The sequence below is a fragment of the Vulgatibacter sp. genome (assembly GCF_041687135.1).
GTDB lineage: Bacteria > Myxococcota > Myxococcia > Myxococcales > Vulgatibacteraceae > JAWLCN01.
The window spans coordinates 284,656-399,998 of the sequence record NZ_JAWLCN010000003.1 but is presented as its reverse complement, the minus strand read 5'-3'; the positions used below and the strand labels follow the sequence as shown (position 1 = coordinate 399,998).

At 70.8% G+C, this 115,343-nt stretch carries 97 protein-coding genes (2 of these 97 only partly in view); 63 read left to right on the top strand and 34 right to left on the bottom strand.

Going from position 1 to position 115,343, the window contains the following annotated elements:
• From ACESMR_RS09090 to ACESMR_RS09050, 9 genes are all read right to left on the bottom strand, one after another.
• Positions 1-161, bottom strand: the 5' end (the start) of a protein-coding gene (locus ACESMR_RS09090) for a CPBP family intramembrane glutamic endopeptidase (protein ID WP_373046741.1). The gene continues 316 nt to the left of window position 1, outside the view; the window shows 161 of its 477 coding nt (coding positions 1-161); the start codon lies at positions 159-161; its stop codon lies beyond the left edge, outside the window.
• Between the two features lie 12 nt (positions 162-173).
• Positions 174-356, bottom strand: coding sequence for a hypothetical protein (locus tag ACESMR_RS09085; protein WP_373046740.1), 183 nt, complete (start codon positions 354-356; stop codon positions 174-176).
• Positions 353-583 carry a hypothetical protein gene (locus tag ACESMR_RS09080; RefSeq protein WP_373046739.1) on the bottom strand — a complete coding sequence of 77 codons (231 nt, stop codon included), beginning with the start codon at positions 581-583 and terminating at the stop codon, positions 353-355. Before ACESMR_RS09080 ends, ACESMR_RS09085 begins: the two co-directional genes overlap by 4 nt.
• Positions 584-609: 26 nt before the next feature.
• Positions 610-1,044, bottom strand: a complete 435-nt coding sequence (locus tag ACESMR_RS09075) for a hypothetical protein (RefSeq protein WP_373046738.1) — start codon at positions 1,042-1,044, stop codon at positions 610-612.
• Between the two features lie 23 nt (positions 1,045-1,067).
• The gene (locus tag ACESMR_RS09070) at positions 1,068-3,758 is read right to left on the bottom strand and encodes a hypothetical protein (RefSeq protein WP_373046737.1); all 2,691 of its coding nucleotides are present in this window, start codon (positions 3,756-3,758) and stop codon (positions 1,068-1,070) included.
• 68 nt (positions 3,759-3,826) lie between these two features.
• Positions 3,827-6,481: a hypothetical protein gene (locus tag ACESMR_RS09065; protein WP_373046736.1), complete on the bottom strand. Its 2,655-nt coding sequence runs from the start codon at positions 6,479-6,481 to the stop codon at positions 3,827-3,829.
• An 84-nt stretch (positions 6,482-6,565) separates the two neighbouring features.
• Positions 6,566-6,949, bottom strand: coding sequence for a hypothetical protein (locus ACESMR_RS09060; protein WP_373046735.1), 384 nt, complete (start codon positions 6,947-6,949; stop codon positions 6,566-6,568).
• Positions 6,950-7,133: 184 nt separating this feature from the next.
• A complete protein-coding gene (locus tag ACESMR_RS09055; protein ID WP_373046734.1) occupies positions 7,134-8,198 on the bottom strand; it encodes a suppressor of fused domain protein in 1,065 nt (354 codons plus the stop codon).
• Between the two features lie 25 nt (positions 8,199-8,223).
• On the bottom strand, positions 8,224-9,519 hold the full coding sequence (locus ACESMR_RS09050; protein ID WP_373046733.1) for an ABC1 kinase family protein: 1,296 nt from the start codon (positions 9,517-9,519) through the stop codon (positions 8,224-8,226).
• A gap of 212 nt (positions 9,520-9,731) precedes the next feature.
• Between ACESMR_RS09050 and ACESMR_RS09045 the strand changes: the two genes are divergently transcribed.
• The 3 genes from ACESMR_RS09045 to ACESMR_RS09035 all read left to right on the top strand — a co-directional run bounded on the left by ACESMR_RS09045 (position 9,732) and on the right by ACESMR_RS09035 (position 12,526).
• On the top strand, positions 9,732-10,427 hold the full coding sequence (locus tag ACESMR_RS09045; RefSeq protein WP_373046732.1) for a DUF2293 domain-containing protein: 696 nt from the start codon (positions 9,732-9,734) through the stop codon (positions 10,425-10,427).
• 146 nt (positions 10,428-10,573) lie between these two features.
• Entirely contained in the window at positions 10,574-11,182 is a 609-nt protein-coding gene (locus tag ACESMR_RS09040) for a penicillin-binding protein activator LpoB (RefSeq protein ID WP_373046731.1), read from the top strand.
• 12 nt (positions 11,183-11,194) lie between these two features.
• On the top strand, positions 11,195-12,526 hold the full coding sequence (locus tag ACESMR_RS09035) for a hypothetical protein (RefSeq protein ID WP_373046730.1): 1,332 nt from the start codon (positions 11,195-11,197) through the stop codon (positions 12,524-12,526).
• On the opposite strand, the gene ACESMR_RS09030 is transcribed toward ACESMR_RS09035, so the two are convergent.
• On the bottom strand, positions 12,523-13,251 hold the full coding sequence (locus ACESMR_RS09030; protein WP_373046729.1) for a GNAT family N-acetyltransferase: 729 nt from the start codon (positions 13,249-13,251) through the stop codon (positions 12,523-12,525). The two genes, ACESMR_RS09035 and ACESMR_RS09030, sit on opposite strands and share 4 nt — an antisense overlap.
• Positions 13,252-13,391: 140 nt before the next feature.
• Between ACESMR_RS09030 and ACESMR_RS09025 the strand changes: the two genes are divergently transcribed.
• Entirely contained in the window at positions 13,392-14,201 is an 810-nt protein-coding gene (locus tag ACESMR_RS09025; RefSeq protein ID WP_373046728.1) for an MBL fold metallo-hydrolase, read from the top strand.
• Here the strand turns inward: ACESMR_RS09025 and ACESMR_RS09020 are convergent.
• Entirely contained in the window at positions 14,190-14,984 is a 795-nt protein-coding gene (locus ACESMR_RS09020) for a helix-turn-helix domain-containing protein (protein WP_373046727.1), read from the bottom strand. The two genes, ACESMR_RS09025 and ACESMR_RS09020, sit on opposite strands and share 12 nt — an antisense overlap.
• An 89-nt stretch (positions 14,985-15,073) precedes the next feature.
• Between ACESMR_RS09020 and ACESMR_RS09015 the strand changes: the two genes are divergently transcribed.
• A complete protein-coding gene (locus tag ACESMR_RS09015) occupies positions 15,074-15,499 on the top strand; it encodes a VOC family protein (protein WP_373046726.1) in 426 nt (141 codons plus the stop codon).
• A gap of 61 nt (positions 15,500-15,560) precedes the next feature.
• Here ACESMR_RS09015 and ACESMR_RS09010 read toward each other — a convergent pair whose 3' ends face one another.
• The 4 genes from ACESMR_RS09010 to ACESMR_RS08995 all read right to left on the bottom strand — a co-directional run bounded on the left by ACESMR_RS09010 (position 15,561) and on the right by ACESMR_RS08995 (position 20,608).
• On the bottom strand, positions 15,561-16,151 hold the full coding sequence (locus tag ACESMR_RS09010) for an SCO family protein (RefSeq protein WP_373046725.1): 591 nt from the start codon (positions 16,149-16,151) through the stop codon (positions 15,561-15,563).
• Positions 16,151-16,930 carry a formylglycine-generating enzyme family protein gene (locus tag ACESMR_RS09005; RefSeq protein WP_373046724.1) on the bottom strand — a complete coding sequence of 260 codons (780 nt, stop codon included), beginning with the start codon at positions 16,928-16,930 and terminating at the stop codon, positions 16,151-16,153. Before ACESMR_RS09005 ends, ACESMR_RS09010 begins: the two co-directional genes overlap by 1 nt.
• Before the next feature lie 143 nt (positions 16,931-17,073).
• Positions 17,074-18,591 (bottom strand): copper-containing nitrite reductase, encoded by a 1,518-nt coding sequence (nirK, locus tag ACESMR_RS09000; protein ID WP_373046723.1) that lies wholly within the window; start codon positions 18,589-18,591, stop codon positions 17,074-17,076.
• Between the two features lie 112 nt (positions 18,592-18,703).
• Positions 18,704-20,608, bottom strand: a complete 1,905-nt coding sequence (locus ACESMR_RS08995) for a glycoside hydrolase family 15 protein (protein ID WP_373046722.1) — start codon at positions 20,606-20,608, stop codon at positions 18,704-18,706.
• A 392-nt stretch (positions 20,609-21,000) separates the two neighbouring features.
• On the opposite strand from ACESMR_RS08995, the gene ACESMR_RS08990 reads away from it, so the two are divergent.
• The 3 genes from ACESMR_RS08990 (at position 21,001) to ACESMR_RS08980 (ending at position 30,294) form a co-directional block, all read left to right on the top strand.
• Positions 21,001-26,754: a lamin tail domain-containing protein gene (locus ACESMR_RS08990; RefSeq protein WP_373046721.1), complete on the top strand. Its 5,754-nt coding sequence runs from the start codon at positions 21,001-21,003 to the stop codon at positions 26,752-26,754.
• A 187-nt stretch (positions 26,755-26,941) separates the two neighbouring features.
• Entirely contained in the window at positions 26,942-29,284 is a 2,343-nt protein-coding gene (locus ACESMR_RS08985) for an ATP-binding protein (protein ID WP_373046720.1), read from the top strand.
• On the top strand, positions 29,281-30,294 hold the full coding sequence (locus ACESMR_RS08980) for a DUF72 domain-containing protein (protein WP_373046719.1): 1,014 nt from the start codon (positions 29,281-29,283) through the stop codon (positions 30,292-30,294). The genes ACESMR_RS08985 and ACESMR_RS08980 overlap by 4 nt, the downstream gene beginning before the upstream one ends.
• On the opposite strand, the gene ACESMR_RS08975 is transcribed toward ACESMR_RS08980, so the two are convergent.
• Positions 30,273-31,250, bottom strand: a complete 978-nt coding sequence (locus ACESMR_RS08975; RefSeq protein ID WP_373046718.1) for a hypothetical protein — start codon at positions 31,248-31,250, stop codon at positions 30,273-30,275. The genes ACESMR_RS08980 and ACESMR_RS08975 overlap by 22 nt on opposite strands.
• A gap of 19 nt (positions 31,251-31,269) precedes the next feature.
• Here ACESMR_RS08975 and ACESMR_RS08970 point away from each other — a divergent pair, with 19 nt between their 5' ends.
• Positions 31,270-31,488, top strand: coding sequence for a hypothetical protein (locus ACESMR_RS08970; RefSeq protein WP_373046717.1), 219 nt, complete (start codon positions 31,270-31,272; stop codon positions 31,486-31,488).
• On the opposite strand, the gene moaA is transcribed toward ACESMR_RS08970, so the two are convergent.
• A complete protein-coding gene (gene moaA, locus ACESMR_RS08965) occupies positions 31,485-32,531 on the bottom strand; it encodes a GTP 3',8-cyclase MoaA (protein WP_373046716.1) in 1,047 nt (348 codons plus the stop codon). The genes ACESMR_RS08970 and moaA overlap by 4 nt on opposite strands.
• 114 nt (positions 32,532-32,645) lie before the next feature.
• Entirely contained in the window at positions 32,646-35,201 is a 2,556-nt protein-coding gene (locus ACESMR_RS08960) for an FG-GAP repeat domain-containing protein (protein WP_373046715.1), read from the bottom strand.
• A gap of 231 nt (positions 35,202-35,432) precedes the next feature.
• Here ACESMR_RS08960 and rarD point away from each other — a divergent pair, with 231 nt between their 5' ends.
• Positions 35,433-36,350, top strand: a complete 918-nt coding sequence (rarD, locus tag ACESMR_RS08955; protein WP_373046714.1) for an EamA family transporter RarD — start codon at positions 35,433-35,435, stop codon at positions 36,348-36,350.
• 72 nt (positions 36,351-36,422) lie between these two features.
• A complete protein-coding gene (locus tag ACESMR_RS08950; protein ID WP_373046713.1) occupies positions 36,423-36,902 on the top strand; it encodes a peptidylprolyl isomerase in 480 nt (159 codons plus the stop codon).
• Positions 36,903-36,970: 68 nt separating this feature from the next.
• On the opposite strand, the gene ACESMR_RS08945 is transcribed toward ACESMR_RS08950, so the two are convergent.
• Together ACESMR_RS08945 and ACESMR_RS08940 are read right to left on the bottom strand one after the other, a co-directional pair.
• Positions 36,971-37,858, bottom strand: coding sequence for an MBL fold metallo-hydrolase (locus ACESMR_RS08945; protein WP_373046712.1), 888 nt, complete (start codon positions 37,856-37,858; stop codon positions 36,971-36,973).
• 6 nt (positions 37,859-37,864) lie between these two features.
• Positions 37,865-37,987, bottom strand: coding sequence for a hypothetical protein (locus ACESMR_RS08940; protein WP_373046711.1), 123 nt, complete (start codon positions 37,985-37,987; stop codon positions 37,865-37,867).
• 149 nt (positions 37,988-38,136) lie between these two features.
• Here ACESMR_RS08940 and ACESMR_RS08935 point away from each other — a divergent pair, with 149 nt between their 5' ends.
• From ACESMR_RS08935 to ACESMR_RS08925, 3 genes are all read left to right on the top strand, one after another.
• Positions 38,137-38,859 carry an SDR family NAD(P)-dependent oxidoreductase gene (locus tag ACESMR_RS08935; RefSeq protein ID WP_373046710.1) on the top strand — a complete coding sequence of 241 codons (723 nt, stop codon included), beginning with the start codon at positions 38,137-38,139 and terminating at the stop codon, positions 38,857-38,859.
• A gap of 137 nt (positions 38,860-38,996) precedes the next feature.
• The gene (locus tag ACESMR_RS08930) at positions 38,997-39,785 is read left to right on the top strand and encodes a dihydroneopterin aldolase (protein ID WP_373046709.1); all 789 of its coding nucleotides are present in this window, start codon (positions 38,997-38,999) and stop codon (positions 39,783-39,785) included.
• On the top strand, positions 39,782-40,564 hold the full coding sequence (locus ACESMR_RS08925) for an SDR family NAD(P)-dependent oxidoreductase (RefSeq protein WP_373046708.1): 783 nt from the start codon (positions 39,782-39,784) through the stop codon (positions 40,562-40,564). Before ACESMR_RS08930 ends, ACESMR_RS08925 begins: the two co-directional genes overlap by 4 nt.
• Here the strand turns inward: ACESMR_RS08925 and ACESMR_RS08920 are convergent, their stop codons facing one another.
• Together ACESMR_RS08920 and mfd are read right to left on the bottom strand one after the other, a co-directional pair.
• Complete coding sequence (locus ACESMR_RS08920) at positions 40,565-41,317, bottom strand: phosphatase PAP2 family protein (RefSeq protein ID WP_373046707.1); 753 nt, start codon at positions 41,315-41,317, stop codon at positions 40,565-40,567.
• The gene (mfd, locus tag ACESMR_RS08915; RefSeq protein WP_373046706.1) at positions 41,314-44,865 is read right to left on the bottom strand and encodes a transcription-repair coupling factor; all 3,552 of its coding nucleotides are present in this window, start codon (positions 44,863-44,865) and stop codon (positions 41,314-41,316) included. Before mfd ends, ACESMR_RS08920 begins: the two co-directional genes overlap by 4 nt.
• Before the next feature lie 207 nt (positions 44,866-45,072).
• Here mfd and grpE point away from each other — a divergent pair, with 207 nt between their 5' ends.
• Both grpE and dnaK read left to right on the top strand, forming a co-directional pair.
• Positions 45,073-45,795: a nucleotide exchange factor GrpE gene (gene grpE / locus ACESMR_RS08910; protein ID WP_373046705.1), complete on the top strand. Its 723-nt coding sequence runs from the start codon at positions 45,073-45,075 to the stop codon at positions 45,793-45,795.
• A 50-nt stretch (positions 45,796-45,845) separates the two neighbouring features.
• Positions 45,846-47,666, top strand: a complete 1,821-nt coding sequence (gene dnaK, locus ACESMR_RS08905; RefSeq protein WP_373046704.1) for a molecular chaperone DnaK — start codon at positions 45,846-45,848, stop codon at positions 47,664-47,666.
• 100 nt (positions 47,667-47,766) lie between these two features.
• Here the strand turns inward: dnaK and ACESMR_RS08900 are convergent, their stop codons facing one another.
• Positions 47,767-49,293 (bottom strand): hypothetical protein, encoded by a 1,527-nt coding sequence (locus ACESMR_RS08900; RefSeq protein WP_373046703.1) that lies wholly within the window; start codon positions 49,291-49,293, stop codon positions 47,767-47,769.
• A 271-nt stretch (positions 49,294-49,564) separates the two neighbouring features.
• On the opposite strand from ACESMR_RS08900, the gene pyrF reads away from it, so the two are divergent.
• The 11 genes from pyrF to ACESMR_RS08845 all read left to right on the top strand — a co-directional run bounded on the left by pyrF (position 49,565) and on the right by ACESMR_RS08845 (position 61,319).
• Entirely contained in the window at positions 49,565-50,386 is an 822-nt protein-coding gene (pyrF, locus tag ACESMR_RS08895) for an orotidine-5'-phosphate decarboxylase (protein WP_373046702.1), read from the top strand.
• Between the two features lie 103 nt (positions 50,387-50,489).
• Positions 50,490-51,605, top strand: a complete 1,116-nt coding sequence (gene dnaJ / locus ACESMR_RS08890; protein ID WP_373046701.1) for a molecular chaperone DnaJ — start codon at positions 50,490-50,492, stop codon at positions 51,603-51,605.
• A 199-nt stretch (positions 51,606-51,804) separates the two neighbouring features.
• Positions 51,805-53,826, top strand: coding sequence for a penicillin-binding protein activator (locus ACESMR_RS08885; protein WP_373046700.1), 2,022 nt, complete (start codon positions 51,805-51,807; stop codon positions 53,824-53,826).
• Positions 53,827-53,833: 7 nt separating this feature from the next.
• Positions 53,834-54,799, top strand: coding sequence for a site-2 protease family protein (locus tag ACESMR_RS08880; RefSeq protein WP_373046699.1), 966 nt, complete (start codon positions 53,834-53,836; stop codon positions 54,797-54,799).
• Between the two features lie 11 nt (positions 54,800-54,810).
• Positions 54,811-55,533 (top strand): hypothetical protein, encoded by a 723-nt coding sequence (locus ACESMR_RS08875; RefSeq protein ID WP_373046698.1) that lies wholly within the window; start codon positions 54,811-54,813, stop codon positions 55,531-55,533.
• Positions 55,534-57,543, top strand: a complete 2,010-nt coding sequence (locus ACESMR_RS08870) for an ATP-dependent DNA helicase (RefSeq protein WP_373046697.1) — start codon at positions 55,534-55,536, stop codon at positions 57,541-57,543.
• Positions 57,540-57,959 (top strand): cupin domain-containing protein, encoded by a 420-nt coding sequence (locus ACESMR_RS08865; protein ID WP_373046696.1) that lies wholly within the window; start codon positions 57,540-57,542, stop codon positions 57,957-57,959. Before ACESMR_RS08870 ends, ACESMR_RS08865 begins: the two co-directional genes overlap by 4 nt.
• A 75-nt stretch (positions 57,960-58,034) precedes the next feature.
• Entirely contained in the window at positions 58,035-59,426 is a 1,392-nt protein-coding gene (locus tag ACESMR_RS08860) for a short-chain fatty acid transporter (protein ID WP_373046695.1), read from the top strand.
• 68 nt (positions 59,427-59,494) lie between these two features.
• Positions 59,495-59,716 (top strand): type II toxin-antitoxin system Phd/YefM family antitoxin, encoded by a 222-nt coding sequence (locus ACESMR_RS08855; RefSeq protein ID WP_373046694.1) that lies wholly within the window; start codon positions 59,495-59,497, stop codon positions 59,714-59,716.
• Positions 59,713-60,102, top strand: a complete 390-nt coding sequence (locus tag ACESMR_RS08850) for a type II toxin-antitoxin system VapC family toxin (protein ID WP_373046693.1) — start codon at positions 59,713-59,715, stop codon at positions 60,100-60,102. Before ACESMR_RS08855 ends, ACESMR_RS08850 begins: the two co-directional genes overlap by 4 nt.
• Positions 60,103-60,215: 113 nt before the next feature.
• Entirely contained in the window at positions 60,216-61,319 is a 1,104-nt protein-coding gene (locus tag ACESMR_RS08845) for a Fic family protein (RefSeq protein ID WP_373046692.1), read from the top strand.
• Here the strand turns inward: ACESMR_RS08845 and ACESMR_RS08840 are convergent, their stop codons facing one another.
• Both ACESMR_RS08840 and ACESMR_RS08835 read right to left on the bottom strand, forming a co-directional pair.
• A complete protein-coding gene (locus ACESMR_RS08840; protein ID WP_373046691.1) occupies positions 61,320-62,288 on the bottom strand; it encodes a quinone oxidoreductase family protein in 969 nt (322 codons plus the stop codon).
• Positions 62,285-63,184 carry a hypothetical protein gene (locus ACESMR_RS08835; protein ID WP_373046690.1) on the bottom strand — a complete coding sequence of 300 codons (900 nt, stop codon included), beginning with the start codon at positions 63,182-63,184 and terminating at the stop codon, positions 62,285-62,287. The genes ACESMR_RS08840 and ACESMR_RS08835 overlap by 4 nt, the downstream gene beginning before the upstream one ends.
• Positions 63,185-63,426: 242 nt before the next feature.
• Here ACESMR_RS08835 and ACESMR_RS08830 point away from each other — a divergent pair, with 242 nt between their 5' ends.
• From ACESMR_RS08830 to ACESMR_RS08795, 8 genes are all read left to right on the top strand, one after another.
• On the top strand, positions 63,427-64,248 hold the full coding sequence (locus tag ACESMR_RS08830) for a hypothetical protein (RefSeq protein ID WP_373046689.1): 822 nt from the start codon (positions 63,427-63,429) through the stop codon (positions 64,246-64,248).
• Positions 64,249-64,359: 111 nt separating this feature from the next.
• Entirely contained in the window at positions 64,360-66,750 is a 2,391-nt protein-coding gene (gene lon / locus ACESMR_RS08825; RefSeq protein ID WP_373046688.1) for an endopeptidase La, read from the top strand.
• 123 nt (positions 66,751-66,873) lie between these two features.
• Positions 66,874-67,584, top strand: coding sequence for a GTP-binding protein (locus ACESMR_RS08820; protein WP_373046687.1), 711 nt, complete (start codon positions 66,874-66,876; stop codon positions 67,582-67,584).
• A gap of 8 nt (positions 67,585-67,592) precedes the next feature.
• On the top strand, positions 67,593-69,014 hold the full coding sequence (locus ACESMR_RS08815; RefSeq protein WP_373046686.1) for an ATP-binding protein: 1,422 nt from the start codon (positions 67,593-67,595) through the stop codon (positions 69,012-69,014).
• Between the two features lie 39 nt (positions 69,015-69,053).
• Positions 69,054-70,025, top strand: a complete 972-nt coding sequence (gene thiL / locus ACESMR_RS08810) for a thiamine-phosphate kinase (protein WP_373046685.1) — start codon at positions 69,054-69,056, stop codon at positions 70,023-70,025.
• 43 nt (positions 70,026-70,068) lie between these two features.
• Positions 70,069-70,821: a nickel pincer cofactor biosynthesis protein LarB gene (larB, locus tag ACESMR_RS08805; RefSeq protein WP_373046684.1), complete on the top strand. Its 753-nt coding sequence runs from the start codon at positions 70,069-70,071 to the stop codon at positions 70,819-70,821.
• Between the two features lie 9 nt (positions 70,822-70,830).
• Positions 70,831-72,003 (top strand): nickel pincer cofactor biosynthesis protein LarC, encoded by a 1,173-nt coding sequence (gene larC, locus ACESMR_RS08800; protein WP_373046683.1) that lies wholly within the window; start codon positions 70,831-70,833, stop codon positions 72,001-72,003.
• Between the two features lie 49 nt (positions 72,004-72,052).
• Entirely contained in the window at positions 72,053-74,029 is a 1,977-nt protein-coding gene (locus ACESMR_RS08795; RefSeq protein WP_373046682.1) for a PAS domain S-box protein, read from the top strand.
• Here ACESMR_RS08795 and ACESMR_RS08790 read toward each other — a convergent pair.
• Positions 74,026-74,823 (bottom strand): hypothetical protein, encoded by a 798-nt coding sequence (locus tag ACESMR_RS08790; RefSeq protein ID WP_373046681.1) that lies wholly within the window; start codon positions 74,821-74,823, stop codon positions 74,026-74,028. The genes ACESMR_RS08795 and ACESMR_RS08790 overlap by 4 nt on opposite strands.
• A gap of 376 nt (positions 74,824-75,199) precedes the next feature.
• Between ACESMR_RS08790 and ACESMR_RS08785 the strand changes: the two genes are divergently transcribed.
• The 9 genes from ACESMR_RS08785 to maiA all read left to right on the top strand — a co-directional run bounded on the left by ACESMR_RS08785 (position 75,200) and on the right by maiA (position 84,293).
• On the top strand, positions 75,200-75,925 hold the full coding sequence (locus tag ACESMR_RS08785; protein ID WP_373046680.1) for a MotA/TolQ/ExbB proton channel family protein: 726 nt from the start codon (positions 75,200-75,202) through the stop codon (positions 75,923-75,925).
• A gap of 137 nt (positions 75,926-76,062) precedes the next feature.
• Entirely contained in the window at positions 76,063-76,524 is a 462-nt protein-coding gene (locus tag ACESMR_RS08780; protein WP_373046679.1) for an ExbD/TolR family protein, read from the top strand.
• 12 nt (positions 76,525-76,536) lie between these two features.
• Positions 76,537-77,136 carry an ExbD/TolR family protein gene (locus tag ACESMR_RS08775; protein ID WP_373046678.1) on the top strand — a complete coding sequence of 200 codons (600 nt, stop codon included), beginning with the start codon at positions 76,537-76,539 and terminating at the stop codon, positions 77,134-77,136.
• 147 nt (positions 77,137-77,283) lie between these two features.
• Complete coding sequence (locus tag ACESMR_RS08770) at positions 77,284-77,976, top strand: LON peptidase substrate-binding domain-containing protein (RefSeq protein ID WP_373046677.1); 693 nt, start codon at positions 77,284-77,286, stop codon at positions 77,974-77,976.
• Between the two features lie 280 nt (positions 77,977-78,256).
• A complete protein-coding gene (locus ACESMR_RS08765) occupies positions 78,257-80,725 on the top strand; it encodes a sodium-translocating pyrophosphatase (protein ID WP_373046676.1) in 2,469 nt (822 codons plus the stop codon).
• Between the two features lie 121 nt (positions 80,726-80,846).
• Positions 80,847-81,914: a YIP1 family protein gene (locus tag ACESMR_RS08760; protein ID WP_373046675.1), complete on the top strand. Its 1,068-nt coding sequence runs from the start codon at positions 80,847-80,849 to the stop codon at positions 81,912-81,914.
• 92 nt (positions 81,915-82,006) lie between these two features.
• Positions 82,007-82,573, top strand: a complete 567-nt coding sequence (locus ACESMR_RS08755) for a hypothetical protein (protein WP_373046674.1) — start codon at positions 82,007-82,009, stop codon at positions 82,571-82,573.
• 116 nt (positions 82,574-82,689) lie between these two features.
• On the top strand, positions 82,690-83,667 hold the full coding sequence (locus ACESMR_RS08750) for a fumarylacetoacetate hydrolase family protein (protein ID WP_373046673.1): 978 nt from the start codon (positions 82,690-82,692) through the stop codon (positions 83,665-83,667).
• On the top strand, positions 83,664-84,293 hold the full coding sequence (gene maiA, locus ACESMR_RS08745; RefSeq protein ID WP_373046672.1) for a maleylacetoacetate isomerase: 630 nt from the start codon (positions 83,664-83,666) through the stop codon (positions 84,291-84,293). The genes ACESMR_RS08750 and maiA overlap by 4 nt, the downstream gene beginning before the upstream one ends.
• Positions 84,294-84,368: 75 nt before the next feature.
• Here maiA and ACESMR_RS08740 read toward each other — a convergent pair whose 3' ends face one another.
• Entirely contained in the window at positions 84,369-84,740 is a 372-nt protein-coding gene (locus ACESMR_RS08740; RefSeq protein WP_373046671.1) for a cupin domain-containing protein, read from the bottom strand.
• Positions 84,741-85,080: 340 nt separating this feature from the next.
• Between ACESMR_RS08740 and ACESMR_RS08735 the strand changes: the two genes are divergently transcribed.
• The 3 genes from ACESMR_RS08735 to ACESMR_RS08725 all read left to right on the top strand — a co-directional run bounded on the left by ACESMR_RS08735 (position 85,081) and on the right by ACESMR_RS08725 (position 87,503).
• Positions 85,081-85,764, top strand: coding sequence for an archease (locus ACESMR_RS08735; protein ID WP_373046670.1), 684 nt, complete (start codon positions 85,081-85,083; stop codon positions 85,762-85,764).
• Between the two features lie 62 nt (positions 85,765-85,826).
• Positions 85,827-87,290 carry an RtcB family protein gene (locus ACESMR_RS08730; protein ID WP_373046669.1) on the top strand — a complete coding sequence of 488 codons (1,464 nt, stop codon included), beginning with the start codon at positions 85,827-85,829 and terminating at the stop codon, positions 87,288-87,290.
• 27 nt (positions 87,291-87,317) lie between these two features.
• Complete coding sequence (locus tag ACESMR_RS08725) at positions 87,318-87,503, top strand: hypothetical protein (RefSeq protein WP_373046668.1); 186 nt, start codon at positions 87,318-87,320, stop codon at positions 87,501-87,503.
• Positions 87,504-87,510: 7 nt separating this feature from the next.
• Here the strand turns inward: ACESMR_RS08725 and ACESMR_RS08720 are convergent, their stop codons facing one another.
• Positions 87,511-88,278 (bottom strand): DUF481 domain-containing protein, encoded by a 768-nt coding sequence (locus ACESMR_RS08720; protein WP_373046667.1) that lies wholly within the window; start codon positions 88,276-88,278, stop codon positions 87,511-87,513.
• 130 nt (positions 88,279-88,408) lie between these two features.
• On the opposite strand from ACESMR_RS08720, the gene ACESMR_RS08715 reads away from it, so the two are divergent.
• Positions 88,409-88,816, top strand: coding sequence for a hypothetical protein (locus ACESMR_RS08715; RefSeq protein WP_373046666.1), 408 nt, complete (start codon positions 88,409-88,411; stop codon positions 88,814-88,816).
• Positions 88,817-88,823: 7 nt separating this feature from the next.
• Here ACESMR_RS08715 and ACESMR_RS08710 read toward each other — a convergent pair whose 3' ends face one another.
• Positions 88,824-90,131 (bottom strand): NCS2 family permease, encoded by a 1,308-nt coding sequence (locus ACESMR_RS08710; protein WP_373046665.1) that lies wholly within the window; start codon positions 90,129-90,131, stop codon positions 88,824-88,826.
• Between the two features lie 105 nt (positions 90,132-90,236).
• Positions 90,237-92,798, bottom strand: coding sequence for a DEAD/DEAH box helicase (locus ACESMR_RS08705; protein ID WP_373046664.1), 2,562 nt, complete (start codon positions 92,796-92,798; stop codon positions 90,237-90,239).
• Between the two features lie 124 nt (positions 92,799-92,922).
• Here ACESMR_RS08705 and ACESMR_RS08700 point away from each other — a divergent pair, with 124 nt between their 5' ends.
• From ACESMR_RS08700 to ACESMR_RS08690, 3 genes are all read left to right on the top strand, one after another.
• Positions 92,923-93,375, top strand: a complete 453-nt coding sequence (locus tag ACESMR_RS08700) for a MarR family winged helix-turn-helix transcriptional regulator (RefSeq protein WP_373046663.1) — start codon at positions 92,923-92,925, stop codon at positions 93,373-93,375.
• Positions 93,376-93,411: 36 nt separating this feature from the next.
• The gene (locus ACESMR_RS08695) at positions 93,412-93,543 is read left to right on the top strand and encodes a hypothetical protein (RefSeq protein ID WP_373046662.1); all 132 of its coding nucleotides are present in this window, start codon (positions 93,412-93,414) and stop codon (positions 93,541-93,543) included.
• Between the two features lie 79 nt (positions 93,544-93,622).
• Positions 93,623-95,110 (top strand): aminopeptidase P family protein, encoded by a 1,488-nt coding sequence (locus tag ACESMR_RS08690; protein ID WP_373046661.1) that lies wholly within the window; start codon positions 93,623-93,625, stop codon positions 95,108-95,110.
• Here ACESMR_RS08690 and ACESMR_RS08685 read toward each other — a convergent pair.
• Positions 95,107-95,892 (bottom strand): ZIP family metal transporter, encoded by a 786-nt coding sequence (locus tag ACESMR_RS08685; RefSeq protein ID WP_373046660.1) that lies wholly within the window; start codon positions 95,890-95,892, stop codon positions 95,107-95,109. The two genes, ACESMR_RS08690 and ACESMR_RS08685, sit on opposite strands and share 4 nt — an antisense overlap.
• An 88-nt stretch (positions 95,893-95,980) precedes the next feature.
• Between ACESMR_RS08685 and ACESMR_RS08680 the strand changes: the two genes are divergently transcribed.
• Positions 95,981-97,888, top strand: a complete 1,908-nt coding sequence (locus tag ACESMR_RS08680; protein WP_373046659.1) for an AAA domain-containing protein — start codon at positions 95,981-95,983, stop codon at positions 97,886-97,888.
• 66 nt (positions 97,889-97,954) lie between these two features.
• Positions 97,955-99,535: a sensor histidine kinase gene (locus ACESMR_RS08675; RefSeq protein ID WP_373046658.1), complete on the top strand. Its 1,581-nt coding sequence runs from the start codon at positions 97,955-97,957 to the stop codon at positions 99,533-99,535.
• Here ACESMR_RS08675 and ACESMR_RS08670 read toward each other — a convergent pair.
• Positions 99,532-100,167, bottom strand: a complete 636-nt coding sequence (locus tag ACESMR_RS08670) for a phospholipid scramblase-related protein (RefSeq protein WP_373046657.1) — start codon at positions 100,165-100,167, stop codon at positions 99,532-99,534. The two genes, ACESMR_RS08675 and ACESMR_RS08670, sit on opposite strands and share 4 nt — an antisense overlap.
• 66 nt (positions 100,168-100,233) lie before the next feature.
• Complete coding sequence (locus ACESMR_RS08665; RefSeq protein WP_373046656.1) at positions 100,234-100,755, bottom strand: hypothetical protein; 522 nt, start codon at positions 100,753-100,755, stop codon at positions 100,234-100,236.
• A gap of 150 nt (positions 100,756-100,905) precedes the next feature.
• Here ACESMR_RS08665 and ACESMR_RS08660 point away from each other — a divergent pair, with 150 nt between their 5' ends.
• From ACESMR_RS08660 to ACESMR_RS08625, 8 genes are all read left to right on the top strand, one after another.
• Complete coding sequence (locus tag ACESMR_RS08660) at positions 100,906-101,871, top strand: DUF2804 domain-containing protein (protein WP_373046655.1); 966 nt, start codon at positions 100,906-100,908, stop codon at positions 101,869-101,871.
• Between the two features lie 136 nt (positions 101,872-102,007).
• Entirely contained in the window at positions 102,008-103,087 is a 1,080-nt protein-coding gene (gene recA, locus ACESMR_RS08655) for a recombinase RecA (RefSeq protein ID WP_373046654.1), read from the top strand.
• Positions 103,088-103,165: 78 nt separating this feature from the next.
• The gene (locus tag ACESMR_RS08650) at positions 103,166-104,458 is read left to right on the top strand and encodes an efflux RND transporter periplasmic adaptor subunit (protein ID WP_373046653.1); all 1,293 of its coding nucleotides are present in this window, start codon (positions 103,166-103,168) and stop codon (positions 104,456-104,458) included.
• A 3-nt stretch (positions 104,459-104,461) separates the two neighbouring features.
• Positions 104,462-105,679 carry an ABC transporter permease gene (locus ACESMR_RS08645; protein ID WP_373046652.1) on the top strand — a complete coding sequence of 406 codons (1,218 nt, stop codon included), beginning with the start codon at positions 104,462-104,464 and terminating at the stop codon, positions 105,677-105,679.
• 3 nt (positions 105,680-105,682) lie between these two features.
• A complete protein-coding gene (locus tag ACESMR_RS08640; RefSeq protein WP_373046651.1) occupies positions 105,683-106,390 on the top strand; it encodes an ABC transporter ATP-binding protein in 708 nt (235 codons plus the stop codon).
• Positions 106,391-106,473: 83 nt separating this feature from the next.
• Positions 106,474-107,529, top strand: coding sequence for an N-acetyl-gamma-glutamyl-phosphate reductase (argC, locus tag ACESMR_RS08635; protein ID WP_373046650.1), 1,056 nt, complete (start codon positions 106,474-106,476; stop codon positions 107,527-107,529).
• A gap of 146 nt (positions 107,530-107,675) precedes the next feature.
• Positions 107,676-109,079 carry a DUF533 domain-containing protein gene (locus ACESMR_RS08630; RefSeq protein WP_373046649.1) on the top strand — a complete coding sequence of 468 codons (1,404 nt, stop codon included), beginning with the start codon at positions 107,676-107,678 and terminating at the stop codon, positions 109,077-109,079.
• Positions 109,080-109,212: 133 nt separating this feature from the next.
• A complete protein-coding gene (locus ACESMR_RS08625) occupies positions 109,213-110,367 on the top strand; it encodes an ATP-binding protein (protein WP_373046648.1) in 1,155 nt (384 codons plus the stop codon).
• Positions 110,368-110,478: 111 nt separating this feature from the next.
• On the opposite strand, the gene aqpZ is transcribed toward ACESMR_RS08625, so the two are convergent.
• A complete protein-coding gene (gene aqpZ, locus ACESMR_RS08620; RefSeq protein WP_373046647.1) occupies positions 110,479-111,228 on the bottom strand; it encodes an aquaporin Z in 750 nt (249 codons plus the stop codon).
• A 268-nt stretch (positions 111,229-111,496) separates the two neighbouring features.
• On the opposite strand from aqpZ, the gene ACESMR_RS08615 reads away from it, so the two are divergent.
• Positions 111,497-112,600 (top strand): hypothetical protein, encoded by a 1,104-nt coding sequence (locus ACESMR_RS08615; RefSeq protein ID WP_373046646.1) that lies wholly within the window; start codon positions 111,497-111,499, stop codon positions 112,598-112,600.
• A 12-nt stretch (positions 112,601-112,612) separates the two neighbouring features.
• Positions 112,613-115,343 carry the 5' portion of a hypothetical protein gene (locus ACESMR_RS08610; protein ID WP_373046645.1) on the top strand. 2,687 nt of this gene lie beyond the right edge of the window, so 2,731 of the gene's 5,418 nt are visible here — the first part of the coding sequence; the start codon lies at positions 112,613-112,615; its stop codon lies beyond the right edge, outside the window.

Below are 115,343 nucleotides of genomic sequence, written 5' to 3'. Positions count from 1 at the left end.
GCCGGCGCCGCCGCCCGGACGATGGCGCCCCGGTAGAGCCAGAGCACCGCCGCCAGGGCGAGGAGGCCTGCGAGCCACGCCCACCTGCCGCGGAACTCGGGGCGGGTGAGCTCGGGTGCCGCGTGCTGGGGCGCGAAGGCCAGGGTGCCGACGAGGAGCACGAGCCACGGCGCCTAGAAGGTACTCCCGCCTGCCTCCATCGCCACCAGCCGCTCGGCGGCCACGCTCCAGGTCCAGGAGGAGAAGGCGAGGGCGAGCCACTCCACTGCGGCGACGGCAAGGAGCAGCGCCACGAAGCCGAGGAGACGTGGCGCGAAGTTGCTGGTCGGTGCTGCTGCGTCGAGGCCGGCATTCATCGGTTCACGTTCCCGCGCCGCCGGCAGCGGGTGACGGTGCACGCGAGACCGCCGACGAGCAGCAGCACGCCGAGGCCAACCGTCATGGTGCTGCGCAACTCCACGACCTTCAGCGCCACGGCGAGCAGCACCACCCCAGCGACGATGGCGAGCATGCCGAGCGGGTCCCAGTCGATCGCTACAGGGGCGATCGAACCCTTGCCCGGGCGGCCTGGGGACTCGTCCATCTGGCGCCTCGTGTGCCGCACGTACTTCAGCGGCTCCCCACGAGACGCTGTCGCGACCGGCGGCGCTCGCCCTGGATCGTGAAGTAGAGCAGCGGCCCGCCAAGGCCGACGAGCACCAATCCGAAGAGGCTCGCCGCTGCCAGCATGATCGGACCGACCAGGAGGAAGATCGCCGCCACGAGGAGCTGGAGTGCGAACGAGGTGCGCCGCAGGGCGATCGGACCCGCGCTCGGGTCGCGCATCACCGACACGAATGCCAGCGTCATCAGCGCGAAGACCCCGGCGCCCACCCAGATGACCACGTCGAAAGTCTCGTGATCGTGGAACGCCAGGTAGATGTTCGGCCCGATGATCAGGATGCCGAGCGCCCCGAAAACCACCCGGCCCGCGTCCCATCGGACCGCCGGTGGTGCTGCCTCCCCTGCGGCGGGGAGGCGCTCCGCCGCTCCCTGGCGTTCCATTCTCTCGCCCACGACCCGGTCGCTCACTGCGCCAACTCTACCTCGAAGAGGCCGCTGTCGGTCATCACCCAGATCCTGCCGCCGGGCGCTTCGCCGCGCAGCGTCGCCCAGGAGTAGGGCGAGGGGCCGGTGAGCGGTTCCCAGACCTCGGTCGCCGAATCGAGCAGGTAGACTCCGCCGTTCGACGAGCAGAGCACGCGACCGTCGCGGGTCACGAGCAGCGAGTCGGCCCGCCAGCCGCAGGGGCCGCCGCCCACCTGCCGCCAGACGTCGCCCTCGAGCCGGACCACGCCGACGTTGCTCGGCGCCCAGGCCGTTCCATCCGCGCCCCACTGCACCGCGTCGTCCACGTGGCCGCCCCGAGGACCGAGCGGACCGGCGCCGACCTCGTGCCAGCTCGTCGCATCGGCGCCGAGGCGGTGCACGCGGCGGTCGGCGGCGCTCGTGCCCCAGAGGCTGCCGTCTCGCGCCGCGGCGAGCCGCACGAGCCCCTCCTGCTCGGGCAGGACGTTCCACGTCCCGGCCGCGTCGTCGAGCCGATAGGGCTGCCCGCCGACGAGCCCGACGACGGCACCGGACGCATCCCGCACGAGCTCCACCGGAACGGAGCCCTCGGGCAGGCCTCCGCGGGGAGCTGCCGCCCAGCGACCTTCGCTCGGATCGATCCGGTAGAGACCTGCGTTGGAGAGCAGGAGCGAGCCGTCGCCATCGAAGACCATCGAGACCGGTGCGGTCTCGCCGAAATCGATCTGCGCAGCGGAGTCGCCGCGATCGGCGGGCCGCCAATCGTCCGCACCGGCGTCGCGCAGGGCGAGCAGGGGCGTCTCCACCCTGCCTGCTTCGGTCCTGTGCCGTTGCGAGGCGAGCGCCACCAGGCCGTCGCCACGCGCGGCGATCGCTCCGACCGACAGATCGCTTCCCGGCAATCCGGCGCTCCCCTCGAACGCGAGGAGCGCCTCCCCGGCAGGAAGGCGCCAGATCCCCTCCAGTCCGACGACCCAGAGATCGTCGCTGCCGTTCTCGAGCAGCGCCGGCTCGTCGAGCGTGACGAGCTCGCCCGGCAATGTGATGTGCTGCCGGAACGAACCGGTGGCCCCGCGGACGAAGAGCGCGTCGTCCGTGAGCACGAACGTCTCCGCACCGGCGAAGGCCATTCCCTTCAGCCGATCGACGCAGAGGCCACCGGTCCCACAGCCGTCGAGCAGGCCCGCCGTCTCGTCGACCCACGTGCCGTCCGCACCGAGGCGGGCGATGCCGTACCCGCCGGCGACGAGAGAGCCGGCCGGATCGATCGCGAGCTGCGTCGGGTAGACACCTGAGGTGCCGAGGGACTGCCACTGCGTCGCGCCTGGGGCGAGGTGGAAGACGTCGCCGTCGAGGCAGTTCTCGATGCACGACGCGTAGACCGAGCCGTCGGGCCCGACCAGGCGCGGGTACGAGCCGGGAGGCGCCACCGGCAGGTCGACCCACGCTTCATCGGGGCCGCTCCGCCTCCACGCCGTCACGCCCGGGATCCATCGGCTACCGAAGACCACCTGGCTGCCGTCCGCGGCGAGGCGTAGCTCCCGGCAATTGCCGCTCTGCAGGCCGATGGCCTCGGAGCGGACCCACCGTTCCATGGCTGTATCGAAGCGGGCGATCGCACACGTCTCGAACGAGCCCGCCTCGTACCCGAGCAACCAGGGCGTGCCGTCCGCCGCCACCGCAATCGACAGCGGCAGGAAGTCGAGTCCCTCGTTTCTCGGGTGCCACGGACCACCCGCCGGCTTTTCGAGAACGGCGTGCCTGTTTACCGCCCACAGCCCGCCGCCGGGAGCGACGGCCAGGTTGCCCCACCAGAAGGCGTCCGGCTGCCCACCGCTCCCGGTCCAGGTGGTGCCGACCCTCCTGGCCTCGGTGACCACGACCTCGTGGACGAAGTCTGCGTCGCCGCCCACCTCGACCCGGAGCTCGTAGGTCCCGGGTGTCTCGGGGACCTGCCAGACGACATCCTCGTCGGATTCTTCCGGGGTCACGCTGCCGCCGCTCGCGGTGAGGCGGAAGGTTCCCGTGACCCCCGCCACCCAGAGCGACTGGCTGCTGCCTGCTGCCACGGTGCGCAGCTGCGGCACCAGCTCCGGAAGGACCTCGACCTCGAGCTCCTGCGAGGTGGTGCCGAACGTGTTGCTCGCAACCAGCCGGTAGGTCGTCGTGCGCTCGGGGCGGACGCGGGCGCCACTGCCCGCAACTTCGCCGACCGGCGCCAGCTCCAGCGAAAAGGGCGGGCTGGCATCCACGGTCCACGCCAGGTCGACGGCCGTGCCCGGGCGGACACCGGTGGCCGAGGCGGTGAACGCTTCGATCGCCGGCGGACGGGCGGTGCTGGTGATGGTCCGCGCGATCCGCCCTTCCGCACCAGCGACGCTCTCGGCCACCACCTCGACGAGATTGCTGCCCCGATCAAGGGGCAGGCGCATCTCCATGTCGAAGGTGGGGGAGAGCGGCAGGTCGCTGCGCTTCTCTACGCCGTTGATCCGATACGAGATCCGGGCGAGCGGCTCGTCCGCCTCCACGCGGCCCCGGACGACGACCCACCGGTCGTCGATCGCCACGCCGTCTTCGGGAGACGCGAGCTGCCACCGCACCGCCTCCACGACCGCGGGGCGCCCTGCCTCTTCGGCACATGCAACGAGAAATTGGCCGGCGGCCAGCAGTGCGAGAACCCTGCGCATCATTTCCCCCCTCGTTCGGCGTCGCCGATGATTCAACCCGCAGTGCTGCGTCGTCCGCAAGCACGCCCACGCTATTGCAGCTGCACCTCGAAGAGCCCGCTCGTGCCCATGTCGACCCAGAGCGCGCCGTTCGGCCCCTCGAAGAGGCGCTCGACCCAGACCACCTCGGGCAGGCCGTCGATCTCGACCCACGCATCCATCTCGGCATCGAAGCGGAAAATGCTGTGTTCGTTGGTGCAGTAGAGCGTGCCTCCTTCGGTGACGAGCAGACCCCGCAGGTACCAGCCGCAGACGCCGCTGCCGATCCGCCGCCAGATCCCATCCGCTTCGAGGCGCACGACGCCCTGATCCGTCCATGCCACGGCGGTGCCGTCCGCCGTGAACGCGATCGAGCGGAAGGAGCCGGCGAGGGCCGTCTCCACCGCGCTCACGCCCACGGGCTCCCACGCCGCCGCACCGCGTGCGAGCCGGAGCACACCTGCATGCGCGCCGTATCCCGCTCCCCAGAGGCTGCCGTCCGGGGCGACGACCAGATCGCCGAGGCCCGGAAGCTCCGGCAGCGCGGCCCAGCTCGCGGCGCCGGGTGCAAGCCGGAAGCTCTTGCCCGCCCCGGCGAGGAGCACCAGCGAGCCGTCCGCCTCACGGAGCAATTCGATGGAGACGCGCTCCGCGGGCAGACCTTCAGCGGGCAGCGTCGCCAGGCGGGAGCCGTCCGGAGCGAGCCGGTAGATCTCCGCGGAGGTCGCCACGAGGAGCGAGCCGTCCGGCTCGTAAAGCAGGCCCCACGGCGTGTCCTCGGGCGCCCGCTCCGCGGGACCGACCTGCTGCCAACCCGACGCCGTACGGAGCGCCACCGGCCGGGGCTTCGGTCCCTGGTTGGCCACCAGGCCGACGGCAACACTCCCGTCCTCCCGCGTCGCCAGCGCGGACGCACCGCGCCAGGGGTTCTCGAGGCCACCGATCCCCTCGTAGCGGTACGTCGACTCGCCGGCGGGCAGATGCCAGAGCCCCGTCGCGCCGGAGACCCAGAAGCCGCCGTCGCCGTCGGCAACCAGCTTCCGGTCGTCCCACGACAGCTCCTCACCGGGCGGAAGCGCCGCGAAGGTTTCGAAGGCGCCGCCCTCACGTCGTGCGTAGAGGCCGTGGGAGTCGTGGGCGACGACGATGCGATCGCCGATGAAGGCGAGCGACTGCACCCAGCAGGAGAGGTTGCCGCATTCGGTGGGCAGGCCGGCGGAGAGGTCCTCCCAGCTGTCGTCCGCAGCGAGGCGGACCAGCCCTCCGAAGCCGGTGACGACCGGCATCCCGCTCGGATCGAGCCAGATGTCGGTGGCGTATGCGACGGTCTGCCCGAGGCTCTCCCAGCTGGCCGCGCCCGGCGGGAGGCGAGAGACGATGCTCCCTTCCTCGGTCGCGACGTAGAGCGTGCCGTCCGGTGCCAGCGCGAGGGAGCCTGCCCAATGGGGCAGCGCCGGCGCTCGTTCCCACGCGGCGCCGGCGCCGGGCCTCTGCCACAGCACCGGCCGGATCCCGTTGCCGTATTCACGCAGGACCATCGAGCCGCCTGCTCCGAAGGTGAGGGCGTTGCAATTGGTGTCGGGGCCCCACTGCCGCTCGGGGTCGCGCATCCACGCCTCCGTGACCGGATCCCACGTCGCGAGCGCACAGCCGTAGTCCTGCATGTCCCTACCGACCAGCCAGAGAGTGCCGTCCGGCGCCAGGGTGATCGCGCGGGGGGTCAGGTCGAGGCCGTCGTTGCGGAGGATCCAGCTGCCACGCCCGGCGGGCTTCGTCACCACGCCGGCATCACCCACGGCCCAGAGCCTGCCCGCCTCGTCGACGACCGGCGCGCTGTCCAGGAGCGTTGCCGGCATGCCGGCGAGGCCGACCCAGCGCGCGGCGATCGGCTCGATGGCTCGCACCTCGACCTCCTGCACGAAGTCGTCGGAGCCCTCCACCTCGACGCGGATCTCGTAGCGGCCGGGCTCCTCCGGTGCGACCCAGAAGGCCTCGTACTCCGGCACCTCGATGCGCCCGCCGGTGACCTCGTACTCCACCGGCCCGGCGGTTCCCGCCACCGCCAGCTTCTGCGTGCTGCCGGCTGCGACCACCCGCAGCTGCGGCACGAGCTCGGGCTGCACCTGCACGTCGACCACGGCGGTGTCGACACCGAACGCAGTCCGCGCCTCCAGCCGGTAGGTCGTCGTGTGGCCGGGCCGCACGGTGATCCCGTCGCCCTCCACCGTGCCGATGCCGTCGATGGTGAGGTCGAAGGGCCCGGTTCCCTCCACCACCCACGCGAGCTCGACCGGCGCACCGGGCCGCACCCGCTCCACCGACGCGGTGAACGCGCGGATCTCGGGCGCACGCACCGTGCTCTCCACCCGCCGCTCGATGCGCGCCTCGTTCCCCGCCTCGTCGCTGGCGACGATCGCCACGACGTTCGGCCCCTCGCGCAGCACGAGTTTCATCTCGATGTCGAAGTAGGCAGAGAGCGGCAGGTCGCTGCGCTGCTCCTGCCCGTTGACCAGGTAGGCGATCCGCGCGAGCGGCCCGTCGGCTTCGACGTGACCGCGGACCACCACGTCCCGGGCTTCGACCAGGAGGCCATCGGAAGGCGCCTCGAGATGGAGCCGCACCGCGGCCTCCACCTCGGGCCGCTGCTCCTCCTCGGCACACGCGATCAGCAACTGGCCGACTGCCAGCAGCGCAACGAGCCTGCGCATCTTCCCCTCCCGGTTTCGGTAGAGGACGAGTTAACGCGTAGCACACTGGATTGCGCAAGGCCTCGGCCCCTGCAGCCGGCAGCACTACCGCTTTCGGGGTGCTTCCCGCGAGCTAATCGGCGTTGCGCGAAGCCTGCGGTATCGGCGGAGCGCCCAGGGCACGATGCCCAGCCCCACCAGCGCACCCGTGGCGAAGGCCCCGCCCTGCGGCGCGTCGTGCAGCCAGGCGGAGATGGCCGCGACCAGGGTCAGGATGTGGGCGACGGCGGCGGCGGCGATCTGGGTGCGGATCGGAACCCCCAGCACCGTGGTGCGCCACGGACCGAGCCGCTCGGCAATCGCCTCCTCCCCGCGCGGTGGGCGGTGGGGCAGCAGCATCGCCGTGAGCAGGAGCGTGACGCAGAACCAGGGCAACGCCGCCCACGGGCCGTGCCGCAGAGCCGCGATGCCCAGCAGCAGCGTAGACACTCCGGTGAATGCAGCGCCCGCGCGGTGCAGAGCGATCGGAGGTAGCGCAGGTGGCGCACGTTCGCCCTTGTACGGACGCTCGGACTCGTGGCCACGCGGCGTTGGGGGCTCGTGCATCGGCGTTTCCCGGTTACGCAGCTGCGAGAGAGGGCGACCGGCATCCGAACGCGCAGCACCGGCGAGCCTACCGCTTCCGCGCCACCCACTGCACGCCCCGCATCCGGAGCTGCTCGAGCAGCGCCTCGCCGCCAGCCGCCGCGGCGATCGCCTGCTCCTCGGCGGTGATCGGCAGCGCCCACAAGAGCTCCACGTGCTCACCCCGCACGTGGGGCAGGTGGAGCTCCGGCGCCCCGGGCGCCTCGCTCGACAGCACCACGCCCGCAAAGCCCGCCGCCGCCAGCGCGCTGCAGCCCACGGTGTGCCCGTGCCCCAGCCACGTGTACCGGTCCCACGGCAGCGTCGCCTGCCCCGCGAGCCAGCGCACCAGCGGCATCGGGTCCGGCAGCAGCGCCTTTTCCACCGCCACGGCGATCTCGATCCGCCGGAAGGGCGCGCCGGCGCCGCTGCCGCGATCGACCCGGGGCTGCGGCCGGATCGACATGCCGCCGGTGGCGAGCACCCACGCGCCGTCCCGCTCGTATTGCGCGAGCAGCGCCGGGGGGAAGCGCTCCTGCCCGGTCTCGTAGACCTGGCGCTCCCGCCCGAAGGCCTGCCGGTAGGCGCCGAGGAGCTGTTCCTGCAGCTTCGGCCAGGTGTGCTCGTCCCAGTCGTTCCAGAAGCTCGCCGCCTGCGAGAGCAGCCGGTAGACGTCGGGGTTGGACTGCGGCGTGCCGAGCGGCGCGCAGAAGGGGCTCTCCAGCGCGCAGTCCCGCGCGTAGCCGGCGAAGCCCTGCACGCCGCTCCACGGCGGGATCACCGCGAGGATGTCGCCCTCCTCGAGGAGCGCCACCCCTTCGCCGTCCTCGAACCAGAGGAACTCGATCCGATCGGGCGAGAGGGACGGCCCGCCCTCGGGATCGACGACGTAGCGCGCCTGGAGCATCGGCGCCTGCCCGCCCTGCATCCGCTCCACTTCCATCAGCCACGGCGCCTTGAGCCGGTTGCGGACCCAGACCGCCCGCGTGCCGAAGTCGCTGCCCTCGGCGCCCTCGAGGTAGAGGTAGATCGACCGGCCGTCGTCCTCGACGAGGGCGGTGACGTTGCCGTTGGGGCCCTTTTCCTCGCGCAGCACGCGCTTTCCGCTGCTCATCGATGCCTCCGGAAGGCCGCGCAATCTACACCAGGTAGGCCCGGAGGATCGGCCCGAAGGTGCCCCGCACCCCAAGGTTGCGCAGGTTGCCGAAATGCCCGCCGATCGCCCGGTCGATGAAGGCGATCTGCGCCGGCGGCTGGAAGGAGTCGAGGCGCTCGAAGAATTTCGGCGCGTTCTTCATCACCTCTTCGGCCATCTTCGTGGCGCCGAAGTCGTAGTTCTCGGTGAGCACGGGCTGGGCGAAGATGTCGCGCCACAGCTTGTAGTACGCGGCCTCCACCTGCGGCCCGTCCGCGCGGCGCACGCCGAGGTGGAGCATGCCGCGCTCCACCGCGCCGTAGTCCTCCTCCAGCGCCGCCTTCATCGTGGCGCGGTAGGGGACCATCACCTCGTCCGGAATCCGCTTCACGCAGCCGAAATCGTAGAGGACCAGCGTGCCGTCGAGGCGCGCGGCGAAGTTCGCGGGGTTGGGATCGGCGTGGATCGCCTGCAACTCGAAGAGCTGCGCGAGGAAGGCCCGCGTGAGGTGCTCGCCGATCCGGTTGCGGACCGCCTGCGAATAGCTGGCCGGGGTGATCGTCCCCAGCGTGTCCCCCGGCTCGTAGGCCAGGGTGAGAACGCGCCTCGTGCTCCGCTCGCCGATCACCTCGGGCACCACCACGAAGGGATGGCGCTCGCGGTGGAAGTCGCGGAAGAGCCGGGCGTTCGCCGCCTCGCCTTCGTAATCGAGCTCCTCCTGCAACCGGTCGCGCAGCTCGGCGAAGAGCGCGTCGAGCGCGGGCTTCGGGATCTGCACCAGCCCGCTCGCCCGCAGCGCGAGCTTCAGGTGCGCGAGGTCCGAGTCACACGACGCGTCGACCCCCGGGTACTGCACCTTGATCACCACCTCGCGGCCGTCGACCCGGGCCCGGTGCACCTGGCCGATCGACGCGGCGGCGAAGGGCGCGCGCTCGAAGCGCTCGAAGAGCGCATCAGGGGATCCGCCGAGCTCTGCCTCGATCTGCCCGGCGATCACCTCGAAGGGCATCGGCGGCGCCTCGCGCTGCAGCGTCTGCAGCGCACCCGCCAGCTCCTTCGGCAGCACGTCGCCGGCGATGGAGGCCATCTGCCCCACCTTCATCACCGCGCCCTTGAGCTCGCCGAGGGTCCTTGCGATCCGCTCGCCGTTCTTCGAGTGGGCGGCGGCGCGGGCGAGGGTCGCCTCCTCCGCCGACTGGACGAGGGAGCGGAGCTTCGATCCTGCATAGCTGCTCGCGACCGATGCGGTCATCCCCGCGAGCTTGAAGAAGCGGTTGCCGCCTGTAGCGGGCCTGGCCATCGCGAATGCCTCCGTCTGCCCACAACAGCCGTTCGGGCCGATCCCTGCCGCCCCGAGATAGCCCGGCCGCAGCCCCGCCGCACCTGATGCGATGCAGAAGCGAAGCTTACCCGCCAGGCGCATTGCCCGGAGCCCGCACCCACGTGTCCAAGGGGCGCGAAGACACAGGCAGTCCCCTCCACCGAAGCGCCGCCGTGCGCTACAAAGCCGCCATGAGCGCCGCCGAAATGACCCTCGTCGTCTCCCCCACCTCCGACCCGCGCAAGGTCCGTCTCCCCGACGGCACCGTCGCCTCGCCGCCCGCAGGCTGGTCCCTGCTCCCGCCCGGCGATCCGGGCCTCACCCGCAGGGTGAAGGCCGCTGGGCCGAGCTGGACGGTGATCGAGATGAAGGGCCGCAAGAAATTCTCGAAGGGCGTGTGGGCCCCGGCCCGCCACATCGAGAACGCGCAGGCCGTCCTCGAGGTGGAGCGGGCCGACCCCGCGTACGCGAAGCGCCGCGTCGCCGACGCCAACCGGCGGGCGGTGAAGCAGGAGGCCTACGTCCACGGCTTCGCCACCGAGGTCTTCCGCTTCCTGCGCTTCTCGAAGACCTTCCACGACCAGGCGATCGAGCTGGCCACCGCCGTCACCGCCCACGCCACGCCGGTGGGCGCCGGCACCGTGGCCCGCACCGAGCGGATCCCGATCGAGCAGCGCGCCGAGGCGGCGGTGATCGCCTGGATGCGCCACCAGACCACCGCCTACGACCACATGCAGATCGCCCGGGTGAAGGGGCTGCGCCGCGAGGTGCGGCGGGAGCTCGCGGAGGTCTCGCGGGCGCTCCTCGATCTGCACCGGCGGGATGTTCCGCATGCGCCCGGCGGTTGCCCGCTCTGCAAAGCGCTCGCCTCGACGGCTGTGGGGTGAAGGCGGTGAATGGCGCCGGTGTCTCACCCGTCGATAGCGGCAGAACGACCGGTCGTCTCTTGGCGATATCGGTGAAAGAGTTGAAAAAACGAGGGCTTGCGGCGTAGAGTCGCGGGCCCTGACGTCGTCCGAGCACGGAGTTGAACATGAAGACCCGTTTCCTGATCCCGGCCCTCGTCGCCGCCGCCCTCGCCACCGGCTGCGCGGGCCCCACCGCCGTCCGCGGCGGCCCCGGCACCGAGAACCCGAACCTCGACGAGGCGGCGATGAGCACCGGCCTCGATCGCAAGGATCTCGAGTACCTGATGCAGCAGAACGTGGAGAAGCTGATGGCTTCCCGCGCCTGGGCCGAGTTCCGCAACGAGCGGAAGGCGCCCGTCCTCGCCATCTGGCCGATCCGCAACGACACCACCGAGCACATCGAGAACCAGCTCAACACCCTGCTGGCCACCCTCGAGAGCCAGATGGTCGAGAGCGGCGACGTGGCGGTGGTGAGCCGCGAGCGGCAGCGCGAGATGGCGGAGGAGGTCGGCCTCCAGAACACCAACGGCGTCTACGATCCCTCGACGGTGGCCCGCCTCTCGAAGCAGGTCGGCGCCCGCTACTTCCTCACCGGCAAGGTGCAGGCGGTGGACGAGCGGATGGAGGGGGAGCGCCGCGTGCAGTACACCCTCACCATGCAGCTCATCGAGGTCGACACCTCGATGATCAAATTCCAGAACACCGCCGCCCGCACCAAGGCGATCGTCCGCTAAGGCCCGCGACCCATGCGACTGCTGCGCTTCGCCGCGTTGGCTGCGCTCACCCTCGTGGTGGGCGCAGGCTGCGCCACCTATTCCGATCACACCCGCGCCGCCCGCGAGAGCCTCGCCCGAGGGGATCTGCAGAGCGGCGAGGCGCAGCTGAACGCCATGCTCGGGGTCGAGAGCAGCAGGGAGCTGCCCGCCGAGTGGGGCAGCGAGACCGCGCTGGCGGTCCTCGAGCGGGCCACCGTGCTCCAGGCGATGGGCGACTACGCCACCTCCGCCCGGGACTTCTCCGCAGCGGAGAAGGAACTCGAGCTCCTCGACATCGCCAACGACGACGTGGGCTCGATCGGCAAATACGTCTTCTCGGACGACGCCACCAAATACAAGGCGCCGCCGACGGAGAAGCTGCTCGTCAACGCCTTCAACATGATCAACTACCTCGCCCGCAGCGACCTGCAGGGCGCTGCGGTCGAGGCGCGCCGCTTCACGGTGATGCGCAACTACCTCGAGGACTACTTCCCCGGGGTGAGCCACGCCGCCTTCGGTTCCTACCTCGCGGGCTTCGTCTTCGAGCAGCGCGGCGATTGGGACGAGGCGATGCGCTACTACGACGAGGTGCTCCAGCACGGCGACGCGCCCTCGCTCCACGAGCCGATCCGCCGGCTTTCGCGCAGGGCCGCCTACCGCACCCCGCGGATCGACGCGATCCTGGCCGCGGGGGGAACGGACGCGCCGAACGGCGACGAGGGCGAGCTCCTCGTGGTGGTGAAGACGGGCAGGGTGCCGGTGAAGGAGCCCGCCCGGATCCCGATCGGCGCCGCCCTCGGCCTCGCCTCCAACTACGTGAGCGGCGACACCAAGGTCCTCGAATACGGGCTCTTCAAGGTGGTCTCCTATCCGGAGCTGGTGGCGACCCGGGACACCTTCCACGGCGGCAGCGTCCGCGTGGCGGGCGCGGCGGCGCCGACCGATCACCTCACCGACGTGGAGGCGGAGATCGTGCGGGAGTACGAGGCGGTGAAGCCGAAGATCCTCGGCGCCGCCCTCACCCGGATGATCACCCGCGCCGTCGCGGCGGAGGGCGCCCGCGCAGCCGGGCGCCAGCAGAGCAAGGGGCTGGGCTTCCTCGCTGCAGCGCTGGTCGAGGGCACGATGGTCGTCCTCGACAAGCCCGATACGCGGAGCTGGAGCACCCTCCCCGCCGACGTGCAGATCGCGCGGATCCGGGTGCCCGCAGGCAGCCACGAGGTGACGGTGGAGCTGAGCGGCGGACCCGGCGCGCGGCTCTCCCGCACCATCGAGGTGCCTGCAGGCGGCTTCGCCGTCGCCGACTTCACCACGCTCCGTTAGTCGCGCTGGCTCGGCCAGGGCGGCACCCGGGCCGAGGCGCCGGGCAGCACCACCCCCGGTGCGCCGGCGGGCGCAGGCCCGAGCAGGGAGAGGAGCAGGCGCCTGTCGACGCCGTTCATCCCTGCGAATTTCTCGAAGTAGATCGATTGCAGCAGCGCCTGCACCTCCTCGCGCCGCAGCGGCAGGCTGCCGTCGGGGGCGTGGAGGAGCCGGGCCGCAGCAGGCGTGCCGCCGCGCACCGGCGGCCGCACGTAGGCGCACGGGAGGGGCTTTGCGCCCTGGGAGCGGAAGAAGAGCAGGATCCGCCGCCGCCGCTCCCGCTCCCCCAGCGTCGGGGCGAGCTCCGGCACGTCGACCTGCACCGCCCAGCCCCGCGGCTCCCGGTCGAGGAGCTCCTGCCGCTCCCGGGCCACCGCCAGCGCGTGGGTGAGCAGGGTGCTGCCGATCCGCTGCCCGCGCAGCTCCGGAACCACCGCCAGGTAGAGGAGCAGCGAGGTGGCGGGCGCCTCGAGGAGGTGCACCGCGGCGAGGCCGAGGGTGCGGCCGTCGTCCTCCGCGGCGAAGGCGAGGACCTTGCCCGAGCGGACCCCCTCGATCAGCGCGCCGGAGGGCTCGCGCAGCGTCCGCTCGAAGCTCGCGCCGTAGAGCTCCCAGAAGGAGCTGTCGCCTGCGAGCCCGTGGGGATCCCGCTCGACGAAGCGCAGCGCTGGGCAGGTGGTTGCCATCCAGGGTCGAAGATGTGCCTGCTGCGCCCCTTCGCCCACCGCCGCAAACGGGCCGCGGACGGCTGCCTGCCAGGCCTTCGGCGGCGCCCGGCAGGCAGGCGGTCCCCCTGCGGGCGAGGCCCTGCTATAGCTGCGCAGCCATGGCCCTCCGCTACGCCATCCTCTCCTCCGGCTCGTCCGGCAACTGCCTCTGGGTCCAGGGCGGCGGGGTCGAAATTCTCGTAGACTGCGGCCTCTCCGCCAGGCGCATCGGCGAGCGGCTCGCGGCGGTCGGCGGCGATCTGCGCAACGTGCAGGCCGTGGTCTGCACCCACGGCCACGGCGATCACGTGGCGGGCGCGGCGGTACTCGCCAGGCGCTACGGGCTCGAGGTCCACGGCAGCGCGGGCACGCTGCGCCACATCCGCGGGGAGCCGCCGCCGGAGCGGCTCCATCCGGTCGGCGTGCGGGATCGCTTCCGCATCGGCGGCCTCGAGATCCGGCTCGCGCCGACGCCCCACGACGCGGTGGGTTCCTGCTCGGTGGTGGTCGCCGACGGCGAGACATCGCTCGGCGTCGTCACCGATCTCGGCAAGCCCACCGAGACGGTGCGCAAACACCTCGAGGGAGTCGACGCGCTGGTGCTGGAGATGAATCACGACCGGCAGATGCTCATCGACGGTCCCTACCCGGAGATGCTCAAGCGCCGCATCGCCGGGGATCTGGGCCATCTCTCCAACGACCAGTCGGCGGAGCTCCTCGCGCAGCTCCTCCATCCCGGTCTGCAGCAGCTCGCCCTCGCCCATCTCTCCGAGCACAACAACCTGCCGGAGATCGCCAGGGACACCGCAGGCGAGGTCCTCGCCAACGCGGCGCTCTCGCCCAACCTGGTGGTGGCGGAGCAGCACCGGCCCGGCGAGCCGGTGCTGCTGCGGACGCGGCGCAAGGGGCAGCTCGGTCTACCGTTCTGAACGGCGATTTCCGCGTGGCTCATCTCTCGTCAGCAAACCGAGGAGGGCGGACGGCGTCTGCCCGGTAAGGCGCCGACACTCCCGAACCAGGTGCGACTGATCGGCATAGCCGGCGGCTGCTGCCAGGGCTGCGAGAGACGCGCCGCGCTCGGCGCGGGCGAGGCGTTGGAATCGCTGCAGGCGGAGGATGCGATCGAGCGTCTTCGGCCCGTACCCGAAGCTCTCGTCGAAGCGGCGGCGCAGCGTCCGCTCGCCCAGGCCGAGATCACGCCGGAGGGTGGTCACGACCGAGCCCGACGGTAGCCCGCGCTCGAGGAGCGCGAAGGCGGCGCGCATCGCCGGATCGCCGGGAGCCGGGTCGTCGGCACGCTCGTTCGCCAGTGCCCGGGCCAGCGCCGCCACGGGGTCCGCTCCGCACCGGGGCGCGGCGCCGAGACGCCGCGCCCGCCTGCCCCAGAGCGTCTCGAGCGGCAGACGCATGCCGACGAGTTCGCTGGCGGGCAGGCCGAGCCAGGCCGATGCGGCGGCAGGCCGGAAGCGGAAGCCCACCACGGTCGCCCCCGCGGCGAGCCGCTCGGTCATCGGTGCCGTATCGGGCCCGGCGATCCGCAGCGCTCCCTCGACGAGCTGCAGATCGATCGTGGCGTCGGGCGTCACCACCAGAGACGGCACGCTCTCGCGGGGCAGCCGATGGATCCAGGTGCAGCTGAAGACGCCCTCGAGGCCCGGCGGCGCCGGATGCATCGAGAAGGCTCCGGCCGCCTGCGCAGGAACCGCTTTCACGTTCGCCTCCGGCAGCGGCGTGGCCGAAACGTCCAAGGCACGAGGGTCGGCGTCATGGCAGAAGTCTCTGGTACCGCACCGAGGAGAACATGAAACCCAGAATCAGCGTACTCACCCTCGGCGTCGACGACCTCGACGCCGCCGTCCGGTTCTACCGGGACGGCCTGCAACTGCCCACCGAAGGGATCGTCGGCCGCGAATTCGAGCACGGCGCGGTCGCCTTCTTCGACCTCCAGGCCGGCATCAAGCTGGCGCTCTTCGAGCGGGCGAACCTCGCACGGGATGCAGGTCTCGCAGACACCGGACGAAGCCCTGCCGAGTTCTCGATCGGCCACAACGTCGCGAGCGAGGCCGAGGTCGACGAAGTGATGCAGCAGGCCGAGGCGGCCGGCGCCCGCATCGTGAAGGCGGCGCAGCCGACCTTCTGGGGCGGCTACGCGGGCTACTTCCAGGACCCGGACGGCCATCTCTGGGAGGTGGTCTTCAACCCTGCGTTCCTCCCGGCGGAGGGGTGAGAGAAAGAGAGCCCGCCTCGCTGACCCGAGGCGGGCTCTCCCGTGCTGCTGACCGGGGCTGCTACTTCATCGCGGTGAGCTTCTCCACCAGCGGTCCTTCCGGCTGCCGCAGGCCCTCGAGCCGCTCGACGATCCTTCCCTCGGCGTCCAGGAGCGTGATCACCGTCGAGTGGTTGATCGCCCCGCCCGCGGCGAAGCGGTATTTGATCCCCAGCACCGCGGCGAGCTCCTGCACCTTCTCCGGCGCCGTGCGCATCATCGTCCAGCGCCCGGTGTCGACCCGGTGCGCCTCGAGCAGCACCTTCATCGACGCGGGCGTGTCGCGGGCGGGATCGAAGGTCACCAGCACCACCTGCACCTTCTCGCGCAGCGCCTCGGGGAGCGCCTGCTCCACCCGCTTCAGATCGGTGATGAGCATCGGGCAGGCGTGGGGGCAGGTACCGTAGAACATGCTGATCAGCACCGGCTTGCCGCGCAGGATCTCGAGCGAGACCTTCTTCCCGTCGTGGCTCTCGTAGTCGCCGCCGATGAGGTAGATCGATTCGTCCGCCGTCGCCGCCTCTGCGGCGGGGAGCGTCTCGTGGCCTTCCGCAGCAGCGGCGAGGCCCGGTACCGCGAGCAGTCCAGCGAGCAGGAGCGCCAACGTCTTCATCACTTCTCCTTCACGTCCCGCGCGCAGCGGAAGCCGAGGTTGCCGGTGGTGTAGGGCGCCTTGAGCGAGCTGCGGAAGGCCACGCGCATGAAGGTCGCGTAGTCGCCCTTGTCCGCTGCGGTGAGGGCGCCTGCGCCGCAGAAGCGGCTCTTGTCGGGATCGCCGCTCTCGCGGCTGTCGCTCGAGACGAGCGTGCTGTTGAAGTCGCCGACCCATTCCCAGACGAGGCCGTGGAGGTCACGCACGCCGTAGAGGTTCGGCTCGCCCCTTCCCGCTGCGGGGAGGACCTTCGGGTTGGGCTGCCCGTACCAGGCGAGGAGCCGGGCCACGAACGCGGGATCCTGGCGGGCGTCCTTCACCTCGGCGCTGGCGGTGGCTGCGTGCTCCCACTCGTTCTCGGTGGGCAGCCGCATGCCGCGCGCTTCGCAATAGGCCTTCGCCGCGAACCAGCTCACCTGGACCACCGGTGCGTCGGCAGGGGCGCGCTCCCCCAGGGCGAGAGGTAGCGCCCAGTGGCCGAGGTAGCCCGCGCCGGCGAAGAGCCGCGCGATCCGGTCGCGCCGCCAGCGCGGGTGCACCTTCACGAAGGCGAGGTACTCGGCGTTCGTGACCGGGCGCTCGTCGAGGAGGAAGGTTGCGACCGGGATCTCGGCTTCCTCCGGGGAGGGCGGAAAGACCGGCTTGTAGGTGCCGCCCTCGACCCGCACCTGCTTCGGCGCGGCGCCGGCCGAGCCGGCGACGAGGAGCACGAGGAGGGAGGTGAGCAGGCGGGCGCGCATCGGATTCTCCGGTGGAGGCAACGTGCCTCTCTGTGGACCACCTAGTCCCTTGAGCGGCGGGCGCAAGTGCCACGACGGAACGGCGCGAGGCCCGGGATCGCCGGGCCTCGCGCGTTCGTCGTCGTCGTCGTGGAATCGTTGCTTCAGTGGGCGGCGCCGGCAGGTCGCTTGGTGGTGGCGCGGATCTTCGCCACCTCCGCCGGCGTCACCGCGTCGCCGCTGTTGCCGAAGGCGTTGCGCACGTAGGTGAGGATGTTGGCGACCTCGTCGTCGTTGAGTTGGCTCATCGGCGGCATCACCGAGTTGAAGTCCTTGCCGTTCACCTTCACCGGGCCGGAGAGGCCGTTGAGGATGATCTCGATCGAGCGCTGCTTGTCGGCCATCAGGTAGTCGCTCTTCTCGAGGGGCGGGAAGACGCCTTCCATGCCGGCGCCCGTGGGACCGTGGCAGACGGAGCAGGTACCGGCGTAGAGCGCCTTTCCTGCTGCAACCTGCGCGTCCTTGGAGAGCGTGCCCTGCTGCATCTTCGCCGTGGCCTGCGCCACCACGCCGCGCTTCGGCTCCGCCTTGTCGGCGAGGTAGACCTCGTCGACCTCGAGGCCGGAGTAGACCGCCTTGTCCTCGGGGCCGTCGACCTTGAGCATCGCGATGGCGCCCTTGTTGAAGGCGCGGAAGAGCGAGTGATCGACCAGGATGTAGGTGCCCGGCACCTCGACCTTGAAGTCGACCATGGCGGCGCCGCCGGCGGGGATCAGCGTGGTCTGCACGTTCTCCTGGTAGCGCGTGCCGCCCTCGTACCAGACCTTGTCGAAGATCTCGCCGATCACGTGGAAGCTCGAGACCAGGTTCGGGCCGCCGTTGCCGATGAAGAGGCGCACGGTCTCGCCCACGTTGGCCTTGAGGGCGTTGTCACCGGTGAGGGCGCCTTCGGAGCCGTTGAAGACGACGTAGGTGGCGTTCTCCTCGATGGCCTTCTGCATGTCGAAGGGCTGCAGGCCCTTCTCGCGGTACTTGCCCACCGTGTAGAAGTCGCCCTGCATCACGTAGTACTCGCGGTCGACCTTCGGGAGACCCTCGGGCGGCTCCACGAGGATGAGGCCGTACATGCCGTTCGCCACGTGCATGCCCACCGGCGCCGTGGCGCAGTGGTAGACGTAGAGCCCCTGGTTCAGCGCCTTGAACGTGAACTGCGTCCGGTGCCCCGGCGCCGTGAAGGACGAGGTGGCGCCGCCACCGGGCCCCGTCGCCGCGTGCAGGTCGATGTTGTGGGGCATCTTGTTGTCGGGATGGTTCTTGAGGTGGAACTCCACCGTGTCGCCCTGGCGGACGCGGATGAAGTTGCCCGGCACCTGCTTGCCGAACATCCAGAAGGTGTACTCGACGCCTTCCGAGATCTCCTTGTTCTCCTCCCGGACCTCGATCTCGACGACCACCCTGGCGGGCGCCGTGCGGTTCACCGGCGGCGGCACCAGCGGCGGATCGACGATCGCGTGGGTGACGGGATCACCCTGCGGCGGGCCGAAATCGCCTTTGGCGGAACCGCCGGTATCGGCGGGGGCGGCTGGGGCTGCAGGCGTTGCCGCAGCGGGGGCAGTGGGCTGGCTGCAACCCGCGGCGAGTCCGAGCGTGGCGGCGACGGCGAGGGCGCGCATCGTCTGCATCTGTCTCTCCTTGCGCAGCTCCGGCTCCCTGCCGGAGTCTCTACGGACCAACTAGTCCGCTGATGGAGTTGCGCAAGGAGGCACGCACGATCTCTTCTGCCGCGCTGCAGGGCTACTGCTCGGTCGCGGGATCGTGCCCCTTGGTGCGGCGGTGCTCGAGGGTGCCGATCGGCGCCAGGGGCAGGGGTCGCCCCTTCGCCCGGGCGAGATAGAGGGCGCTGTTGATCAGGCCGACGTGGGTGAAGGCCTGCGGGAAGTTGCCGAGGAAGCGGCCGGTCCCCGGCTCGATCAGTTCGGCGTAGAGGCCGAGGTGGTTCTGGCGGGCCACGATCCCCTGCATCAGCTCCTCCGCCTCCTCGAGCCTGCCGGAGAGGGCGAGGCAGTCGACGAGCCAGAAGCTGACGAGGCAGAAGGCGCCCTGGTCCGCGCCGGGAAGGGCGTCGTCGCCGAGGTAGCGGGCCACGAGGCCGTCGTGGAGGAGCTCCCGCCGCACCGCCTCGATGGTGTTCTGGACCCGCTCGTCGTCGATGGGGAGGAACTCGAGCAGGGGCAGCACCAGGTTGGCGGCGTCGAGGGCGTCCTCCTCGTAGCTCTGCACGAAGGCGCGGCGCTTCTCGCTGTAGCCGCGCCTGCAGACCTCCTCGCGGATCGCCGTCCGGTTCCGCCGCCAACCGTCGACGTCACCCCGGAGGATCCCGAGCTCCGCCAGCTGCACGGCGCGGTCGAGCGCCACCCAGCACATCACCTTGGAGTGGACGAAGTGGCGGGGCTTGCCGCGCATCTCCCAGATGCCGCTGCCGCGGAGCTGCCAGTCGTGGCAGGCGCGATCCGCCACCGCGGCGAGGAAGCTGCGCAGCTCGGCCGGCAGATCGAAGCCGGCGCGGACCAGATCGTAGCCTGCGTCGAGGAGCTCGCCGTAGATGTCGAGCTGCCGCTGCTCCGCCGCGAGGTTCCCCACGCGCACCGGCCGCGAGCCCCGGTAGCCCTCGAGGTGGTGGAGCTCCTCTTCGCCGGGGGCCTCGCCGCCGTGGAGGTCGTACATGATGCGGAGGGTGCACCTGCCGTCGCCGCATTGCTCGGCGAGGTTCTCGACGAATTCGAGGAAGGCCCTGGCGTCGTCGGGATGCCCCGAGGCGGTGAAGGCCTGCGCGGTGAACGAGGTGTCGCGCAGCCAGGCGTAGCGGTAGTCCCAGTTGCGCACGCCGCCGAGCTCCGCCGGAAGCGAGGTGGTCGCAGCGGCGGCGATGGCGCCGGTCTCCGCGTGACAGAGCAGTTTGAGCGCGAGCTCCGACCGCTGCACCTGCTCCACCCAGGGCGCTGCCCACTCGATCCGGCACCTGGCGTCGCCAGCGTGCAGCCAGGTGCGCCACGCGCGGATCGTCGCCGCGAGCTTCTGGCTGGTCGAGCCGGGATCGCAGGGCGCGTCCGCCCACCCGGTGACCAGCGCGCGTTCGTCCCCGGGCTCCATTCGGAATCGAGCCACCGCCACCGGGCCCCAGCCGTCCTGCTCGATCCGCGCTTCGGGGAGGCCACGGAGCAGCACCCGGGCGGCGGCGTCGGTGGCGACGAGGGCGGGCCCCTCCTTGCGGATCCAGGTGAGCGCCCTGCCGAAGTTGAGCCGCGGCGACCACTCGACTTCCACCTCGATCGCCTCGCCCTCGCAGCGGATCAGCCGGTGCAGCTCCGGGGAAGGGCTACCGGCCTGCCTGCCCTCGAGACGGCCCTCGAGCGGCATGAAGTCGGTGAGCACGATCCTGCCGCTGGCCTGGTGGATCGTGGTCTCGAGGACGTTGGTCTCCGGCAGGTAGCGCTGCGCGCATCGGGGCGTGCCGGCACCCGCGCGCACGGCGAACCTGCCGCCGCGCCGATGATCGAGCAGCGCGCCGAAGACGCTCGGGCTCTCGAGATCCGGCAGGCAGAGCCAATCGATCGTCGCGTCGAGACCGACGAGCGCCACGCTGCGGAGATTGCCGATCGCGCCGTGATCCCGGATGGGTAGATAACCGTCGCTGCTCACCCGGCCGAAGGTGGGGGTTGGTGCCGGGTGGGTGAATGCCCCGGCGGGGGCTGCAGGCGATCCGCACCTGCCGTGTGCATTGCTTCCGCCATAGGTGTCGACGTTGGCGAGCGTGTTTCGATAAGGCCCGATACTGCGTTTCGAGACGGCACATTAGCAGTGAAAAGTATGCAAGGCCTTCACCGTATTCTCCGCGATTCCGGTGACTTCACGGACAGTCAGGCAAATTGACAGTCGGCCGCCCGCTTTGCTCCACTTGCCGGTACGCAGCAAAATTCGCGCATCGGCAGCAGCCGTAGGCTGTCCGTGCGGCATCGCAGGTTCTGCTTCTGGGAAGTGGGCACCTTCGCCGTGGGACGGCGACGTGTGTCTTCACTTCGAGGTGAAACGCCATGTCGTCGCCTGTCCGTACGTTCGCGTTGTTCGCTGCCCTGGCTGCAGCGCTGCTCGCCGCGTGCGGGGATTCCGAGCCGAAAGAGCCGGTCGTTCCCGCAGCGGAAATCGTTTCCTTCCTGGCCACGCCCGACAGCATCGAGGTCGGCCAGACCTCCACGCTGAGCTGGGAGACGCGGAACGCCGCCAAGGTGGTGATCCGCGATGCGCTCGGCGCGGCGATTTCCAACGAAGCCCTGCCGGTGAGCGGCAGCATCGAGGTGCAGCCCGGCGACACGGCGACCTTCACCCTCGAAGCGGCGAACGAGGCCGGCACGAAGGTGACCCGCGAGGTCGCGGTCGAGGTCACGCCGCTTCCTGCCATCGCAAGCATCACCCGCTTCGAGGCGACGCCCGCCGCGGTGGCGCCCGGTGACGAGACCACGCTCTCGTGGGCCACCAGCGGCGCCGACGAGATCGCGATCGTCGACGGCAGGGGCCGGGTGATCGACCTCGCCGGCGCAGCCACGGCAGCAGGCTCGGTGTCGGTGCGGGTCGAGCGCGACGCGACCTTCACCCTGACCGCGAAGAACCGCGGCGGCGCGATCACCGCCACCGCCGGCGTGGACGTCGTCCCGCCGCCCACCGCTACGCTCTCGATGCCGAGCGCGCCGATCGTTCCGGGGAGCAACGCCACCATCTCCTGGTTCACCACCGACACCGAGCGCGTCGTCCTTACCGACGTCGCCGGCACCGTGCTGGTCGACGCCACCGATCGGCCCAGCGGCGACGTGACCGTCACCGCCAACGCCAGCGCCACCTACACCCTCCGCGCCACCGGCATCGGTGGCGAGATCGTCCGCACCGCCGAGCTCCGCGTTCGCCCGGTGATCGAGAGCTTCGTCGTCGTCACCGAGGGGCCGGTGCGCTCCGGTGACGAGGTCACCGTCTCCTGGGCGGTCCGCGGCGCCACCGCGGCCCGACTCTCCAACAATGCCGGCGAGGCGATCGAGATCGCTGCCGGCGATCTGCAGGCCGGCACGCGCGCCTTGCGCGTCGGTCCCGACGGGGCCCTCTTTCTCCGCGTCACCAGCGGTTCCCTCGACGCCACCGCTGCTGCGAGCATCGCGATGACCACCGCGCCGCGCTTCGGCCTCTTCACCGCCGATGCGCCGGAGTTGAGCGCCCGCCCGGACCTCCCCGCGACCGTCACGATCAGCTACCTCGTCGACGGCGCCGAGCGGCTGCAGATCGTCGCCGAACCCGGTGGCCTGCTGCCGATGGTCGGCCTCTCCAACCGCAGCGGCACCGTGCAGGTGGAGATCACCGAGTCGACCACTTTCTCCGCCCTCGCGATCAACTCCAGCGGCAACGCCGAATCCACCACCCAGGTCGCCGTCGTCCCCGCGCCGACGATCGCCTCGTTCCGTGCCAACCCGATCCGGGTCGGCGCCGGCGAGGGCGTGCCCCTCTCCTGGGACGTCGCCGACGCCACCGCGATCCGCATCGAGCGCGACGGCGTCGACATCGGCGTCGACCCCGCCCTGGTCAGCGGCGCGGCGGAGGATCCGATCTTCGCCGACGCGAGCTACGTGCTGAAGGCCTACAACCGCCTCGGTTTCGAGGTGGCCTCCGCGCCGGTCGCGGTCTCGGTCGGCGATCCGCTCATCGGTGCCTTCGAGGTCGATCGGCCCATCATCCCCGCCGGCCAGCAGCTCACCTTCTCCTGGACCAACGTCGGCGGCCGCACCCTCAACCTCCTCGACAGCGACGGCGCCGTGGCCTTCACCACCACCGACGTCGACCTGATCGCCTCCGGCTCCGCCGCGGTCACCGCGCCGATCCTCGACGCCACCCACGATTACACGCTGCAGGTGATCAACGGCGTCGGCGGCACCAGCACCGAGGTGCTTCCGGTGGTCGTCATCGGCGGCCCGCTCGTTCGCAGCTTCAGCGCCAGCACCGCAGGCCTCAGCCTGGGGGAGCAGGTGACCTTCACCTGGCAGGTCGACAACGACGCCCAGGGCCGCACGCCGACGGTGGCGATCACCGACGACCTCGGCAACGCCTACGACCTCGGCACCGCCGACCCGAACAACGGCACCGCCACCCTCAGCCCGGTCGCTGCCGGCGCCACCAGCTTCACCCTCACCGCCACCACCCCCGACACCACGGCCTCCTCGGCGAATGCGCCGGTGGTGGTCTACGGCCTGCCCACCATCGACACCCTCGGCGCCAACCCCGAGGTGGTCGACACCATGGGCGGCACGCAGCCTGCGGTCAGCACCGTCTCCTGGACCACGCAGTGGGGCACCGAGCTCGAGATCTTCGAGATGGCCGGCGGCAACCCGGGCGCCACGCCGGTCCACTCCACCGTCTCGGTCGCGGACATCGCCGCCGGCAGCACCGACCTCCCGCTCCAGCCCGGCAGCAACGACTTCCTGGTCATCGTGACCAACGGCGCCGGCGCCACCGTGCAGGGCACCGTCTCCATCCTCGTCGATCCGGCGGAGGTGCTCTCCTTCAGCGCGGTCCCGAACCAGATCCTCCTGGGCGAGACCACGCAGCTCAGCTGGACCACCAACCGCGCCACCAGCGTCACCCTCGATCCGCCGGCGCCCTCGGTGACGGTGGGCACCGAGCCTCTCCTCGCCATCGACACCACCGGGGCGGGCACCGCCGTCCTCGTGACGCCTTCGAGCGTCGACGGTGGCTACGCCGCGATCAACTTCCCCAGCGGCTTCACCTTCCCCTGGTACGGCGCGAGCAAGAGCGGCCTGCGGGTGATGACCGACGGCTTCATCAGCTTCAACATGTCGGCCACAAGCACCTTCACCAACTACCAGTTGCCCCGCAGCGGCAGCTCGAACATCCACCTCGCGCCCTTCTGGGACGACCTGCACGTTCGCGGCACCGGCGAGCTCTGGTGGGACACCGGCTCCGACGCCGAGGGCAGCTACCTGGTGGTGATGTGGAAGAACTTCCAGTTCTACACCACCGCCGACAACCCCACGACGATCGACATGCAGGTGATCCTGCGGGCCAACGGTGACGTGGAGTACCGCTACGGCAACATGAGCAGCGCCAACGTGGCCCGCGTCAATGGCAGCAGCGCCACCATCGGTCTGCAGAACGAGACGGGGACGGTGGGCTACACCTATTCGTACAACAGCGAGATCGCCGGCGGCCTCGCCGGGAAGTCGCTGCGCTTCGGCTTCGCCATGCCGCTCTCCGGCACCTGGAGCGTGGCGCCGCAGGCCAACACCACCTACACGCTGACCGCCCGCAACGGGCACTCCACCGACACCGCCCAGGCACTCGTGGAGGTCTTTGCGCCGGTCGCGGTCTCGGCGGCCATCGCGCCTGCACAGCCGGAGTTCGGCACGCCGTTCACCATCAGCTGGAATGCCGCGAACGCCACCGACGTGCGTGTCGTCGATGGATTCGGAGTCGAGCGGTGCGTCGCGGCCGCGGGCCAGCTCGCCTCCGGCTCCTGCCAGATCATCGAGGCCACCCCGGGCGACTACTCCTACGACGTAGTCGTCGTCGGTGGGATCGCGCGGAATACTGCGACCGACCAGCTCGCTGTTCGGGTCTACAGCCCGCTCTCGATCACCAGCTTCGCGGCCGGCTCGCGTTCCCTGAACCCCGGGCAGTCGACCACGCTGACCTGGCAGGCCGTGGGTGCCGCGTCGATCGAGTTGACGGCGAACGGCGTCCCCCTCGACCTCACCGGCAGGAGCATGGTCGCAGACTCGATCACCGTTTCCCCGAACAGCTCGACCCAGTACGTCTTCACGGTATCGGCCGAGGGCCGGAGCTTCAGCTCCAACGCCGAGGTGCTCGTCCTCACCGCGCCGACCGTGAGCAGCGTCACGTCCTCCTCGTCCCAGGTGCCGCCCAACACGCCGGTGTCGCTCTCCTGGACGAGCAGCGGTGCTGCGGGCGCCTTCGTCTCCGGCTACATGCCGTCGAATCCCGCCACCGTGACGTCCGAGCCCTTCCTCGATGTTTCCGGTAACGGCGTCACGCCTCTGACCCTCACCTCGACGACCGGCTACTCCGACTACGTCTTCTCGCCGAACTTCCGCTTCCCGTATTTCGGCGAGATCCTCTCGCAGATCCGGATCTTCGCTGCCGGCTACATCTCCTTCAGCCCCGAAGCGGCGGCAAACACCAGCAACGGCACGCTGCCCTACGGCTCGAGCACGCCTGCGACCTACGTCCACCTCGCACCGTTCTGGGATTCGATCCGCGCAGGGACGGGCGGAGAGGTCTATGCGGTCGAGGGCAGCGACCACGAGGGGCGCTATCTGGTGATCCACTGGAAGGGCTTCGAGTTCACCTCGACGAGCTACAACCCGGCGTCGCTCAACTTCCAGGTGATCCTCCGCGAGAACGGCGTCTTCGAGTATCGCTACGGCGCCATGACTGGCAACGGCGGCAGCAACGACAACTACGCCGACGGTCGCAGCGCCACGATGGGCTTCCAGAACTTCTACGCTTCGGCGGGTTATACGCACTTCAGCAGCCCGTCCTCCCCGGCGCCTCTCGACAACACCTCGTTCCGCTTCGACTTGCGCCTGCCGGCGAGCGGCTCGCTCGACGTGACGCCCTCCGAGACGACCACCTACCGTGTGTGCAATTCGCAGATCGGCCTGACGGACTGCGAGGAGCACACCATCGTCGTCGTGAAGCCCGGCGACGTGGCCTTCAGCGAGCTGATGATCCACCCGAGCGGCGGTGCCGCGACTTCCGACGGCGAGTGGATCGAGGTTCGCAACACGACGCCCTGGCCGATCGACATCGCGGGTTTCGTCCTCGCCTCCGGATCCGAATCGACCACCGTCGGCAGCGGCCAGCCGCTGGTGATCCAGCCGGGCGCGTTCGCGGTGCTCACCGGCAACAACACCACCGTGACCTCGACCTGGAGCTACGGATCGGCGATCACGCTCGACGATACGGACAGCGTCTCCATTTCCTACATGGGGACGGAGATCGACCAGGTCACCTGGGATTCCGCCGGTTGGACGATCACGCCGGGCCAGGCGCTGCAGGTCGACCCGAGTGCCTTCAACCGCCAGGTCGCTGCGAACGACGCACGGTCGGCCTGGTGCACCACCACCACGGCCTACGACGGCGTGAACACGGGTAGCCCCGGCACGCGGGGAACCGGTTGTCTCAACAGCTACTACGACGTCGATCCGGCCTCGAACCGGCCCTTCATCGACATCTCGGCGACGGGTACCGCGCTCTCCGCCAACGTCTACAACACCTACGCCCAGATCAGCGGCGGGCTCGGCTTCTCCTTCCCCTATTTCAACGGCACGCTCGCCTCGGGCACCGCCGTCGGCGTTTCCTCGAGCGGCTTCCTCTCGTTCGCGACCCTCTCCTCGTCGAGCACGAGCAACGCCAACATGCCCAGCAGCTCGACGCCCAACGGCGTGGTGGCTCCGTTCTGGGAGACGCTCTACGGCCAGAGCTTCACCCGCGTGCAGCACGAGCAGCGGACCATCGATGGCCAGACGGTGCTCATCGTGCAGTGGTCGAACGCCCGTATCAGTGGAACCGGTGGCCGGGTCACGTTCCAGGCGCAGCTCTGGCAGAACGGCGACATCGTGACCGCGTACCGCGAGATGGAGGGTCCTGCAGCCTACCGCGGCTCCAGCACCACGGTGGGCATCGAGGACGGCACCGGCGCAAACGCGGCGCTCTACTCGTACAACCAGGAGAGGCTCTGGGCAGGCCAGAGCATCGCCTTCTACAAGAAGTAGCCTCCTGGTAGCGCGCCTCCCCGACGCGGGAGGCCAGAGGGCCCCGGCGCAGCGATGCGCCGGGGCTCTTTCACTTTGCGTGCGGTGCTGGGCCCTTTCCTCGGCGCGCATCCTCCGCTATGGGTGAGCCCGATTCGTCGCTGGCGGGTCGGGGGGCCCTCACGGGCTCGTGTCGTTGGGGGGAGAGATGTTGGCTACGGGGACCGCCGCGCAGGATCCCTTCGTCGGGAGAGCCGTGGAGCTGCGCCGCCTGCGGGCCTGGCGCACGTCGGGCGGCAGGCTGCTCACGCTCCGGGGACCTGCGGGGATCGGCAAGTCGCGCCTCGCCTGGGAGTTCGCCCGGGAGTGGACGGGGCATGCCCTCGTCTGCGAGCTCAGCGACGCCGCCGATCCCGACGCCCTGGTGCGGCGCCTCGCGCGCCTGCTCGACGTGCAGGCGACGCGCCTCCCCGACTCCGAGGTGGAGGCGGCGCTCCTCGACGCCCTCCGCAGGCAGGAGCCTTCGCTCCTCGTCCTCGACAACCTCGAGCCGATGGGCCCGACGCTCGGCGTGCTGGTGGCCCGCTGGCTCGAGGCGGCGCCGCAGCTCGCCTTCCTCGCCACCGCCGGCGAGGCGCTCCGGGTCGAGGGAGAGCAGGTCCTCGAGCTGGCGCCGCTCTCCGTCGCCGACGAGGCGGTGGAGCTCCTCCGGCTCCGGGCCGCAGCTGCAGGCGCCGACCTCCGGGACGCGGACGCAGCGACGATCCGCGCCATCGCCGTCTCCCTCGACGGCCTGCCGCTGGCGCTCGAGCTCGCTGCGGCGCAGCTCCCCCACCTGCCGGCGGAGCGGCTCCTCGAGCAGCTGCCGGCGCGGTTGGAGCTCCTGGTGCGGACCCCCGGCGCCACCCATTTCTCGCGGCACCACACCTTGCGGGAGGCGATCGAGGCCTCCTGGCGCTTCCTCTCGCCGGCGCAGCGCAGCGCCCTGGCGCAGCTCTCGGTCTTCCGCGGCGGCTTCGAGTCCGAGGCTGCTGCGGCGGTGGTGGTTCTCGACGGGGCCGATCCGCTGGAGACGGTGCGCTCGCTCTACGAGCGCTCCCTCCTCCACCTGCGGCAGCTCGGCGGCGGGCAGCCGCGCTACGGCCTCGACGAGTCGGTGCGGACCTTCGCCGCCAGGCAGCTCGATCCCGCGGAACGTTCCGCCGTGGAGCGGCGCCACGCCGCCTGGTACCTGGCGCGGGCAGAGGCCTGGGCCCGCGCCCTCACCGAATTTGCCGACCTCCAGGCAGGCGCCGCCCTCGAGCGCGCGCAGGAGAACCTCCTCGAGATCCACCGCCGGGCCGTCGGCAGGTCGGCGGCGCCCACCGAGGCTGCAGCAGACGCCTTGCGGGCTGCGGTCCTCCTCGCGCCCCTCTTCCTCCTCCGCCACCACGCGAGCGCGCTGGTCGCCCTGCTCGACGGGGCGCTCGCAGCTGCGTCGCCGTCACGGACCGATCCCGCCCTGCGGGCCGCCGCCCTCCTCGCCCGTGGCAAGGCCCGGCTCCACGGCGGCAGGCCCGCGAGCGCCCATGCCGATCTGGTGGAGGCAGCGGGCCTCGCCCGCGGCGTCCGGGACGCCACGCTCGAAGCGCGTGCGCTCCTCGAGCTCGGGAGGCTCCACCGGGAGCAGGGCCGCGACGACGAGAGCCGCCGGGTGACCGACAGGGCGATCGAGCTGCTCCGCGAGGCGGGCAACGACGCGTGGCTGGGCCGGGCCCTGGGCAGCAGGGGCCACGTCGCCCACGCCCGCGGCGAGCTCGAAGAGGCGCTGGGCTGGTACGAGCAGGCCGAGGCGGCGCACCTGCGCTGCGGCGATCGCCATGGCGGCGCGGTGATGCGCGGCACCATGGGCAACGTGCTCTTCGACCAGGGCCGCAGCGACGAGGCGCTGGAGGCGCTTGGTACGGCCCTCGAGACCTTCCACGCGATCGGCGACGATCACAACGAAGCGGCGCTGCTCGACAGCATGGGCGCGATCCGCCAGGAGGCCGGCGACTTCGACCGCTCCTGCGCCGAATACGGGCGCGCCCTGGCCCTGGTGCGCCGCACCGGCAGCCAGCACCTCGCCGGGCTGATCCTCGCGGGGCTCGGCGGCGCGCACCTCGAGGCTGGCAGGCTCGAGGAGGCGCGCCAGCGGCTCGAGGAGGGGGCGTCCACCTTCCGTGCCCTGGGCGACGCCCGCAACCTCGCCCTCACCCTGCTTCCCCTCGGCCTGCTCCGCGCGTCGGACGGCGAGCTGGCGGAAGCGGAGGCGCAGATCGATCGAGCGGAGCAGCTGCTCAAGGAGGTGGACGATCCCGTCCACCTCGCTGCGGTCGCCGCCGCCCGTGGCACGGTGAGCGCCAACCGCGCCGCGGAGCTGCGGGGCGCGCCGGAGAGGGCCGGCGGCTACCTGGAGGAGGCGCTGCGCCTCCAGGCTACGGCGAAGGCGGGCGGGGCAGGTGCCTTCGAGGAGGGGCGGCTGCTGCTGCGGCTCCTCGAGCGGGCGATCGCCGCGGGCAGCACGCCGTGAGCCCGCGGCGCAAGCAGCCGCCGCAGCTCTCCCTCTTCGGCGCGAGCGAGCCGCCGCCGCAGCCGCTTGCACCTGCAGCCCTGGCCACCGCCGCGATGGCGGCGCGCCTGCCGGCGACGCTCCGCCTCGGCACCTCCTCCTGGACCTTCCCCGGCTGGCAGGGGCTCGTCTGGGCGGACCGCCTCTCCGAGGCCCGCCTCGGCAGCGAGGGGCTCTCGATCTACGGCAGCCATCCGCTCCTGCGCACGGTGGGGATCGATCGGACCTTCTACGCGCCGGTGCAGGCCGACGTCTTCGCCGGCTACGCCGCGCAGGTCCCCGCCGAGTTTCGCTTCCTCGTGAAGGCCCACGAGGCCTGCACCCTCGCGCGTTTTCCGAGGCACGCCCGCTACGGCGCGCAGCGGGGCGAGGCCAACGATCGCTTCCTCGATCCGGCGTGGGCAACCGACGTGGTGGTCGCCCCTGCGGTGGAAGGACTCGGCGCGAAGCTGGGGCCGATCCTCTTCCAGCTGCCGCCGCAGGCGCCTTCTTCGCTCGGCGCCTTCGCCGAGCGGCTCCACGGCTTCCTCGCCGCGCTGCCGAAGGGGCCGCTCTACGCGGTGGAGCTCCGCAACGGCGCGCTCCTCACGCCCCCCTACCTCGCGGCCCTCGCCGACGTGGGCGCGGTCCATTGCCTCAACGTCCACGCGGGCATGGTGCCGCTGGCGGAGCAGCTCCGCCGCTTCGATCCCCTGCGCGGGCCCGCGGTGGTGGTGCGTTGGATGCTGCGCGACGGCCTCGACTACGAGGGGGCGGTGGCGCGCTACCGCCCCTTCTCGGCGCTGGTGGACGAGGATCCGGCGAACCGTGAGCTGATCGCGCAGCTCGCCCTCGACGCGGCGCTGCGGGGCCTTCCCACCTTCGTGATCATCAACAACAAGGCCGAAGGCTCGGCGCCCCTCTCGGCAGCTGCGCTCGCCGCCCGGATCGCCGCGCTGGGCGGACCGCTCTACAGCGGCGGCCAGCGGTAGCCGTAGCGGAAGACGTCCCGGGCCTCGAGCAGGGGCACGCCGCTCTCGTGGGCGGCGTGGAGGGCGGCGAGGATCACCCGCCGCCAATCGTCGAGCTCCTCGGTGAGGAAGAAGCGCACCGCCTGCTGTCCGAGCTCGTTCCAGCGCTCGGTGAGAAGCCGTGCGATCCCCTCCGCGTTGCCAGCAGGCAGCAGCAGCGACTCGGGCCCGGCGGCGAGCGAGCCGAGCCTGGGCGCCCGTTCCACCAGCGCCCGCAGCGCCGCGAGCACCGGGGCCTGCGGATCCGGCGCGCCGAGGGCGGCGCGGACCTCCGCCGGATCGATCTCGTAGGAGGCGAGCAGCGCCGCGTCGCGGGCGGCGTCGGGCACGCCGCCGGCAAGCGCCCCGAGCCCGCGGCCGCGTCCCTCGCTCCACACCGGGCCGATGCGCCCGAGGATCTCCGCCGCGGCGTGTGCGGCGGCTCGCACAGCTGCATCGTCCGGCGTCTTCCCGAGGAGCCGCGCCAGCGGCCCGGGGGCCGCGCCCGCCGCTACGAGGGCGAGCCGCTGCTCCATCCAGCTGCGTAGCTCCGCTTCGCCCGGCGCGCGGATCGCCGGATCGAGCCGGCGGACCTGCAGCCCGAGCTTCTCGGCCTGCGCCGTGAAGAAGGCCTCGAGCGCGGCCTCCTCGTGCAGCGTCTCGACGGTCCGCAGCGCCTCCGCGATCCCGTGGGGATCGGGGGCGGCGATCAGGTAGGGCAGGTTGCCTGCGGCGAAGCCGAAGCGGGCGTTGTCCCGGGCCTGCGGCCGCTTGCGCACGTCGTCCACCACGCGCTCGCTCGCTGCAGCCACCCGCTGGTGCTGCAGGGCGAGGGAGGCGAGCACCCGGGCACCGGCGGCGGGATCGCGCCTGCCGCGATCGATCGCCTCGACGACGGAAGGGGCTGCTTGTACGAGGAAGAAGCGCGGCGGAGACACGGGCGGTAGGATGCCAGAGATGATCACCTGGTATTGGGATTTTGCCGGCCCCAACGCGGAAGGAACCGCCCGCCACTTCCGCGTCCACCTCGACGAATTCCTCGCCCGCGAGGGGATCGAGGGCTGCGAGACCGGCGTCGAATCGCAGGGTCCCGGCCACGCCGCCGCCTTCTGCCGCGGCCCCGCGTCGGTGCGCGAGCCGATCGAGCGCGCGCTCCGCCCCCGCCGCAGCGCCTAGCCGCCCACCCGCGACATCTCGACCTTGCCGCTCACCACCGGTAGGAGCTCCCGCAATTCCGAGTAGCGATCGTCGCGCCCGCTCCAGATCGTGCGCAGCCGCTCGAGGAGCGCCTCGGCCCCGGCGCCCTCGCGCAGCGGCCGGCGCAGGTCGTGCCCGTCGGTGGCGAAGAGGCAGGTGTAGAGCGTGCCGTCCGCAGCGAGGCGGGCGCGGACGCAGCCGCCGCAGAAGGGCCGGGTCACCGAGGTGATCACGCCGATCTCGCCCCCGCCGTCGCGGTAGCGGTAACGCCGCGCCACCTCGCCCGGCGCCGCCGGGTCGAGGGGCTCCAGGGGCAGCACCGCGTGCACCTTGCGGACGATCGCTTCGCCACTGACCACCTCGTCCCGGTTCCAGCGGTTGCACGAGCCCACGTCCATGTATTCGATGAAGCGGAGCACGTCCCCCGTGCCGTGGAAGTGCCGGGCCATCGCCTCGATCGCGTGGTCGTTCACGCCGCGGCGCACCACCATGTTGACCTTCACCGGACCGAGGCCCGCCGCCCGTGCCGCGGCGATCCCCTCCAGCACCGGCGCCACCCTGGCGCCGACGCCGCTCATCCGCGCGAAGGTCTCGTCGTCGAGGGCATCGAGGCTCACCGTCACCCGGCGCAGACCCGCTCGGGCCAGCGCCGCGGCGCGGGGGGCGAGGCGGCTGCCGTTCGTGGTGAGCGCCAGGTCCCGGACCCCGGGGATCCCGGCGATCCGCTCCACCAGCTCCTCGATCCCGGGACGAAGGAGCGGCTCGCCGCCGGTGAGGCGGATCTTCTCCACACCAAGGGCCACCGCCGCCCGGGCGATCGCCTCGATCTCGTCGAAGGAGAGGAGCTCCTCGCCCCCGAGGAAGCGGTGCCCGGGGCCGAAGGCCTCCGCCGGCATGCAATAGGGGCAGCGGAAGTTGCACCGGTCGGTCACCGAGATCCGCAGGTCGCGCAAGGGGCGGCCGCGCCGATCGTTGGCGGCGTGGCGGAGCGGGACGAGGGGCTGCGGCGCGGTGACCTTCACGGCAGGCAGGGTAGACCGCCAGGCGCAGCGACGAAAGCCGGTGCAGCGAAAACGAGAGGGCCCGCCCGGCGAACCGGACGGGCCCTCTCGAGATTCCGCGGCGCGGCCGGGGCGCTACTCGGCCTTCGGCTTCGCCTCGATGGCGTAGATGCTGGAGAGGCCGTTGAAGACGGCGCCCTGGTTGCCGTCCTCGAAGGTGGCCGCGACGCCGGAGTTGGAGTGGCCCTGCATCCTCGTCTCGAAGAGCACCTCACCGTCGTCCAGGGAGAGGCCGCGGATCGTGGTGCCAACGTGGAACTCGCTCCACTGCGCGGTCGCGATGAAGGCGGGCGCGATCTCGGTGTGCGGCACGTAGATCACCGGGCCGCCGGCGGGGCGCAGGTTCCAGCCGATGTCCTTCGACTCGAGCCACTTCGTCCAGATGTCCGCGCCGTTCACACCGTCGATCAGGTGCATGTCGTTGCGCAGGCCCGAGGCCACGACCTCGAAGACGCCGTCGCCGTTCTGGTCCGGGACCGCCATGCCCCAGAAGACGGGGTTGCCGAGGGGATCGTGCTCCGGGTACTCGGGGTCGGGGATCGGCTCGATCCGGTGCTCCCAGACCAGCGAGCCGTCGTCCATCGAGTAGAGCCCCGTGTAACCGCCGAACTGCACGGCGCCGCCACCGGTGAGAACGCCACCCGGCACCGCCTGCACCCACTGGGTGTCGATGATCTCCTTGTTCCAGCGCACGGTGCCGTCCGCATCGAGGAGGGCGATGTCCGGGGGCTCGAGCATGGGCGGGGCGGCGTAGGCGATCTCGGGCACGTCGTCACCGTCGACGTCGGCGATGCTCAGGTAGTTGCCGGCGCCGCAGGTGTTGATCGAGGAGCTCCAGAGGATCTCGCCTGCGGGCGTGAGCGCGTGCACCACGCAGGTGCCTGCATCCTCCACCGCGAGAATCTCGGGAACGCCGTCGCCGTCGAGGTCGGCGATCTCGGCGGTGGTGATCGAGCCGTTGTAGAGCCGCGACCAGAGCAGCGCGCCACGGTTCGAGTAGAGCTCGAGCACGCCGCTCTTCTCGTCCGCCATGCGGTAGCCGCCGGTGACGATGTCCGCGACGCCGTCCGCATCGATGTCGCCCATCGCCGCCGCCATGGTGATGGCGCCGCGCACGCTCTGGAGGCGGCGCGACCAGATGCCGGTGCCATCCTTGCCGTCGACGAGGTGGACGTTGCCGCGCATGTCGCCGCGCACCACGTCGGTGATGCCGTCGCCGGTGGCATCGCCTGCGCCCATCGCGGTGACCATGTCGCCGACGTAGTTGAGCCACGCGGTGGCGCCGGTCGCGGCCTCGACCGCGCGGACGCGGGCGTCGTCGGCGTAGAAGGCGATCTGCTTCTCGCCGTCGCGCTCCAGCATGGTGAAGCCGAAGACCATCAGGCCGAAGTCGACCTTCCACTGCTCTCGGATGGCGGTGGGCGAGGTGTTGAGCGCTGCGGCGAAGCCGCTGTAGACGCCCCGGACCTCGTTGCCGCAGGTGAAGAGGAGCTCGAGCTCGGGATCGTCGTCGAGCTGCTCGAGGGAGAAGCCGTCGACCCAGATCGGCGCGACCGAGTACTCCCACATCCGGGAGCCGTCGTCGTCGTAGGCGATGATCCGGGTGGGGGTGGCGTCCGCATAGGCCATGAAGGCGACGAAGACCTCGTCGCGGCCGTCGCCGTCTGCATCGCCTGCTGCGGTGCGGAGGATCGCGCCGTGACCGATGTCCTCGCTCCAGACCGCCTGGCCGTCGCTGCCGATGACGTAGATCCAGCCCTGGTTGGTGCCGGCCACGCCCTCGTGGATCCCGTCGCCGTCCACGTCGGCAGCGGCGACGGTGCCAACCTGGCCGGTGGTGGCGAACTCCCAGATCTTCTGGTCCCCGGCGTAGCCGAAGACCTGCACCATTCCCTCGACCGGCGGGCCGTCGATCGGCGCATCGGCCTCCACGCCGACGATGAGGTCGATGCCGGGCAACCCGTCGAGCTCGGCGGGCTCCGCATCGGCGACGATGACCGGCAGGCCGAGGTCGTAGAGCACCTCGCCGGTGGCGCCGGAGCGCACGGTGCTCTGGCCCACCACGAAGAAGTCGGGCACGCCGTCGTCGTCTCCGTCGACGATGGCCATCCGGGCCGGTAGGAACTCGGAGATCTCCGGCTGGTACCAGATCCGCTCGCCGGTCTGCCCGTCGACGAGGTAGGCGTCCTTGTTGGTGCTCACCACCAGCACGTCGTCGGTGCCGTCGCCGTTGCCGTCGAAGACTCCGAAGTTGTAGGCCATCTCCCACTCGGTGCCCTCTTCCCAGTCGAGGGACCACTTCGGATGGGCGCCCGGGTCGGCGGGATCGATGACGGCGGCGCCTCTGCCGCCGAGGAGGTATTCGTCGTTGCCGTCGCCGTCGTAGTCGAACGCGGCCAGCGACCACGCCAGACCGAAACCTTCGCGGGTCCAGCGGTGGTGGATCTCGGCGTCGTCCCACGTCTGCGGGGCCTCTTCGCCGCCGGCGCCGCCGCCTCCCGTGCCGCCCGAGCCGGCGCTGCCGCCGCCGCTCCCGCCGCTGCCACCGGCGCCGACCTGCCGCGCCCTCTCCGTCGAATCGCCACAGGCGGCGGCAGCCAACAACGCCGCGAGCAGAGCGACCTTCGTCACACGTACCACGAGGTACCTCCTGGAACCGGGATGGTCCCGGGAGGACGCAAGGTGCGTGCCCGGACGCCGGATCGCCGTCGAATCGCCTCGCCAGGCGCAGGTTCGCCAGCCTCGTGCCGCAGATGTGAGGCAGAACGCCCCAGGTAGCTACCCGGAAATCCGGCAGGTGGGGTGACGGGCCTGTGCCGTGGCAGGATGCGCCGATTCTTCCGGGGGGTTAGAAGAGCAGCCATGCAGAACCCCACCGAGCGCGCTTCCACCCTGGCCGGCGGCGCCTACGCCTTCGGCGCCTACCTGATCTGGGGATTCTTCCCCGCCTACTGGAAGCTGCTCGGCGGCGTCGCTCCCGGCGTGATCATCGCCCACCGGATCGCCTGGTCCTTCGTCTTCGTGGCGGGGCTCCTCACCCTGGGCAGGCGCTGGCCCGAGCTGCTGGCGGCGCTGCGGCGCAGGCGGACGCTGGGGCTCCTCGCCCTCACCACCTCGCTCATCTCCTGCAACTGGCTGCTCTTCATCTGGGCGGTGAACACCGGCCACGTCACCGAGGCGAGCCTCGGCTACTACATCAACCCGCTGGTCAACGTGCTCCTGGCGCGGCTCTTCCTCGGGGAGCGCCTGCGCCCGCTGCAGCTCGCCGCGGTGGTGGTGGCCTTCGCCGGCGTGGGCTGGCTCGCCCTCGGGCTGGGGGTGGTTCCCTGGGTCTCCCTCACCCTGGCCTCGACCTTCGGCCTCTACGGCCTGCTCCGGAAGCGGGCCTCGGTGGAATCCCTCACCGGCCTCGCCGTCGAGACCGGCCTCGCCACCCCGGTGGCGGTGGCCTGGCTCCTCCTCGTCCCGGCGAGCGGGGCCTTCGGCTCCACGCAGGGGGAGGCCCTCCTCCTCGTGGGCGCCGGCGCCGCCACCGCGATCCCGCTCCTCTGGTTCGCCACCGGCGCCCGCAGGCTCCGCTACTCGACCATGGGGATCATCCAGTACGTCGCCCCCACCTGCCAGCTGGGGCTCGCGGTCCTCGCCTATGGCGAGCCCTTCACCGAGCGCCACGCGGTGACCTTCGGCCTGATCTGGACGGCGGTGGCCCTCTACGCCGCGGACGGCCTCCTCGCCAGGCGCCCCCCGGTGCCGGCAGCCCCGCCCGTGCTGCGCACCTGATCTTTCCCCCGCTTCCGGCGCGCCGGGGTATATGGTGCGGCAAAACCTGCAGCGTTACGCAGAGGACTTTCTATGAAGGCGACCAAGGGCAACGTCGTTACCGTGCAGTACACCCTCACCGATTCGAAGGGCGAGGTGCTCGAGAGCAGCGTCGGCGACGCGCCCCTCCAGTACCTGCACGGCTTCGACGAGATCGCCGAGGGCCTGGAGAACGTGCTCCAGGACAAGGAGAAGGGCTTCAAGACCAAGGTCACCCTGAAGGCCGCCGACGCCTACGGCGAGCGCGACGACGAGATGGTGATCGAGGTGCCCCGCTCCGACCTCCCCGAGGACGTGGAAGAGGGCGAGGAGATCTGGTCGGACGACGAGGAGGGCGAGCCCCAGGGCTTCACGGTGATGAAGCTCACCGACGAGACCGCCACCCTCGACGGCAACCACCCCTACGCCGGCAAGGACATCACCTTCGACGTGGAGCTGCTCGACGTGCGCGCCGCCACCGCCGAGGAGCTCGAGCACGGCCACGCCCACGGCGAAGAGGAGGAGTGCGAGTAATCGCAGCTCCCCGGCTGGGCACATGAGAACGCGCGGGCCTGCGAATGCAGCCCGCGCGTTTTCGATTTTCAGGGCGGCTGCGTCTCTTCCTCGTGCGCCTCCCGCGTCCGCGCCAGCGGGTTGGGGATCGGCAGCGTCTCGCCCCGGTGGATCCAGCGCACGTGGCCATCGAGCCCCGCTGCGTGGACCTCGTCGGCGAAGTCGGAGAGCGGCGAGCGGAAGACGTCGTAGTCGTCGTAATGGATCGGCACCGCGATCTCCGGCTCGACGATCTTCATCATCTCCACGCCCTGCTTGCCGTCCATGGTGACGAGCACCCCCATCACCCGCGTACCGCCGAGGTGGAGCAGGGCGCAGTCGATCCCCGGGAAGCGCTCGGGGATCTCGCGGATCGCCTCGTAGACCAGCGTGTCGCCGCTCACGTAGAGGCGGAGCAGCAGGCCGAAGCGCTCGTGGCCGAATTCGAGCATCGAGCCCATCACCGGCGGCAGCAGCCTGGCGAAGGCCATCGGCCCGTGGCGCCCCGGCATCGAGGTCACGCGGAGCCGGCTCTCGCCCCGGGCGAATTCGATCGATTCCCAGGGGTGCATCGCATCGACGGCATAGAAGCCTCGGTGCGCCAGCGCCCGGGCCGCCTTCGGCGTGGTGAGGATCTGGGTGTGGCGCGGCAGCCGCTGCTCGACCTTGCGATCGAAGTGGTCCTCGTGGAGATGGGAGAGGAGCACGAAGTCGAAGGGCGGGAGATCCTCGAGCTGGCAGGCGGGTTCGGTGCGCCGGGTCGAATGGAGCCCGTAGCCGAGGTGGACCTTCTCGCCCTGGTGCAGGAAGTTCGGGTCGGTGAGGATCGAGAAGCCGCCGAAGCGGATGAGCGTGGTGGCCGTCCCCACGAAGAAGATCGAGCCGTCGCTCATCGCCCCGGCGGCCTCCCCACCGGCGAGCTCGTAGCGCCGATGCATCGGCCCCTACCCGAGGAAACGGCGGAGCAGGCCGCGGCGCCTTCCGTAGCCGTAGGAGCGCCGGGACCGGCGCCTGTTGAGGAAACGGCTGAGGAAGCCTGCGGCTGCTGCCTTCTTGAAGAGACCCATCGTCTACCTCCTTGCGCGTGGTGTCCTTCAAGGTGGGCGCGATGGGGCGGCCATGCACCGCGCGCCGCCCGGGCTCCGGGCGAGCAAGCAGGCGCCGTGCGGCTTTCTGCCGTGCAACCGGCGGCGCTTCTCGGGCATCCTGCGGCGCCATGAGCAAGGCTTTCGTCACCGGCGCCGGCATCCGCGTCGGCCGCGCCACCGCCCTCGCCCTGGCCCATGCTGGCTACGACCTCGTCCTCCACGCCCACGCGTCGGTCGATGCGCTGGAGGAGGTGGCGGCGCAGGCCCGGGCGCTGGGCAGGCAGGTCGATCTCCGCACCGCCGATCTCTCGGATCCCGACGCGGTCGATCGCCTCGCCGCAGCGCTGCGCGCCGAACACCCGGCGCTCGATCTCGTGGTCCACAACGCCGGCATCTTCGAGCGGGTGCCCTTCGCCCGGATCGATCGGGCCCGCTACCGGCGGATGCAGGCGATCAACCTCGAGGCCCCCTTCTTCCTCACCCAGGGGCTCCTCCCCTCGCTGCTCGCGGCGCCGGCGCCCTGCGTGATCCACGTCACTGACATCGCCGCGGAGCGGCCCTACGACGAGTACGCCCACTATTCGGTGAGCAAGGCCGGGCTGCTCATGCTCACCCGCGCGCTGGCGGTGGAGCTCGGACCGAAGGTCCGGGTGAACGGCGTGGCGCCAGGGACCGTGGCCTTCCCGCCCGACTACGACGAGGCGACCAAGCAGTCGATCCTCGCCCGGGTGCCGATGGGCCGCGAGGGTGATCCCGAGGACGTGGCCCGGGCGGTGCTCTTCCTCGCGCAGCAACCCTACGTCACCGGCCAGGTGATCAACGTGGACGGCGGCCGCTCGGTCGTGCTCTGAGAGTTTGTGAAACAAACTCTCCAGCGAAGCCGAAGGCGGAGCGATCGTAAGATGGAGCGTCTCTCGCGCGAAGCGCGAGCGAAGAAAGCGGGCCGGCGCTTGCCGGACCGATTTCTTCACACGCTCTGAGGTTTCGCATGCAGCGTCCCTTCCTCACCACCAACGGCAGGAGCCTCGACGCCATCGAGGTCCGCGGCCTGCGTGCCGACTGCATCGTCGGCGTCTACCCGGAGGAGCGGCGCACGGTGCAGACCCTGCAGGTCGATCTGGCCCTCTTCCTCGACACCCGCGCCGCAGCTGCAGGCGCAGGCCTCGAGGCGAGCCTCGACTACGCGCGCCTCGCCGGCGAGATCCGCTTCCTCCTCGAGTCGTGCCGTTTCCGCCTCCTCGAGACCGCCGCGGAGGCGCTCTGCAGCTACATCCTCGCGCCGCCCACCGCCGACGCGCCCCACGCGCAGGTGGAGGCGGTGAGCGTGCGGCTCACCAAGCCCGGCGCCCTCGGCGGCGACGCCGTTCCCTCCCTCGAAATCCACCGCAGCCGCGAGGAGATGGGCTTCCCCGTCGAGGAGAAGAAGTGGGGCCGGGTCGACGTGCTCCACGCCAGCCAGGGCTGCGGGATCTACCGGCTGCGGATCGCGCCGGGGGCGTCGATCCCCACCCACGTCCACCAGGCGATGGAGGAGCGGGAGCTGATCCTCGGGTCCAACCTCCTGCTCCAGGGCAGGCCCGTGGCGCCGGGGAGCGCCTTCCGCTGGCCGAAGGATCTGCCCCACCGCTACGACAACCCGGCGCAGGTGGAGGGCACCATCCTCTGCGTCGATCGGCCGGCCTTCCTGCCCCACGACGAGATCGAAGTGGCGCACGAGGGCGAGCTGCCCTGGGTCGAGCCGGTGCCCTTCTACCCTGCGGCGGAGCGGGCGCGATGAAGCTGCCCGTCGGCACGCGGCGGGTGCTGGTCACCGGCGGCGGCAGCGGCATCGGCCGCGCCGTGGCCGAGCGGATCGCCGCCGACGGCGGCGAGGTGGTGGTGGTCGGGCGCAGGGCGGAGCGGCTCGAGGCGGTGCGGGATGCATGGCCCGGCCGCATCCACGCGCTGCCCTGCGATCTTGCCGACGAAGCCCAGCGGCAAGGCCTGCTCGAGCGGGCCCGGGATCTGCTCGGCGGCCTCGACGGCATGGTCCACAGCGCCGGAAACGTGGTGCACCAGGCGCCGGGCCGGATCGACGAGGCGGCGCTGCGATCGCAACTCGAGCTCAACCTCGTCGCCCCCTTGCGCCTCGGCGAGGAGGCGCTGCGCGTGCTCGAGAGCGGCGGGGGCGTGGTCTTCGTCGCCTCCACGCTCGCCTTCCGCCCGGTGCGGACCTCTGCGGCCTACAGCGCGGCGAAGGCGGGGCTGGTGGCGGCGATGGCCTCGCTGGCCCTCGAGGGCGCGCCGCGGGGCGTGCGGTTCAATGCGGTGGCGCCGGGGCTCGTCGACACCGAGATGATTCACGAGCTGCGCCTCGATCCCGGCGAGACGATGCCCACCGGCGTGGAATACGAAGAGCGCCTCGGCGCACAACTCGAGGCGCTCCGCGGCCTGCACCCCCTCGGCCGCCTCGGCAAGGCGGAGGACGTGGCCGCTGCGGTGGTCCATCTCCTCGGCGCTTCGTGGAGCACCGGCACCACGCTCACCATCGACGGCGGCCTGCTCCTGCGTGAGTGATCAGGAGCGGGCGGGGCCGGGCCGCTCCACCGTGCCCCGGCGCTGGAGCCAGCGGGCGAGCAGCCAGCAGGCCAGCGCCCAGGCCATCCCCGCCACCCAGCCGCCGAGCACGTCGGTGGGGTAGTGCACCCCGAGGTAGAGGCGGCTCAAGCCCACCAGCACCGTGATCCCCATCGCCACCAGCAGGCACCAGGCCCGCGCCCAGGTGTTGCGCACCAGCCGCGCCAGGAGCGCGCCGAGGGTGAGGTAGACCACCGCGGAGAGCATGGCGTGCCCGCTGGGGAAGGAGGCGGTGAGCACCTCGGTGAGGTGGGGCACCACGCCGGGCCGCTGCCGGTCGAAGGCGTCCTTGAGGGCGGAGGTGAGGAGCGCGCCGCCGAGGGTGCTGCCGACCACCAGCCACATCGTGCCCCGCCGGCGCTGCAGCCCCAGGGCGACGACCACGCTCACCGTGACCAGGACGAGCACGGTGACGCCGCCCAGCGCGGTGATGTCCCGGGCCGCCTCCTCCACCCAGACGTCGCCGATGGGATCGGAGAGATCGCCGGGGGTGCGCAGCTGCCGCAGCACCCACTCGTCGAAGGCCTGGGTCTCGCCCTCGTTCACCTCGTCGGCGAGCGCGACGAATCCCCACACGCCGCCGACCACCAGCAGGCCCGCGACGAGCACGCTCTTTTCGTTGCGGCCGATCCAGTCGATCAGCCGCCAGAAGAGCCGCTTCAGCACGCCATCCTCCGCGGGGCCGCCGGTCATGCCGCCGCACACCGGGCGAGATCCCGCAGGGCGTACCGCGCCGCCTCGAGCAGCCGCTCGCCGGAGAGATCCGGCGCCGTCTTCACCACCAGCTTCATGTCGGGGGTGAGGCGGTAGTTGCCGCCCCGGGCCACCAGCGCTGCCACCTTGGCCGGATCGAGGAGCGCGTCGGGGCCGAGGGTGATCACCAGCCGCGCCGGCCCGCTCTCCAGCGCCCGCAGCCGCAGCGCGCGCAGATCCGCCTTGATCGCCATGGTGCGGGTGAGGGCGTCCACCTCGTGGGTGGGCTGGCCGCAGCGATCGATCATCTCCTCTCGGACCTGCTCGATCTCCTCGTCGGTGTTGGCCTGGGCGAGCTTCTTGTAGAAGAGCAGCCGCTGGTGCACGTCGGGCAGGTAGTCGTCGGGGATGAAGGCCGGCACCGGCAGCTGCACCTCGGGCTCCACCACGTGCTGGATCGGCTCGCCGCGGGTCTCCGCCACCGCCTCCTCGAGGAGCTGCGAGTAGAGGTCGAAGCCCACTGCCTCGATCTGCCCCGACTGCTTGGCGCCGAGGAGGTTGCCGGCGCCGCGGATCTCGAGGTCGTGGCTGGCGATGTGGAAGCCCGCGCCCAGATCGCTGAACTGCTGCAGCACCTCGAGGCGCCGCTGCGCGTCCTTGGTGATCTGCTGCTTCGCCGGCACCAGCAGGTAGGCGTAGGCGCGCTCCGACGAGCGGCCCACGCGGCCGCGGAGCTGGTAGAGCTGGGAGAGGCCGAAGGTGTCGGCGCGGTTCACGATAATCGTGTTGGCGCTGGGGATGTCGAGGCCGCTCTCGATGATCGTGGTGCAGAGCAGCACGTCGTATTTCTTGTCGATGTAGTCGCCGACGATCCGCTCGAGGACGTGCTCGCCCATCTGCCCGTGGGCAACGCCAATGGAGGCCTCCGGCACCAGCTCGGTGAGGAAGCGCTGCATCGAGCCGATCGACTCCACCCGGTTGTGGACGAAGTAGACCTGGCCGCCGCGTCCCTTCTCCCGGAGGATCGCCTCGCGGATCTCGGTGGGCGAGAATTTCGAGACGAACGTGCGGATCGCGCGACGGTCCGCAGGCGGCGTGTTGATGATCGACATGTCGCGCACGCCGGCCATCGACATGTGCAGGGTGCGCGGGATCGGCGTGGCGGTGAGCGTGAGCACGTCCACCTCGGCGCGGTAGCGCTTGAGGCGCTCCTTGTGCTTTACGCCGAATTTCTGCTCCTCGTCGATGATCACGAGGCCGAGATCCTTGAAGGCGACGCTCGGCGCCAGCAGCGCGTGGGTGCCGAGGACGATGTCGACCTTCCCCTCCGCGGCGCGCTGGAGCACCTCCTTGTTCTCCTTTGCGCCGCGCAAGCTGGAGACCCAGTCCACCTGCACCGGGTAGTCGCGCATCCGCCTCTTGAAGGAGTTGAAGTGCTGCAGGGCGAGGATGGTGGTCGGCACCAGCACCGCCACCTGCTTCTGCCCCAGCACCGCCATGAAGGCGGCGCGCATCGCCACCTCGGTCTTGCCGTAGCCCACGTCGCCGCAGACCAGCCGGTCCATCGGCTTGCCCGAGGCCATGTCGGCGATCACGTCGTCGATCGCCTTCTGCTGATCCGGCGTCTCGTCGAAAGCGAAGTCCGCCTCGAATTGGTGGAAGTAGCGGTCGGGCTGCGGGTACTCGATGCCCGGGTGGGCCTTGCGCCGCGCGTAGATGTCGAGGAGCTCCGCCGCCATGCGCAGCAGCTCGTCCTTGACCTTCTTCTTGGTCTTCTCCCAGGAGGTGCCGCCGAGCTTGTCGAGGCGCGCGTGCTCCGCGCCGGCGCCCACGAATTTCTGCACCTGCCGCAGCTTCGAGACCGGGAGGAAGAGCTTGTCCTTCCCCTCGAAGTGGAGGACGAGGAAGTCGCCCTCCACGCCGCGGACGTTGAGCTTCTGCAGGCCGCCGTAGCGGCAGATGCCGTGGTCGACGTGCACGCAGAGATCGCCCTCGTTCAGCTCGCGGAAGGCGGCGACGAAGGGCATGTCCGCGCGGCGGGCGGAGCGGAGCCGGCGCTTCTGGCGGACGCCGAGGATCTCCTCCTCGGCGATGACCGCGAAGTGCGCCTCCGCGGCGAGGAAGCCGGCGGTGAGCTCGTGGGGGACGATCCAGGCGTGGACCGAGCGATCCCACCAGCTGGAGGGATCCGCGGGCACCCACTCGTCGCGGATCTTCACCGCCACCCGCCGCTCGGAGAGGAGCCGCTTGAGCTTGTCGGCCTGCCCCTGGGAACCCGCGGCGAGGATGGTGGTGTAGCCCCGCTCCCGCCACCGCTTCAGCCGCTCCACCAGCGGGTGGAGGGCGCCGTCCTCGCCGTGGTGGTTCTCGATCTCCTTGCGGATCCCCGCGGTGGCGGGCAGGTCGAAGCGCACCGCTTCCACGTCGGCGCCGCCCATCCAGAGCGAGTGGAGGTCGGCGCGGGCGAAGGCGCCGAGCTGGGCGAGGGCCTCGTCGGCGCCGAGGAAGTGGGCCTGCGGCGGCAGCGCGAGATCCGCGCGCTCGAGGGTGGCCTCGTGCTCCTTCTCCAGATCCTCCCAGAGATCCTCCAGGGCCCGGTCGATCGCTACCGGATCGTCGAGGAGGATCACCGCGCCTTCCGGAAAGAATCCGGCGATCGGCTCGAGCTTCTCCTCGTAGAAGCCGGGGAGGAAGCTCTCCACGCCGTAGGCGGGGATCGCCTCCTGGATCGAGTCGACCAGCTCCCGCACCTGGGCGGTGGGCTTGTTCACCCGGTCCGCCGCGTCGCGGATCGCGGCGATGCCGGCGCGTTTCGTCTCGTCGCTGAAGAGCACCTCGCGGGCGGGGCCTAGGAGCACGCGGTCGAGGGTCCGCACCGTGCGCTGGGTGTCGGGCTCGAAGACGCGGAGGCTCTCCACCTCGTCACCGAAGAATTCGAGGCGCACCGGCTGGCCGTAGATCGGCGACCAGAGGTCGAGGATGCCGCCGCGGACCGCGAAGGTGCCCGCGTCCTCCACCAGCGGCACGCTCTGGTAACCCAGCGCCACCAGGCGGCGCGCCAGATCGTCGCGGTCCCAGCTCGAGCCCACCGCGATCTCGTCGGTGGCGCCGGCGAACATGGCGCGGGGCAGGGTGCGCCGGGCCAGCGCCCTGGCGGAGAGGACCAGCGCCGGCGGGGCTTCGCCGCGGTGGAGGAGGGTGAGGGCGGCGAGGCGGTCGAGCTCGGTGGAGCGATCCGGCGAGAGGCCGTCGTAGGGGAGGACCTCGTCCACCGGCAGCCGGAGGACCTTGCGCTCCTCGCCCTCGGTGCCGCCGCCGAGGAAGAAGCCGAGGTCCGCGGCGAGGCGGTCGGCAGCCTCCTCGTCCGCCGCCACCACCACCAGCGGGCTGCCGAGGGCCTCGCGGATCCCGGCGGCGACCCAGCCCCTGGCGCCGCCCTTCACGCCCAGCACGGGAACCGGCCCCGTGCCATCCCGGAGCCGCTCCAGCAGACGGCCCAGGGCGCCCTCGGCCGTGCCTTCCGTTTCGTTCGCCAGCAGATCGTCCATCCCAGCCCACGACGCACACGACCCCGCCTGCCTGCGGGCCGGAGGCGGCCCGGGCGGTGGGTCGTCGCTTGCTCCGCAGTATGGGTTTTGCGCGCCGACCCTGCCACGGAAACGGGCGCCGGACGCCCTCCGCGCGGTTGATGCCCCAACTGCGCTGTGCCATGATGCGGGCCGCAATTCCGCGTCTCCACAGGGTTTTCAGCGCTCATGTCCCAGTCCGAGACCCCGCCGAAGAACGCCTTCCAGGTCGACATCAGCGAGGACGCCATCGCCGAGGCGCTCCGCGCCGTCGAGGGTGGCTCCACGACCACCGGCGTCGAGAACACCCTCGAGATCGAGGTCGAGGAAGACGTCGTCGCAGCAGCGGGCGAAGGCGACGAGGCGCTGCGCGCCGAGCTCGATCTCAAGGAGCAGCTCCTCGAGGAGTCGGCGAAGCGCACGCAGCAGCTGATGCAGCGCCTGCAGGAGGCCAACGACCTGCGCCTGCGCGCGGTGGCCGACCTCGAGAACTACAAGAAGCGGGCGGCGCGGGAGCGCGAGGAGCTGCAGAAGTTCGGGATCGAGAAGCTCCTCTCCGAGCTCATCCCCGTCCTCGACAATTTCGACCGGGCCCTCGAGGCTTCCGCCGGCGGCGGCGACCTCAACTCCTTCGCCGAGGGGGTGCGGATGAACCGCCGCCTCTTCGAGGAGACCCTGGGCAAGTTCGGGGTGAAGGGCTTCTCGGCGGTGGGCGAGCTCTTCGACCCGCGCTTCCACGAGGCGATCCAGCAGGTGGAGAGCACCGAGCACGCAGCCAACGTGGTGGTGCGGGAGCTGGTGCGGGGGTACCAGCTCCACGAGCGGCTCGTCCGCCCGGCGATGGTGGTCGTCTCCAGCGGGCCCGGCCCCGAGGCCGCCGCTGCTCCTTCCGGGGAAGAAACGCAGAATTGAGCCTCTGCCCGCCGTGCGCCCCGGGGGGAGCACACAAGGGAACGACGTAAATGGCCAAGGTCATCGGGATCGATCTCGGAACCACCAACTCCTGCGTCGCCGTCCTCGAGGGCGGTGATCCGGTGGTGATCCCCAACTCCGAGGGCAGCCGCACCACCCCGTCGATGGTGGCCTTCGCCGAGAACGGCGAGCGGCTCGTGGGGCAGATCGCCAAACGCCAGGCGATCACCAACCCCGACGCCACCATCTACGGCGTGAAGCGCCTCATCGGCCGCAAATACCAGACGCACGAGGTGCAGCGGAGCCTGGGGCTGCTGCCCTTCGGCGTGCTGCCTGCAGACAACGGCGACGCCTGGGTCGACGTCCGCGGCAAGAAGATGGCCCCCGCCGAGATCTCGGCGCAGGTGCTCTCGCGGATGAAGCAGACCGCCGAGGACTACGTGGGTGAGGAGGTCACCGAAGCGGTGATCACCGTCCCCGCCTACTTCGACGACGCCCAGCGCCAGGCCACCAAGGACGCGGGCCGCGTCGCGGGCCTGAACGTCCTGCGCATCATCAACGAGCCCACCGCTGCGGCGCTGGCCTACGGCCTCGACAAGCAGAAGGACGGCAAGAGCGAGCGCATCGCGGTCTACGATCTCGGCGGCGGCACCTTCGACATCTCGATCCTCGAGCTGAACCAGGGCGTCTTCGAGGTGAAGGCCACCAACGGCGACACCTTCCTCGGTGGCGAGGACTTCGACAACCGGATCATCGACTGGCTCGCGGAGCGCTTCGCGGCGCAGCACGGCACCGACCTGCGCAAGGATCGGATGGCGCTGCAGCGGCTGAAAGAAGCGGCGGAGCGCGCCAAGCACGAGCTCTCCTCGGCCCACGAGACCGAGGTGAACCTCCCCTTCATCACCGCCGACGCCACCGGCCCCAAGCACCTCACCGACACCCTCGACCGCGACACCCTCGAGCAGCTCTGCGCCGAGCTCATCGACCGGACCCTGGAGCCGTGCAAGGTCGCGCTCCAGGACGCCGGCGTCACCGCCCGGCAGATCGATCAGGTGATCCTGGTCGGCGGCATGACCCGCATGCCGAAGGTGCAGGAGAAGGTCCGCGGCTTCTTCGGCAGGGATCCGCACAAGGGCGTCAATCCCGACGAGGTGGTGGCGATCGGCGCGTCGATCCAGGGCGCGGTCCTCACCGGCGACGTGAAGGACGTGCTGCTCCTCGACGTGACCCCGCTCTCGCTGGGCGTCGAGACCGCCGGCGGCGTCTACACGAAGATCATCGACAAGAACACGACCATCCCCGCGAAGAAGGGGCAGGTCTTCTCCACCGCGCAGGACAACCAGCCGATCGTGTCCGTGCACGTGCTCCAGGGCGAGCGCGAGATGGCGGCGGACAACAAGACGCTGGCCCGCTTCGAGCTGGTGGGCATTCCGCCTGCGCCCCGCGGCGTGCCGCAGATCGAGGTCACCTTCGACATCGACGCCAACGGCATCGTGCACGTGGCGGCGAAGGATCTCGGCACCGGCAAGCAGCAGACCATCCGCATCCTCGCCTCCTCCGGCATGACCGAGGAGGAGATCCAGCGGATGATCAAGGACGCCGAGGAGCACCGCGGCGACGACGAGCAGAAGAAGGCCGTGGCCGACGCGAAGAACACCGCCGACGGCCTGATCTACACGACCGAGAAGAGCCTCGAGGAGTACGCCTCGATGCTCCAGCCGAAGGACGTCGAGGAGATCAAGGGCGACGTGACGGCGCTCAAGGCGGTGCTGCCGACCAACGACCTCGAGCGGATCAAGGAAGCGGTGGCGCGCCTCGAGGGCAGCGCCTACCGCATCGCCGAGACGATCTACAACCAGTCGGCGGGCTGATCGCTCCACGCGAGACGGTGCGTTGCGAGCGTTGCCGCGCCGATGGCGGCAACGCAGGCCCTACCGCCGGACGCGTCCGCATCGCCTGTTGGCTCTTTGGTCACTCGACCGGAACGATCGGCTGGCCGATCGAGTCGAATTTGTCGAGATCGTACCGGTAGACAGCCGAGAACTTGCCGACGTGCGCGCCGGGCAGGGTGTAGACGACGTAGAGATGCTCTCCCGTGAGCCCGGCAGCCCAGACCTCATGGCCTTCGATTCCTCGGATGTCACGCATCGCCCAGTCGGTCGTACGGGCGAGGAGGAGCCGCCGTCGATCCGCGAGGTTCTCGTAGACCTCCTCCACCCAGACCATGGCGGCGTAGTCTCCCCACGTAGCGATCCCGCTGGCATCCACGACGGGTCGCGGCCAAAAGACGGGGCCCAGTCGTAGATTGGCAAGCGCGCCGTCCTCCGTGCGCTCGGCAATCCAGAACCTTCCCTCGTGCTGGTAGACGGCGCACGCGTTTGCCGTCGAGAAGCCCGCTACATGCGTGCTGCTCAGGCCGATGGAGCAGGTGTCGACCTCGATTCCCTGCATGGCCGTACGAATCCCCCGGCCATCCGGTTTCCAGAAGCGGACCCGCGATCCTGGTGCGGAACGATCGATCTCGGACCAGATGAGCAGGTCGCCAAGCGCCGCGGCTCTTGCGGTCCGAAAGCCAGAATCACTCGGGCGGTCCAGGACCGTGATCGCGCTCGAGCCCGGTGTGAGCGCAGCGCGGATGATGCCGCCGCAGAAGTAGAAGGATCGTCCCCCCTCGTCCATATCGGCGTATTTGCAATAACCCGGGTTGAAACCCTGGCTGCCAATCTCGGGCCAGGGGAGTTGCCAGCGCCAGGCCGCCTCCCGACGGTCCCAGCTGCCGCGGATGTGTAGGCTGTGCTCCCAGTCGAAAGACCTCGCTCCACTTGAAGCGAGTCCGGACTGGAGTACGAGGCTTGAACTGCACCAAGCGAAGTTGTCCTTCGTGCTGACAACCGCCTGAACGGCAGCGACTGTCATCCCCGATGTCAGGTCGACGCTGCGCTGCGTCTTCAGGTGATACCTAGCCGGGGTCGTGCCCCCATGCACGAAGTGAAGAAAGGCGGTCGAACCCTCCTCCTTGAGAGATGAGCTGATGACTGGGTACGCGGCGATGTCCCCGTGTCCCTGCAGCACATCGGCGCGGGCACAGCCCTCACCGCAGCTCTCCCACCGAAGCGGCGGATACTGGATCCCGTCCGGATCCGCTTGCCTCATGTAGCAGCGCTCGTCCCAGACCTCGGGCTGCGGAAGCAGTGACCAAACCTCGGGGTCGTCGAGCCAGGCCACCTCGGCAGGGAGACCAAGCGGCGGGAATTGCTTCGCGGGGGTCGCACCGCCGGCGCCTCCGGAACCGCTGCTGCCCCCACCCCCGCCGGTACCCGTCTCCTGAGCGCCGCCCCGTCCACCTTGGCCCGCGGCACCGCCGCCGCCACTACCGCTACCGCCAGTGACGTTCGGTCCGGCGGTCGCGGTGGGCGCGGAGTTGCTGCAGGCGGCAGCCAGCGCCAGCGCCTGCAAGCCGCCAAACAGCACAACCAGCGCTCTCCTTGCTGCGTGCATGCGGTCCCTGCCTCCAGGCCGGCAGCCGTTGAATCGATGTACCTACCGTATCCCAACCGCGGCCAGTACCGGCACCGCCAAGGCTGCAAGCTTTCCGGCGCGTCAGCGATACTGAAGCGACGACGCTCGGAGCCGACAGCCAGGGTACCGCCGTGCTGTGAGCACGGGCTGCCGAGCACCACCGGAAGGGACGGGCCCGGCCCGTGGAAGGCACGCCCTGCATCCGCTCCCCGCTTTCCTCCTCCGCCGGGCGTGCTACAAGCCGGGGTCCATGAGCTTTGTCGACAGGCTGCACGAGAGGATGGCGCGGCTGAACACGCGCCTTTGCGTTGGCCTCGATCCCCGGCCCGAGTGGCATCCCGCGGGCGTCGATCTCTGGACCCACTGCAGCAGCGTGCTCGAGGCCTGCGCCGAGTACGCCTGTGCGGTGAAGCCCCAGGTCGCCTTTTTCGAGGCGCAGGGGCTTGCCGGGATGGAGACGCTCCACCGGGTGCTGCAGCTGGCGAAGGCCCTCGAGATCCCCGCGATCATCGACGCCAAGCGCGGCGACATCGGCTCCACCGCCGAGGCCTACGCGAACGCCTGGCTCCGGGGCGAGAACGGGGGCAGCGCGCTCACCGTGGCGCCGTACATGGGCCGGGACACGATCCAGCCCTTCCTCGACGCGGCGAAGGAGGAGGGCGGCGCCCTCTTCTGCCTGGTGAAGACGAGCAACCCGGGGGCAGGGGATCTGCAGGATCTGCCCACGCCCGAGGGCACGGTGGCCCAGTGGGTGGCGGGCTGGACCCGGGCGTTCAACGGCGAGGGCGAGGGCTACGGCCCGGTGGGCGCGGTGGTCGGCGCCACCAGGCCCTCCGAGCTGGCGCTCTTCCGCTCGCTGATGCCGCGCTCGGTCCTTCTCCTGCCGGGCGTCGGGGCCCAGGGCGGCAAGCCCGCGGACCTTGCGCCCGCCTTCCACGAGGGCGGCCGGGGCGCCGTGGTTGCGGCGAGCCGCGCGGTCGAATACGCCTCCCGCGGGCAGGACTACGCCGAGGCAGCGGCGCGTTCTGCACGGGACCTGCGTGACGCGATCAACGCAGCCATCGGCTGCTGAGCGCGAAACCGCCTGATTTCTTCGGGATCGCTCCCCCTTGCGGGACGCCGACCCTGTTTTACATTGCCGGCCGCCCGCTGCAGGGCGAACGAGGGCGAACGTCTTGAAGCGCGACTATTACGAAGTCCTGGGTGTAGCGAAGACCGCCTCCGCCCAGGAGATCAAGACCGCGTACCGCAAGCTCGCGCTGCAGTACCACCCGGACAAGAACCCCGGGAACCACGAGGCCGAGGAGAAGTTCAAGGAGGCCTCCGAGGCCTACGCCTGCCTCTCCGACCCGGACAAGAAGGCGAAGTACGACCGCTTCGGCCACGCCGGCAATCCCTTCGGCGAGGGCTTCGGCGGCTTCGGTGGCGGCGCCGCCGGCGTCAACATCAACGACATCTTCGGCGACATCTTCGGGGACATCTTCGGCGCCCCGCGGGGCCGGGGCCGGGGCGGCCGCGGGCGCGGCGCCGACCTCCGGGTGGAGAAGGAGCTGACCTTCCAGGAGGCGGCCTTCGGCACCACCATCGAGCTGGAGTTCGAGCGCAACCAGCACTGCGACACCTGCAGCGGCTCGGGCGCCAAGCCCGGCACCAAGCCCCAGACCTGCGGCACCTGCGGCGGCTCCGGCGCCCAGCGCTTCACCCAGGGCTTCTTCTCCGTCTCGCGCCCCTGCCCCACCTGCGGCGGCGAGGGCAAGGTGATCCCCGATCCCTGCACCAACTGCCGCGGCCGCGGCGTGGTGGCGGCGCCGGCGAAGGTGAAGGTCCCCGTTCCCCCCGGCGTCGACACCGGCACCAGGCTCAAGGTCTCCGGCGAGGGCGAGCAGGGGCAGCACGGCGCGCCGGCAGGTGATCTCTACGTGGTCTTCCGGGTGCAGGAGCACCCGATCTTCATCCGCGAGGACACCGAGATCATCTGCGAGATCCCGATCTCCTTCACCCAGGCGGCGCTCGGCTCGACCATCGACGTGCCCACCCTCGACGGCAAGGTGAAGATGAAGATCCCCCAGGGCACGCAGTCGGGGAAGGTCTTCCGCCTCCGCGGCAAGGGCGTCCCGGCGATCAACGGCTACGGCCGCGGCGACCAGCACGTGCGCGTGGTGGTCGAGACCCCGACCGATCTCTCCAAGAAGCAGCGGGAGCTCCTCGAGGAGTTCGCCACGCTGGCCGGCGAGGACGTGCACCCGCAGTCGAAGACCTTCCTCGACAAGGTGAAGCAGATCTTCGGCTGATCGCCCGCCCGATCACCCGCAAGCCACGAAGGCCCGCCGGCAACTCTGCCAGCGGGCCTTCGTGCGTTTCGGGGCCACGGGGCGGCTCGGCGGGAAGAGGGGAGGGGGGCCGGGCGTTGACCCGGCAGGCGAGCGTGCGCACCTCGCCCATGCAGCTCCTTGATTTCCCTTGGGAACGTGGGCTAGACCCTAAAATTCTATGAGCATTCTCGCCCGTCTGCTGCTCGCCGCCTTCCTGCTCACCCTCCTCGCCGGCTGTCCGCCCCGCGCCGTCCTCGTCGACGGACGGACGATGAGCGTCGAGGAGGCCGCCCGCTACGAGCTCGAGAACGCCCGGGCGAAGGAGGCCGCCGGCGACTACGTCGGCGCCGCCGAGCTCTACGAGACGCTGGCCCGCCGCTACCCCGACTCCGTCGAGGCGGACGAGGCGCTCTTCGCCGCAGGCGGCGCCTGGGAGAAGGCCGAGCAGCCGATGCGGGCCCGCGCCGCCTACGAGCTGCTCACCACCCGCTACCCGCACTCGGACAAATACCCGCAGGCCCGCACCCGGATCGGCAAGCTCGGCGGCGATCGCGACGAGGCCCTCGCCCGCGCAGCGGCGGAGTACCAGGCGCTGCCCGAGGCGCAGAAATACCCGGCGGCGGTGAAGTACGCGGCGCAGGCCGAGGAGGCGGGCAACGGCATCGAGGCCTACACCTGGCGGGCGGAGGCCCTGGCCGTGGCCCCGGATCTCCGCCGCCGCAGCGAGGCGGAGGCCGAGCTCCGCCGCGTCCTCGACGCCCTGGCGCCGATGGATCTCGAGCGGATCCAGGTCGAGCCGAGCGTCCCGGCCGCTCCCTTCGTCGACTGGCGCCGCACCCAGCTCCACCAGGAGGAGCGGGATTGGGACGCCCTCGAGGAGAGCCTCGCCGCCTTCGCCCAGACCCATCCCAGCCACCCGCTGGCGGTGGAGGCGCGGGAGCTGCTCCAGAAGATCGAGCGCCGCGGCGAGGTGGCCCCCGAGAAGATCGGCGTGATTCTCCCGCTCTCCGGCCCCTACAAGGTCTACGGCGCGCAGCTCCGCGCCGGCATCGAGCACGCGCTGCAGGGCTCGCGCGTGCAGGTCGTCTTCCGCGACACCCGCGGCGAGGCGGAGGGCGCCACCCTCGCGGTGGAGCGCCTGCTCTACGAGGACCACGTGATGGCGGTGGTCGGCGGCGTGATCACCGCCGAGGCCCAGGCAGCAGCGGTGGCAGCCGACGAGCTCGGCCTGCCCTACGTCTCCTTCTCGCGCACCGAGGATTTCACCGCGCAGTCGGAGTGGGTCTTTCAGTCGATGCTCACCAACGGCGCCATCGCCGACGCGCTGGTCGAGTTCGCCATGGGCGTCCGGGGGATGAGCCGCTTCGCCGTACTCCACCCGGAGATCCAGTACGGCGAGGAGATGCGCGACCTCTTCTGGCAGCGCGTCGAGGAGCGGGGCGGCGAGGTGAAGGGCGTCGAGAGCTACGCCCAGGAGACCACCACCTTCTCCGAGCCGATCAAGTCGCTGGTGCAGCGCCAGAACGTCGTCGATCGCGCCGAGTACCAGCGCAAGCTCCGGGAGCTCCGCGCGAAGGGAATCACGGACGCCCGCAAGCGCCGCAACGCCCTCGAGAAGATCAAGGCGAGCGTGAGCCCGGTGATCGAGTTCGAGGCGCTCTTCGTCCCCGATCACTGGAAGACCGTGGCGCTGGTCGCACCGGCACTCGCGTTCGAGGACGTGATCACCAACTGGTGCGACAAGAACGACATCGATCGGATCCAGAGGACCACCGGCCACAAGGTGAAGCCGGTGATGCTGCTCGGCGGCAATACCTGGAACCACCGCGACCTGCCTGCCCGCGCCGGCAAGTACATCAACTGCTCGGTCTTCGTGGACGGCTTCCACGCGGGCTCCTCCCGCCCGGAGACGGTGCGCTTCGTCGAGTCCTTCCAGGCCCGCGAGGGACGGATGCCCGGCCTGCTCGAGGCCTATGGCCACGAGGCCGCCGGGGTGGTCCGCGCGGTGATCGAGCAGCAGCGCCCCGTGAGCCGCCGAGCCTTCCAGGAGGCGGTGCTCGGGGTGCAGGGGATGTCCGGTCCGATGGGCCCGATCTCGGTGACCGAGAACCGGCAGATCGTCCACCCGCTCTACCTGCTCACCGTCGATCGCGGCACCATCCGCGAGGCCGATCCCACCAGGCCCGACGGCGCGCTCTAAGGCACCCATGGAGACGCGGCAGCCGTACGAGCTCGCAGCCGCACCGGCCCGCCCGTTTCCGGTCTGGAACGTGGTGCTCTTCGGCGCCACGATCCTCACCACCCTCACCGCCGGCGCCGACTTCGCCGTCGGCGGCGGCTGGACGCAGGAGCCCGCCGATCTCGCGGGCTACGTGCGGGCCGGCGTTCCCTTCTCGCTCAGCCTGCTCGCGATCCTCGTCGCCCACGAGATGGGCCACTTCGTCGCGGCGCGGCTCCACCGGGTCGAGGCCTCCTGGCCCTGGTTCATCCCGGTGCCCTTCGCCATCGGCACCATGGGCGCGGTGATCCGGATGCGCGGCAGGATCCGGAGCCGCAACGCGCTCATCGACATCGGCGCCTCGGGCCCGCTCGCCGGGGCGGTGGTGGCGATCCCGGTGCTGGTCTACGGCATCTCGCTCTCCTCCATCGGCGAGATCGCGGTGGAGCCCAACTTCCTCTTCGGCAACCTCTCGCTCGTGAAGCTCCTCGGCTGGCTCTTCAGCGGCGAGGCGCCGTTCCAGGGGCTGGGCGCGGTGATGGAGCCGCAGCCGCTCCTCTACGTGCTGGTGAAGAAGCTCCTCTTCGGCGTCGGGCCGGCCCAGGACGTCTTCGTCCACCCGGTGGCCTACGCCGGGGTGATCGGCCTCTTCGTCACCGCCCTGAACCTCGTGCCCATCGGCCAGCTCGACGGCGGCCACGTCGCCTACGCGGTGCTGGGGCGCAAGGCCGAGCGCGTCGGCCGCGCCTTCGGCGTCGTGCTCGTGGTGATGGCGCTCCTCTCCAGTTTCAGCTGGCTGGTGTGGTATCTGCTCGCCTCGCGCTTCGTGAAATACGGCCACCCGCCGGTGGACGACGAGGCGGAGCCGCTCTCCCGCGGGCGGAAGCTGGTGGTGGCGGCGACGGTCCTGCTCTTCCTTCTCACCCTCACGCCGGTCGCAGCCGACGTGCTGTAGAGGTCGGTCCCTTGAAGCTCTTCTGCGAGGCGTGCCAGCGGATCGGGGCACCGGGTTCGTGGTCGGTGATCGACGGGCTCCTCCGCGTGCGCTGCAGCGCCTGCGGCGCGGAGGCAGCGCTGCAGCCCCGTGCCGCTGCGGCGGCAACCGTCCCCCTCGAAACCCTGGGCCCCGGCAAGGCGGCGCTGGCCTCCTTCTCCTCCGGGCCTGCGGCGGCACCGGTCCCCGACATCGACCGGGTGCTCGCCGAGTTCGTGACGGCGACGCCGGGACCGGCGCCCGCCACTGTAGCCACCGATCGCTGGGAGCTTGCGCCCAACTCCCTCGCGGCGCAGGAGGCCGATGCAGCCCTCGATGCCTCCCGGCCCGAGGAGAGCATCGACGACGAGCCCTGGCTCGCCATCGGCTGGGCGCAGCTGCAGCAGAGCTGGAACGACCCGGCAGCGCACCAGCGCCTCCTCGCCGAGGCTGTGGTCCGCGGCGACTTCGCGGCGCTCGGCGTGCGCTACCGCGATCACCTCGCCAGGGCGCCGCACGACGCGGTGGCGGTCGCCGCCCGGGACGAGCTGCTCAAGAAGGCCACCGCGCAGCTCTTCACCCAGCTGCCCTACGAGTCGGGTGGCATCGGGCCGGCGCAGGCGAAGAGCGTGCGCAACGCGCTCCTCGTCGTCTTCCTCCTCGGCGTGATCGGCTTCGGTGCCTGGGTGCTGGTGCAGATGGGCGGTGGCTTCTAGATGAGCGAGGAGATCGATCCGATCGCGCAGGTGCTCGGCCGCGGGGGCCTCCTCGCCCGGGCGATCGGCGCCTACGAGGAGCGGCCGCAGCAGCTCGCCATGGCGCGGCAGGTGCTCGATGCGCTGGAGGCGGATCGCTACCTCCTCGCCGAGGCGGGCACCGGCACCGGCAAGACGCTGGCCTACCTGCTGCCGGCGCTGCTCGCGGGCAAGCGGGTGGTGATCTCCACCGCCACCAAGACCCTGCAGGAGCAGATCTACTTCAAGGACATCCCGCTGCTGGCGGGCGCCCTCGGGGTGGAGATCCGCGCGGCCTACATGAAGGGCCGCTCCAACTACCTCTGCAAGCAGCGCTTCGAGGAGTTCTCGAAGGAGCCCAAATTCGCGGTGCGCGAGGAGGGGCTGCTCTGGGCGGAGATCGAGGGATGGGCCGCCTCCACCGAGAGCGGCGACCGGGCCGAGCTGGCGCTGCCGGAGAATTTCTCCGCCTGGCGCGAGCTCTCCTCCACCGCCGAGACCTGCACCGGCCAGCGCTGCCCCTACTACGAGGATTGCTTCGTCACCCAGATGCGGCGCAAGGCGCAGGAGGCGGAGGTGATCGTGGTCAACCACCACCTCTTCTTCGCCGACTTGAGCCTGCGCACCCGCGGCGGCGAGGAGGAGAGCGGGGTGGAGGTGATCCCCCGCTACGACGCCGCGATCTTCGACGAGGCCCACGCGCTCGAAGAAATCGCCACCGACTATTTCGGCGTGCAGGTCTCCTCGTGGCGTTTCGAGGAGCTGGTCCGCGACGGCACCCGCGCCGCGGGCAAGGTGCCCTCGCTGGCGCCGCTCATCGTGCCGCTCCTCGGCGCCGTAGAGGGCAGGGCCGCCGGCTTCTTCTCCGCGGTCGAAGCGGCGACCGGTTTGCTGCGCGGCACCGGCCGCGGGCGCGAGTCCCGCGACGCCACGGTGCGCCTCGCAGCCGGCGCGCTGCAGGGCTGCATGCAGGAGCAGGGCGAGTTGCTCCACGCGCTGCGCGAGCTCTCCGAGAACGCCTCCGGCGCAGCGGATGCGCCGGATCTCGAGGCGATCGCGCGGCGGGCCCTCACCATCGCCGACGATCTCTCCTTCGTCACCGACGCCTGTGACGACGGCCCCTACGTGCACTTCGTCGAGCGGCGCGGGCGCGGCCTCTTCCTGCGGGCGGCGCCGATCGAGATCGCCGACGAGCTGGCGCGCCGGCTCTACACGCGCCTCGGCTCGGCGGTCTTCACCTCGGCGACGCTCGCCGTCGGCGGCCGCTTCGACTACGTGCGCCGCCGCCTCGGCCTCGTCTCCGCGGAGGGCGAGCCGCGGGTGGCGCTGGCGGAGCTCCAGGTGGGCTCGCCCTTCGACTACCGGACGCAGGCGGCGCTCTACCTGCCCACCCATCTGCCCGAGGCCAACGCGCCGGACTTCATCGACGCTGCCACGGTGGAGCTCGAGAAGCTCTTCGCCATCACCGGCGGCAGGGCCTTCGCCCTCTTCACCTCGGTGCGCAACATGCACCGGGCCTGGGAGCTGCTCGAGCGGCGCCTGCCCTACCGCGTGCTCCTGCAGGGCCAGCTGCCCAAGGCGCAGCTGATCGAGAAATTCCAGGAGGTGCCGAGCGTGCTCTTCGCCACGGCCTCCTTCTGGGAGGGCGTCGACGTGCCGGGTGAGGCGCTGTCCCTCGTGGTGATGGACAAACTCCCCTTCGCCAGCCCCGGCGATCCGGTGGTGGCGGCGCGGATCGACGCGCTCCGCAACGCAGGCAACGACGCCTTCGGCACCTACCAGGTGCCGCAGGCGGCCATCGCGCTGCGCCAGGGCTTCGGCAGGCTGGTGCGCACGAGGAACGATCGCGGCATCGTCGCCATGCTCGACCGCCGCATCGTCACCCGCGGCTACGGCAGGCAATTCCTGCGCTCGCTCCCCGACTGCCCGAAGTTCGGCAAAATCGAGCACGTCGAGCGGTGGTGGGATGCGGATTCGGAAACGCCCAGGTGAGCGCGAAGGCCTACCACCTCACCTCGTTGGCGGGTGCGCCGCTCCGGCCGGTGGTCACGAAATCGGGCGAGCAACTCTCGCTGCAGCTCGATCTCTCCGCGGCCGCGGGCTTCAACCATCTGCGGGTCTCCTTTGAGCGGATCGCACCGGGGGCGAGGCAGGCGCCGCCCCACCGCCACTCGACGCGGGAGGAGGGCTTCCTCGTTCTGCAGGGCAGAGGCCTTGCTATCGTCGAGGGGGAGCGCGTCGCCGTCGCTCCGGGCGATGTTGTTCTCTTTCCGCCCGGCACCGAAGCGCACCACGCCCTGGTCAACGACGGCCCGGACGACCTGGACCTGTTCGTCTTCTCCGCCGACGCCGGGGGCGACGAAACCACCTATGCAGCCTCGTCCACTGGTCCAAAGCTGGCGCGCTGAGTTGGGAAACACACCGGCCCGCAGCACCCGCATGGATCGCGGGGTAGACTCGTCGCCGTGAAAGCGGAGACCAGCATGCAGCGTGAGGCAGAGGCACGCGAGATCGGCAGCGGCGGCGCAGTCGCGCGGGCCGGCACGTGGCTCCAGGGGATGGTGAGCCGGGTGATGCCCGATCCCTTCCTGCTGGCGCTCGGGCTCACCGTGCTGGTGATGGCGATCGGCGGCGCCCGCCTCGCGGGGCGCGGCGCCGAGGGCGTGGCTGCCACGGTGATCGTCGGCTGGCTCGAGGGGTTCGCTGCTACGTCCGGTCTCGCCTTCGCGCTGCAGATGGCGCTGGTGCTGGTCACCGGCCACGCCATTGCCACCAGCCCCGCGGTGCAGCGCGTCGTCGATCGGGTCGCCGCGATCCCGCAGAGTACCGCCGGCGCTGCCACCATCGTCGCCGCCTTCGCCTGCGCCGCCTCGGTGATCCATTGGGGCCTCGGCGCCATCGCTGGCGCGCTCCTCGCCCGCGAGGTGGCGGCCAACGCTTCGCGGCGAGGCATCGCCCTCAACTACCCGCTCCTCGGCGGCGCCGCCTACGCGGGCTTCGCCGTCTGGCACGGCGGGCTCTCCGGCTCCGCGCCGCTCAAGGCGGCGGAGCCCGGCAACTTCCTCGAGGCGAAATTCGGCGGCGTGGTGCCGCTCGCCGACACGCTCCTCTCGCCGCTCAACCTGGTGATCACCGGCGCGCTGCTCCTTTCGATCCCGCTCCTCTTCCGCGCGCTTGCCACCCACGCCCCGGCGACGACGCTGCCGCGGGAAGCGGTCCACCTGCAGCCCGCGCCCCACGCCCCCGAGCACGGCCTCGTCGCCAGGCTGCAGGAGAGCCGCGCGGTCGGCGGCCTCTTCGGCGCGGGGCTCCTCGCGATGCTGGTGGTCGGCGGGACGAAGGGCCGGATCGCCTTCGACTTGAACACCGTCAACCTGCTCTTCCTCGCCACCGGCATGCTGCTGCAGGGCAGCATCCGCGCCTACGTCGGCGCCATCGCCGACGGCGCCAAGGGCGCCGGCGGGATCATCCTCCAATTCCCGTTCTACTTCGGGATCCTCGGCGTGATGCAGGCCACCGGTCTCATCGGCGCGATCAGCGACGCGCTCCTCTCCGTCGCCACGCCGCGCACCTTCCCCGTGCTCGCCTTCCTCTCCGCCGGGATCGTCAACTTCTTCGTGCCGTCGGGCGGCGGCCAGTGGGCGGTGCAGGGCGAGATCCTCGCCACCGCCGCGCAGGCCCTCGGCGTCCGCCCCGGCTCCGTGATCATGGCCTTCGCCTACGGCGACGCCTGGACCAACATGCTCCAGCCGTTCTGGGCGCTGCCGCTGCTGGGCATCATGGGCCTCAGGGCCCGCGACGTGATCGGCTACACCACCCTCGTCTTCCTCGCGATGGGCGCCCTCGTCTCCCTCCTGCTCCTCGCCCTCGCCTGACCGCTCGCAACGCAACTGGTCCGATTGCGTGTGACCATGGCCATGGCTATGGTCTTGCGATGGAACCCGTGTCCAAGAGCGCGCTGAAGGCGCGGATGCTCGAGTACTTCCGGCTCGTGGAGCAGACGGGCGAAGAACTGATCATCACAGACAACAACCGGCCGGTCTTGAAGGTCGTCCCCATCCGTCAGCGACGTCCGGCGCGCGAGGTCTTCGGCGACCTCCGCGGCAAGGCCAGGTCGGGAGAGGACATCCTTGAGCCGACCACCAGCGAGTGGCCGGAGACGTGATCCTCCTCGATACGCATGCGCTCTTCTGGTGGGCGGTCGAACCGGAGAAGCTCTCGCCGCAAGCCGCGAGTGTGTGTGAGCAGATGGAGCGAGAGGGTGGGTTCGCCAGCGCCATCTCGATCTGGGAGCTGGGAGTGAAGGCGCGCAGCGGCAAGCTGTTGCTCGGTACCTCCCTGGAGAATTTCGTCCGCCGACTCGAGGTGGGCGGAGTCGTTCAGTTGCTGCCGGTCGATACGTCAATCTGGCTGCGGACCGCGATGCTGGAATGGGACCACCGAGACCCAGCGGATCGAGTCATCGTTGCGACGGCAATGGAGCACGGCATTCCGCTCCTCTCGAAGGACACAGCGCTTCACTCATTCGAGGGCGTAACTTGCGTCTGGTAACCCGAAGCAATCCCAAGCAAGCCGTCGCGATGCGGCGAATGAGGGGGCTATTCACCGCATAGGATGCGGTGAATGCGTTGCGTCGCTGGACCACTCGGTCGCAGAATGGGGGGATGGTCTGGCTTCATGAGCGGCGCGGCTGGCCGGCACTGCGCTGGGAAATCGCCCACCTGGCGACGCCCCTGGCCGCCGTGCGCCACCGGCAGGGCCGGCTCCTGGGCCGCATGGAGGCGCTCGGTTTCGAGCTGCGCGAGGAGGCGCTCCTCCGCACGCTGACCGAGGACGTGGTCCGCTCCAGCGAGATCGAGGGGGAGCATCTCGACACCGCGCAGGTCCGCTCGTCGATCGCGCGGCGGCTCGGCATCGAGGCCGGAGGTCTCGTCCGCGCCGACCGCGACGTCGAGGGGATCGTCGAGATGATGCTCGACGCTACGCAGAACTACACGGCGCCCCTGACCACCGAGCGTCTGCAGGCCTGGCACGCATCGCTCTTTCCCGCCGGCTTCAGTGGGATGCGCCGGCTCACGGTCGGACGATGGCGAACCGACGAGCGCGGGCCGATGCAAGTCGTCTCGGGGCCGATGGGCCGGGAGCGCGTGCACTTCGAGGCGCCGGCTGCGGACCGCCTGCATGGAGAGATGAAGGCGTTTCTGAACTGGTTCGAGGCGCCGAGCCCCGCGATCGATCCGGTGCTCAAAGCCGGCATCGCGCACCTCCACTTCGTCACCATCCACCCTTTCGACGATGGCAACGGGCGCATCGCGCGGGCGATCGCCGACCTGGCGCTGGCGCGGGCCGAGGGAAGTGCCCAGCGCTTCTACAGCATGTCGTCGCAGATCCGCCGGGAGCGGAAGACCTACTACGAGAAGCTCGAGTCGACGCAGCGGAGCGGCCTGGACATCACGCCGTGGCTCGACTGGTTTCTCGGTTGCCTTCAGCGCGCGATCGAAGGGGCCGAAGAGCTGCTCGGCAACGTGCTGGACAAGGCGCGCTTCTGGGAGCGCCACCCGCCGGCGGGTTTCAATGAACGGCAGCGCGCCATGCTCGAACGGCTCCTCGAGGGCTTCGAGGGAAAGCTCACCAGCTCGAAGTGGGCGAAGCTGAGCAAATGCTCGCAGGACACGGCGCTGCGAGATATCACCGAGCTCGTCGAGCGCGGCGTACTCGTACGCGAACCTGCAGGTGGCCGGAGCACGAGTTACGTGCTCGCGCCGTAGCTACACCGTCCGGAGCACGAGCTTGCCCATCGTCTTGCGGCCCTCGAGGCGGCGGTGGGCCTCGGCGACCTCCTCGAGCGGCAGCACGTCGTCGATGCGGATCTGCAGCTCGTTGGCGGCGCTCCAGCTGAGCACGTCGCCGGCCCGCCAGAGCAGCTCCTCCCGGTCGCGGGTGTAGCTGCCCAGGCTGGGGCGGGTGACGTAGAGCGAGCCCTTGCGGTTGAGCACCTGCAGATCGAGCGGCGGCACCGCGCCGCTCGACTGGCCGAAGAGCACCATCGTCCCGCGGGGCATGAGGCAGTCGAGGCTCTCGTCGAAGGTGGCCCTGCCCACCGAGTCGTAGACCACGTGCACGCCGGCACCGCCGGTGAGCCGCTTCACCTCCGCGGCGAAGTCGACCTCGTCGTAGGCGATCACGTGATCGGCGCCGGCGCCTTCCGCCACATGCCGCTTCGCCGCGGAGCAGGTGGCGTAGACGAAGGCGCCGCGCTTCTTCGCCATCTGCACCAGCAGCGCGCCGACCCCGCCAGCCGCCGCATGCACGAGGCAGCTCTGCCCGCCCTGCAGCGGGAAGGTCGAGTGGGAGAGATAGTGGGCGGTCATGCCCTGCAGCATCGACGCCGCCGCCGTCTCGAAGCCGACGCCGTCCGGCACCGGCACCAGCTCCCGCGCCGCCACCGCCACCTTCTCCGCGTAGGAGCCGGGGCCGTCCTTCCAGGCGACGCGGTCGCCTGGCGAGAACCCCTCGACGCCGGCGCCGATCACCTCCACCGTGCCGGCGCCCTCGAGCCCCAGCGGCCGCGGCAGCCTGCCGGGATAGGCGCCGCTGCGCTGGTAGACGTCGATGAAGTTCACGCCGGCGGCGTGCACCTGCACCACCACCTCGCCGGGGCCTGCCTCGGGCTCCGGCCACTCGTCGACGAGCAGCATCTCGGGGCCACCGAATTCGCGCACCACCGCAGCTTTCACGTCTCGCCCTCGAGCAGGCCGATCAGATCGTCGCGGATCGCATCGTAGCGCGCCTTGCCCCAGGCGAAGCCGTCGGTGCCGTGGAGCGCGGGCACGGTGGTGAGGCGGATCCTGCCGTCGAAGGTCGCCACCGTCACCGACGTCGGCTCCTCCACCACGCCGATCGTCGCCCGCTCCTCCAGGGTCTGGAGCAGGAACTTCTTGTCCCCTGGCGAAATCATCTTCTGCAGCGAGAGCACGAGGATGCCGGGATGGTCGTCCTCCGCCTGCTCGAGCAGCGATTCGAGCGACGCCCGCCGCGCCCGCAGCTCACCGGCGAGGGAGTCGATCTTGTGCTGCAGGGGCTGCGGGATCTCGCCCCCGAGGAGCGCCTCCGCCAGCTCGCGGAGGAGGGCCTCGTGTTTCGTCGGCGCCGCGTCGCGGCTGCGCGCCACCGCGTCGGCGATCCGCTGGCCCCGCGCGCTGCAGCGGAAGCCCTGCCCCGGCGCGTCGATGGCGCGGGCGTCCTCGTCGGCGCCGGGCCAGGGCTCGCTTCCGCCGTTCAGGTACTTCACCGTGGAGAGCCAGCCGTCGAAATCCGCGTGGGCGAAGAGGTGGTCGATTTCGCCGATGGCGGCGATCCGCTCCGGCGTCACCAGCTGCGGGCAGGCGGGAGCGGTGGCCTTGTCCACGAGGACGAAGCGGGGATCCCCTGCGTAGGCGGACCAGGCGGGATGGGGGTGGTGATCGATCCAGGCGGCGAGGCGATCGCCCAGGGCCTCGATGAACGGTCGGGTGGCGCGCTCGTAGCGGTCCTCCGCCGCGAAGGCGAGGTCGAGGGTGACCACCCGGCCCTGCTTCGGTGGCGCGGGCAGCTGCTTGGGACTGTTCACGTAGTGGAGCGCCGGCCGCTTCAAATCGGTCCTCCGCCTCGGGCGGGAGTCTAGCCACGGCGCAGAGGCGCTGCCGTGGGTCGGGAGGGAAAGGCTGCTACCAGATCGGGAACGCCGCTTCCCCTGCCAAATCGGCAAAGAGACCGCTGCGTCGCAGCAGGCGATCGGCACGGCGCCTGCTCCCTCGCCTGCGGGGGCCTTCGCGATGGCGCGGGCCGACGACCGGAGCGATGCGCGGACGCGCAACGCTGGAAGGGGGAACGGGGATGCGGAACGGACGGTGGGGGATCTGGTTGGCGGCATTGGTCGTCGCGTCGGGCGCCGCCTGCGGCGACGACGACGACGACAACGGACCCGAGACGACCGGTGAGGGCGGGACGGGCGGGATCATCGACCTGCCCACCGGCGGCTCCGGCGGGATCGTGGTGCCGGGCACCGGCGGCATGGGCGGCGTCGGCGGAACGGGCGGCCTCGGCGGGGTCGGCGGCGTCGGCGGCACCGGTGGCGTGGGAGGCACCGGCGGTGTCGGTGGGACCGGCGGTGTCGGTGGCATGGGTGGAACCGGCGGCACAGGCGGCGTCGGTGGTACGGGTGGAACCGGCGGCACAGGTGGAACGGGTGGCGTCGGTGGCACCGGCGGCGTCGGCGGCACGGGTGGCGTCGGCGGCACGGGTGGCGACGGCGGCGACGACGACAGCAGCGGTCCCGGCAGCGGAAGCGACCGCCGTGCGGTGGAGGGCGACCGCAACGGCAGCCTCGGCGGCGATCCCGGCCAGGCGGAGGCGCCCTTCGACGGCATCGCCATCTGGCTCAATTCCTGCCGCACCGCCCTCGAGGCGAGCTGGGAGAACGCGGAGGATTTCGGTCTCGCCTCGGTGAGCGTCACCACGCCCGACGGCAGCTCGGGGACCTTCACCCTCGCGCCCTCCGAATCCCTCGCAGCAGGCGCCGACGAGCATTGGGTGCTCCTCGAGCAGCAGGGCCTCACCGCAGGCAGCTACGCGGTCACCTTCGTCCTCGACGACGGCAGCGAGCGCCGCTTCGAGCAGGACGTGCCGGAGCCGCCCGGCAGCAGCAGCTGCCGCTGACGACGAGCTTCCGACCGAGCGGGCGCCCGACGCCAGGGCGCCCGCCGTCCACACCCCGGCAGCCTGCCAGCTTGTTGACCCACTGCCATTCCGGCGCGAGGCTGGCCCGCGATGGCCTACCTCCCCCGCGACGAGCACGCCCCCTTCGAAATCCCGGACGTCCTGCCCCTCCTGCCGATCCGGGATCTGGTGGTCTTCCCCTACATGATCGTGCCGCTCTTCGTGAGCCGGCCGCTCTCGGTGGCGGCGCTCGAAGAGGCGATGGGCCGCGACCGCCTCATCTTCCTCGCCGCGCAGCGTGACACCGAAGACGACAGCCCGCGCCCCGACGGGATCCACTCCTTGGGCACCGTCGGCACGATCATGCGGATGCGCAAACTCCCCGACGGCAGGATCAAGGTGCTGGTCCAGGGAATGGCCCGCGCCCGCGTCGACCAGTACCTGCGCGAGCTCCCCTCCCTCGCCGTGCGGGTGGCGCCGCTGCGCGAGCGCGCCGTGCCCCGCGGCTCCCTCGATCTCGACTCGCTCCTGCGCTCGACCCGCGAGAACCTCGACCGGCTGGTGCAGCTCGGCAAGGGGCTCTCCCCCGACATCATGATGGTCACCTCCGGGATCCAGGAGCCCGGCAGGCTGGCAGACCTCATCGCCGCCAACCTCACCCTCCAGGTGCAGACGGCGCAGACGCTCCTCGAGAGCCTCGAGCCACTCGAGCGCCTCCAGCGCGTCAACGAGGAGATCCGCGCCCAGCTCGCGGTCCACCAGGTGCAGCAGCAGATCCAGTCCCAGGCCCGGGAGGAGATGAGCCGCACCCAGCGCGAGTACTTCCTCCGCGAGCAGCTCCGCCAGATCCGCGAGGAGCTCGGCGAGCGCGAAGGGAAGGGCGAGGAGATCGAGGAGCTCCGCGCCAAGGTCGAGGCAGCGGGCATGCCCGCCGAGGTGAAACAGGAGGCAGACAAGCAGCTCCGCCGCCTCGAGGGCATGCACCAGGACAGCGCCGAGGCAGCGGTGATCCGCACCCACCTCGAGTGGCTGGCGGAGCTCCCCTGGGCGAAGCAGTCCGAGGACGTGCTCGACCTGAAGGCGGCGCAGGCCATCCTCGACGAGGACCACTACGGCCTGCAGCGGGTGAAGGATCGCCTCCTCGAATACCTCGGCGTCCGCAAGCTGAAGGCCGACATGAAGGGGCCGATCCTCTGCCTCGCCGGCCCTCCCGGCGTGGGCAAGACCTCGCTGGGCCGCAGCGTCGCCAGGGCGATGGGCCGCTCCTTCGTGCGCGTTTCCCTGGGCGGCGTTCGCGACGAGGCCGAGATCCGCGGCCACCGCCGCACCTACGTCGGCGCGATGCCCGGCCGAATCATCCAGGCGATCAAGCAGGCCGGCACCGCCAACCCGGTGGTCCTCCTCGACGAGCTCGACAAGCTCGGACAGGACTTCCGCGGCGATCCCGGCGCGGCGCTCCTCGAGGTCCTCGATCCGGAGCAGAACGCGAAGTTTCGCGACCACTACCTCGGCGTCGACTTCGACCTCTCCAGGGTCCTCTTCGTCGCCACCGCCAACGTGCTCGACACCATCCCCGGTCCCCTGCGCGATCGCATGGAGGTGATCTCGATCGCGGGCTACACCGAGCTCGACAAGCGCCACATCTGCAGGCGCCACGTCATCCCCCGGCAGCTCGAGGAGAACGGCCTCACCGACGAGCGGATCGAGATCACCGATCGCGCCCTGAAGGCGCTCATCCGCGGCTGGACCCGGGAGGCGGGCCTGCGCAACCTGGAGCGCCAGGTCGGCACCGTCTGCCGCAAGGTCGCCCGCCGGGTGGCGGAGGGACGGGAGGGCAAGACCCTCGTCACCGCGAAATCGCTGGCCCGCTACCTCGGCCCCGCGCGCTACGTCGAAGACGAGGCCCTCCTCGCCGACGAGATCGGCGTGGTCACCGGCCTCGCCTGGACCCAGGGTGGCGGCGAGATCCTCCGGATCGAAGCCTCGGCGATGAAGGGCAGGGGCGGCCTCATCCTCACCGGCCAGCTCGGCGACGTGATGAAGGAGTCCGCCAGGGCGGCGCTCACCTGGGTCCGTTCCCGGGCGCAGGCGCTCGCCATCGACGAGTCCTTCTTCGACGAGCGGGAGCTCCACATCCACGTGCCCGCTGGCGCCATCCCCAAGGACGGCCCCTCGGCCGGCATCGCGATGGCCACCGCCATCGTCTCCCTCGCCACCGGCAGGCCGGTGCGCAAGGAGGTGGCGATGACCGGCGAGACCAGCCTCCGTGGACGGGCGATGCCGATCGGCGGCCTCAAGGAGAAGCTCCTGGCGGCGATGCGCCACGGGATCGCCGAGGTGGCGATCCCCGTCGAGAACGAGAAGGACCTGGTCGAGGTCCCGAAGCTGGTGCAGCGGAAGGTGCGGATCGTCCCGGTCCGCACCGTGGACGAGGTCCTCGAGATGGCGCTGGTGCCGGCGGCGAAGCAGAAGGCGGCCCGGGCCGCCAGGGCGAAGCGGTAAAAAAACGCACGACCTGTGAAGGGAAAGGTAGGGCTGGCGCGTCTACGTCCCCGAAGGAAGGGCGTGCTAGCATCCGGAACCGACGCCTCAGGGTGGGATGTCGAGGCGAAAGGGTCGGTCGCAATGGTGCAGATCAACCAGGCGCAGCGAGAACTGTCGCTGAAGGTCGTCTACTACGGCCCCGCGCTGAGCGGGAAGACGACCAACCTGATGGCGCTGCACGAACGCGTCTCCAGCGACGTGCGCGGCAGGCTCCTCTCGGTCGACACCAGGGACGACCGCACCCTCTTCTTCGACATGCTGCCGGTCTTCTTCCGGACCGCGAGCGATCTGAAGGTGAAGATCAAGCTCTACACCGTGCCGGGACAGGTGATGCACGCCTCCACCCGGCGGCTGGTGCTGCAGGGCGCCGACGCGGTGGCCTTCATCGCCGACGCCCAGAAGAGCGCGGCGCAGGCCAACAACGACGCCTGGCGCAACATGGTCGAGGACATGCGGGCCAACGGCCTCGACCCCGAGTCGATGCCGCTCGTGATCCAGTTCAACAAAACCGACCTGCCCGACGCCCGCACCGAAGGCGAGATCGCCGCGGTGGCGCAGAAGGGCAGGGAGCCTGTCTACAAATCCGTCGCGGTTCGGGGGGAGGGTGTGCTGGAGACGCTCTACGGGCTTCTCCAGCTCACGTTCCGGGATCTCGACAGGAAATACGGCATCCGGGCGAAGTTCCGGCTCACCGAGGAGGAATTCCTCGGCGAGATCTTCCGGAACATGGACGTGAAGGCCGCACAGCTCGAGCCGGTGGCGCGGAACGCCGCCAGCGCGGCGGGACGTTAGGGGGAGACGTGAGCGAAGATCTGCTCGAAACGAAGATCCCGCTGGGCGAGCTGCTCGACCTCAAATCCTTCCAGGAGGTCTGCCGCTCCTTCGTGGAGCTCTACAAGATCGGCCTGAAGGTCTTCGATGCCACGGGCCAGAAGCTCGTCGACATCAAGGTCGGCTCCGCCGATTTCTGCGGCTACGTCTTCACCGACGCCGAGGGGGCGCGGCGTTGTACCGCGACGGTGCTCAAGGTGAAGAGCGACCGCGTCGACGAGCCGCAGATCCACACGGTGCAATGCTTCACCGGGGCCCGCTATCTGGTTCTGCCGCTCCTCTACGAGATGGACGTGGTGGGCCGGGCGGTCTTCGGACCCTTCGTCCCCGACGACCTGCAGGAGCTGCCGCCGAGCTTCACCGACTTGCGCGGCCTCGACTTCGCGAAGGCAGCGCAGCTGATGACCAGCATCCGCCGCGCCGGCACCTCCACGGTGGCCAAGGTCCTCGAGCATTTCGTGAAGATCTGCGACGTGCTCGTCTTCTCGGCCTACAAGGTCCACCTCACCTCGCGGATGCACATCGCCTCGGTGCGGGAGAGCTACCGCGAGCTGGCCTCGAAGAACGCCCGGCTCGAGGAGAGCTACCGGCGGCTGCAGGAGCTCGACCAGCTCAAGTCGAACTTCCTCGCCACCGTCTCGCACGAGCTGCGCACGCCGCTCACCTCGATCATCGGCTACGCCGAGATGCTGATCGAGGGGCTCGCCGGAAAGCCCAACCCGGAGCAGGCCGAATACCTCTCCACGATCATGGAGAAGGGCGAGAGCCTCCTCGCGCTCATCACCTCGATCCTCGACCTCACCCGGATCGAGGCGGGCAAGCTGCGGCTGCAGCCCGAGTCCTTCGATCTCGAGCAGCTGGTGGCAACCGCCGTCTCCTCGGTCCACCCGCAGGCGATGAAGCGCGGCCTCCAGCTGCGCAAATACGTCGACCCCTCGCTGCCGCGCCCGGTCCTCGACGAGGAGAAGATGCGGCAGTGCCTCGTGAACCTCCTCGCCAACGCGGTGAAGTTCACCCCTGCAGGCGGGACGGTCACCGTGCGGGCGGAGCGGGCCACCGTGGCGCCTGCCTCGGCCGCAGGTCGCTTCGACGGCCCCGAGGGCTATTTCGTCCTCAGCGTCGAGGACACCGGCATCGGCATCCCCGCCGACCAGGTGGAGCGGATCTTCGACACCTTCTTCCAGGTCGACGGCAGCTCCACCCGCGAATACGGCGGCACCGGCCTCGGCCTCTCGATCGTGCGCTCCTACGTCGAGGCCCACGGCGGCGAGGTCCGGGTCACCTCGGAGCTGGGCAGGGGCTCGCGCTTCACCATGACCCTGCCCTTCGCGCTCCCTGCGGTGGCGGCCCCCGACGTTCCCGCGGCGGCGCTGCGCAAGGCGGCCATCTAAAGGGCCCGGCAGACGCCACGGCGCGCTAAGGTGCTTGCCGTGGCGACCCGCAAGCCTTCCGAATTCCAGCTCATCGAGCGCTTCACCTCCGCCTTTCGACTCGAGGGCCGCGGCGTGGTCGCCGGTCCCGGCGACGATTGCGCCCTGACCCGGCCGAAGGCGGGCCACCTCCTCGTCTCCAAGGTCGATCAGGTGGTCGAGGGCGTGCACTTCACCGCCGCCTTCCGGCCCGAGGAGATCGGCCACAAGGCGCTGGCGGTCTCCCTCTCCGATCTCGCCGCCGCAGGGGCCGTTCCCCGGTGGTTCCTCGTGGCGATCAGCCTGCGCGACGGGATCGGCGCCGGCTTCGTCGAGCGGATCGCCCGGGGCATGTCGCGCCTCGCCGACCAGAGCGGCGTCACCCTCGTCGGCGGCAACTTCACCGGCGGGGCGCAGCTCTCGATCGCGGTGACGGCGCTGGGCGAGGTGAAGCCGAAGGAGGCGCTGCGCCGCAGCGGGGCGCGGCCCGGTGACAGGCTGCTGGTCAGCGGCGTCCTCGGCGAGGCGGCGCTCGGCGTCGCCAAGCTCGCGGGCGGCAGGCCCCGCAGGCTCGGGCGCAGCGTGCTCGCCCAGCTGGTGCCGGTGCCACGGGTGGCGCTGGGACAGGTGGTGGGCCGCCACGCCAGCGCCGCCGTCGACCTCTCCGACGGCCTCCTCGCCGACCTGGGCCACCTCTGCGCCAGGAGCGGCGTCGGCGCCACCATCGACAGGGCGGCGCTGCCGCTGGGACCGGAGGTCGCCGCGCTCGGGCCCGAGGGCGCTCTCCTCGGCCTCACCGGCGGCGAGGATTACGAGCTCCTCCTCGCGGTTCCGCCGAGGCAGGTGGCCTCCCTCCGCCGTGCGGCCGCGCGGGTCGGCGAGACGCTCACCGAGATCGGGATGCTCGACGAGAGGCCGGGCATCCGCGTCCTCGACGCCAGCGGCAGGCCGATGGCGCTTCCCGGCAGCGCCGGCTGGGAGCATTTCCGTTAGGCAGTTGCGCGGCGGCGCGGGAATGGGATAGCGCTCCCGGCGCATGGACGAGCGCACCCTCAAGAAGCTGCTGCAGGCGGTCGCCGGCGGCTCCGTCTCCACCGACGAGGCCCTGGGCAGGTTGCGCGATCTGCCCTTCGCCGACCTCGGCTACGCCGTGGTCGACCACCACCGCCAGCTCCGGCAGGGCTTCCCCGAGGTGATCTACGGCGAGGGCAAGACCGCCGCGCAGATCGCCGGGATCGCGAAGGAGATCAGCGGCCGCGGCGCGCCGCTGCTGGTCACCCGCATGGCGGCGGAGAAGCTGCCGCCGGTGCAGGAAGCGGTGCCGAAGGGCGTCTACCACGCGGCGTCCCGCACCTTCGCGCTGCGGCCCGCACGTGCCCCGAAACCGAAGGTGCGGGGCTACGTGGCGGTGGTCTGCGCCGGCACCAGCGATCTGCCCGTGGCCGAGGAGGCGGCGGTGACGCTGGCGGTGGCGGGCCACCCGGTCCGCGAGATCACCGACGTGGGCGTGGCGGGGATCCACCGCCTGCTCAAGCGCCGCGAGGAGATCGCCGGCGCCAGCGTGGTGGTGGCGGTGGCGGGGATGGAGGGCGCGCTGCCCACCGCGCTGGGCGGCCTGGTCGGCGTGCCGGTGGTGGCGGTGCCGACCAGCGTCGGTTACGGCGCCGCGCTGAACGGCCTCACCCCGCTCCTCGGGATGCTCACCTCGTGTGCTCCCAACGTCGCGGTGGTCAACATCGACAACGGCTTCGGCGCGGGCTTCTACGCGGCGATGATCAACCGGAAATAGGGATAGGTCATGGGCGGTCTTCTCTGGCTCGAGCCGGTGGGCGGCTGCGCGGGGGACATGACCCTCGCTGCGCTGCTCGACCTCGGCGTTCCCCTCGACGCGATCACCGCAGGCCTCGATCGCCTCGGCCTCGGCGGCTGGTCGATCGAGGTGGGGCGCGATCACAAATGCGGCATCTGGGGCACGCGGGTCGAGGTCCACGTCGAGGCGGCGGATCGCGAGCGCACCTGGGTGGAGATCGCCCGGCTGATCCGCGGGGCGGGGCTTCCGGCGCAGGCCCGCGACATCGCCCTCCACGTCTTCGAGAAGATCGCCATCGCCGAGGCGCGCATCCACGGCACCACGCCGGACAAGGTCCACTTCCACGAGGTGGGCGCCATCGACAGCATCGTCGACATCGTCGGTGTGGCGCTGGCCCTGGGTGAGCTCGGCCTCGAGCGCATCTACTCGGCGCCGCCACCGCTGGGGAGCGGCATCGTCCAGAGCCGGCACGGCGCCATCCCGGTTCCCGCGCCGGCGACGCTGGAGATCCTCAAAGGGCGCGAGGTGCGCTTCTTCGGCAAGGGCGAGCGGACGACGCCCACCGGCGCCGCGATCCTCGCCGCCGCCACCGAGCCCGGCCCGCCCCCCGCCTTCGTGCCGGAGCGGATCGCCTACGGCATCGGCCACAAGGATTTCGAGGACGCGGCCAACGTGCTGCGCGCCACCCTCGGGCAGGAGGCCACCGCCAGCGCCGAGCTGGTGGAGCTCGCCTGCAACCTCGACGACGCCACGCCGCAGGTCCTCGCCCGGGCGATCGAGGCGGTCCTCGAGGCAGGCGCCCTCGACGCCTGGGTGGCGCCGGTGACGATGAAGAAGGGCAGGCCCGGCCATCTGCTCGGCGTGCTCGCGCCGGGGAGCCACCGGGCGCGGATCGTCGACACGCTGCTGCGCGAGACGCCGACCCTGGGGGTGCGCCACCACGTGGTGGGGCGCGACGTCCTCGAGCGGCGCTTCGAGCAGGTGGAGACGCCCTTCGGGCCGGTGGCGATGAAGATCGGCCACCGGGCCACGGCCGTGATCAACGCGGCGCCGGAGTGGGACGATTGTCTGCGGGCGGCGAAGGCCCACGGCGTGCCGGCGCGGGTGGTGCGCGAGTTCGCCCTCGCCACCTGGCTCGCCAACCGCCCCGCAGGCGGCTGATCACAGGGCGTGGGAGGAGCGCCGGGGCGCCCGGTGCTATCCTCCCGCCGTGCCCGAAGAACGCTACCCGCTGCTCCTCTGCACCGAGCGTCCGGCCGTCGCCGCGCGGGTCACCGCCCTGGTCGACGAGGGACCGGCACGGCTCGTCGTCGCCGATCGGCACGAGCTGCCTGCCCTCGTCCTCCCCGGGGCGGCGATCCTCCTCGACGTGCCCTTCGGCGGCACCATCGGTCCGGGCACCATCGCCACCCTGCGCTGCGACGCCCGCTGCACCGACGTGCCCATCATCGCCCTCGTGGACGACGAGGAGGACTCGGTGATCCGGGACGTTCTCGGCGCCGGGGCCAACGACTTCCTCCGCGCCCGCTACCTCGAGCGCGACCTCTTCAACCGCCTCGCCGCGCAGCGCAGGGCCTGGGAGCTCCGCGAGGAGCTCCGCCTCCGCGAACACGACCTGCGCGCGCTGGTGGAGCTGACCCGCTCCTTCGCCGGCACCCTCGACGCCGGCGCGCTCCTCCACGACGTCACCCGCCGCCTGGCGGAGGCGCTCTCGCTGCGGCGCTGCTCGCTGGTCCTCACCGACGCCCGCGGCAAGCTGGGCACGGTGATCGCCACCTCCGACGACGAGGCGATCGCGAAGCGCCCCATCGATCTGGCCAAATACCCCGAGATCCGGGAGGCGTTGCGCACCCGCCGCGCGGTGGTCGTCGAGGACACCAGCCGCCACCCGCTCCTCGATCCCGTGAAGGACGCGGTCTCCGCAGCGGGCATGGGCGCGATGGCGGTGCTGCCGCTGGCCCTCGAGGAGGAGATCCTCGGCGTGCTCTTCCTCCGCGCCTCCGCCGCCGAGACCGGCCGCAGCTTCACCCTGCGCGAGCTCGACTTCGCCGCTGCGGTGGCCAATGCCACCGCGGTGGCGCTGCGCAACGCCCGCTCGGTTGCGGGGATCCGCAGCCGCGTCGAGCTGGTCGAGGCGGAGGCCCACGCCCGCAAGCAATACGAAGAGATCTACGAGCACGTCTCCGACGGCATCGCCCTCGTCGACGTGCGCACCGGTGCGATCCGCTCCGCCAACCCCGCGGCGCTGGCGATCCTCGGCCTCGACGCCGCCGCGGTGCGGGGGCGGCAGGTCGGCGACGTCCTCCTGCCGGTGGAGGAGGGCGTCTACCGCAGCCTCGTGGAGCGCGTCGCCTCGGGGGAGCCGGTCCGCAACCTCGACCTCGAGGCCCGCCGCAGGGACGGCAGCATCGTCCACGTCGAGGTGAGCGCCTCCCAACTCGACGAGCAGCTGGTGGTGCTCTCGGTCCGCGACGTCACCGAGCGCAAGCGCTTCCAGACCGAGCTGCAGCGCACCAAGGAGTTCCTCGAGACGCTGATCGAGTCGTCGGTGGACGGCATCGTCGCCGCCGACATGCAGGGCCGGATCATCCTCTTCAACCGGGGCGCCGAGCTCCTCCTCGGCCATGACGCCGCGGCGATGGTGGGCAAGGCCCACGTGCGCGCCCTCTACCCGGACCGCGGCGCCAGCGAGGTGATGCGGCGCCTGCGATCGGAGGAGCACGGCGGGGCGGGGCGCCTCTCCGCCACCTTCTTCGAGGTGCTGCACCGCTCCGGCGAGCGCATCCCGGTGCAGATGACCGCTGCGATCATCGAGGGGCCCCGGGGGCCGATCGGCTCGGTGGGCATCTTCACCGACCAGCGGGACCGCTTGCGGATCGAGGGGGAGCTCTCCGCCACGAGGCAGAAGCTCGAGGCCGCGGCGCGCCAGGCGATGATCGTCGAGCTGGCAGGGGCTGCGGCCCACGAGCTCAACCAGCCGCTCACCTCGGTGATGGGCTACGCGGAGCTGCTGCAGCGGCGCCTGGCCGAGGGGGATCCCGCGAGCCGCTCGGTGGCGATCATCCTCCGCGAGGCGGAGCGGATGGCGGAGGTCGTCCGCAAGATCGGCAAGATCACGCGGCACGAGACCAAGGAATACGTGGGCAACGCCCGCATCGTCGATCTCGAGCGGGCGGGGAAGGATTAGGCGTGTCCCGGCAGCGAGCGCCGGACGCCGAGGGCCTTCTCGAGCTCCTGCCTGGTGCAGAGCCCCTTGCGCTCGAGCAGCTCCGCCAGCGCGTCGATCTTCCGCTCCAGCGCCTCGACCCGGTCCTCCGCCTTCGGCGCGGAGCCGAAGAGGAAGTCGTAGTCGGCCTGGAAGATCTCCCTGCTGCGCCCGGTGGCCGGCGCCAGCTCGTCGACGAGCGGGAGCACCTCGCCCTCCTCCACCTCGAAATCGGCGTCGAGGAGCGCGGTGTCGGTCTGCACGATCTCGGCGACGCCGCCGGGCCGGATCAGCTCCATCTCGCCGCCGCCACCGAGATCAAAATTCCGATGGCCGCCGCCGTGGAGCCACCGGGCGACCGCCGCGCGGATCTGCGAGGCGCCGGCGAGCACCGGGCGGACCTTGCAGTTGGTCTGGTACTCGATGGCGTCGATGGTGGGCAGGTCGAGGGCGTCCGCCACGGCGAGGCGCAGGATGCGCCTGCCGCGCTCCTCGCCCAGCGAGAGCGGCAGGACCAGGTGCCGCTCGCAGAACTCGGGACGGAGCAGGTGGAGCGCCGCCCAATCCGGTACCTCGCGAGAGAGGTCGACCACCTGCAGCCCCTGGAGCTCGCCCAGGGTCACGGTGAGCTGGCCCTCGCTCAAGGCCCCGAGGGCGACGAGCGTGGTCCCCAGCCTGCCGCCACCCTGGCGCTGGTGGCCCAGGGCTGCATCGAGCTGCGGAGCCGTGATCAGGCCCCTCTCGATCAGAACCTCGCCGATCCTCTTGCGTGCCATGCCCACTCCGTTGGATGCTTCGGTCTTCCCAAGATGGCGAAAGCCGGGCAGCCCTGCACTCCCATGATTGGGTGCGACCGGTTTTCGGAGGGCGCCTTTGCCCTGGATGGCCGAGCCGCAGGGGTTGCTGCGGCGCGGCGTAGGTGATCGGATTCCTTGAGGAAATGCGCGTTTCGGCCTGCCACGCGGTCGCTTGACAGGTCCAAATTCGGGGTGTTACGGTCCAGCGCATTTTCAGAGACGATCCCGTTTGAAGCATCGGGGCGATTTGGTTTCGTTCCCTGCCGCATACGGGTTTTCACTGCATCCTGGCGCATCGGTCGAGCGATGTGTCGGCCCCATGCCATGAAGGCTGGGACGTTCGGAGGTCGAACAAATGGGTCTGCTTGGTAGCCTGCTGCCTGTCGTGGCGGCTGCAACTGAGGGTGGCGGCTTCTTCTCCTCGCTCGCACAGAGCTGGGAGGACGGTGGCTTCGGTATGTACCCGATCGCTGCCTGCGGCGTGTTCGCGATCGCCATCGCGGTCGATCGCTTCATGGTGCTCTTCGGTAAGGCGTCGATCGACAAGGAGGCTTTCCTCCGCGGTCTGAAGAAGCACATCTACGCCGGCGACCTCGACAAGGCGATCAGCTACGTCGCGGGCCAGAAGCGCACCCCGCTCACCGCCGTCGTCAAGGCTGGCCTGATCAACGTGCCGAAGGGCCCGGAAGAGGTCCAGGCTGCGATGGACGAGGCGATGCTCCGTGAGGGGCCCAAGATCGAGAAGCGCACCGCCTACCTGGCGATGTTCTCGAACGCGGCCATGCTCTTCGGCCTCCTCGGCACCATCTACGGTCTCATCCAGGTGTTCGGTGGCGTGGGTGCCGCGAACCCCGCGGACAAGGCCGCGCTGCTCTCCTCGGGTATTGCGCACGTTATGAACTGCACCGGCTTCGGTCTGATCGTCGCGATCATCGCGCTGCTCAGCTACTCGGTGCTCCAGGGCCGCACCCAGCACATGCTCGACGACATCAACGAGACGTCGGTGGGCCTGCTGAACCTCGTCGTGGCCAACAAGGACAAGATGAAGATCCCGGCTCACATCGAGACCGAGAACGTCTGATCCTTGCCTTCCGAACGCCCACGTCCTGGGGGACGCTTTGAGAAAAGCGTCCCCCGGCGTGGAACCCGGAAGCTGGTTTCTTTGTCCAACCAGGAGCGCGGCCGGTGGGGTCGGGCTCTTAGGCAACACGAGGCACCATGGCTGGCGTAAGCGTTGATACCGGCGGCAGCGGCAAAAAGTCCGTTGACCTGCAGATCCCGCTGGTCCCGTTCATCGACATGCTGGCGATGATGATCACCTTCCTGATGATGACCGCGGTCTGGACCCAGATCGGCAAGCTCCAGGTCTCGCAGGCAGGTGGTCCATCGGATTCGTCGGAGCCGCCGAAGCCAACGCTGCAGCTGAACCTGACGCTCACCGAGCAGGGGTACAAGCTGACCGCTGGCGCGAACGCCTTCGACATCGCCAAGACGCCTGAGGGCAAGTTCGACGGGGCCAAGCTCGTCGAGAAGCTCAAGGTGATCAAGAAGGACAACCCGGACCAGCGCGCGATCACCGTGATGGCGGAGGACTCGATCCAGTACGAGAACCTCGTCACCGCGGTGGACAAGTGCCTGGAAGCCGAACTGCCCGACGTCTCCGTCTCCGCGGCGATGTGAGGAGGAACGACCATGTCCCGCCATCTGGAGAACGTGATCGTCAAGCCGGGCAAGCGGCCCGGTAAGCGTCTGTCGAAGTCGAAGGTTTTCGGCTCCAAATTCGCCAAGGGCAAGCACGGCACGAACATCGAGCTGAACCTCACCTCGATGATCGACGTCTTCGTGCTCCTGGTCATCTTCCTCATCCAGCAGTTCAGCGCCGATGGCGACCTGCTGTTCATGACGGACAAGATCCGGATGCCCGAGGCTGCCAACTACGAGCAGATCGAGCGCGCACCCGTGGTCCAGGTCTCCAGCGAGGAGATTTCGATCGAGGGTTCCCGCGTGGCCCAGGTCGCAGACATCGAAGGCGAGGAGTACTGGAACATCCCCGCCCTCGAGGAGAAGCTCCGCGACCAGAAGAAGGCCTACGAGATGGTCCGTGGCAGCGGTGAGGGCTTCAAGGGCGACATCAACATCCAGGCCGACAAGGCCGTGCCCTTCAAGATCGTCAAGCGCGTCATGTACAGCGCGAACCAGGCAGGCTACTTCAACATCAACTTCGCCATCATCGCTGGCGGCGGCGGCGCAGCCCCCGCAGGCGAGACGAAGGCGGAGGGGACCGAAGGCTGAAGCTTCGCCCCGGTTTTCGTGGATGCAGGCCGGCCGACGCTTCGTGCGTCGAGCCGGCCTTCGTCTGTCTGGCCGGATGGAGGCGGAAGCACTACACTCGGCCGAACCGAGAGGTCGAGTGCGTCCCGGGGGCGCGAAGGAGGACGGGTGAGTGCCGAGGTCGATGAGCAGGCGGTGGTCGATGCGGCGTTGCCCCACCTGCCGATCTTTCCGCTCCCGTCTTCCGCGCTCATCCCGGGCGGGCACCTCCCGCTCCACATCTTCGAGCCCCGCTACCGGGAGATGATCGCCGACGTGCTCGCCGAAGACCGGGTCCTGGCGGTGGCGCTCCTGGCGCCGGGCTGGGAGACGGAGTACCAGGGCCGGCCTCCCGTCTACTCCATCGTCGGCGCCGGTTACGTGCAGGCAGCGGAGCGCCTGGCCGACGGCCGCTACAACATCCTCCTCCACGGTGTGCGTCGGGCGCGCGTCCTCGAGGAGCTCGAGGTGGGCAAGAGCTACCGGGTGGTCCGGACCGAACCCGTGGCGGACGTCCTCTCGGCACCCGAGCGGCCCATCCTCGAGGCCCAGAGCCAGACGCTGCGGCAGCTGGTCCTCGATCTCGCTGCCGCGCTGCCGGACAACGCCGCGGTGCCCCTCGCCGAGGCCTGCGTGCGCGAGCGGGATCCGGGCAAGCTCGCCGATCTCGTCGGCGCCGCGGTCCTGGTCGATCACCGCCAGCGGCAGGAGTTCCTCGAGGAGTTCGCGGTGGCGAGACGCCTCGACCAGGTCTCCGACACGGTGGCGCAGGTGCTCCTGCAGGTCTCCGGCGGCGCCGGTGGTGGCGGCTACCTGATGTAAGCGGCGCACCGCGCCCACTTGTTCGGTGCCAGGGCCGTGGCTACGTGTGGCTTGCCAGCCAGCGCCGCCACCAGCTGCCGGCGACGACGCGAAGCAGGCGCCGCTCGAAAGTGGACCGAAAGCTCCGTACCCCCGTGGACCGCCCCGCGTGCGGCGTACTACGATCGCATCACATTTCCAGCCCCACGGAACCAAAGTCAGGCAGCCAGGTCACGCAACCCCGGCTCCGCGAGGCTTTCCCGGGTGCACCTCGGTGCACCTGCATGGAGAAGCACGCCTCATGAACGTTCCGCGTCTCGTCCCGGACAAGAAGGCAGTGGTACGTCTCCTGTCCGGTGCAGCCTTCCTTTGCGCTCTCTTCTTCGCTCCTGCTGCACGGGCGGCCGGCGATGCGAACCTCGTGCTCCCGGATTTCGGCACGGCTTCGTTCCGCGGCATCTCGGGTACGACCATCCTGGTTGGCGGTCTGGTGATCGCGGTGCTCGGATTGGTGATGGGCTTCGTGATGTCGGGTGCGCTGAAGCGCCTGCCCACCCACCGCTCGATGGGTGAGATCTCCGACCTGATCTACGAGACCTGCAAGACCTACCTGATCACGCAGGGCAAGTTCATCCTCGCCCTCGAGGCCCTCGTCGGCCTGATCATGATCGTCTACTTCGGCATGCTCCGGGGGTTCTCGGCGGGCAAGGTCGCAGTGATCCTGCTCTTCAGCCTCCTCGGCATCGCCGGCTCCTACGGCGTGGCCTGGATGGGCATCCGGATCAACAACTGGGCGAACAGCCGGGCGGCCTTCGCCAGCCTCCAGGGCAAGCCCTTCCCGACCTACTCGATCCCGCTCCGCGCCGGCATGAGCATCGGCATGACGCTCATCAGCCTCGAACTGCTGCTCATGCTCTCGATCCTGCTCTTCGTCCCGGCGGATTACGCGGGCAGCTGCTTCATCGGCTTCGCCATCGGCTCGTCGCTCGCCGCCTCGGCGCTGCGCATCGCCGGCGGCATCTTCACCAAGATCGCCGACATCGGCTCGGACATGATGAAGATCGTCTTCAACATCAAGGAAGACGACGCCCGCAACCCCGGTGTGATCGCCGACTGTGCCGGCGACAACGCCGGCGACTCGGTGGGCCCCACCGCCGACGGCTTCGAGACCTACGGCGTGACCGCGGTGGCCCTGATCGCCTTCGTGCTCCTCGCCGTGAACGACCCCGCGATCCAGGTGCAGCTCCTCGTCTGGATCTTCGCCATCGCGTCGCTGATGATCGTCGGCTCCGCGCTCAGCTACGGCATCAATGCCGTGATCGCGAAGGCGCGCTACCAGAACGCCCAGAAGATGAACTTCGAGGCGCCGCTCACCTTCCTGGTGTGGCTCACCTCGCTCGTCTCCATCGGCCTCAACTTCGCCGTCTCGTGGCTCCTCCTCGGCAGCGTCGGCGACGGCAGCCTCTGGTGGAAGCTCTCGGCGATCATGGCCTGCGGCACCATCGCCGGCGCAGTCATCCCAGAGGTGATCAAGGTCTTCACCTCCACCAACTCCGGCCACGTGAAGGAGATCGTCATCTCCTCCCGCGAGGGCGGCGCCTCGCTCAACGTCCTCTCCGGCCTGATCGCCGGCAATTTCTCCGCCTTCTGGATGGGCCTCGTGATCATGGGCCTGATGGCGCTGGGCTACGGCGTCTCCACCCTCGGCCTCATCGACTTCATGGTGGCGCCCGCCATCTTCGCCTTCGGCCTGGTGGCCTTCGGCTTCCTCGCCATGGGCCCGGTCACCATCGCCGTCGATTCCTACGGCCCGGTCACCGACAACGCGCAGTCGGTCTACGAGCTCTCGCTCATCGAGAACGTCGCCGGCGTGCACGAGGAGGTGCAGCGCGACTTCGGCTTCCGGCCGGACTTCGACAAGGCGAAGGACTACCTCGAGGAGAACGACGGCGCCGGCAACACCTTCAAGGCAGCTGCCAAGCCCGTGCTCATCGGCACCGCCGTGGTGGGCGCCGTCACCCTGATCTTCTCCATCGTGGTGCTGCTCACCGACGGGCTCACCATCAACGTGGAGAAGCTCTCGCTGCTCCACCCCCCCTTCCTCCTCGGCCTGATCGCCGGTGGCGCGGTGATCTACTGGTTCACCGGTGCAGCGACGCAGGCGGTCTCCACCGGCGCCTACCGCGCGGTGGAGTTCATCAAGCGCCACATCCGGCTCGAGGGCGTGGAGAAGGCCTCGGTGGAGGACAGCAAGCGGGTGGTGGAGATCTGCACCCGCTACGCGCAGAAGGGCACGGTCAACATCTTCCTCACCGTCTTCCTGATGGCGCTGGCCTTCGGTTGCCTCGAGCCCTTCTTCTTCATCGGCTATCTGATCTCGATCGCGCTCTTCGGGCTCTTCCAGGCGCTCTTCATGGCCAACGCCGGCGGCGCCTGGGACAACGCCAAGAAGGTGGTCGAGGTGGAGCTCAAGGCGAAGGGGACGCCGCTCCACGCTGCGGTGGTCGTCGGCGACACCGTCGGCGATCCCTTCAAGGACACCTCGTCGGTGGCGATGAACCCGGTGATCAAATTCACCACGCTCTTCGGCCTGCTCACCGTGGAGCTTGCGGTGCAGCTGCCGCGGACCACGAGCCTCGTGCTCTCGGTGGTCTTCTTCCTCGCCGCCCTCGTCTTCGTCTACCGCTCCTTCTACGGGATGCGGATCGAGAGCGAGACCGGCAGCACCGACACCTCGGAGTCGGTGGGCGAGTCGGTGAAGCCGGTCTGATCCGCCGCAGGCTTTCGTAGCCAAAGAGGGCCCGGCCGCGCCGCACGCGTGGCCGGGCCTTTTTCGTGCGGCGGAGGGCGCGGCGGTGCAGGATGGGCCGTTCGCAACGGGAGCTGCCGTCATGCTGGTGAAGTGTTCGTGGTGCCAGAAGACCTTCAATTCGGAACGCTACGGGCGGCAGTTCTGCCCGCACTGCGGCGCGGAGCTCGATTTGCCGCTCCCCGGCGCGAGCGAAGCCGTGCCCGAGCCGCGGATGGTGCAGCCTGGCGAGGGCGCCGGGCAGCAGCAGCCGGTGGAGGGGCCGGAGGTGGTCGGCGGTGGCCAGCCCGGCGCGCCGCGCTTCGATCCCTGGGCGCAGCCCGGTGAGCCTGGCGCCCATCCCGGCAGCGGCCCGCGGCAGCAGGCGCCCAGCGCGCCGCAGTGGGGCGCGCCGCCGGAGCAGCCCGGGCCGGGAACGCCGCAGTGGGGCGGCGGCGCTCTCCCGCCTGGCGGCGGCCATCCGCCAGGCGGTGCACTTCCGCCCGGCGGCGGCGGCGGCGGGGGCTGGGGCGGTGGCGGCTGGGAGCCGCCGGAAGCGCCGCAGGAGGAGGAGTCGCCCTGGGAGCGCCGCAGCGAGCTAGGCGCCTGGAACGCCCTGGTCGAGACCTGGAAGCAGGCGAGCCTCGATCCGAAGCGCTTCTTCGCCAGGCTCAAGACCACCGACATCGGCGAGGCCTTCCTCTACGGCTGGATCCTCGCGACCCTCGGCTCCTTCCTCGGCGGCCTCTGGGCGGTGCCGCTCACGCTGATGACCGAGGGCGAGCCGCTGGCCGCCTGGGGGCAGGTGGCGGTCTCGCCGATCTTCTCCGCCATCGGCCTCTTCCTCGGCGCGGGCCTGATCCACCTGGGCTGCCTCGTCTTCGGCTGCGCCAACCGCGGCTTCGACGCGACCTTCCGCACCGTGGCCTACGCGCAGGGGCCCCAGCTCCTCAACGTGGTGCCCTTCGTCGGCGGCCTCGCCGCCACGGTCTGGATCGCCGTGATCACGATCCAGGGCCTCGCCGCGATGCAGCGCACCACCACGGGAAAGGCCACCGCCGCCGTGCTCGCGCCCGGCCTCGTCCTGCTGCTCTGCTGCGGCTGCGCCGCTGCCGTCGGCCTGATGGGGATCTTCTCGGCGATGGGCGGCAGCATGGGGGGCTCGTTCTGACGCCGTCATGGGAGTGCAATCGACCGCACTTCCCCAAAACGGCCCGGAACGCCTAGGATCGGTGCCATTCAGCAACACTTTGGGGGGATTCCATGCGTACGAGCATCGTTCTCGCGGCCCTGGCCGCATCCTTTCTCACCGGCTGCGGCGCCTGTGCCGAGCTCGCGACCGAGCAGGCGATGAAGGCCGCCGGCGTCGACGCCGACATCGACGAGAAGGGCGGCAAGATCACCTTCCGCGGTGAGAACGGCGAGACCGTCGAGGTGAACGCCGAAGGTGACGAGGGCACCGTCACCATCAAGGGCAAGGACGGCGAGCTCCGCTTCGACGGCGGCGGCGAGGGCAAGCTCCCCGACGGCTTCCCCTTCGCACTTGCTGCCGGCTCGAAGATCCAGGGCAGCGCCTCGATGAAGAACGCCACCGAGCGCACCTTCATGGCCAGCCTGCAGAACGACGGCGACATCGAGGCGCTCGCTGCGCACTACAAGCGCGAGCTCGAGTCGAAGGGCCTCGCGGTCGAGCGCACCGACATGGACATGAATGGCCAGAAGTTCGTCACCCTCGCCGGCAGGGCCGAGGGACGCGAAGCCTCGGTGGCGATCAGCTCCACCGAGGAGGATGGCCTCGCTACCCAGATCTCGGTCCGCGAGGGGAAGTAGCGGCAGGAAGGGCGATCCGCCCTCCTCGCTTGACACAGGCGCGGGCCTCGTCCCAAAAGCACCCCTTGCAACCCCCGGTGCGGGCCGCTCACGGCCTGCAAGGAACGAGGAGAGGGATGAAGCTCGCCACCCTGCGTGATGGAACCCGGGACGGAACGCTCGTCGTCGTGCGCCGCGACCACGCGGTCTTCGCCAAGGCCACCGGCATCGCTCCGACGATGCAGGCCGCGCTCGACGATTGGGCCAACGTGGAGCCGAAGCTCCGCGCCCTCGCCGATCGGCTCGAGAAGGGCGAGGTCGAGGGGACGCCGGTGGAGGTGGAGCAGCTCGCCTCGCCGCTGCCCCGCGCCTACGAGTGGGTCGACGGCTCGGCCTACATCAACCACGTGATCCTGGTGCGCAAGGCCCGCAACGCCGAGCCGCCGCCGACCCTGCGCACCGATCCCCTCGTCTACCAGGGCGGCTCGGGCGCCTTCCTCGCGCCCACCGACGACATCCCGCTCGCCGACGTGGAGTGGGGCTGCGACTTCGAGTCGGAGATCGCCGTCGTCCTCGACGACACGCCGCAGGGCACCACCGCCGCCGAGGCAGGCCGGCACGTCAAGCTGCTGATGCTCGTCAACGACGTCACCCTGCGCAACCTCATCCCGCCCGAGCTGGCGAAGGGCTTCGGCTTCTTCCAGTCCAAGCCTGCCTCGGCCTTTTCGCCTTTCGCGATCACCCCCGACGAGCTCGGCGGTGCGTGGAAGGAGGGGCGCGTCCACCTGCGCCTCCAGACCTGGCTCAACGGCGAGCTGGTCGGCGACACGGATGCGGGGCCGGAGATGCACTTCTCCTTCTTCGACCTCGTGCAGCACATCGCCAAGACCCGCAGCTACACCGCCGGCACCATCGTCGGCTCGGGCACCGTCTCCAACGAGGATCGGGCCCGGGGCATCTCCTGCCTCGCCGAGCAGCGGATGGTCGAGATCATCGAGTCCGGCTCGCCGAAGACGCCCTTCATGAAGCCCGGCGACCTGGTCGAGATCGAGATGTTCGACGAGGCGGGCAGGAGCCTCTTCGGCCGCATCCGCCAGCGCGTGGTGCAGAAGTGAAGCTCTACGGCTACTGGCGCAGCTCCGCCTCCTGGCGGGTGCGGATCGCGCTGGCCTTCAAGGGGCTCGCCTACGAATACGTGCCCGTCCACCTGGTGAAGGACGGGGGCGAGCAGCACGGCGCGGCGCACCAGCGCCGCAACCCAATGGAGCAGGTACCGGTGCTCGAGGTGGACGGCGTCCGCCTGGCGCAGTCGATGGCGATCCTCGAATACCTCGAGGAGACCCATCCGGCGCCGGCGCTGCTGCCCGCGGCGCCCTTCGCCCGGGCGAAGGCGCGGCAGCTCGCCGAGGTGATCAACGCGGGGATCCAGCCGCTGCAGAACCTCGGCGTGATCCAGCAGGTGAAGGCCCTCGGCTCCGACGAGAAGGCCTGGGCCGCCCACTGGATCCGCAAGGGGCTCGCCGCCCTCGAGGTGGAGGCGGCGGAGAGCGCCGGCAGGTTCCTGGTCGGCGACGCGCCGAGCTTCGCCGACGTCTGCCTCGTGCCGCAGCTCTACGCCTCGCGGCGCTTCGGCATCGATCCGGCGGACTACCCGACCCTGGCGCGGATCGAGGCCACCTGCGCAGCGCTCGAGCCCTTCGCGAAGGCCCACGCCGACGCGCAGCCCGACGCCGTGGCCTGAAGGCCGCAGGGCCTGAACGAGAATCGGGCGGCCCGCTCCTCGCGGCGCCGCCCGTCTTCTTTGCCCCCGCTCCGGTCAGCGCAGCCAGGGCGGCGTGGGGAGCTCCCTGCCGTCCCTGCAGAAGGAGCGCGCGCCGGCGCCGCCGACGAGGAGCATCACCGCCTCCTCGTGGGCCACGTTGACGAGCTGGTGGCAGGTGCCCGCCGGCAGGATCGCCACGTCGCCAGGCAGCACCCGCTGCGTCTTCTCCCCGCAGGCCACCTCGAGCACGCCGGAGGCGAGCACCACCAGCTCCTCGCGATCGTGCCGATGCTCCGGTGTGGCTGCGCCCGGGGCGAGCCGGGCCTGCTGCAGCGTCAGCTCGCTGCCGCCACGGCTCGGGGCCACCAGCCCTGCCACCGCATGCCCACCGACCCCGTACTCCTCCACCTCTGCGGACCGAATCACCTTCATCCCATCCCCCCCGGGCTGGCGTTTCTTCCAAGCCCAAGCGACGCACCGCCGCGTCGTTTCCCTTCAACCCGGGGCGATGCGACTGCCCGCTTTCGGACACTGCGCTGCCTCGAGCGCGATGCAGGCGGGCGATATCCCACGACGCGGGGGAGGGCGGCAAAGGGCCGGGTTGGCACCGCCGGCCGCCTGGGCACATGCTCCACCAGCGAAAGGAGGCGCTCGCACCTGCGGAACAAGCGCTTCGGCTGGACCGGCATCCGGCTCCCCGTGATCGGGCTGGGCACCTGGAAGATGGAAGCCGACGACCGCGCCGGCCCACTCGCCGGGGGGCCAGGTGCTCGAGGCGATCGCCCGGGCCCGCGACGCCACGGCCAGACAGGTGGCGCTCGCCTTCCTCGTGCGCGATCCGTTGCTCTTCACCATCCCGAAGTCGAGCGACCCGGGCCACGTGGTCGACAACGCCGAGGCCGGCGATCTGCTGCTCTCCGCGGACGAGCTCCAGCGGATCGACGAGGCCTTTCCTCCGGGGCCGCCGGGGAGCTGGCGGTGCTCTGACCGTACACCGCCCCGACTTGGTGGGCGCCGCAGCCGTGACCATGGATCTGCGATGCACGAGGGCACGCACCACTTCGACGAGCACACCGGCGAGGTCCGCGTCCACCTCCAGGCGCCCGATCTGCCGGGGCTCTACCGGGAGGCGGGCCGCGCCCTCGCCGAGCTGATGGCCCCCGGCGCCTCGTGCGAGGGCGGCGAAGGGGCGACGATCGAGGTGGAGGGGCGCGATCGGGAGGCGCTTCTCGTCGCCCTCGTCGACGAGCTGATCTACCGCGTCGACACCACCGGCCAGGTCTTCCCCGCCCTCGAGATCGAGGCGGCGGACGGCGGCAGGCTCCGCGCGCGCATCCACGGCTGCGTTCCGCGCGAGTTCAAGACCGCGGTGAAGGCCGCCACCTTCCACGACCTGCACGTGGAGGAGGGGGCGGAGGGCTTCTCCGCACGGCTGGTCCTCGACGTATAGGGCGGGCGGGACGCGCGCGTCGTGCGCAGGCTTGGCCTGACGTCCGCACGACGAGGTCCGCGATGGAGCCACAGCTCGAAGTCCACGTTCCGACGCCGCGGCCGCATCTGCAGCGGATCGGGAGCCGCCTCTACGAGGTGGGGACCGACTTCCGCCCGGACATGCTGGTGCCTGCCCGCGTCTTCGCCGACGAGGTCCTCGCCGAGCAGATGGCCCGGGATCGCTCCCTCGATCAGCTCGTCAACGTCAGCACGCTGCGCGGCATCGTCCGCGCGGCTTACGGCATGCCGGACATGCACGAGGGCTACGGCTTCCCCGTGGGCGGCGTGGCGGCGACGCTGCTGCCCGACGGCGTGGTCTCCCCAGGCGGCATCGGCTTCGACATCAACTGCGGCGTGCGGCTCCTCACCTCGGCGATCGAATACGCGGCGGTAGGCGACCGGATCGAGGCGGTGGTCCACGAGCTCTCGCGGAGCGTGCCCGCGGGCTTCGGCCGCGCCAGCAAGCAGCTCGCCTTCGACAGGGCGCAGCTCGATCACCTGCTCAACGAGGGCGTGCCCTATCTGGTCACGGAGCTCTCCATCGGCCTCCCCGAGGATCTCGAGCGGATGGAATCCGGTGGCAGGCTCCCCTGGGCGCGCTCCGAGCAGGTGACGGAGCGGGCGAAGAATCGTGGCCACGATCAGCTCGGCACCCTCGGCGGCGGCAACCACTTCCTCGAGGTGCAGGTGGTGGACGAGGTTTACGACCGGGCCGCGGCGAAGGCCCTCGGGATCGAAGAGGGCCGGGTGACGCTCCTCATCCACACCGGCTCGCGCGGCCTCGGCCACCAGGTCTGCACCGACTGGCTCAAGGTGATGGACGTGGTGATGCCGCATTACGGCATCGAGGTGCCCGATCGGCAGCTCGCCTGCGTGCCCTTCTCTTCGCGGGAGGGGCAGGGCTATTTCGCCGCGATGGCCGCTGCCGCCAACTTCGGCTTCGGCAACCGCCACGTCATCGCCCACCGGGCGCGGCAGGTCTTCACGCGGATCCTCGGGCCCAGGGCCGAGCTCCACCTCGTCTACGACGTGGCCCACAACACCGCCAAGGTGGAGGAGCACGACGAGGGGCAGGTCTGCGTCCACCGCAAGGGCGCCACCCGTGCCTTCGGCCCCTCGAGCCCGGAGATCCCGAAGGCCTACCGCGCGGTGGGGCAGCCGGTCTTCATCCCCGGGAGCATGGGCACCGCCTCCCACGTGCTGGTGGGGACCGACGCAGCGGCGGCGCTCTCCTTCGGTAGCTGCTGCCACGGCGCCGGCAGGGCGCTGAGCCGCACCGCCAGCAAGCGGCAGGTGCATGGGGCCACGCTGCGCAAGGAGCTGGAGGCGCGGGGGATCGTGGTCCGCTGCGCCTCCAATGCCGAGCTCGCCGAGGAGGCGCCGCTCGCCTACAAGGACGTCGATCGGGTGGTCGACGTGGTCCACGACGCAGGCATCGCGCGCAAGGTCGCGCGGCTGGTGCCGGTGGGCGTGGTGAAGGGCTGAATTCGAGAACGCGAAGAGGAGGAGAAGATGCCGCACCGACCCGAAGACACCTCGACCGATCGCCACGAGAGCCAGCGGACCGGCGAGAAGGCCGATGCCGCCATCGAGGGCGGCCACTACCGCGGGCCACGGCCCACCGGCGACACGCAGCCGCCGGCGCCTGCGAACCGGAGCAGCCCCGGCAAGATCCCCGACCACGGCGGACGGCGCTGAACGTCCGTCAGAGCCGGAAGAGCAGCGAGGTGGTGAAGCTCGTGTCGAGCTTCTCCACGCCGTCCGGCGGCTCGCTGTCGTAGGCGCTGGTGAAGGCGAGCTTGACCGCGAGCCACGTCTTCACGTCGAGGATCGCCGCCGTCTCGCTGAGCAGGCGGTAGTCGTCGAACTCGTCGAACTTCGGCTGCACGTAGGTGGTGTGGGTGAGCGCGATCCCGTCGGTGGGGATCGCCGACGCGAAGACGTAGCTCGACCAGCGCTGGTTGAGCTCCTCCTCGCCTGCGTCCACCTCGTCCCCCTCGGTGAAGCGCTCGTATTCCAGCATCCACGCCGTGCCGATGGCGACCTCGTATCCTCGAGGCAGCGGCAGATCGAAGCGCGGCCCCAGGCCGAAGAGCGCCCGGAGCTGCAGCCGCCGGAACTCGTCGTACTCGTGCTGCACGAAGGTCTCGGGGCTCAGCCAGGGCAGGAGCCGGTAGCGGTAGCGCAGGTGCTCGAAGAGGTTGTTGATGAAGGCCTCCTCGTCGTCGAGGCCGTAGGAGGCGCGGGCGGTGAGGTAGATGCGGTGGCGGCCGGTGAGGTAGAGACCCGCGGCGGCGCCGGAGATCTGCGTCACCTCGGTGTTGCCGGTGGTCCAGTTGAGCAGGCCCGAGATCTCGCCGCTGATCCCCTCGACCGCGCCCTTCGAGGCGGCGGGCTGGACGTTGACGATGCGGGCCGCGGGAGCGGCGAGCGGCAGCAGCAGGACGAGCGCTGCGAGTGCGGTGCGGATCATGCGGACTCCTTCGATCCCCCGAGGCGGCGCACCTATATCGCAACTATCCCGGTCGACCGACCGCCGGGCTGTGGCTTCCAGGGGCGCGAGCCACTTCCGCAGGCGCCGGGCGCCGTGCGAACCTGCGGGGATGAAGCGCATCCTCAGCATCGCCGCCTCCCTGCTGGCGGCTTCCCTCGTAGCCACGGGCTGTGGCGACGATTGCACCGACGGCGTGAAGGACATGAAGGTCCAGAACGCCTGCACCCAGGGGACCTTCGCCCCGGGGGAGGCCTTCACCCTCGACGTGGAGACCGCCCGGCAGGAGGATCCCTGCGGCGAGATCCGCTGCACCGTGCGCCGCGACGGCGGCGCGATCTTCCTCGCGGTGGAGCAGGACAGCTGCGCTGCGGCAGGTGACGAGGCCTGCGCCAGCGCGATCGTCCCCTGCGGGATGCCGGCGCTCGATCCGGGCGGCTACAGCCTCCGCGCCAACGGCGCGCCCTTCGGCACGCTCCAGGTGGCGGACGGCGGCGCCACTTCCTGCAGCCTCGATTAACCGGCGATCAACCGACGCGCAGGAAGGAGTAGTAGGCGGCGAGGAGCCCGGCGAGGATCCAGAGCACCCCGTGCACCTCGCGGGCCCTGCCGCTGATCACCTTGATCACCACCCACGAGAGCAGGCCGAAGACGACGCCGTTCGCGATCGAATAGGTGAACGGCATCATCGCCACGGTCAGGAAGGCCGGCACCGACTCGTCGAGCCTGCGCCAGTCGAGATCCACCACGCCGCCGATCATCAGCGCGCCGACCACGATCAGCGCGGGGGCGGTGGCCACCGCGGGAACGGCGGTGAAGATCGGCGTGAAGAAGAGCGCGAGGAGGAAGAAGAAGGAGACCACCACCGCGGTAAGGCCGGTGCGGCCCCCTTCCTCCACGCCGGCCCCCGACTCGATGAAGGTGGTGACGGTGCTGGTGCCCAGCGCGGCGCCGGCCACCGTTCCCACCGCGTCGGCGGTGAAGGCCTTGTTGGCGTTGGGCAGCTCGTCCTTCTCGTTCAGGAAACCCGCGACGCGGCCCACGCCGAGGAGCGTGCCCGCGGTGTCGAAGATGTCGACGAAGAGGAAGGCGATCACCACGGTGAGGAGCTTGCCGGTGAAGAGGTGATCCCACTCGAAGGCGAGGAAGGTCTCCTTCGGGAACGAGGGCATGGAAAAGAAGGAGGCGGGTGCTGCGGCGAGGCCGGTGAGCCAGGTGATCACGGTGATCGCCACGATGCCGACGAGGATGCCGCCCTTGAACTTCCGGCTCTCCAGCGCGGCGATGAGCGCCACGCCGAGGAGCGCGAGGAGCACCGGCCACGACTGCAGATCGCCGAGGCCCACCAGCGTCGCCGGGTTGTCCACCACGAGCCCTGCGTTGCGGAAGCCGATCAGCGCGAGGAAGAGGCCGATGCCCGCTGCGGTGGCGCGTTTGATCGAGTGGGGGATGGCGTTGAGGATGATGGTGCGGACGCCGCCGAAGGAGAGGCCGATGAAGATCAGGCCCTCGAGGAAGACGGCGGTCAGCGCCGTCTGCCAGGTCTCGCCCATCCCGAGGACGACGCCGTAGGTGAAGTAGGCGTTGAGGCCCATGCCCGGCGCCAGCGCGAAGGGGTAGTTGGCGTAGAGCCCCATCACCAGGGTGGCGATCGCAGCGCCGAGCGCGGTGGCGATGGTGACGTCGGCCACCGGCATCCCCGCCTCCGCGAGGATTTGCGGGTTCACGAAGAGGATGTAGGCCATCGTCAGAAACGTGGCCACGCCGGCGCGGACCTCGGTTCCGACGGTGGATCCCCGCTCGTGGATCCGGAAGAAGCGCTCGATTCGTTCCATGCTCGACCTGCTGCCGCGAGGCGGCGCCAGAAGCCCCCGGTGGAAGGGGGGCTCATACCGCAGATCGAGGGGAGGTGGACAGAACGTCCACCCCCTGCAGCGAGCTCAGGCGCCGATGCGCTGCAGGGTGAGGAGCGGCTGCGTGTCGTCGTAGGGCCCGCGCAGATCGATCGTGCAGAAGAGCGCCCACTCGGTGGCGCCGCGCTCCTCGTCCTCCTCGTCCCCCAGCGCTGCGGCCGCAGCCTGCGGCGCCACGAGGCGCTGCTGCGCCTCCCACAGCCTGGGCTCCTTCTGCTCGAGCCTGGTGAAGTGCGCCTGCCTGGCGAAGGGCGTGGTGTCGATGGCGCGGAACTCCTCGAAGAAGGGAGCGAGCTCCGCCTCGAGCTTCTCCGCGGTCCACTCGTGGCCGGGCTGCAGGGCTGCAAGGGCGCTCTCCCAATCACGCAGCGAGGCCGCCTTGAGGAGGCGATGGAGCTCGACGCGGGCGCGGAGGCGCAGGCCCCGTGCATCCTCGGCGAGGTCGTAGGGTTTCTCCTCCACGCCGGCGATCTCGACCTTCTGGCCCGGCCTGCGCAGCGACTCCCACTCGTCGAGGAGGGAGGAGTCCACGCCGCGCAGCGTGGTGCGCAGGAAGGCGACGACCTCGTCGACGCGCTCGTCGTGGTAGGCCTCCGGGACCGTCTGCGTCAGCGTCTTGTACGCATCGGTGAGGTAGCGCAGCAGCACGCCCTCGCTGCGCTGCAGGCCGTAATCCCGCACGTAGTTGTCGAAGCTCGAGAGGCTCTCGTAGAGCTCCCGGGCGATCGACTTGGGCCGGATGTTCTCCTCGCCGACCCAGGGATGTTTGTCGGCGAAGGCGTTGAAGGTCTCGTAGACGAACTCGCGCAGGGGCTTGGGGTACTCGACCTTCTCGAGCTCCGCCATGCGGTCCTCGTAGTCCATCCCCTGCGCCTTGAGCTCGGCGACCTTCTCGCCCTTCGCCTTGTCGAGCTGCTTGTAGAGGATCGTCCACGGGTTCTCGAGGATCGATTCCACCAGCGTGAGCACGTCTAGGGCGTAGCTCTCGCTCTCCTTGTCGAGGCGCGCCAGCGTCTCGAGGAGGTAGAGGGAGAGGGTGTGGTGGATGGAGAAATCCTCCTGGAGCGAGGGATCGACCTCCACCGCGCGGCCCTTGCGCCCGTGCCACTCGGTGAGGGCGACGAGCCCCGCCTTGCGCAGCTGCCGGAAGCGGGCGGCGGCGAGGCGCTTGAAGCGCTTCTTCGCCGCGTCGTGCACGTGGGCCCGCTGGATCATGGTGAGCAGGCGCGGGTAGCCCACGTCGCCGCGGCCGTCTGCCTGCATCAGCGTGAGCAGCAGGCTGTGGGTCACGTCGAAGCGCGACTCGAGGGCCTCGGGCGGCTTGGAGAACATCCGCTCGAAGGTCTGCTTGTCCCAGTGGGCGTAGCCCTTGGTCGGCGCCGGCTTCTTCTGCACCTTCTTCTTCGGGTTGGCCGCCTGCTTCTCCGCGATCTTGATGTTCTCGATCACGTGCTCGGGCGCCTGCACCACCACGTAACCGCGGTCGTCGAAGCCCTTGCGGCCCGCGCGCCCCGCCACCTGGAGGAAGTCGCGGACGGTGAGCACGCCGACCCGCTCGCCGTCGTATTTGCACAGCTGGGTGAAGAGCACCGTGCGCAGCGGGATGTTGACGCCGACGCCGAGGGTGTCGGTGCCGCTGATCACCTTGAGCAAACCGGCTTGCGCGAGCTTCTCCACGAGGAGCCGGTACTTCGGCAGGAGGCCCGCGTGGTGGAGGCCGATGCCGTGCCGGAGGAAGCGCTGCAGCTCCTTGCCGTAGGGCGTGTCGAAGCGCGTGCCCTCGAGGGCCTGGGCGATCTTCGCCTTCTCCTCCTTCGAGGAGAAGTTCACGCTCATCAGGTTCTGGGCCTGCTCCGCCGCGGCCTTCTGGGAGAAGTTGACCAGGTAGATCGGGTGCCGGTCCTTCTCCACCAGCTTCTCGATCGTCTCGTGGAGCGGGACCTCGCTGTAGTCGAACTCGAGCGGCACCGGCCGCTCGGCGCCGCGGATCACCGCCACCTTCCTGCCGGTGACCTCCTCGAGCCCCTGCTCGATCCGCGTGGTGTCGCCCAGGGTGGCGCTCATCAGGAGGAAGGTCGTCTTCGGCAGGATGAGCAGCGGCACCTGCCAGGCGATGCCGCGGTCCTTGTCGCCGTAGTAGTGGAACTCGTCCATCACCACGCAGTCGATCCGCGCGCCGGGATCGCGGAGGGCGAGGTTCGAGAGGATCTCCGCGGTGCAGCAGATGATCGGCGCCTCCTTGTTGATGGAGGCGTCGCCGGTCATCATCCCCACGTTCTCGGGGCCGAAGGCGTCGCAGAGCGCGAAGAACTTCTCGTTCACCAGCGCCTTGATCGGGCAGGTGTAGAAGCTCTTCTTCCCCTCGGCCATCGCCTGGAAGTGGAGCGCCTGCGCCACCAGCGATTTGCCGGAGCCAGTGGGGGTGGAGAGGATCACGTGCTTGCCGTCGAGCAGCTCGAGGATCGCCTCCTCCTGCGCCGGGTAGAGCTCGAGGCCCTTGCTCGAAGCCCAGTTAACGAAATTCTCGAGGATCGCCGTGGTGTCGGCGCCGTCGGCGGGAAGCTGCTTCAGAAGGCTGGCTGTGCTCATCGGTTTCCTACAACAGGCGGTCTGCGCAGGTCCTTCGCCGCGGCGTGATCGCGGGCCTGCTCGGCCCGCACCTTGACGGCGTCTCGATCCGGCGTTACTTCGAATTTGAACCATTGGAGGCGCCTTGGGCACCCACTACAAGGGCAGCGAGACCGAAATCCGCGCGCTCGACACCTATATCAAGCTGATGCGCGCCGTGGGCTCCCTCGGTAGCTCCCTCGAGCGCCGGCTCGACGAGGAGGGGCTCACCGGCTCGCAATTCGGGATCCTCGAGGCGCTCCTCCACCTTGGGCCGCTGTGCCAGCGGGACCTCGGCCAGAAGCTCCTCACCTCTGGCGGCAACGTGACCACCGTGGTCGACAACCTCGAGAAGCGGGGCCTGGTGCAGCGCGTCCGCAGCGAGGAGGACCGGCGCTTCGTCACCGTCCACCTCACCGACGAGGGGAAGCGGCTCATCACTGCGGTCTTCCCCCGGCATCTGGCGCGCATCGTCGAGGCGCTCGCGGCGCTGGAGCCGGACGAGCAGGAGGGGCTGGGGCGGCTCTGCAAGAAGCTCGGCGTCGCCGTCGCCCGCTGAAAGGCCGCCGCGGGAAACAAATTCGAACTTGAAGCATTGAAGGGGGAACCAAACGCCATCACCCACGGAGTCCTCGCCAGCCTGATCTTCGTGGGCGGCGGCCGCTTCGGCCTCGACACCGCCCGGGCCGGCTCGCGGCGCGAGGCGCTCGCCACCGCCGCTGCCTGATCGTCTCGATATCCCCCTGGGGCCGCCTGCAGCTCCCGCGGGACTTGAACGGGCGGCGCCGAAGGCTACAGTGACGCGCATGCGTACCAAAGCCTCCCGCCAGAAGACCCCGATCGTCCCCTCCGAGTCGACGCCGAAGCCCGCGAGCCACGACAGCGCGGCGCCGCAGGCGCTCCTCGACTTCATGCTCACCGGCTGGAAGGAGCGGCGGCCGAAGGTGACGAAGGTGAAGGGCGCGGAGAATTTCGCCGCCCGCCGCAAGGCGCTCTCCGCCGCCTTCCCCGGCGAGACCCTGGTGATCCCCACCGGCCACGAGAAGGTCCGGGCCAACGACACCAACTACCGCTTCCGCCCCGGCACGGAGTTCTACTACCTCACCGGCAACGTCGAGCCCGACTGCGTGCTCGTCCTCGAGCCGAAGGCAGGCGGCGGCCACAAGGACATCCTCTTCGTCGAGCCCAACCCCGGCCGCTCCGACGCCACCTTCTACACCGACCGCAACAAGGGCGAATTGTGGGTGGGCGCGCGCCTCGGCGTGCAGGAGAGCGAGGTGCGCTTCGGCGTCGACGAGGCCCGCGGGCTGCCCGAGCTGCCGGCCTACCTCGACGGGCTGGGCGGCGGGGTGACTCGTCCCTCGCGCGTGCTCCGCGGCGTCTCCTCCCAGGTGGACCACCACGTCCGGGCGCAGCACGCGCGCGACCGCGAGCTCGCCGTCCATCTCTCGGAGATGCGGCTGATCAAGGACAAGCTCGAACTCCGCGAGCTCCAGGCAGCGGTCGACTCGACGATGCGCGGCCTCGAGGACGTGATCGAGCGCCTCGCCTTCGCGCAGAGCGAGCGCGAGGTGGAGGGCGTCTTCAACCTCCGCGCGCGGATGGAGGGCAACGACGTCGGCTACGGCACCATCGCCGCGTCCGGCTGCAACGCCTGCGTGCTCCACTGGACCCGCAACGACGCGAAGCTGAAGCCCGGCACCCTGCTGCTCCTCGACGCCGGCGTGGAGCGCGACACCCTCTACACCGCGGACATCACCCGCACCCTGCCGGTCTCGGGGAAGTTCTCGAAGGAGCAGCGGGAGATCTACGAGCTGGTGCTCGAGGCGCAGACCGCCGCCATCGCAGCGGTGAAGCCGGGCAACGACTTCATGGAGCCCAACCGCGTGGCGATGCGGATCCTCGCCGAGGGGCTGGAGCGGCTGGGCATCCTCGAGAGCGCCGAGGAGGCGCTCGCCGACGAGCACCAGTTCTACAAGCGCTACTCGCTTCACAACGTGAGCCACATGCTCGGCCTCGACGTGCACGACTGCGCGCAGGCCCGCATGGAAAATTACAAATACGGCAAGCTCCAGCCGGGCATGGTCCTCACCGTGGAGCCGGGGCTCTACTTCCAGGAAGACGATCTCACCGTCCCCGCGAAGTACCGCGGCATCGGCGTGCGCATCGAGGACGACGTGGCGGTCACCGCCCGCGGGGTGAAGAACCTCTCCGAGAACATCCCCCACACCGTGAAGGAGATCGAAGGCTGGATGGCCTCGGTGTGGAAGGCGGCAAAGAAGAAGAAGCGTTAGTGCACGAGCGCGCCGACGCCAGCGATCGCGGCGACGCCCGCGGCCACCACCGCCAACTGCACCAGGGCGGCGCGCCCCGCCGCCCGGTGGTGGAGTGACGGAACGAGATCGGCGAGCGCGATGTAGACGAGGCTCCCTGCTGCCAGCGGCAGGAGCCACGCGATCGCGCCGTCGACCTGCTGCCCCAGCAGGAAGGTGCCCGCGGCGGCGGCGACCGGCGGCAGCTGCACCAGCCAGTTGAGGAAGAGCGCCCGCTTCCAGTGCATGCCCGCCCCCAGGAGCACGGCGTAGTCGCCGACCTCCTGCGGGATCTCGTGGGCCACCACCGCCAGCGTGGTGGCGACGCCGAGCTCGGTGCTGCTCGAGAAGGCGGCGCCGATGAGGAAGCCGTCCACCAGGTTGTGCAGGGCGTCGCTCCAGAGGACGAGCGGCACCGTCGCCTGCATCGGGTGGTCGTGCAGGTGCCCGGGATCGTGTTCGTGGGGGTGGCGCCAGCGCACCAGCCGCTCGAAGGCGAGGAAGCCGAGGATGCCGAGGAGGAAGCGGGGGAAGACCACCTCGGCCTCCTCCAGCTCGAGCGCTTCTGGTAGGAGGTCGAGCAGCGCGGCTCCCAGCAGCGTGCCCACCGCGAAGGCGAGGAGCAGGCCCGTGAGCGAGCGGTGCAGGCGGCCCAGCCACAACACCAGCAGGCTGCCGGCGAGGGCGGCGGCGCTGGCTACCAGCGTGGCGAGGACGGGCCAGGCCCAGCTCATCGGGGTCTCGATTCGACGGGCGCGGTTCACCGCGCATTCCCACCTTGGATAGCAACGGCAGGCTACTCGGGCATCGGGCATCGGGCATCGGGCATCGGGCGCCGGCCGGGAGGAGACGATGCGCCGCGAGCCGGCCTATTTCGACCACCTGCAGCACCTGCTCCAGCTCGAGCGCGACGGGCAGCGCCGCCGCTTCGAGGAGCTGCGCGCCACCCTCTCGCCGGAGGAGCAGCTGGCCCGGGGCATGGCGCTCGCGGATCTCGAGGCGGTGGACGAGAGCTTCGGCCTCGGCGGCAGGCTGCTGGTCACGATGGAGCGGGAGGATCGCAGCCCCCTCGGCGTGGGCATCGACGTAGGGGCGCCGGTGCTGGTGCGTCCCCGGCGCAGCGACGCCGAGGTGCCGGTGCCGGCGGTGGTGGCGCGGCGGAGTCGCACCTCGCTCGTCCTCGCCTTCGACGAGATGCCGCCGCCCTTCGTGGCGGAGGGACGGCTCTGGATCGACCTCGCCGCCGACGAGGTGACCTTCGCCCGCGCCCGCGACGCGGTGCGCACGGTGCAGGGCTGGGAGAAGGGCGTGCTCCGACGCCGCCGCGACACCCTCCTGGGCGCGGAGCCCGCTCGCTTCGATACGGTGCAGCCGCTGCCGGCGATCGCGCTCAACCCCGAGCAGCGCGACGCGGTGGAGCGCGGTCTCGCCGCCCAGGACTTCTTCCTCGTCCACGGGCCCCCGGGCACCGGCAAGAGCACGGTGCTCGGTGAGATCGCGGTGCAGGCGGTGGCTCGCGGCGAGCGGCTCCTCGCCACCGCCGCCAGCAACGCCGCGGTCGATCACCTGCTCGAGCTCTGCCTCGCCCGTGGCCTGCGGGTGGTGCGGGTGGGCCATCCTGCCCGGGTGGCGGAGCGGCTGCAGGAGCACACCCTCGATCTGCTCGTGGAGGCCGATCCCGATCGCAAGGTGGCGCGGGATCTCTTCGACGACGCCTTCGAGCTGCAGGGCTACGCCCGCAAGCAGCGCAGCCGCGGGCGGAGCCGCGATCGTTTCGCCAACGCCCGGGAGGCACAGGGCGAGGCGCGGCGGCTCTTCGCCGAGGCGCGGCGGTTGGAGAAGCGCGCGGTGCGGGCGGTGCTCGCCAGGGCGCAGGTGATCTGCGCCACCTGCACCGCGCTTGCCGGCTCGACGTTGCGGGAGGAGCGCTTCGATCGCGCGCTCCTCGACGAGGCCACCCAGGCGATCGAGCCACTGTCGCTGCTGCCCTTCCTCCGGGCGGAACGGGTGATCCTCGCCGGCGATCACCGGCAGCTGCCGCCCACGGTGATTTCGCAGGAGGCGGGGCAGCTCGGCCTCTCGGTGAGCCTCTTCGAACGGCTCCTCGGCGATCACGGCGACGGCGTGCGCCGCATGCTCCGCGAGCAATACCGGATGAACGAGCGGATCATGTCCTTCCCCTCCGCCGAGATGTACGGCGGCGAGCTGCGCGCCCACCCGTCGGTGGCGGGCAGGCGCCTCGACCTGCCCGGCGTGGAGTCGCCGCCGCTCCTCTTCGTCGACACCGCCGGCAAGGGCTTCGAGGAGGAGGCGCCGCCGCAGAGCGATAGCCTCGCCAACCCCGGCGAGGCGGCGCTGGTGCTGGCACGGGCCCGGGAGCTGATCGAGGCGGGGCTGCCAGCCGCGGAGGTGGCGGTGATCGCGCCCTACAGCGCGCAGGTGGCGCTGCTGCGCGATGGTGCGATGCGTCAGGGGCTCTCCGACGCGGTGGAGATCGACACCGTCGACGCGTTCCAGGGCAGGGAGAAGGACGCGATCCTCCTCTCGCTCACCCGCTCCAACGCCGATGGAACGCTCGGGTTCCTCGCCGATCTCCGTCGGATGAACGTGGCGATCACCCGGGCTCGCAGGCACCTCTTCGTCGTCGGGGATTCGGCGACCCTCGCCCACCATCCCTTCTACCAGCGCTTCGTCGCGGGAGCGGAGGCCCACGGCGGCTGGCGGAGCGCCTGGGAATGGCCGGAGCCTGCGCCTTTGTGAGCATCGGGTGTGCATCTGCCGCGCGCGGTCCGTGTAGACTGCGACGGACGCCAGGGGGCCCAAACCGTGCTGATCCGACCGGACCTGCAGGTATTCGAGACCTTGCCCGTACCGCTCGCCGTGCTCCGCGGGGATGTGGTGGTCTACGCGAACCGGGCGCTCGCGGCGCTCCTCGGCCTGCAGACCGCGGCGCTCGTCGGTGCCTCCTCCGAGGCGCTCCTCGCCCGCTTCGTCACGCACGGCGACGCCGGCTGGCTCCGGGAGGTCAACCGGGCCCGGGTGCAGGGTGCGGTCCCGTCCCCTTCGCTCTGGGCGCGGATCCGCGCTGCGGACGGCGAGGAGCGCGAGGTCTGCATGCGCCAATCGGAGATGCCGGGACGGGACGGCGAGAGCCTCGTTCTCGTCCTCGACGCGGACGCCGAAGCGCTCAGCCGCCGCCTCTCGCGTGCGCTGGCAGGCGCCGCCGATTCCTTCGTGCGCTGCCGCGACGAGGCGAACGTCCTCGACAAGGCGATGGCCGTGCTCGCGGGGCAGGGCCTGCGGGCGGCGATCCTGTTGCTCCAGGGGGAGGAGCTGCGCTTCGGGCCCGGCCTCCTGCCCGAGGGAGCCCGCGAGCAGATCGAGCGGCTGGCGGGGCTGCCGATCACCGCGGTCCGGCTCCCGCTCACCTCCTGCCCCGCGGCGGAACGGCTCTTCGCCGGAGGCGAGCCCGTCTATTTCCAGGACGCGCGGGTCTCTGCCCGGGGGCTCGGTGTCGGCGCCGAGCTGGCGGAGGCGCTGCTCGAGAGCCACCGGCTCTTCGCCGCGCCGATCCGTCTCGAGGAGGGGCCCTTCGGCCTCCTCGTCGTCGAGGGAGAATCCCTCACCCCGGCGGCGGCGGCGACGCTGGCGCTCTTCACCCGGCACCTCGGCGCTGCCCTCGAGAACGCCCGCCACCACAAGCGGGCGGCGCAGCGGCTCAAGGAGATCGCCCAGGTGCAGGACGCGCTGGTGGCGCAGGAGCGCGCCGCAGCGGTGGGCGATGCAGCGGCGGTGCTCGCCCACGAGGTGCGCAATCCGCTGGGGGCGATCCTCAACGCGGTGGCGCTGCTCAAGCGCAACGCGGGCAAGCTGCCTACCGAGGATCTGCTCGAGATGATCGAGGAGGAGGCGGAACGGATCGACGGGCTCGTCACCGATCTCCTCGACCTCGCGAGGCCCCTCGAGCCGCGGGTGCGGCCCATCGATCTGGAGCCCCTCGTGCGGCGGGCGATCGAGCTGGCTGCCGCCATCGACAACCGGGCAGTGGTCGAGCTGATCGCGGCGTCGCCGGCCGTGCAGGTGAACGCCGATCCCCACCTGGTGCAGGTGGCGGTGGAGAACCTGGTGCGCAACGCGGTGCAGTCCTCGCCGCCAGGCGGCAGGGTGGCGGTGCGGATCGGCGGCGACGAGATCCTGGGCTCGGTGGTGGTGGAGGATCAGGGCCCGGGGATCGCGCCGCCCGACGCGAGCCGGATCTTCGAGCCCTTCTTCACCACCCGGCAGACCGGCAAGGGGCTCGGCCTCGCGGTGGTCAAGCGCGTGGCCGAGGTGCACGGGGGCTCGGTCGAGGTGCGCGCTGCGGAAGGCGGCGGGGCCACCTTCGAGCTGCGCCTGCCGCGCGATTAGTCGTTCTTCTCGAAGTGCACGAAGTCGATGAGGAAGGTGGCGCCGAGGCACAGCGGGCGGAGCCTGTCGTCGACGCTCGGGGCGAGCTCGAGACCGAAGTTGTCGGCGTCGGTGAACGCCTCCTTGAGCATGCCGCTCCAGCGCTTGGCGATCTTGCCCACCACCCTGCCGTGCACCTTGAGCTCGAAGGTCCAGGGCTTGAAGAAGGGGCCGAAGAGCTCCGCGCCGACGGCGCCGGTGGGGCCCTCGATCACGTATTTGCGGGAGAAGATCGCCCACTTCTGCTGGATCGCGCCGAGGAGGCGGCCCTGGGCGTCGTGGATCTCGGCGCGGGCGAAGAACCAGCGCCAGGGCCGCTTCACCGTGAGCACGGTGGCGCCGCCGCGATCCTTCACCTCGATGGTGAAGGGGCGCTTGCCGCCGAACCACTGGCGCAGGAAGAAGGCGCCGACCCCGCCGCCGGTCTCACCGGCGTAGAGGATCGGCGCCCCGGTCTCGTCCTCGATCTCGTAGCGGTTGCGGGTCTCCCAGCCGGTGAAGACCTCGGCCAGCTCCCGCTTCTGCCGCACCCGCAGCTGGGTGACGCCCGAGAGGGCGGGCAGGGTGGTCGAAGAAGAGTGTGCGGTATGCATGTTCGCGCTCCGGATTCGCTCGTTCGGGAGCGAATCCTATGCGGGGCGCGCGGACATTGCCCGTTTTCAGTACATCGGTTCGGCGGGCTGGGCGCTGTCGCCCGGGCCCATGCCAGGCTCCGAGGACGGGCTCTCGGGCTCGATCTCGCGGGGCTCCATCGGCCCGCCGATGCCGTTCTCCTCCTCCATGCCGATCGAGCCGGACTCGACCTGCTGGCGGACCTGGTCGGCGTCCTCGCCGGAGAGGACCTCCACCTGTGCCACGCGATCGGGACCGAAGATGCCACGGTCCCAGGTGACCCGCACGGCGTCACCCTCGGAGAGCTCCTCCCAGGCGATCTCGGAGCCGTCCCGCATCACCACCGAGCGGGTGGTGCGCTCGAAGAGTTCCTCGTCGTCACCGGGATCCTCGGCGCTGTCGAGCATCAGCCGCTGCGCGTCCACCGAGGTGAGCACGCCCATCTTGGGAGCGACCGGCTCGACCTCGGCCTGCGCCGCGGTCTCGTCCTCACGCTGGCTCTCCTTGCCACTCGAACACGCGCTCGCGACCAGCCCGAGCGCCGCGATCGCCACGATCGTCCGCTTCATCCGTCATTCCTCCCCGGCCTGCTGGCGCGCAGGACCGCTGCAGCGAAGGTGCGCCCGCTGGGCGAGGGGTGCAGCAGCACCAGCCCCGTTTCGGGGCTCGACGGCGCCGCCCTCGCCCGCCGGGGTAGAGTCGCCGCCAGGGGGTTCCACTTGCAGACGCTCGATCCCGCAGCGCCACGTCCCTTCGATCCGCCGATCCGCTACGGCACCTTCCTCGGCGCCTGCAGGGAGACCGCGTTCGCGCCCACCACCAGCGGTCTCGGGCGGCTGGCCCGCCTCCTGCGCGAGAAGCGCTGGCAATATTTCGCGGTGGCCGACGAGGCGGTGGCGGTGGGTGGGGCCATCGTCGATCTCGGTTACGCCGGGAACGCCTTCCTCTGGGCGGTGGAGCGGGAGACGGGCCTCCTCCACGAGGGGGAGAAGCTGTCGCTGCCCACCGCGGTCCACGTGGGCGACGTGCCCGGCGACGGCCTCGAGGCCCGGATCGGCGGCAGCCTCGCCATCCGCACCGCGGGTGGCAGGACCGAGGTGGTCGGCAGGCTCGGGGCGGTGGAGGTCGCGGTGGCCCTCGAGGCCGCCGGCGAGGCGCTGACCGCGGTGGCGCCGGTGGAGGGCGGCGGGGTCAACGTCACCTGCAAACACGCGGCGCTGCGGGGGAGCGGGTCGGTGGTGCTGGGGGAGCGGCGGCTCGAGCTGGGGCAGGGCGCCAGCGGGATCCTCGACTACAGCCACGGCCTCCTCGCCAGGGAGACGTCCTGGCGCTGGGCTGCAGGGGCGGGGCGCCTGCGGGATGGGAACCCGATCGGCTTCAACCTCGTCGAGGGCTTCAACCAGGGGCTGGAGAACGGGATCTGGGTCCGGGGCAGGCCCCGCCCGGTGGGCGCCGCCCGTTTCACCTGGGATCCGAAGGCGCCGGAGGCTCCATGGCAGGTGACCACCGACGACGGCGTGGTGGACCTCCTCCTCGAGGTGGAGGCGGTGCGGCGCAAGGACCTGCACCTCGGCATCGCCGCCTCCTGGTACCGGCAGCCGGTGGGGCGGTGGACCGGCCAGGTGGACGGGCAGCAGGTCGACGGGATCTTCGGCGTCGCCGAGGACCACAAGGCCCGGTGGTGACTGCCTTTTTTCCGCGGCCCGATGCCAATGTCAGACCCCTCGGGTAGAACGGTGGCCATGGACGAGGTTGACCTGATGCCTCGACCGCAACTACACAAGTGTTTAGATGGCCCACGGGCCTGCAGAGGGGAACGCGATGTCGCAGAATCCGGAACGCGAGAAGGCGATCGACCTGGCCATCGGTGCGATCGAGAAGCAGTTCGGCAAGGGCTCGATCATGCGCCTCGGGAACGAGGAGGCGATGATCAAGGACGTCCAGGTGATCTCCTCCGGCGCCCTCTCCCTCGACATCGCCCTCGGCGTCGGCGGCTTTCCCCGCGGCCGCATCATCGAGATCTTCGGGCCGGAGTCGTCGGGCAAGACGACCCTCACCCTCCACCTCATCGCCGAGGCGCAGCGCCGCGGCGGCGTCTGTGGCTTCGTCGACGCGGAGCACGCCCTCGACGTGGGCTACGCCCGTAAACTCGGCGTTCGCACCGACGACCTCCTGATCTCGCAGCCGGACTGCGGCGAGCAGGCCCTCGAGATCACCGAGATGCTGGTGCGCTCCGGCGCCATCGACGTGCTCGTGGTCGACTCGGTGGCGGCCCTCGTCCCCCGGGCGGAGCTCGAGGGTGAGATGGGCGATTCGCACATGGGCGTGCAGGCCCGCCTGATGAGCCAGGCGCTCCGCAAGCTCACCGGCACCATCGCCAAGAGCAACACCACCGTGGTCTTCATCAACCAGATCCGCATGAAGATCGGCGTGATGTTCGGCAACCCCGAGACCACCACCGGCGGCAACGCGCTCAAGTTCTACGCCTCGCAGCGCCTCGACATCCGCCGCATCGGCGCGATCAAGAACGGCGACAGCGTGGTCGGCAACCGCACCCGCGTGAAGGTGGTGAAGAACAAGGTGGCCCCGCCCTTCCGCGAGGTGGAGTTCGACATCCTCTACGGACAGGGGATCAGCCGCGAGGGCGACATCCTCGATCTGGCGGTGAACGAGAACATCGTCGAGAAGAGCGGCGCCTGGTTCTCCTACGAAGGTGAGCGGATCGGGCAGGGGCGCGAGAACTCGAAGCAGTACCTGGTCGAGCACCCCGAGCTCCTCGAGCGGATCGAGACCAAGGTCCTCGACAAGTTCAACATCAAGCGCGGCCCCGCGCTCCAGGCGGTCCCGCAGCCCGAGGACGAGGGCAAGGGCGGCCGCAAGGGATCGGCCCGCAGCGCATAAGTCGCTGGCCCGCGCGGAGCAAAGCCGCAACGATGTCGGAAGGCTGCGCATGCTGCGCAGCGGACGACGGAGGGTGGCTTGCTGCGCCGGCAGGGAAAATGGATCGCGCTGGGGCTGATCGTGCTGGTGGCGATCGGCTTTCTCGTGGCGCGCCTGCTCGGCGAAGTGGTGCCGGTGGTGGAGGCGAGCCGGCGGGAGCTGGTGCAGAGCCTCGTGGTCACCGGCCGCGTGCTGGCGCCGGCACGGATCGAGGTGGGGCCGCTCACCTCGGGCAACGTGGCGGAGCTCCTCGTCGAGGAGGGGGATCCGGTGGAGCGCGGGCAGCTCCTCCTTCGCCTCGACGACGCGGAGGAGCAGGCCGCGGTGGCGCAGGCCCGGGCGGCGCTGGAACAGGCGCTGGCACGGCAGGCGCAACTCCGCTCGGTGCAGCTCCCGCAGGCGCGGGCCGGGGTGCGCCGCGCCGAGGCGGAGCTGGAGCAGGCCCGCCGGCAATACCAGCGCTACGCCGAGCTGCACCGGGTCGGCGCCCTGGCGCAATCGTCGCTGGACGAAGCGCAGCGGCGCCTCGAGGTGGCGGAGGCGGAAGCGGATGCGGCGCGGCTCTCCCGGCAGAGCGCCGGCGCCGGCGGCGTCGAAGCGCGTCTCGCCGCTGCTGCGGTGGAGAACGCGGAGGCGGCGCTGCAGCTCGCCGAGGCCCGGCTCGCCCGCACCAGGCTCGAGGCCCCGGTGAACGGTGTGGTGCTCGCGCGGGACGTGGAGGTCGGCGACGCGGTGCAGCCGGGGCGGGTGCTGCTCCTTGTCGGCGCCAGCGGCGACACCGAGATCGAGATCGAGCCCGACGAGCGCAACCTCGCCCGGCTCGCCGTAGGGCAGCGGGCGCTGGTCTCCGCCGATGCCTTTCCCGATCGGCAATTTCCTGCGGTGGTGAAGCGGATCGCGCCGGCGGTGGATCCCGCCCGGGGCACCGTCGACGTGCGCCTCGCCGTGCCGGAACCGCCCGCCTACCTGCGGCCGGAGATGACCGTCTCCGCCGACGTCGCCGTGGCCCGCAAGGCGGATGCGCTGGTGCTCCCGGCGGAAGCGCTGCGCGACCTCGGCACCGCTGCGCCCTGGGTGCTGGTGATCGACGAGGGGCGCGCGGCGCGCCGGCAGGTGCAGCTCGGGCTCCGGGGCGAAAGCTACGTCGAGGTGCTCGAAGGCGTCGCGCCGGGCGAGGCGGTGATCCTTCCCGAGGCAGGCGTGGAGGCCGGGGCGCGGGTCCGGGCCGGAGCGAAGGGGAACGAGCCGGCGGCGGCCCGTGCCGGCGACGGGGAGAATCCTGCCGGCGAGGCGCAGGTGCCGATTCCTTTTCCTGCAGGCGAGCGGGGCTGAAGGATGCGCTTCCCCCTCTTCGTCGCGCTCCGCTTCCTGCGGGAGGGTCGCCTCCAGACCGGCTTGATCCTCGCCGGCGTCTCGGTGGGCGTGGCGGTGATCGTCTTCATCTCCGCGCTCATCGACGGCCTCCAATCCTCGCTGGTCGAGCGGACCCTGGGCTCGCAGGCCCACGTGGTGGTGCGGCCGCCGGAGGACCTCCCCCGGCAACTCCGCGACGAGGGCGGCGCAGCGGTGAACGCCCGGATCGAGAAGTCGGTGCAGCGCACCGAGTCGATCGACGCCTGGCAGCAGCTGGCGGCGGCGATCGGGCAGCAGCCCGAGGTGCTCGCGGTGAGCCCGGTGGTGGCGGGGGCCGCCTTCGCGCAGGCGGGCAGGGCGAGCTTCGCGGTGGCCTTGCGGGGCGTGGAGCCCGCGGACTTCAACCGGGTCGTCGCTCTCGAGGACGACATCGTCGCCGGCCGCTTCGACGTCGACGGCAGGCAGGTGGTGATCGGCATCGAGCTGGCGCGCGATCTCGGCCTGCGGGTCGGCGACAAGCTCCGCCTCTCCACCGCGGAGGTCGGGGCCGAGGTGCTCACCGTCGCCGGGATCTTCGACCTCGGCAACGAGGACGTGAACCGCCGCTGGGCGCTGGTCTCGCTGCGGCAGGCGCAATCGCTCCTCGACCTGCCCGGGGCGATCACCTCCCTCGAGCTCAAGATCGACGAGATCTTCGCGGCCCGCGAGGTGGCGGCGCGGATCGCCTCCTCCACCGGGCTCGAGGCGCGGAGCTGGATGGAGACCAACGCCCAGCTCCTCACCGCGCTGCGGGCCCAGACCGCCTCGACCACGATGATCCGGCTCTTCGTGGTGATCGCCGTGGCCCTCGGCATCGCCAGCGTGCTCGTGGTCTCGGTGGTGCAGCGATCCCGGCAGATCGGGATCCTCAAGGCGATGGGCGCCTCCACCGGCGAGGTGATGCTGATCTTCCTCCTCCAGGGCGGGATCCTCGGCCTGCTCGGATCCCTCGTGGGCTGCGGGTTGGGGGCGGGACTCGCCTTCGTCTTCCGGCAGGTGGCGCGGACGCCTGCGGGCGAGCCGCTCTTCGTCATCGACGTCACCTTCGGCCTCGTCGCCTGGGCGGCGCTGGTCGCCACCTTGACCGGCGTCGCCTCCGCGGTGGCGCCGGCGCGCCGGGCGGCGGGGCTCGATCCCGCCGCGGCGATCCACGGGGAGTGACCGGTGTCCGAGGCGCTGCTCCGGCTCGAAGGCCTCCGCAAGAGCTACGGTGTGGGCACCGCGGTGGAAGCCGAGGTGATCCACGGAATCGACCTCGAGGTCCATAGAGGCGCGTTTGCTGCCATCATCGGGCCCTCCGGATCGGGGAAGAGCACCCTCCTCAACCTGCTCGGCCTCCTCGACAGGCCCTCGGCGGGCAGGGTGCTCTTCGAGGGGCGCGATCCCAACGGGCTGCCGGAGCGGGAGCGCACGCGCTTCCGGGGCCGCACCATCGGCTTCGTCTTCCAATTCCACCACCTGCTCCCGGCCTTCACCGCGCTGGAGAACGTGATGATGCCCGCGTGGATCGAGCGCGGGCGCTTCGACCCCGCATCCGAGGAGCGGGCCCTGGCGCTCCTCGACAGGGTGGGGCTCCGGGAGAAGGCGGGGAAGCCCGCCACCGATCTCTCCGGCGGCGAGCAGCAGCGGGTGGCGATCGCCCGGGCGCTCCTCCTGAATCCGCCGCTGCTGCTGGCGGACGAGCCCACCGGCAACCTCGACACCGCCAGCGCCGATCGGATCTTCGAGCTCTTCCGGGAGATGAACCGGGAGCGCGGCACCGCGGTGCTGGTGGTGACCCACGACGTGCGCCTCGCCACCCGCTGCGACCGGATCGTGGAGCTCGTCGACGGCAGGGTCGTGGACGATCGGCGCCAGCCCGCAGGCGGCTGAACCGGAGTGGATCGAGGCGCCGCTCGGATCTAGAGTGCGCGCCCTTCGCTGCGGCCGCGGCCGGAGCAGGCAGGAGCGAGACGATGGTGCGCGTGGCAGTGGTGGGGGTGACCGGATACACGGGCGCGGAGCTGGTGCGGCTGATCGCCGGCCACCCCGGGCTCGAGCTCACCGCGGTGGTCGGCCGCTCGGAGGCGGGCAAGCCCCTCGCCGCCGTCTACCCGCACCTCGCCACCACCCGCTACGGCGCCCTCGTGGTGCAGGCCTTCGATGCGGCTGCCCTCGCCGCCTCAGCCGACGTCGCCTTCCTCGGCCTGCCCCACGGCGCCGCCGCGGAGCACGCGGCGCAGCTCCTCGAGCGCGGGATGCGGGTGGTGGATCTCTCCGCCGACTTCCGCCTGCGCAGCGAGGAGGATTTCCGGGCATTCTACGGCGAGCACCACGCACCTTCGCTGCAGAAGAGCGCGGTCTACGGCATGCCCGAGCTCCACCGGAACGAGCTCCGCGACGCCAGGCTCGTGGCGGCGCCTGGTTGCTACGTCACCGCCACCGTCCTCGGCGCAGCGCCGCTCCTGGCCCTCGGCCTCGCCGACCTGCGGGCCGGCATCCTCGCCGACTGCAAGTCGGGCGTCTCCGGCGCGGGCAGGACCCCCTCGGTGGGCTCGCTCTTCGCCGAGGCGGGCGAGGGCATGAGCCCCTACAAGGTCGACGCCCACCGCCACCGCCCGGAGATCGAGCAGGAGCTCCGCCACGTGGCCGGCGCGCCGGTGCGCCTCACCTTCGTGCCCCACCTGGTGCCGATGACCCGAGGCATCCTCGCCACCATCTACGCCGACCCCACCGACGCCGCCCGGGACCTCGACACCGCCGGCCTGGTGGAGCGGATCGCCGCCCACTACGAGAACGAGCCCTTCGTGCGGGTGCTGCCCCCGGGCCAGCTCCCCTCCACCACCATGGTCCGCGGCAGCAATTTCTGCCTCATCGGCGCCGCGGTGGATCGCCGGGCGGGCAGGCTCATCGTCGCCTCCGTCATCGACAACCTGGTGAAGGGCGCCAGCGGCCAGGCGGTGCAGGCGCTCAACGTGGTCCTCGGCCTGCCGGAGACGGCGGGCCTCGGCCAGGTGCCGCTCTATCCCTGAGGCAACGGCGCTCCGTGCAGGCGACGAAGCAGGCGGGCGCCGGCCGCCTGCTTTTTTTTCGTCCATCCGCTAAACGCTGAAGGCGCTGCGGCCCCTCGCGCGTTAAAGCAGACAGGCGCAGCCCCCGCTCGCTCACCCGACCCCTGATGGAACTCGCTCACGCAGGCTGGCTCACCGATCTCATCGGTCGCATCCTCGCCGGATATCGGCCCGAGGAGGCGTTGTCGCGCCTGCGTGCCGCCATCCGCGGCGACTGCCCCACCCCCGCTGCCCCGCGGGTCCGCGCGCTCCGGCACCTGGAGGAGGAGCTCCGCCGCTCCGGCCTCGTCTACGGCTCGCCCAAGCTGCCCGCCCGCGTCACCCAGGGCCAGCGGCTCGACCGCGCCGAGGCGCTCTTTCTCGCGGTCCTCGCCGGCGAGATCTTCCTCGCCCTCGACATCGCCCGGATCTTCGGCGTGCCCTTCGACCGGCAGCGCACCGAGGCGGAGCTCACCCTGCTCCTCGCTGCTGCGGCGGGCCGCCCGGATCTCGCCGAGGAGGTCCGCAAGCGGGCGCTCGCCCGGTACGGCACGCGGCGGCGCTCGATCGATTCCCTCCAGGAGGCGATCGGCGAGGCGCTCCTCGAGCGGCAGCCGCCGGTGACCGGCGACACCGTCTTCGACCTGCCCCTGCACAACGGCCTCGTCTTCGGCGAGGCCCGTGTCGTCGGCCACCTCGCCATCGAGTGGTACGGCAGGGGCCGCTTCGACCCGGTCTACGCGGAGCGGCTCAACGCCGCGGTGGATCGGGAGCGCGCGGCGCTGATGCAGGCGCTGCTCGCGCTCTCGCTCGCCCACCACCCGCTCACCGACGGCGAGCGCCGCGTGGTGCGCCGCGAGTTGCGCAAGCTCCGCCTCCCCCGCAGCCACGAGCGCCAGGTCCGCGCCGCGCTGGAGAAGCCGCTCTCGCCTGCGGACCTCGCCGAGCGGATCCGCTCGCGCACGATCCGCCGCTTCGTCACCGAGCAGGTCTACCTCGCGGCGATCGTCGACGGCACGGTGGACGACGTGGAGCGCCGCTTCCTCGGCGAGCTGCGCCTGCGCTTCGGCATCGACGAGGACGAGATGCAGGCGATCGCCGCGCAGGTGGGCGACTATTTCTACGATCCCACCGACGTGCACGACGCCTTCGAGGTCCGCGCCGCCGGCGCCTCCACGTCGGAGAAGCTGGTCGACCGGATCGCCCGCGAGATCGAGGAGAACCTCGACCGCATCCTCCTCGAGGCGAGGGAGACCGGCGATCTCTTCCAGCTCCTCGGCCGCGCGGCCCGCGGCGCCAAGCTCAGCCCCGAGGAGCGCGCTCGCGCCCGGGAGCAGCTCATCGATCTCGCCAAGGTGGTCCCCTCGCTGGCGATCATCTCGGCGCCGGGCGGCATGCTCATCTTCGCGGCGCTGCTCAAGGTGCTGCCCTTCAACCTGCTCCCCTCCAGCTTCCAGCGACGGGAGCAGATGCCGCCGCACCTCCGCCCGCCGCGGGTGCCGCTCGCTGCACGCCCCGCCGCCAGGCGCTGAACGGCACATGCTCGCTGTCGAACGAAACCAAACCGGCAGTTGAGCCCGCCCCCGGATCTTTTCTAAGGTCGCCGCCTACCCCGTAAGAGAGAGGACGGACGGGCTGGCAGCCGCACCGCACAACGAAGTCGAATTGGTCAACGGGATCAGCGCGGTCCACACGGTCCTGCGCGTCCTCGCCCGCACCACCGGCCAGCGGATGGCGCTGGTCGCCCGCGTCACCCGGGATTCCTGGACCGCCTGCGCCGTCCTCGACGAGGCGGGGTGGGGACTGCAGCCCGGACTCACCCTGGACGTCGCCACCACCTACTGCCGGGATCTGCTCTCGCGCCCGTCGCTCGTCGTCCAGCACGCGAGCCGGGAGGAGGCCTTCGCCGAGCATCCGGGCTATCGCGTCCACGGGATCGAGAGCTACGTGGCCGTGCCGATCCACCGCGTCGACGGGATGCCCTTCGGCGTCCTCTGCGCGCTCGATCCGGAGCCGCACGTCCACCCGCCCGACGTCATCGAGACCTTCCGGCTCCACGCGCAGCTCATCGCCTTCCTCATCGAGGCGGAGGAGCGCAACGTCGCCAGCGCGGCGGCGCTCAGCGACGCGGCGGCCACCGCCGAGCTCCGGGAGCGTTTCATCGGTGTCCTCGGCCACGACCTGCGCAATCCCCTGAACGCCATCGGCGTCAGCGCCGCCCTCCTCCAGCGCAACGAGGAGCGCCCGCTGGCGCTGCAGCTCCTGCGGCGGATCGGCGAGAGCACCGACCGGATCACGCAGATGGTGGGCGAGTTGCTGGACTTCACCCGCGGCCGCCTCGGCGGCGGGATTCCCATCGAGACCACGCCGGTGAACGTCCGTGAGCTGCTCGGCCAGGTGATCGAGGAGCTGCAGCCGGGCGAAGCGCCGCCGATCATCGAAGTCGACGCGCCCACCGAGGAGATCGCCGATTGGGATCCGAGCCGGATGGCGCAGAGCTTCTCCAACCTGGTGGCGAACGCCGTGCAACACGGGCCGGGCCGCGTGAACATCTCGCTGCGCAGTTCCGCCGACGAGGTGGTCTTCGAGACGCACAACGGCGGGGAGCCGATCCCGCCGGAGCTACTGCCGCACCTCTTCGATCCCTTCCGGCGCGGCCTCGTGGACGAGCCCGGTTCCTCGTCGTCCGGCCTCGGCCTCGGTCTCTACATCGCCCGGGAGATCGTCCACGCCCATGGCGGCCGGATCGAGGTCTGCTCGGATCACGAGCGCGGGACGACCTTCTCGGTGCGCATGCCCCGCAGGGCACGCAGCAGCTGACAGCGAAGCCGAAGGCGAAGCGAACGCAAGAAGGAGCGTTTTTCGCGCGAAGCGCGAGCGAAGAAAGCGGGCCGGCGCGTGCCGGACCGATTCCTTCACACGCTCGGTCGCTCAGGTCCGCTGCTGCGCCGGCGTGCCGGCACCCCGGGGCGTGCGGACCGCGCTGCGCTCCGGCGCCAGCGCCGCGTAGGCCGCGCCCGCGGCGATTCCGCCGACGAGGGGGGCGAGCCAGAAGAGCCAGAGCTGCCCCAGCGCCCAGCCACCGACGATCAGCGCCGGACCCGTGCTCCGCGCGGGATTGACCGAGGTGTTGGTGAAGGGGATCCCCACCAGGTGGACGAGGGTGAGGGCGAGGCCGATCGCCAGCGGCGCGAAGCCTGCCGGCGCCCGCGTGTCCGTGGCGCCGAGCACCACCACGACGAAGAGGAAGGTGAGCAGCGTCTCCGCGAGCAGCGCCGCCCAGAGCCCATAACCCTCTGGCGAGTGGGCGCCGAATCCGTTGGCGCCGAGGCCACTGGCCTGCAGGTCGAAGCCCGGTTTGCCGGTCGCCAGGGCGTAGATCACCAGGGCTGCGAGGATGGCCCCCGCCACCTGCGCGACGACGTAGGGCAGCACCTTGCGCGCGGGGAACCTGCCTGCTGCGGCGAGGCCCACCGTTACCGCCGGATTGAAATGGGCGCCGGAGACGTGGCCGAGCGCATAGGCCATGCAGAGCACGGTGAGGCCGAAGGCGAGCGCGACGCCGAGCATGCCGATTCCGGTGCCGGGCGGCGTGATCACCGCGGCGCCGACGCCGCCAAAGACGAGCGTGAAGGTGCCCAGGAACTCGGAGACCGTGCGACGAAGAAGCGTGGGTTCCATGCGGCAACGTTGGTGCCCATCGCCACCGCCGCAAGGTGCGGCAACACGGCGCCGTGTCCCGCTGCGAGGCGGCGACCGGCAGAGGTGACGGTGCACGGCCGTGATGCAGCTGCATGCAACCATGCGCCGACAGGCATGAAGTCGGTGCCGCAGCCTACCGCTGATGGGGAGGGTTCGCCTCCGAATACTCCCATGAAATCCCATGAAAATCGGTGGTTTGCGGCGGGTGAAATTGACGTCCGCTCGGCGGTGAGGCTACACGTCGCGCATGCGACGCTATTTCGGACCTCCCCCGGCAGTCCTGCCGGTGCTCGGCCTGTTGTGTCTCGGCTCTGCAGCTGCGGCGCAGGCGCCCGCCGCATCGAACGACGTCGCAGCGCAGGGCCCCTTCTGCGCGTCCGGCCGCTGGCAGCTCGACGGCGCCGCAGCCGTCTCCGACACCTCGACCGACGCGGCGCTGCCGGCGGCCTGGTCGCCGCTCCTCGACGAGATCGCCGGCTGCGTCGCGCAGCGGGGCGCCGAGCGGGCGTGCCTCTACGTCGAGGGTCGCCACGACGAGCAGCGTTTCCCGGCAGCGGTGGTGAAGGCCTTCGGCGGGGAGGAAGCGGCGCAGGCTGCCCGTGCCCGGGGCCGGGCCTCGCTGGTGCTCCGGGAGCTCGGCAACCGCGGCGTCGCTGCCGAGCGCCTCCACGAAGCGCCGCCTCCCGCGACGCCCTCCTGGCGCGGCGTCGAGATTCGCCTGGAGAGCGCCTGCCTCCCAGCGCCGCAGGGGCTCTCCGCGGAAGATCGCCGCCTGCTCGAGGAGGCCCGCCTCGTGATCGAGCGCGACCGCGAGCGGCAGGACGCGCCTCCCCCGGCACCCCCGCCGGCGGTGCCGCAGGCGCCCACGCTCGTCCCCTTCGCCGAGCTCTCGCTCCACGGCAGCCTGGGCGTCTCCGACCCCGCCACCGTCGCCTCCCCCGGCCTGCGCCTCGCCGCCGGCGCACGGGCAGGTTGGCTCGGCGCGCGCATCGGCGTCGGCGCCGCTGCTGCCGCGCGCGAGGAACAGCGCAACGCCCTCGAAGCCTTCGCCGCCGCCGAGGTCCACCTGCTTCCCTGGCTCGCAGTGGGCCCCGTCGCCGGCCTGCGCTTCGGCGCACCCGACACCGACGCGCCGTGGCTCGAGCGCTCCTTCTTCGCTGGCCTCGAAGCCTCCGAGCGCCTGCTCACCTTCGGTGGCAACAACCACCTGATCCTCCAGCAGGCCATCCTCCCCTTCGCCAGCCAGGAACGGCGCGGCGAGATCGGTGCAGGCCGCCTGGAACGCATCCCGTCAACGAGCGAGTCGCTGGTCCGCTACGAGCTCGGCTTCTCCCTCCGCCACGACCTCTGAAACGAGACTTCGATGGAACGCCTCGTCCGGTATCTTCCGCTGCTCGTGCTGCTCCTCGGCGCCTGCGGCGACATCTCGAAATACCCGGAGAAGGTCTGCGCCTCCCGGGGCGAATTCGGCTGCGAATGCGGCCCCCGCGACACCTGCAAGCGCGGTCCCGACGGTGAGCTCCTCGCGTGCGTCGCTGGCACCTGCGAGCTCGCCGTCTGCGACGTCGGCACGCCCGGCGGCACCGGCTGCCTCTGCGGCGGGAGCGAGGCCTGCGCGGCGGGCAACGTCTGCAGCAACGGCCGTTGCGAGCCCGACCTCGGCCAGACCCTCGTCCCGCCGGCGGACCCGAAGTGCTACACGCCCTGCCGCGGCGACCTGCTGCGCGACGGCAGGCTGATCGTCTGCGGCGAGGACGGCCTCCTCGAGGGATGCATCGACGACGCGATCTGCCTCGACGGCACCTGCGTCGTACCGCGCGGCGAGGCCGGCACCGCCGGTGACGACGACGGCGACGGCATCGGCACCCAGCGGCAGAACCTCGACGCCGGCGCCTGCTCCACCGACGTCGACTGCCCCGACTTCCAGAGTTGCATCGAAGGGCGCTGCTACTCCGACTGCAGCGCCGACGCAGATTGCCGCGAAGGGCGGATCTGCCACCGCTACGCGTGCAGGCTCCCGTGCACCACCACCAACGACACCTGCCCCGCCGGCAGCGTCTGCACCACCGAGGACGGCGAGGCCGGCGTCTGCCTGCCCGTGGCTCCCGCCGCAGGCGACGCCGCACCCGCCAACGTCGGCGCCTTCTCGCTGGTCGAGAGCAGCGTCACCTTCACCTCGAACGCACCCACCGGCGCCTTCCACATCCGCAACGACGGCGCCGAATACGTCGAGTTCGTGGTGCGGAAGGCGAAGCACCGCGAGTTCGGCGAGGGCGGACCGAAGTCCTTCACCGACGAGCCGCTCTTCTGGCTCGAGATGGCCGCTGGTGACGACGAGCCCGCGGTGGTGCGCGAGCTCACCGTCGGGGTCGGCCCCGGCGAGACGAAGGAGATCCGCCTCGCCGGCGGCGACAACCCTGCGCTCGACCGGTGGGACGGCACCATCGACGTGCAGCACCCCACCTCCGGCGTGCGCTCGCTCTACCTGAGCTTCGCCCGCAGCCCCGAGGGCCAGTGGGCCGGCACGATGTACTACGTCGCCAACTTCCCCGACGGCGGCCTCGACGCCTGGCTCCGCAACCGCGACGACCGCGCCGCGCTGCGCGCCGTGGGCAACGCCTTCATCCGCCGCTGGGGCGCGCTCCGCGAGCAGCGGATCAGCCTCAAGGAGTTCCTGGCTGCGCTGCAGGCGATGCAGACCGAGAGCTGGAAGTGGGACTCGGTGAAGGCGCGCTGCCCCAGCGAGTCGGCGCCCGACGTTAACGTCGGCTGCTACCTCTACGACAACAACCAGGGGATCTCCGTCTTCTCGGACTACCTGCCCGACAACCCGATCCCCACCGGCGTGGTCGACTTCCCCATCGCCATGAACCTGCGGGCGGAGCCCGGCGCCCCCGCGGGCAGCTGGAGCGGCAGGATCCTCTCCAGCGAGACGCTGCACTACGCCGGTGATCCGAAGATCGAGGTGGCCTTCTCCGCGGATCCGAACGGCTGCACCGACACGATGGGCGACGCCTGCCTCAACTTCCTCGAGGCCTTCGACGCCGACATCCTCGTGGGCGGCAGGTACCTCACCGACGAGCGCGACACCCGCTGCGCCGGGGCGGCCCCGGGCACCTTCGAGCTCACCCGCGTGCCCTGGCTGGTGCCGGGCTTCGAGGCGGGCACCAGCCGCGATCCCTCGAGCAACACGCTCTACCGCTACGAGTGCCGCGACAAGCTGCTGCCCTTCGGCGACAGCGCCGCCTTCCACGCGATCAACTCGAGCATGGCCGCCTCCAACCCGATCCCCGACGGGGCGACGCGCCAGCGGAGCCTCGAGCTGGTGGACGGCGCGATGATCGACCAGGAGACGATCTTCGTGATCTTCCGGGAGCGACTCCCCTCCTTCCTCGATCCCGCCGACGAGGAGGGCTTCTCCTCCTACGGCTTCATGATTCTCAACCGCACGGGCGCCCTCCTCCGGGCCGACGACTACGAGGGCTTCGATCCGCAGGACTACCGGCAGCGGCCGGTGCCCCAGGGCCTCGCCTGCGACGCCGGTCTGGTGGACACCGTCCTCGATCCGGTGGGCGGCGGCGGCCTCGACGCCACCACCGCCAGCGCGGTGGGCATCGGCGTGATCCGCGGCGTGGTGCCGAGCCCCCAGCCGCCGCCGGTGATCGGACCCACCAGCGCAGAGAAGGTCCACTACCTCTGCCACGACACCGGCTACTTCGACGGCGGCGCCGATCGGAGCGAGCCGGTGGCCTGCCCCGGCGGCAGCAAGGTGGACTTCTTCACCCTCCAGGGGACCGGCGCCTCCGACGGCGAGATCGCGGCGCTGGCCTGCCAGCAGGGCGGCGCCACCTGCAACGCCGGCGAGCCCTGCGAGCGCGAGGGCTGCGTCGTCGGCGAGGCCTGCCCGACCAAGGGGACCTGCGTCCAGACCCTGCGCCAGTGGCAGGAGCAGGGCAGGGCGAGCTTGCGCCTCGAGCCGATGTGGCGCTGCACCGACGAGGACAGCGTCTACTGCGACGCGGACCGCTTCGACCTGCGCAGCGGCAAGACCTTCTACCGCGAGGATGCGGTGGCCGCCGTCTTCCGTTCCCTCG

Coding starts and splice junctions, on each gene's coding strand:
- ACESMR_RS09085 (WP_373046740.1), bottom strand. CDS start 356: ATGAATGCCGGCCTCGACGCAGCAGCACCGACCAGCAACTTCGCGCCA.
- ACESMR_RS09080 (WP_373046739.1), bottom strand. CDS start 583: ATGGACGAGTCCCCAGGCCGCCCGGGCAAGGGTTCGATCGCCCCTGTA.
- ACESMR_RS09075 (WP_373046738.1), bottom strand. CDS start 1,044: ATGGAACGCCAGGGAGCGGCGGAGCGCCTCCCCGCCGCAGGGGAGGCA.
- ACESMR_RS09070 (WP_373046737.1), bottom strand. CDS start 3,758: ATGATGCGCAGGGTTCTCGCACTGCTGGCCGCCGGCCAATTTCTCGTT.
- ACESMR_RS09065 (WP_373046736.1), bottom strand. CDS start 6,481: ATGCGCAGGCTCGTTGCGCTGCTGGCAGTCGGCCAGTTGCTGATCGCG.
- ACESMR_RS09055 (WP_373046734.1), bottom strand. CDS start 8,198: ATGAGCAGCGGAAAGCGCGTGCTGCGCGAGGAAAAGGGCCCCAACGGC.
- ACESMR_RS09050 (WP_373046733.1), bottom strand. CDS start 9,519: ATGGCCAGGCCCGCTACAGGCGGCAACCGCTTCTTCAAGCTCGCGGGG.
- ACESMR_RS09045 (WP_373046732.1), top strand. CDS start 9,732: ATGAGCGCCGCCGAAATGACCCTCGTCGTCTCCCCCACCTCCGACCCG.
- ACESMR_RS09040 (WP_373046731.1), top strand. CDS start 10,574: ATGAAGACCCGTTTCCTGATCCCGGCCCTCGTCGCCGCCGCCCTCGCC.
- ACESMR_RS09035 (WP_373046730.1), top strand. CDS start 11,195: ATGCGACTGCTGCGCTTCGCCGCGTTGGCTGCGCTCACCCTCGTGGTG.
- ACESMR_RS09030 (WP_373046729.1), bottom strand. CDS start 13,251: ATGGCAACCACCTGCCCAGCGCTGCGCTTCGTCGAGCGGGATCCCCAC.
- ACESMR_RS09025 (WP_373046728.1), top strand. CDS start 13,392: ATGGCCCTCCGCTACGCCATCCTCTCCTCCGGCTCGTCCGGCAACTGC.
- ACESMR_RS09015 (WP_373046726.1), top strand. CDS start 15,074: ATGAAACCCAGAATCAGCGTACTCACCCTCGGCGTCGACGACCTCGAC.
- ACESMR_RS09010 (WP_373046725.1), bottom strand. CDS start 16,151: ATGAAGACGTTGGCGCTCCTGCTCGCTGGACTGCTCGCGGTACCGGGC.
- ACESMR_RS09005 (WP_373046724.1), bottom strand. CDS start 16,930: ATGCGCGCCCGCCTGCTCACCTCCCTCCTCGTGCTCCTCGTCGCCGGC.
- nirK (WP_373046723.1), bottom strand. CDS start 18,591: ATGCAGACGATGCGCGCCCTCGCCGTCGCCGCCACGCTCGGACTCGCC.
- ACESMR_RS08990 (WP_373046721.1), top strand. CDS start 21,001: ATGTCGTCGCCTGTCCGTACGTTCGCGTTGTTCGCTGCCCTGGCTGCA.
- ACESMR_RS08985 (WP_373046720.1), top strand. CDS start 26,942: ATGTTGGCTACGGGGACCGCCGCGCAGGATCCCTTCGTCGGGAGAGCC.
- ACESMR_RS08970 (WP_373046717.1), top strand. CDS start 31,270: ATGATCACCTGGTATTGGGATTTTGCCGGCCCCAACGCGGAAGGAACC.
- rarD (WP_373046714.1), top strand. CDS start 35,433: ATGCAGAACCCCACCGAGCGCGCTTCCACCCTGGCCGGCGGCGCCTAC.
- ACESMR_RS08950 (WP_373046713.1), top strand. CDS start 36,423: ATGAAGGCGACCAAGGGCAACGTCGTTACCGTGCAGTACACCCTCACC.
- ACESMR_RS08945 (WP_373046712.1), bottom strand. CDS start 37,858: ATGCATCGGCGCTACGAGCTCGCCGGTGGGGAGGCCGCCGGGGCGATG.
- ACESMR_RS08940 (WP_373046711.1), bottom strand. CDS start 37,987: ATGGGTCTCTTCAAGAAGGCAGCAGCCGCAGGCTTCCTCAGCCGTTTC.
- ACESMR_RS08935 (WP_373046710.1), top strand. CDS start 38,137: ATGAGCAAGGCTTTCGTCACCGGCGCCGGCATCCGCGTCGGCCGCGCC.
- ACESMR_RS08930 (WP_373046709.1), top strand. CDS start 38,997: ATGCAGCGTCCCTTCCTCACCACCAACGGCAGGAGCCTCGACGCCATC.
- ACESMR_RS08925 (WP_373046708.1), top strand. CDS start 39,782: ATGAAGCTGCCCGTCGGCACGCGGCGGGTGCTGGTCACCGGCGGCGGC.
- ACESMR_RS08920 (WP_373046707.1), bottom strand. CDS start 41,317: ATGACCGGCGGCCCCGCGGAGGATGGCGTGCTGAAGCGGCTCTTCTGG.
- mfd (WP_373046706.1), bottom strand. CDS start 44,865: ATGGACGATCTGCTGGCGAACGAAACGGAAGGCACGGCCGAGGGCGCC.
- grpE (WP_373046705.1), top strand. CDS start 45,073: ATGTCCCAGTCCGAGACCCCGCCGAAGAACGCCTTCCAGGTCGACATC.
- dnaK (WP_373046704.1), top strand. CDS start 45,846: ATGGCCAAGGTCATCGGGATCGATCTCGGAACCACCAACTCCTGCGTC.
- ACESMR_RS08900 (WP_373046703.1), bottom strand. CDS start 49,293: ATGCACGCAGCAAGGAGAGCGCTGGTTGTGCTGTTTGGCGGCTTGCAG.
- pyrF (WP_373046702.1), top strand. CDS start 49,565: ATGAGCTTTGTCGACAGGCTGCACGAGAGGATGGCGCGGCTGAACACG.
- ACESMR_RS08885 (WP_373046700.1), top strand. CDS start 51,805: ATGAGCATTCTCGCCCGTCTGCTGCTCGCCGCCTTCCTGCTCACCCTC.
- ACESMR_RS08880 (WP_373046699.1), top strand. CDS start 53,834: ATGGAGACGCGGCAGCCGTACGAGCTCGCAGCCGCACCGGCCCGCCCG.
- ACESMR_RS08870 (WP_373046697.1), top strand. CDS start 55,534: ATGAGCGAGGAGATCGATCCGATCGCGCAGGTGCTCGGCCGCGGGGGC.
- ACESMR_RS08860 (WP_373046695.1), top strand. CDS start 58,035: ATGCAGCGTGAGGCAGAGGCACGCGAGATCGGCAGCGGCGGCGCAGTC.
- ACESMR_RS08845 (WP_373046692.1), top strand. CDS start 60,216: ATGGTCTGGCTTCATGAGCGGCGCGGCTGGCCGGCACTGCGCTGGGAA.
- ACESMR_RS08830 (WP_373046689.1), top strand. CDS start 63,427: ATGCGGAACGGACGGTGGGGGATCTGGTTGGCGGCATTGGTCGTCGCG.
- lon (WP_373046688.1), top strand. CDS start 64,360: ATGGCCTACCTCCCCCGCGACGAGCACGCCCCCTTCGAAATCCCGGAC.
- ACESMR_RS08820 (WP_373046687.1), top strand. CDS start 66,874: ATGGTGCAGATCAACCAGGCGCAGCGAGAACTGTCGCTGAAGGTCGTC.
- larB (WP_373046684.1), top strand. CDS start 70,069: ATGGACGAGCGCACCCTCAAGAAGCTGCTGCAGGCGGTCGCCGGCGGC.
- larC (WP_373046683.1), top strand. CDS start 70,831: ATGGGCGGTCTTCTCTGGCTCGAGCCGGTGGGCGGCTGCGCGGGGGAC.
- ACESMR_RS08790 (WP_373046681.1), bottom strand. CDS start 74,823: ATGGCACGCAAGAGGATCGGCGAGGTTCTGATCGAGAGGGGCCTGATC.
- ACESMR_RS08785 (WP_373046680.1), top strand. CDS start 75,200: ATGGGTCTGCTTGGTAGCCTGCTGCCTGTCGTGGCGGCTGCAACTGAG.
- ACESMR_RS08780 (WP_373046679.1), top strand. CDS start 76,063: ATGGCTGGCGTAAGCGTTGATACCGGCGGCAGCGGCAAAAAGTCCGTT.
- ACESMR_RS08775 (WP_373046678.1), top strand. CDS start 76,537: ATGTCCCGCCATCTGGAGAACGTGATCGTCAAGCCGGGCAAGCGGCCC.
- ACESMR_RS08765 (WP_373046676.1), top strand. CDS start 78,257: ATGAACGTTCCGCGTCTCGTCCCGGACAAGAAGGCAGTGGTACGTCTC.
- ACESMR_RS08760 (WP_373046675.1), top strand. CDS start 80,847: ATGCTGGTGAAGTGTTCGTGGTGCCAGAAGACCTTCAATTCGGAACGC.
- ACESMR_RS08755 (WP_373046674.1), top strand. CDS start 82,007: ATGCGTACGAGCATCGTTCTCGCGGCCCTGGCCGCATCCTTTCTCACC.
- ACESMR_RS08750 (WP_373046673.1), top strand. CDS start 82,690: ATGAAGCTCGCCACCCTGCGTGATGGAACCCGGGACGGAACGCTCGTC.
- ACESMR_RS08730 (WP_373046669.1), top strand. CDS start 85,827: ATGGAGCCACAGCTCGAAGTCCACGTTCCGACGCCGCGGCCGCATCTG.
- ACESMR_RS08725 (WP_373046668.1), top strand. CDS start 87,318: ATGCCGCACCGACCCGAAGACACCTCGACCGATCGCCACGAGAGCCAG.
- ACESMR_RS08720 (WP_373046667.1), bottom strand. CDS start 88,278: ATGATCCGCACCGCACTCGCAGCGCTCGTCCTGCTGCTGCCGCTCGCC.
- ACESMR_RS08715 (WP_373046666.1), top strand. CDS start 88,409: ATGAAGCGCATCCTCAGCATCGCCGCCTCCCTGCTGGCGGCTTCCCTC.
- ACESMR_RS08710 (WP_373046665.1), bottom strand. CDS start 90,131: ATGGAACGAATCGAGCGCTTCTTCCGGATCCACGAGCGGGGATCCACC.
- ACESMR_RS08705 (WP_373046664.1), bottom strand. CDS start 92,798: ATGAGCACAGCCAGCCTTCTGAAGCAGCTTCCCGCCGACGGCGCCGAC.
- ACESMR_RS08690 (WP_373046661.1), top strand. CDS start 93,623: ATGCGTACCAAAGCCTCCCGCCAGAAGACCCCGATCGTCCCCTCCGAG.
- ACESMR_RS08680 (WP_373046659.1), top strand. CDS start 95,981: ATGCGCCGCGAGCCGGCCTATTTCGACCACCTGCAGCACCTGCTCCAG.
- ACESMR_RS08670 (WP_373046657.1), bottom strand. CDS start 100,167: ATGCATACCGCACACTCTTCTTCGACCACCCTGCCCGCCCTCTCGGGC.
- ACESMR_RS08665 (WP_373046656.1), bottom strand. CDS start 100,755: ATGAAGCGGACGATCGTGGCGATCGCGGCGCTCGGGCTGGTCGCGAGC.
- recA (WP_373046654.1), top strand. CDS start 102,008: ATGTCGCAGAATCCGGAACGCGAGAAGGCGATCGACCTGGCCATCGGT.
- ACESMR_RS08645 (WP_373046652.1), top strand. CDS start 104,462: ATGCGCTTCCCCCTCTTCGTCGCGCTCCGCTTCCTGCGGGAGGGTCGC.
- argC (WP_373046650.1), top strand. CDS start 106,474: ATGGTGCGCGTGGCAGTGGTGGGGGTGACCGGATACACGGGCGCGGAG.
- ACESMR_RS08630 (WP_373046649.1), top strand. CDS start 107,676: ATGGAACTCGCTCACGCAGGCTGGCTCACCGATCTCATCGGTCGCATC.
- aqpZ (WP_373046647.1), bottom strand. CDS start 111,228: ATGGAACCCACGCTTCTTCGTCGCACGGTCTCCGAGTTCCTGGGCACC.
- ACESMR_RS08615 (WP_373046646.1), top strand. CDS start 111,497: ATGCGACGCTATTTCGGACCTCCCCCGGCAGTCCTGCCGGTGCTCGGC.